This window comes from Devosia sp. ZW T5_3 (assembly GCF_044987315.1).
Taxonomy (GTDB): Bacteria; Pseudomonadota; Alphaproteobacteria; order Rhizobiales; family Devosiaceae; genus Devosia.
In genome coordinates this window covers 1-110,173 of the sequence record NZ_JBJDRE010000012.1, presented here as the reverse complement: position 1 = coordinate 110,173, position 110,173 = coordinate 1, and the positions used below count along the sequence as shown (strand labels likewise).

Here is a 110,173-nt window from a genome sequence, read left to right as displayed (position 1 = left end):
CAGCATCAATGCCTACCAGCAATTGCGCGAAGCCAATGCCGCAGCGACTGGGGCGGGTGCGCCTCCTGTCGAGGCCCCCGCACAATAGCTCCAAACCCGACTAACGTGCAAAAGCTGGTGGCCGCAAACACCTCAGAAGTCGGCGACTTCCCCACACCTTCGCCGCGCCCAATCGAGCATCGGACAATCACCGGCCAGCGCGCATTGATAGATCAGATCCAGCCCGATGCGGAGCTGATAGCACCGCAGCAGGTCCCGGCGGGCGAGCCAAGTTGGGCGGTTGGCCTCAAAGAAAGTCGCCTGTTGCTCCATGCAATCAAGCCAAGTCCGCCAGAACAGGATATTGGCCACATCATAAAGGCCATCTCCCACCATGGCCTCCGACCAGTCGATGACCCCCGTGATCCGGCCCTCCGCAAACAGCACATTGTTTGATCCGAAATCCCCATGCACCAGTTGACGCGTATCAGGGCAGGTATTGGACAATGCAAGCACCTGTTCCAGCCAGGGCGCAATGCTTTCAACCCCGGCTCGCGACCAATCGTAGTGGGCGGTGCCGCCGATACCAGCCACAAAGGCGGACCACCTGGCGAAACGAGCCCTGCCCTGCGCATCGAATGGCCCAAATCCCTCGAGCGCACCAACATCGACAGAGGCAATACTGTCAAGCAACGCAGCAACTGGCTGCAATGCCGGTGTCAGGCGATCCGCCGGCAGCGCCTGCAGCGTTGTCCCCGGCACCATCCGCGAGATGCAAAAGGCCAGTCCATCCTCCAACTGCCCTATCTGCATGATTTGGGGGATCGGCAATTGGTCACCGAACAGCCGCTGCACCAAGTCATCCTTGGCGAAGCCGCCCAACTCGCGATTGATGCGCAACACGAAATCCTGCCCGCCGCGCTCGAAACGAAACGCCCGGGACTCCTCGCCTTCGACCAATGGCGAAAACGCGGAAACGCCCGGCCACCGCGCCTCAAGCGCCAGCCGGGCGTGCTCCGTCGAAATGAGCGGCTTGCTCATTTCTGCTACGCCGCAAACACCGCCGGCACTGCTTCGGCGATAAACCCGCCGCCCCAAACTTCCGAGGTCGGCGTATCATCGGCGTAAAACACGCAGGCCTGGCCCGGCGAAATGCCGTATTCGCCAGATACCAGCGTCACGAAAACATCTTCGCCCCGCATCTGCACCACGGCGGGCTGCGGTCCGCGTGTCGAGCGCACCTTGACCTCGACGGGAGCGCCATTGCCGGCGCTGAGTTCGGCCAGCGGCCGCCCCCCGAGCCAGTTCACATTGCGCAAGCGCACCGTATGGGTCTTGAGCGCCTCGCGCGGTCCCACGATGACCCGCCCGGTCTTGTGTTCGAGCTTGATCACATAAAGCGGCTCGGCTGCTGCAATCCCCAGGCCTTTGCGCTGGCCCACCGTGTAATTGACGATGCCTTCATGCATCCCCAACACGCGGCCATCCAGATGCACGATCTCGCCCGTTGCGACCGCTTCGGGATGCATCTTGCGGATGATGTCGGCATATTTGCCCTGCGGCACGAAGCAGATGTCCTGGCTGTCGTGCTTTTCAGCAATTTCCAGCCCCATCTCGCGCGCCAGTTCGCGCACTTCAGCCTTGCCCATCCCGCCCAACGGAAAGCGCAGATAATCGAGCTGGTCCTGTGTCGTGGCAAACAGGAAATAGGTCTGGTCGCGCTCGGCATCGACCGGCCGGAACAGCTGCCGCCGTCCATCCGCGCCCAGCTTGCTCTGTACATAATGCCCCGTTGCCAAGGCATCGGCGCCGAGGTCCTGCGCCACCGTCATCAGGTCGACGAACTTGACCGACTGGTTGCAGGCAATGCACGGCACCGGGGTTTCGCCCTGCTGGTAAGCATTGGCGAAGGGCGCGATGACGCTCTTTTTGAAGCGCTCTTCATAATCGAGCACATAATGGGGAATGCCCAGCGTCGCGGCCACGCGCCGCGCATCATGGATATCCTGCCCGGCGCAGCACGCGCCCTTGCGGTGGGTGGCTTCACCATGGTCGTAAAGCTGGAGCGTCACCCCAACTACGTCATAACCCTGCCGGGCCAACAGGCCCGCCACGACCGAAGAATCCACGCCCCCCGACATCGCAACAACAACGCGCGTGTCTTCGGGACGCTTGGCAATATCAAGCGAGTTCAACATCATTCCTCTATCCGGTTGGGTTCAAGGGCCAGCGGACGAATTTAAGGCCCGCTCCATACTCCCTTCCGCCCGCCCGTGCAATGCGCTGCGACACCCGGCAACAATTGCCGTCACTCGCCTTTTCTGCCGGGACACGATGCGTCAGTGTCGAGCAGTGCGAAGGTCAACCCATTGGATTATAATAACAATGCGTGGGCCTGCCACTTGGCACCCCTCTTGCATTGCTGTTGCCGGATTAGTCTCACTTCACGGGTCCGCTTAGCGTGGCATCAAATCTGACCGTCTTGACCTCGACCGCCACCGGCACTCTCAGCAAGAGCCTCAATGGCCAGGCTTTGGCGCGGCACGACGCCTTTGCCGAACTGCTCGACGACGTCAGCAAAGCTGCACCCACGCCAGCCAAGCCTGCCCCCGCCAGCGAGCCGTCCAAACCTCGCGCCGATGACGAAGAACGCGCGACCGATGATCCGCAGGCCGTCGCCGCTCCGGTCGACGCTACCATGCCCATCCAGCCGGCCCCGCCCAAGGACCAATTGGCCGATCTGCTCGATCGCCTCGCCAAGCTCAGCGCCAGCCTTGAGGCCGGCAAGGCCCCGACTGACCAGGAAATGGCCGATCTCACCGCGGCACTCGAGGCACTGGCCAAGTCCCTGGGCGTCTCGTTCGATAACCTGCCCAGCGCAGCCGAGCTGACCGCCCTCGCCAATGGCGCGACGGGCACCAGCGCTACCGATCTATTGGCCAAGGCTCTGGCCCCGCTCGCGCTATCGCTGCAGGGCGGCAACGCCGCCACCGATGTCTCGGCCAATGCCGAACTGGCCCAGCAATTGGCTGATATGGGCAATAAGCTCGCCGCTCTTGCAAAAGCTCTCAGTGCCGGCGATGCCGCACCCGAAGCGCTTGCAGCCCTGGGCATGGACCCGGCCAGCGCCGAGCTCGATCCCGATTTGCAGGCTGCGCTCGACAAGCTCACCGCCCGCACGGCCATCAAGGTCGAAACCACGGCCAACGCCCAGCCGCTGGCGACGCCCGAACTCAAGCTGACCGAGCCGGCTATCACCGGCAAAACCGCCGAAGCCAAGGCCGAGCCTGTGCCCGAGGCGGCCGCCAAACCTGAAATCGAGGCCAAGCCGGCCATCGACGACAGGCCCAAAGGCGATACCGATCCACAGCCCGATACTGGCAAACCGCCCGAGCGCGATGCCAAAACTGCCGCTATTCCCGTCGCCGCCCCGCTCGACAAGCAGCAACCCGATAGCCAGGCCGCGCAACCGCAACAGCAGACCGCGCGCGTCGACCCGCTGCTCGCCCCCCGCGTCGCCCATGCCGGCTACCAGACCAGCCAGCAGCAGCTTAATCTGCCGCAACTGGCCTTCGAAGTCGCCCGCCAGGCAACCGATGGCAATACCCGCTTCCAGATCCGGCTCGATCCGGCCGAGCTCGGCCGCATCGATGTGCGCCTCGATATCGATGCCACTGGCCGCGTCAAAGCCCATCTCACCGTCGAAAAGGCCGAAACCCTCGACTTGATGCAGCGCGATCAGCGGGGTCTAGAACGGGCCCTGCAACAGGCCGGGCTCGATGGTGCCAAGACCAATCTCGAATTTTCGCTGAAGCAAAACCCCTTCAATGGCGGCGGCCAGCAAGGCGAAGAGCGCAATGGCCGCCCTTCGCTGTTCGGCGCGGCCGATGCCGGCGGCGAAGCCGACGAGGCGCCTACCCCCACCATCAACCTTTATCGCGGCAGCCTCACGGCCAGCGGCGTCAACATTCTCGCGTAAGGATCAGCCCATGGCCGTCGATAGCGTTTCGGGAAGCTCCAATACCAGTGCCCTCAGCGGCTCGCGCACCACCATTGCCGAGAACTTCGATACCTTTCTCAATATCCTGACCACGCAGTTGAAGAACCAGAACCCGCTGGATCCGCTGGATACCAATCAGTTCACGGCTCAATTGGTGCAGTTCACCGGCGTCGAGCAGCAGCTCAAGACCAACGAATTCCTCGAAAGCCTGCTGCAAACTACGCAGAGTACGGGCAAGACCGACGCCGTCTCCTATATCGGCAGGGAAATCACCGCCGCCGGCACCACAGCCGAACTCAAGAACGGCGGCGCCACCTGGGCATTCAATGCCGACGCGCAAGTGGCCAATGCCACCGTCACCATCAAGAATGCCAATGGCCGCGTGGTCTACACCGAGGCCGGCTCGCTCGATAAGGGCCCGGGCAATTTCCTGTGGACCGGCAAGGGGTCGGACGGCAACACCCAACCCGATGGCACCTATACCATCGAGATCAAGGGCACCAATCTGTCGGGTAATACGATCAAGGTATCCACTTCCACCGTGGGCATCGTTACCGCGGTCGACTTTTCGGGCGCCCAGCCGATCCTGACGGTCGGCACCAGCAAGATTCTGCTCTCCGACGTCACCAATGTGCGCATCCCCAACACTGCGCCCATTCCGGACGAGGACGACACTGCATCCTGAAGCTGATCGGTCTTAGTTCAGCCGAAATATGTTAGTGGACAGCGACTTGCGCTGGCCTGCAGTCAATAGAAGAAGCTTGTATCAGGCTGTCACAACCGCGATTCAATCCTTTGAAATCGCAGCGCATTCTTAACCTGTTGTAAGTTTCCCCTTAGCTGAATTTTAAGGCCGTTGCCCTACTCTCTGAACTTATATGGTCAGGTTTGAGTAGAGAGTAAAATGACCGTACAAATGCGTCCACGCGTTAAGTACGTTATCGGACCGGACGGTAGTCCGCTCACGATTGCAGACCTTCCCCCCGCCAATACGCGGAGGTGGGTCATCCGCCGTAAAGCCGAAGTCGTCGCAGCAGTGCGCGGTGGATTGCTCAGCCTTGAAGAGGCCTGCGATCGCTACACATTGAGCGTCGATGAATTCCTCAACTGGCAGGCCGCCATCGACAAGCACGGCCTTGCCGGCCTCAGGACCACCTGGATCCAGCATTACCGCGAGGGCTGATCCCGGCAGACTGAATTGCAAAACCCGCCCGGTTCGCCGCGGCGGGTTTTGTTGTTTCTGGCGAGCCAGTAGCACGAAACCGCGTGCCTATGGCGTTTCCGGCGCCATCCACTTCGCCCCGGCCTCTCTGGCCATCGCCCGCTCATAATAGTCCGCCACCGCGGCAAATTCAGGCTTCTCGGCCGGCAGGCTCATCCAGCGATGCACCGACAGGGCAATCGCGATATCGGCGATGGAAAACTCGTCCCCCGCGACAAACGCCTGCCCGCGCGCCAATTGCCCCTCGAGGATAGCCATCTTGTCGCCCCAAGCCGCGATTGACGCTGCAACCTTGTCCGCATCGTCATAACCCGGCGTCTTGCGGATCAGCGCATTGACGGCGTAGCCCCAGGGCGGATTGAGTTCGGTCGCCTGCCAGATCAGCCATTGCAGCGCCAGCGCCCGCAATTCGAGCTGGCTGGGCAGCAATTGTCCCTCCCGCTCGGCCAGATAGATCAGGATGGCATTGCTTTCCCACAGCACGAACTGGTTTTCGATCAGCACCGGAACCTGCCCGTTCGGATTGAGCGCCAGATATTGCGGCACTTTCGGATCGCGCAGCGGCAGACCCCAGTCTTCCCGCTCGTAACCCAGCCCCAACTCGTCCAATGCCCACAGCACCTTGCGCACATTGATCGAGGTAACCCGTCCCAAAACCTTCATCGCTTCACCTTTCCTTCACTCAACCCGGCACTTTCTGCCCAAATTCGCAAACTGCAACGGGGAGTTAAGACAATGTTTACCATCTGCTAGGTAATTTTTGCCCATCGGTCCCGGTGTTCGTTTGCGTCGCGTGGCCCCCTTCGAATCGAGTGCCGGCGTGGACAACCTTACCCAGCTCATTAATCGCATCGGTCTGCCCCGTCTCGCGGCCATGGCGACCGTGGCGGTATTGATGCTCGGTTTCTTCGGTTTCCTGATCATGCGGGCCCAGGCGCCCAATCTGGCTCCCCTCTATACCGGGCTGTCCCTCGAAGACTCTTCGGCAATTGTGACCGAACTGCAGACGGCCAACGTTCCCTTCGAACTGCGGGGCGATGGCGACACGATTCTCGTGCCTCGCGACCAGATCACCACCCTGCGCATGAGCTTGGCCAGTTCCGGCCTGCCCCAGCGCGGCCAGGTCGGTTACGAAATCTTCGACCAGCAATCGACCCTGGGTGCCACCAGCTTCGTGCAGAACATCAACAATGTTCGCGCTCTCGAAGGCGAACTGGCCCGCACCATCGCTTCGCTCAACCGCATCAAGTCGGCCCGCGTGCATCTGGTCCTGCCCGAGCGCGAATTGTTCCGTCGCGAACGCAAGGACCCCTCGGCTTCTATCGTCTTGTCCGTGCGGGGCGAGCTTTCCAGCGGCGAAATCCGCGCCATCCAGCATCTGGTGGCCTCCGCTATCGAAGGGCTGACGCCCACCCGCGTTTCCATCGTCGACGACCAGGGCAATCTGCTTGCCTCGGGCACTGAGGACGATGCGGCCGGCGCCATGTCCGGCCAGGCCGCCGAGCGCACGCTGGGCTTTGAGAACCGCCTGCGCACCCGCGTCGAGGACATGCTGGCCAATGTCGTTGGCGCCGGCCGCGCTCGCGTCGAGGTCGCTGCCGAGATCGATTTCAATCGCTCCACCACCACCCAGGAAACCTTCGACCCTGATGGGCAGGTCGTTCGCTCCACTCAATTGCGCGAAAACCAGAACCTGTCCAATGGCGCCACCGGCCAGGTCACCGTCGCCAATGAACTGCCCGGCGCGAGCCAGAACAACGGCGCCGCCGGCACCAGCGAGCAGGGCACCTCGAGCGAAGAGGTCACCAATTACGAGATTTCCAAGACCACCCAGACCGCCGTTACTGAAGCCGGCGCGGTCAAGCGCCTCTCTGTCGCCGTCGTGGTCGATGGCGTCTACACCACCGACCCGCAAGGCGCCCCGGTCTACACCCCCCGCACCGCCGACGAGATCGCCCAGATCCTGACCCTGGTCCGCTCCGCCGTCGGCTATTCGGAAACCCGCGGCGATAGCGTCGAAGTGGTCAATATGCAGTTCGCCGAGCGTCCCGAACTGGCGACACCCGGTACCGATGCTTCGGCTGGCCTGCTGGATTTCACCCGCGACGATCTGATGAACGGCGCCGAAATGGCGGTCACTCTGCTCATCGCCCTGGCTTTGGTCTTCTTCGTCATGCGCCCGCTGCTCAAGCGAGTGCTGACCCCCGAAAGCCAGCCACTGGCTCTGCCCACCGCCGCCGAAGTCAGCCATCACGGCGTACTCGCCGCCAATGGCGAGGTGTTGGCGGAAACGACGGCAGAGCCGCGTGACAAGACTCCCGCCTGGGTCGCGAATGCCCGCTCCATGGGCGAAACCCAATTGCAGACCCTCAAGACGGTCGGCACCCTTGTTGAAGAAAATCCCAAGCAGGCCGCACTAATCGTGCGCGACTGGCTGGGCAACGCGGCGTAACCGAGATGGCCCTGGTTTCCCAATCCACCGACATTCCAGACATCACCGCCCCCCGCCAATTGGTGGTCGGCGCCGGTGAACAGCGCGTGCTGCGTGGCGACGAAAAAGCTGCCGCTCTTCTGCTTGCTCTCGGCCCCGATTACGGCAAGCCCATTTTCGACGAGCTGGATGAGCTGGAAATCAAGACCCTCTCCCGCGCCATGGTGCGGCTTGGCCCGATCACCCAGGAAATGCTCGACGACCTGATGATCGAGTTCGTCACCACCATTGCCTCCAATGGCTCACTGTCGGGCAATACCGATTCCACCGAACGCCTGCTGCTCTCGTTCCTGCCCGCCGAGCGCGTCGATTCCATCATGGAAGAAATCCGCGGCCCGGCCGGCCGCAATATGTGGGAAAAGCTGAGCAACGTTCAGGAAGACGTGCTCGCCGCCTATCTCAAGAACGAATATCCCCAGACCATCGCGGTGGTGCTCTCCAAGATCGCCCCCGACCACGCCTCTAAGGTCCTCGCCATTCTCCCCGAGGAGCTGGCGATGAATGTGGTGCAGCGCATGCTGGGGCTCGACCCCGTGCAGAAGGAAATCCTCGAGAAGATCGAGACCACCCTGCGCACCGAATTCATGTCGACGCTCAGCCACACCAAGCGTCGCGACAGCCACGAGCAGATGGCCGAAATCTTCAACAGCTTCGATCGCCAGACCGAAGCCCGCTTCATCACTTCGCTCGAGGAAAACAGCCGCGAAGATGCCGAGCGCATCAAGGCGCTGATGTTCACCTTCGAAGATCTGACCCGCCTCGAGGCCTCCGCCATGCAGACCCTGCTGCAGCGCATGGACAAGCGCGAACTGGCCCTTTCTCTCAAGGGTGCCAACGAGACCATCAAAGACTTCTTCTTCGCCAATATGTCGGCCCGTTCCGCCAAGCTGCTGCGCGACGACATGGAAACCATGGGCGCCGTGCGCCTCAAGGATGTCGATGAGGCGCAGGGCCGCATGGTCTCCACCGCCAAGGACCTCGCCGCCAAGGGCGAGATCATCATCCTCAAGACCAAATCCGACGACCAGATGGTGGCGTAAGTGGCACAGGCAGCACGTTTCACCTTCGATCTGGACCTAGGCGAGCGCCCCACCCCGGCCATGGCGCCCATTCGCCCCACCGTGCCCGAAGATCTGGTCGCCCAGCTCGTCGCTCAGGCGCGCGAGGATGCCTATGCCGAGGGCGTCGCCCAGGGCGAAAAGAACGCCACCGCCATGGCGGCCCAAACCCTTGCCGCTGCCGCCGGCACGCTGGCCACCCGCACCGGCGAAATGGTCGCGGCCCTCGATGACGCCATGACCCAGAGCCGCCGCGAGGCGGTAGAGCTGGCGGCCAGCATTGGCCGCAAGCTGGCGCTGCACCTGCTGGCCCGCCATCCCACGGTCGAGCTCGACGCGCTGATCGCCGAATGCATGCAGAGCCTGAATGGCGTGCCGCATCTGGTCATCCGCTGCCATCCCGACATTGCGGACGCCATCCGCGACGTCGCCACCGCCCATATGCAGACCTCCGGCTTTGCCGGGCGCCTCGTCGTCATGGGTGATCCCGACCAGCGCCTGAGCGACGGGCGTCTCGAATGGGTCGATGGTGGCCTGGTCCGGGACATCGCCGCCATATCAGCCGACATCGACAAGGCCATTTCGGCCTATCTCAACACACCCGCCGCTGCGAACCAAGAGGAGACCGGACATTGATCCCCGATCCCAATGACACTGCCGGCTCTGAAGGCATTACCTTCGAGGAAATGACCGTCCCCGGCCAGCGCGGCGGACCCGAGACTTATGCCGAGCGCAATGCCGCCGATCTCGAAGCCGTATTCGACGTGCATGTGCGCATTTCGGTGGTGCTGGGCCGCACCAAGATGCCGGTCAGCCAATTGCTCCGCATCGATACCGGCACCGTTATCGAGCTGGACCGCCAGGTCGGCGAGGCCGTCGAAATCTTCGTCAATGACCGCCTCGTGGCGCGTGGTGAAATCGTGCTGGTCGAAGGCCGGCTCGGCGTCACCATGACCGAAATCATCAAGCCCCAATAAGGAGTCCGGAACCATGCGTCTCCTCATCATCGGGGCCCTTGAAGGCCAGCTCAGCACCGCCACCAAAATGGCCATGGATGGCGGCGCCAAGGTCGCCCACGCCCCCTCCATCGAAATCGCTCTGGCGGCCCTCCGCGCCGGCCGCGGCGCCGATCTGCTGCTGGTCGATGTCATGATGGACATTGCCGGGCTGATCGCGGGCCTTGAAGCCGAACGCATCGCCATTCCCGTCGTCGCCTGCGGCATCGAGACCAATGCGGCCGCCGCCGTCAACGCCATTCGCGCCGGCGCCAAGGAATACATTCCCTTGCCGCCCGATGCCGAGCTGATTGCCGCCGTCATCGCCGCCGTCGCCCGCGACAGCTCCGAATTCCTCTACCGCGACCCAGCCATGGACCGCGTCGTCCGCATGGCCGAGCAGATTGCTGGCTCCGACGCCTCCATCCTCATCACCGGCGAAAGCGGCACCGGCAAGGAAGTCATCGCCAAACACGTCCATGCCCGTAGTAAGCGCGCTGGCAAGCCCTTCATCTCGGTCAACTGTGCCGCCATCCCCGAAGCCCTGCTCGAATCCGAACTTTTCGGCCACGAGAAAGGCGCCTTTACCGGCGCCATCGCCCGCCGCATCGGCAAGTTCGAGGAAGCCTCAGGCGGCACCCTGCTGCTCGACGAAATCAGCGAAATGGATGTGCGCCTCCAGGCCAAGCTGCTGCGCGCCATTCAGGAACGCATTATCGACCGCGTCGGCGGCACCAAGCCCGTCCCCGTCGATATCCGGATCCTGGCCACCTCCAACCGCAACCTCAACGAGGCCGTGCGCGAAGGCAGCTTCCGCGAAGACCTGCTGTTCCGCCTCAACGTGGTCAATCTCAAGCTCCCCCCACTCCGCGACCGCCCCGGCGATATCGTGGCTTTGTCCGAACACTTCGTCGCCAAATACGCCAAGGCCAATGGCCTGCCGCCGCGCGCCCTTTCCGCCGAAGCCCGCGACGCCCTGCTCAAGGCTCCATGGCCGGGCAATGTCCGCGAGCTGGAAAACACGCTGCACCGGGCGGTCCTGCTCTCCTCGGGCGATATTATCGGCCCCGACGCGATCGTCCTGCCCGACGGCATGGGCCTGATCGAAGCCGCCAGTGCCGGCAGCCTGTCGGCTCAATTGGCCCAAACCGCCCAGACCATGTCGGCGGCCCTGGTCGGCCGCACGGTCGCCGATGTGGAACGCGACCTGATCCTCGACACACTCGATCACACCCTGGGCAATCGCACCCACGCCGCCAACATCCTGGGCATCTCGATCCGCACCCTGCGCAACAAGCTCAACCAATATGCCGACGAAGGCACCAACGTGCCCGACCCCGGCGAGAGACGGTCAGTGGCTTGATGAATATTGGGCCGACCACAAATCCCGCGCCTAACGCTGGTGATCAAATCTCATGACTGACCTCCCAGCCGGCCGGCCCCGCCCAGCCTTCAAGATCCCCACCGCTGCGTCAGTCTTCGACCTGCTCCGCTCGGGCGATATCGCCCTTGCCGCCGGCGTCATGGGCCTCATCGTCATTCTCATCGTGCCGATGCCGCCGCTGCTGCTCGATGCGCTGCTGGCTGTCTCCATCGTCTTTTCCGTGATGATCCTGATGACGGCGCTGTTCATCCAGAAGCCGCTCGAATTCTCGTCCTTCCCGACGGTCCTGCTCATCGCCACCATGCTGCGGCTGGGCCTGAACCTCGCCACCACCCGCCTCATCCTCTCCGATGGTCACACCGGCACCGCCGCCGCCGGCCACGTCATCGAGGCCTTCGGCCACTTCGTCATGCGTGGCAATTTCATCATTGGCGTCGTGGTCTTCGCGATCCTGGTGATCGTCAACTTCATCGTCATCACCAAGGGTTCCGGCCGCATCGCCGAAGTCGCCGCCCGCTTCAACCTCGATGCCATGCCTGGCAAGCAGATGGCCATCGACGCCGATCTCAGCTCAGGCCTGATCGATGAAGCCACCGCCAAGCAGCGCCGCGCCGATCTCGAAGGCGAAAGCGCGTTCTTCGGCAACATGGACGGCGCCAGTAAATTCGTGCGCGGCGACGCCATTGCTGGCCTGATCATCACCTTCATCAACGTCATTGCCGGCATGATCATCGGCATGATGCAGGAAGGCCTCTCCATCCAGGAGGCCGGCAATGTCTATACCCTTTTGACCATCGGCGACGGCCTGGTCTCCCAGATTCCCGCGCTGATTGTCTCCACTGCCGCCGGCATCCTGGTCTCCAAATCCGGCGTGACCGGCTCGGCCGACAAGGCTCTTTCGGCCCAGTTCACCGGCTATCCCCGCGCTTTGGGCATGTCCTCGGCCGTCATGGGCCTGCTCGCCTTCCTGCCCGGCATGCCGGTCATTCCCTTCCTCGCCATCGCTGGTGGCGTGGGCTACCTGGCGTGGCGCTCGGCCAGCAAGAAGGACGAAAGGCAGGCCGAGGTCGATCTGAAGTCGGCCATTGAAGCCAGCAAGCCCGGCGGCGCCAATGCTCCCGCCACCGAAGCCCCGATTTCCGACAGCCTCAAGATCGACGAACTCAAGCTCGAACTCGGCTATGGTCTGCTCAGCCTGGTCAAGGAAGACGAAAACGGTTCTGATCGTCTCACCGAGCAGATCAAGGCGCTGCGCCGGCAACTGGCGACCGAACTGGGCTTTGTCATGCCCCCGGTCCGCATTCTCGACAATATGCAGCTCGAGCCCAACGACTACAAAGTCCGCATCAAGGAAGTCGAAGCCGGCCACGGCCAGATTTTCGCCAATCAGCTGATGGTCATGGACCCCATGGGCAACCAGATCGACCTGCCCGGCCACCACACCACCGAGCCCACTTTCGGCCTGCCCGCCACCTGGATCGAGCCGGCCCTACGCGACGAAGCCGAGCTGCGTGGCCTCTCCATCATCGATCCCTCGACGGTCATTTCCACGCACCTGACCGAAGTGCTCAAGGCCAACGTTTCCGACCTGCTCAACTACGCCAATGTGCAATCCCTGCTTTCGGGCCTGCCCAAGGATCAGCAAAAGCTGGCCGAAGACATCATTCCCGGCCTCATCTCGGTCTCGGGCGTCCAGCGTGTGCTGCAGACCCTGCTGACCGAGCGCATCTCGATCCGCGATCTCTCCACCATTCTCGAAGGCATTGCCGAAATCGCCGGCCCCGGCCGCTCCACCCAGATGATTGCCGAGCATGTCCGCTCGCGCCTCGCCCGCCAGATCTGCGCCGCCAATCTGGGCCCCGACGGCAATCTGCCGCTCCTCACCCTCTCCCCGCAATGGGAGCGCGATTTCGCCGAAGCCATGGTGGGTGATGGCGACAACCGGCACCTGGCCATGGCCCCCTCGCGCCTGCAGCAATTCATCGCTGGCATCCAGCAGGGCTATGAGCGCGCCGCCCAGATGGGCGAATTGCCCGTGCTGATCACCTCACCCTCCATCCGCCCCCATGTCCGCGCCATCATCGAGCGCTTCCGCCCGCAAACCGTGGTCATGAGCCAGAACGAAGTCCACCCCCGCATCCGCCTCAAGACGGTGGGCAGCATCTAGCCATGGGGAAGGTCTATCTGACGGGCCACCTCGAAGTGCCGCCCGACCGCATCGAAGCAGTCACAGCGGCCCTGCCCGCTCACATCGCCCGCACCCGTGCTGAACCGGGATGTCTCGCCTTTTCCGTCGCCCAAAGCCCAGACAATCCCACCCATTTCCTGGTCAGCGAAATCTTCGCCAACCAATCCGCCTTCGACGCCCACCAGCACCGCGCCGCCACCTCCGCCTGGGCCGAGATCACCGCCGGCTTGCAACGGCACTATTCCATTCGCACGGAATAGCGCCCGTTCTCCGCTACTGCAGCAGATGTCCCGGCAGCAATGGCGGCTTTTTTATCTCGGTGTCTTCCTTGGACAGATCGAGCTGGTCCTCGCGCGCCAGTTCTTCCTCGGCCCGGCGCCAGAATTCCTGATCCCGGCCCTGCGGCCATCCAGCCCGCTCCCATAGCAGATAGGCTCGGTTGCGAATTTTTCCTTCATCCCATCCGATCATCTTTCATCTCCGCGACATGGGTTGATTCAACTAAAACGCTTGGCGGGGGGCCAGGTTGCCCAGGTTGGAACCACCTGGCCACCGCGTTCATTGCTCATCAAACGGAGTGAAATCATGTACAAGCCAGCCGGCCACAACAGCCTTTCCCCCTACCTGATCGTCAGCGACGCCAAGCCGGTGCTCGATTTCATCAAAGCCGTGTTTGGCGACGAGCCCACGCTGGAGCATCGCGACGAGAGCGGCGCCTTGCGCCATGTCGAATTCAAGATCGACGATACCGTGCTGATGCTCGGCCAGGCGCCCGGCGCCACCAGCAGCGCTCATATCCACGTCTATGTTCCCGATGTCGACCAGAGCTTCGAACTGGCCCGCGCCGCCGGCGGCAAGGTGGTGCAGGAACCTACCCAAAAGGACGATGCCGATCGCCGCTGCGGCATCACCGATCCTTCCGGCACCACCTGGTGGCTCGCCACCACCCAGGGTTTCAACAACGCCTGATTATCGCTCCGTCAGCGCCAGCCGCGCGCCCAGCAGTACGAACGCCCCGGCAAATGTCCGCCGCATCCACGTCATGATGGCCGGCCGGCTGATCACCTGCCCGCGGATCGATGCGGCAAACAGCCCATAGAGTGCGAACACTACAAAAGTCATGCCCATGAACACCGCGCTCAATTCCAGCATTTGCGGCAGGGCGTTGGGCGCATCCGCCGGCACGAATTGCGGCAGGAAAGCAAAGAAGAAGATCGACAGCTTGGGATTGAGAATATTGATCAGCACGCTTTCCACGATCACCTTGGCCGCCGATTTATGCGCCACATCCTGCTCGACGCTGAGTGCACCGGTTTCGCGCAATGTGGCCCAGGCCATATAGAGTAGGTAGGCGACGCCCAGATATTTGATGATTTCAAACGCCAATGCGCTGGTGTGCAGGATCGCCGCCAGGCCCGTGATCGCCGCCAGCATATGCGGCACGATCCCCAGCGTGCAGCCAAACGCCGCCACCGCGCTCGCCTTTGCGCCCCGGCTGAGCCCAGCGGCGATGGTGTAAAGCGCGCCCGTGCCCGGCGAAACGACCACGATCAGCGTGGTTATCAAAAATTCGATGCTCATGCCCTACCCTCCAGCGCTGCAGCCTTGTGGTCTTATACCAGATCATGCCCATAATGGCTTCGCCTGCACACCCCGCCCTCGCCATTCTCCCCCGCGGAACACCACGCTCCCTCGCGCATTATTCGCCTACGACTTGGGGCAAGCTCAATGAAACTCTTCGTCTGCGACCATTGCGGCAACACCGTCTATTTTGAGAACGCGGTGTGCGAACGCTGCCGCCACCAGCTCGGCTATCTGCCTGATCGCAATGCCTTGGTGTCACTGGTCGAGAGCGGCGGTCATTGGAGCAGTCCGGTCTTTCCCGGCGAGGCCTATCTGTTCTGCGAGAACGCCCGCTATGGCGCCTGCAATTGGCTGGTCCCTGCCAATCCCGGCGGCGACGTCTATTGCGCCGCCTGCCGGCACAATGACACTATTCCCTCCCTTGCCGATCCGAGCAATCTGCTACGCTGGCAAATTATCGAGCGCGCCAAGAAGCGCCTGTTCTATTCCTTGCTGCGCCTGCATCTGCCGCTGCGCACCCGGACTGGGGACCCCGCGCACGGGCTTTCCTTCCGCTTCCTGGCCGATATGCCCATCGAACCCGTCCCCGTGATGACCGGCCATGATAGCGGCATCATCACCATCGCCCTGGCCGAGGCCGACGATGCCGAGCGCGAAAGCCGCCGCACCGCCATGGGCGAGCCCTATCGCACCCTGCTCGGCCATTTCCGCCACGAAATCGGCCATCACTATTGGGATCTGCTGGTCGCCAACACATCAGCGCTCGAGCGCTTCCGCGCCCTGTTCGGCGATGAAACCGCCGATTACGCGCAAAGCCTGGCCACCTACTATGCCACTGGCGCTCCTCTCGGCTGGCCGCAAACCCATATCAGCGCCTATGCCAGCGCCCACCCTTGGGAGGATTTTGCCGAAACCTTCGCCCATTACCTGCACATCACCGATACGGTCGAAATGGCCGCCGCCTTCGGCGTTCGCGCCCGCCCCAAGACTGCGGATGAATCCCTGGCCGTGGGTGTTGATTTCGATCCCTATACCACACCCGATATGCAGACCGTGGTCGACAACTGGATTCCCCTGGCGTCCATGCTCAACAATCTCAATCGCGCCATGGGTCATCCCGACGCCTATCCCTTCATCCTCACGCCCCAGGTGATCGAAAAACTCGGCTTCGTGCATGATCTGGTGCATGGGCAAATGACCTAGCCACCCCGCCATCGCCTCGCTATTGTCCGCCCATGTCCGACATCACCATTCTCACCGTCCCGCCTTTCTCCACGCTCTGCAATGCCGCCTTCGCGCTGCGCCGCGAAGTGTTCGTCTGGGAACAAAAAGTCCCCGAGGCGGAGGAAAATGACGCCGACGATCTCACCGCCACCCATTTCGTCGCCATTCTCGAAGGCGAAGTGGTCGGCACGCTGCGCCTGCTCGACAAGCCCGAGCACGTCAAGATCGGCCGCGTCGCCGTGCGGGCCAGCTTCCGCGGCAAGGGCATAGCCAAGGCTATGATGCTGGCTGCCATGAACTACGCCAAAGCCCAAGGCCGCGAGCGCTTCTATCTCACCGCCCAGTCCGACAAGCTCGGCTTTTACGAACGCCTGGGCTTTGCCGCCTTCGGTCCCGAATTTCAGGATGGCGGCATGCCCCACCGTGCCATGCGCAGTTATGACCGTGACACGGCGGCCTTGAGCTAGCTTGGATTACATCGGCGCCATTAACCAGTTAGCAACCCATTAAGCCTGCCGAGCGGTCCTGCGTGCTCCGCCATCACTGCTGCGCTATGGTCGGCGATGTCGGGAGCATTGCGCGCCGCCTGGTTGCGCCGCGTGCTCCAAGAACGAAAAACCGCCCAGGGAGGCGGAGAAGGCCGGCCTCGCCTGAGAGCCGGTCTTTTCATTTGGTTCCCCAAAAGCGACGAAAAATCGGTGCGGAACATCTCGCGCACTCGTGACGTTGACCCCTCATAAATGGGCCGCACGGTGCGCCACCTCGCAAGTTTTGCACCGCACGGCCCTGTTCACCGAACCGATGAACCTAAGGAGCCTACAATGATCCGCACCCTGTTGACCACTTCGGCGCTAGCCCTGCTGCTTGCGGCCCCCGCGATCGCACAGGAAGCCACCCCGCCGGCCCCGGACGCGCCGGCTACCACTGAAGCCCCGGCCGCTCCTGCAGCGCCCGCCGCTCCGGCTCCGGCCGACTCTGTCGATACCGGCGCCGCCCAGACCACTGACGTCAATGAACCCTGGGACATGTCAGCCGGCTACACGGCTGCCGATACCGATAACCTCGGCACAAGGCTGATCGGCCAGCCGGTCTATTCGTCCAGCGGCGACGACGCCGAAGAAATCGGCAATGTTTCCGATATCGTGTTTGACGAAGGCGGCCAGATCACCGCCGTGGTGATCGGCGTCGGCGGGTTCCTGGGCATTGGCGAAAAAGCCGTGGCCGTGGACTTCAGCCAGCTCGAATTCACCCTGGCTGGCGACAATACCGAGCGCTGGGTCCTGCCCACCACTGCCGAAGCCTTGACCGCGGCGCCCGACTTCGTTTGGGCCGAGGATGAGCCGGTCGATACCACGGCTCCCGCCGATGGCGCGGCGCCTGCTGCCCCTGCCGATGGTGGCGCCATGGCACCGGCCCCGGCAACCAACTGACCCCTTCAGGGATTATGAGCGTGAGGGCCGGCCTTCGGGCCGGCCCTTTGCATTCCGGCTTAAGGATAATTCATGCGCCACTTCGTCACCGCCTCTGCCCTCGTCCTGCTGCTGGCCAGCTCCGCTTATGCTCAGGACACTGCGCCTTCTCCAGTCGCCCCCAGCGAGCTCGAGCAAAGCGGCCTCACGCCACCAACCGTGCTCTCCGAAGGCTATGCGGCCGACGATCAGGACGTGCTGGTGACCAAGCTATTGGGCCAGAAGGTCTACACTTCGGTGGCGGACAATGCTCGTGAGGTCGGCACCATCAACAATATGGTCATTACATCGGGCATGGGCATTTCCGCCGTGGTGATCGGCGTTGGCGGCTTTCTGGGCATTGGCGAAAAAGACGTCGCAGTCGATTTCGCCGAACTCACCTGGGCCGAGCGCGAGGATGGCACCCGCCGCTGGGTGCTTGAGACCACCGAGGAAGAACTCTCCGAAGCTCCTGCCTTCATCTGGACCGACAGTGAGGAAGCCACCGGCAAGCCCGCCCTCACCACCCAGCAGGAGCAAAACCAGCTGGTCGACGGCAATCCCAACGCCACCCCTGTCGCCCCTTCCCTCACCACCGACCAGCCGGAGCGCCCGATCATCACCACGACGCCCGACCGTTCCGGCCTGACCAATGTCGACCAGGCCGATCTCAGCGCCGACGACCTCCGCGGCATCCCGGTTTACGGTCTCAATGACGAGCAGATCGGCACCATCAGCGATGTCGTCCTCACGCCCCAGGGTAATTCGGACGCCATCATCGTCGATGTCGGCGGCTTCCTGGGCCTCGGCGCCAAGCCAGTCGCGGTCGGTTTTGAAAACCTGACCTTCTCCTCCGACACCAATGGCCAGCGCTACCTCTTCCTCAATACCTCCCGTGATCAGCTCGAAACCCAACCCGCCTACGATCCGCAAACTTATGAAGCCGAACGCGCCACCCAGCGCATGGTGATCACGCCTTGATCTCACGGTGAGGTCTCTGGCTGCCGAGCCCTCCCCAGCAGGGGAAAGGGCTCGGCGGACAAATCAGCCGCTAACCCTCCGGCCGATTCCGCGCTACCATCCCGCCATGTTCCGCTACATCCTCCTCATCGCCATCGCGTTTGTGGTCACCCTCACCCCCGCCATAGCCAAGCCAATTCGCCTCATGGTCGAATTCGCCAAGGTCGTCACCGATCCCCTCTCCGGTTTCGACAACCTGCAGATCGAGCTCACCCCTGCCAGCCAGCAAGCCATTGCCGAGTTCACCACCGAACATGTCGGCAAGACCATCGATGTCAGTATCGACGGCAAGATCATCAATTCCCCCACGATCCAGTCCCCCATCCTGGGCACCAGCATCATGCTCAGCGGCCCCTATTCGGTCTACGAACTGCAATTGATGGCCAACCAACTCACCGACAAAACCTCCACCGTCGAAATCGACCTCGCCAAAAAGCAGCGTTAGGACGCGCCCATGCCCCACCATATTGCGCAGCCTCGATGAAAAACATCGACCTCATCGAGCAGGCCGCCCAACTGCTCAGGCCCCATCAAACCACCGCCGGCCGCCTGTTTGGCGACGTCGGTGCCGTGGTGGTCTCCGGCACCGGCAAGGTCTATGCCGGGGTCTGTGTCGACACCCCCAGTTGGGGCCTTTGCGCCGAACGTAGTGCGCTGGCCGCGATGATCACGCAGAGCGAATACCGCATCAAACAAGTGGTCGCCGTCTGGCGAAACGAACAGACCGGCCAACTTCACGTCCTGCCGCCCTGCGGCGTCTGCCGCGAATTCATGCGCCAGATCGACGACGCCAATCTTGACGCCGAGATCATCCTCGACCGCGACCAGACCCAAACCCTGCGCGAACTCCTTCCCGCGCACGAATGGCCCAAGCCTCTGGCGCCCTGACTGTTGCGAAAACAAAAAAGGCCCGCATTAGCGGGCCCTTCCTCCATCCATCCAAAACCATCTCAGTTGCGGAAGCGCAACCGGCCGATTTCGTCATATTCGGCCTGCTCGACCTTGAGCTGGTCGGCGGCTTCGCGCTGGTGTTCGCGCTGGTCGAGTAGCTCGACCTTTTTCAAATCTTCGATGGCTTCCGCCAGGGCGTCCTGCGCCGTTTCGAGCTTGCTGCGCATATCGGTGGCCGAGGCCAGCAGATTGTCGCGCCGCGCCGTGGCGGCCTTGGCAAAGGTCGAGTAGGCGAAATGGGCCACGTCCGAAATGCCGGTCTTGGTCTGCTCGATTTCGATCTGCTGATCGAGTTCGCCGGCCATGCGCTCGAAGTCATTGACCATCATTTCGATCTGGCTGACCTGGCGGCGCTTTTCGTCCACCTGGAACTTCTTGAGCCGTATGAGGCTCTCGCTGCGCGATTTCAAGACCTGTACTCCTTACACATCAAGTCAGTTCCAGGGCCAATACACAGCCCCTTCAGACCGCTGCGCCTGCCTCGGCCACAATCGCCTCGAGCATTTTATAGCCCTCGGCAATTGTCGTCGTCTCTTCCCGGCTCTGGCCCAAAAAAGCCTCAAGCGCGGGATAGACAGCAATCGCGCGGTCCACTTTCGGATCTGACCCTTTCCGGTAAGCCCCCAGCCGGATCAGTTCCTCCATGTCCGAAAATATGGACATGAGCTCTCGCGCCTTGGCCAGGACCGGTCGCACATCGACCGGAACGCACCCTGGCATGGTGCGCGAGATGGACCGGAGCACGTTGACTGCCGGGAAACGACCCCGTTCGGCAATCCCGCGCTCCATCACGATGTGCCCATCCAGAATGCCGCGCACGGCGTCCGCAATGGGCTCATTGTGATCATCACCTTCTACCAAAACGGTAAAGAGACCGGTAACAGAACCCGTTGTCGGCGTTCCTGGGCCGGCCCGTTCCAACAATCGTGGCAATTCCGTGAAAACCGTGGGCGGATAACCCTTGGCCGTGGGCGGCTCCCCGATAGCGAGGCCAATTTCGCGCTGCGCCATGGCAAAGCGGGTCAGGCTATCCATCATGCACAGCACGCGCTTGCCCTGGTCGCGGAAGAATTCGGACAGCGCCAGGCTCATATAGGCCGCCTGCCGGCGCATCAGCGCCGCCTCGTCGGAGGTAGCCACCACTACGACCGCATGGGCCAGCCCCTCCTCGCCTAGATATTCCTGGATGAATTCATGCACCTCGCGACCGCGTTCGCCGATCAGCCCGATCACCGCCACATCCACATTGGTGTTGCGCGCCAGCATGGACATCAGCACGGACTTGCCCACCCCAGAGCCCGCAAAAATGCCCAGCCGCTGCCCCTCGCACACCGTAGTAAAGGTATTAAGGCACCGCACCCCCAGGTCGAGCGGCTCGCCCACCCGCACCCGATCATGCGCCAGCAGTGGATTTTGCTGCAGCGGATAGGCCACTGCCCCCCGCGGCACCGGCCCCTTGCCATCGATCGGCTCGCCATTGGCATTGACCACCCGGCCCAGCCAGCCTTCCGATGGGAACGCCGCCCCGTCATGGCGCTGGAACACCGCCTTGCAACCCAGCCGCACCCCGGCTAGCTGCCCGAACGGCAGGCACAGTGCATGCCCGCCCTTGAAGCCGATGATCTCGGCGGCCAGATGCTCGCCATTGACGGTCTCGATCTTGACCCGCCCGCCCACGCGCAATTCGCGCACCGGCCCGACGATTTCCATCAACAGGCCCTGCACGGATTTCACCCGGCCGAACACTTCGACATCGTCGATGGCATCGATGGCTGAAATCAGCGCCTTCATCGGTTCAGACCCGTTCATCACTGTGGCAGGACATGGTTTCCGCCGCCGCATTTGCAGCTGTCGCCGCGAATCAGATGGTAACGCAACGTTAAGCAAAAAGCTGTATTCCCAGTGTCGGGGCACTCCGTTTGCGCCGTGCCGCGCACCCTGCCCTAAACCCCTGACATAGCCGTGATTGCGCGAGTCGACAGAGTCTCTTGCAACACCTTCTTAAACCATTTTCTTAAGAAAAATTGATAGAATTAACCGTTAAATTTCAATAACTTAAACTTAATTCATCCTAATGCCGTTTGCGTATTGCAGAACCGAATTAAACTTTGTTAACTATTTGGGCTTAGGGTTCAGTCATATCCAGTAGGGTTGGACATGAGGCGGCAGCCACCCGCCGGACCTCATGTGTTCCAGCAGGAACGAATGACAAGGGGAATATTAATGCGGGTACTCCTTATTGAGGACGACAGCGCAACTGCGCAGAGCATCGAATTGATGCTCAAGTCCGAAAGCTTCAACGTCTACACCACCGATCTCGGTGAAGAAGGCGTCGATCTCGGAAAACTCTACGACTACGACATCATCCTTCTGGATCTGAACCTGCCCGACATGAGCGGTTACGAGGTGCTCCGCACCCTCCGCGTCGCCAAGGTGCAGACCCCGATTCTTATCCTATCCGGCCTAGCCGGCATCGAGGATAAAGTACGCGGCCTCGGCTTCGGCGCCGATGACTATATGACCAAGCCGTTCCACAAGGACGAGCTGGTTGCCCGCATCCACGCCATTGTCCGCCGCTCCAAGGGCCACGCCCAATCGGTCATCTCGACCGGCGAGCTGACCGTCAACCTCGACACCAAGACCGTCGAAGTCCAGACCCAGCGCGTGCACCTGACCGGCAAGGAATACCAGATGCTGGAGCTGCTTTCGCTCCGCAAGGGTACCACGCTCACCAAGGAAATGTTCCTCAACCACCTTTATGGTGGCATGGATGAGCCCGAACTCAAGATCATCGACGTGTTCATCTGCAAGCTGCGCAAGAAGCTTTCCGTTGCAACCGGCGGCAAGAACTATATCGAAACCGTCTGGGGCCGCGGCTATGTGCTGCGCGAGCCCGATGAGAGCGAAGCCTATTCCGAAAACGTCGCCTGATCAGCCGCTGCGGGCGACCGCATCGCCCACTGCGACAATTCACCAGCCCCGTGCGACAGTGTCGCGCGGGGCTTTTGTTTGCCCCCTAAGCTAGATTTTCCGTTTCAAGACGGAGAACAGCATGGCCAAGGCTTTTCGCTATCCGCCAGAGGGCGCCCTGATGCAATATTATGGCCCGGGCGATTTTCTCGACAGCCAAAGCGTGCCCCTGCCCCATCCCGCCCCCGATGCGGCCGAGCTGACCATTGCCATCTTCTTCAACATGCCCGGCTGGGCGCGGGCCCTACTCGGCCTGCGCAATCTGCTGATGACCCCGTTCGGCCTCAAGACCGGCAGCGAAAGCGACATCGCACCGCCCACGGTCGAGCAGATCAATAGCTGCAGCTATTCCGGAATTTTCGCGGTCCATTCGGCCACTCCGACCGAGGTGATCCTGGGCACTGATGACAAGCATCTCGATTTCCGCGTCTCGATCCTTAAGGACGAGACCGCCGATTGCGTCAGCCTGAGCACCTGGGTGCGCCCGCACAATCTGTTCGGCCGCGCCTATCTTACTGTCATCTATCCCTTCCACCGTCTCATCGTCGCCCGCTGCCTCGCCAATGCGCAAAAGCTGGGGCTGACGGTTTCGGGCTGACGCCCGCCACAAAAATCTACGCGCCGCCGTCGAATTTGCCATGGACCATTCGTTGTCTTCTCAGAACGCCCAATCTGAGGAGATATCCATGTTCCGCACCACAGCCACGCTTGCCGCCACCATCCTGCTGACATCAGCCGCCTTCGCCCAGTCCGCGCCCAAGGCCGATACGGTCGAAGTCAACGGCATGGAAATGTACTATGAGATCTCTGGCTCCGGCGACCCGCTGGTCGTGCTGCACGGCGCCTATATGAATATCCCCAGCATGGGCGAAATCATCCCCATGCTCGCCAAGACCCACACGGTCTATGCGCTGGAATTCCAAGGCCATGGCCGCACGACCGACATTGATCGCCCGATCACCTATCCCAATCTGGCCGATGACGTGGCCGCCTTCATGGACACCGTCGCGCTCGATAAGGCTGATGTGTTCGGCTATTCAATGGGCGCCGCTGCCGCCCTGCAACTGGCTATTCGCCACCCCGAGAAGGTTGATCAACTGGTGACCACATCGGTCGGCTATGACGCCTCCGGCTGGCAGCCGGCCTTCACCGCCTTCGTCCCGCAAATGGCGCCCGAAATGTTCCTCGGCACGCCGATGGAGGACGAATACAAGAAACTGGCGGTCAACAAGGACGGCTTCCGCGCGCTGGTCGAAAAGCTCATTGCGCTCGAAAAGGAGCCCATGGCCTGGGAAGCTGACGTGAAGGCGCTCAAGACCCCCGTCCTGATCATTGCCGGCGATGCCGATGTCTCCACGCTTGAGCACAATGTGGCGCTGTTCCGCCTGCTGGGCGGCGGGGAAATGGGCGATATGGGCCAGCCTCTTTCTCCCTCGCGTCTCGCCATCCTGCCGGCCACGTCGCACACCGCCGTCATCAACCAGCCCGAACTGCTGCATGCCTTTATCGAGCCCTTCCTCAAGGGCGAAACGCCTGCCGGTTTTATGCCGTAACCCTTTGGAAGGACAAAGAAATGCGCTTCATGATCCTTGTCAAAGCCACGCCGGAAAGCGAGGCCGGCGTCATCCCCTCCGCAGAGGCCTTCGCCGCCATGGACCAATATAACGAGGCCCTGATCGACGCCGGAATTATGCTGCACAGCGAAGGACTTATGGCCTCTTCCAAGGGCACGCGCCTGAGCTTCGACGGCGAGGGGATCACCGTCACCGACGGCCCCTTCACTGAAACGCGTGAATTGATCTGCGGCTTCTGGCTTATCGACGTCAAATCCCGCGACGAAGCCCTGGCCTGGTGCCGCCGGATCCCGTTCGAGAATGGCGAAGAAATCGAACTGCGCCAGGTGTTTGAGACGGCCGATTTCCTTGTTAACGCCGTGGCTTAGCTGATTGCGGACTCATCCCGGCACGAGCCGGGATGAGTCGGTGGGAACTTCTTCGTCTCCCGCTTGCGCCGTTCACCTCATCCTGCTTTCATCCCGCCATGACCAGCCAGTCCGAAACCCACAGCGCCATCACCGCCGTCTGGAAGCTCGAACAGCCCCGGCTGATCGCGGGCCTGACGCGCATGGTGCGCGATATTTCTCTCGCCGAGGAACTGGCGCAGGATGCCCTGGTCATTGCGCTCAAGACCTGGCCTGATAGCGGCGTGCCCAAGAACCCCGGCGCCTGGCTGACCCAGACCGCCAAGCGCCGGGCCATCGACTATTTCCGCCACAAGAAGATGGCTGCGACCAAGCTGGTCGAGGTCGGCCATGGCATCGAAACCGATATTCCCGACCAGATCGAGACGCTGCACGACGCCCTGGATGACGATGTGGGCGATGATCTGCTGCGGCTGATCTTCACCTCCTGCCACCCCATCCTGCCCGCCGAATCGCGTGTTGCCCTCACCCTGCGCCTGCTAGGTGGGCTCACCACCGAGGAGATTGCCCGCGCTTTCCTCGCCGCCGAGCCCACTATCGGCCAGCGCATTGTGCGCGCCAAAAAGGCCATTGCCGACGCCAAGATCCCCTTCGAAGTGCCGCGTGGTCCCGAGCGGGCGGAGCGGCTCGCTTCGGTGCTGGGCGTGCTCTACCTCATCTTCAACGAGGGCTATTCCGCCACGGCCGGCGACGATTGGATGCGCCCCCAACTCTGCGAGGAAGCCACGCGCCTGGGCCGCATACTTGCCCGCCTCACGCCCGACGAGCCGGAGGTGCATGCCCTTGTAGCGCTTATGGAAATTCAGTCATCGCGCCTGGGCGCCCGTACCGATGCCAAGGGCCATCCCATCCTCCTGCAGGACCAGGATCGCGCCCGCTGGGACCAATTGCTGATCCGCCGCGGCCTTGCCGCGCTGGCCCGCGCGGAGGAGCTGGACGGCGCCAATGGCCCCTATGCCCTGCAAGCTGCCATCGCCGCCTGCCATGCCCGGGCCCGCCATGCCGAGGATACCGACTGGCCGCGTATTGTGGCGCTTTATGCAACGCTTGCCCAAGTAACGCCGTCCCCCGTCATAGAATTAAACCGCGCTGTCGCCATTTCCATGGCGGAGGGACCGGCGGCGGCTCTGGCTTTGATCGATACGATCAAGGATGATCCGGCCCTCAAGAACTATCATCTGCTCTATGGGGTGCGCGGGGATATGCTGAGCAAATTGGGCCGGCATACCGAGGCCACGCTGGAGTTCCGCCGCGCGGCGCAACTCACTCATAATGAACGAGAAAAAACCTATCTGCTCAACCGCGCCGAGGCCGGTTAGGCGGCCAGATGCGGCTCGAATTTGGATTCCAGAATCCGCCGGTCGAAGGGTTTCATCATGTAATCGCTGGCGCCAGCCTTGAGCGCCATGGCGATGGCGCCGATGTCGTTTTCGACCGTGCAATAGACCACATGCGGCTTCTCGCCACCAACATAGGCCCGCAATAGCTTGAGGAATTCCAGCCCACTCATGATCGGCATTTGCCAATCGAGCAGTATAGCGTCCGGCATTTCCTGCCGGCACTTGTCGAATGCTTCCTGCCCGTCTTCGGCTTCTTCGACGATATAGTCGAGATCTTCCAGAATCCGGCGCGCGACTTTGCGCACGACAGTGGAATCATCGACGATCAGGCAGGATTTCATATCCGGGCAAGCTCCGCAGCGGCTGACACCTCGTGCACAATAGCGTCACTCCGCTTAGGAATTGGTTAGCGGACTGTTGTCATTGAGCGTCGGCAATGGCCTGTTTGGGGATCGCATTGAGGAAGAAGCGATCATTCTCGAGCCCGATGGAAATTTCCATGTCGGTCATGCGCGCCAACAGCCCCGTATAGAACGGCTGGATGCCCCGCGCATCGACAAAGCCCTCCTCGGGAATGCCCGACAGCAGACCGGCCGAACCGGACGGCACCAAAGTCTTCTGCCGCTTCTCGGGGTCGCTCCTGGAGGTAAACTCAAACTTCTCCTGACCGGCCTCGCCGGTGATCGAAGCCGTCACCTGCCCGCCGCGCGGCACCGAGCCGGCCGCGATCAGCAGCATGTTCATGAACAGCTTGGCCTTGTGCTTGGGCAGCAGGATCAGCGGGACATTCCATTCAAGATCGGCCTTCTCGATTTCGAACAGGATGCGGGCGACGCGCTCGCATTCGCGGGTGTCGATATCGGTGCCGGAGGTCGAGGAAGCGCCATAGGCCAGTCGCGCGAATTCGAGCTTGGCCCGGCTCTGCTTGGCGGCGCTGGCGATCAGATCGCGCGCGCCTTCGGCCATGTCGCCCTGATTGGGATCGCCCAGCACTTCAAGGCCATTGCCGATCGCCCCGATCGGGTTGATCAGGTCGTGGCAAACCCGGCTGCACAGCATGGCGGCCAGATCGGTGGCCTTGAGCTCGATGATGTCAGCCATGAAAGTCTCCGGAAAGCGGCAGGGAATCACTACAGGGAACATTAGTGATGGATGGGCTTTCGCACTACTGCACCGAGAGCGTTTTGGACAGAACCTGCCAATTCTCTTCGGCCTTGATCGCTGCGGCGTCGGGCGCCAAGAGGAATGCTTCGCGATTGCCGGGGGAATAGAACAGGTAAAGCCGCTGCTTGAAGACGGTGTAGATGCGGGGATCGCTGTCGGACAGAAAGCCCCGCGCCATGGCCATGGCGCCGTGCCCGCCGAACTGGGGAGCATAGGTTTGCGGCGAGCGGCTGAAGATGTCGCGATTGGCCATGGTGGCGAAATTCCACGCCACGCCGCCCCAGGAAAATTCGATATCGCCGCGGCCCTGCAAGGGCGCCGGTTCGGTGAAATAGGAGACGGGGTCCATGCCGAAAATGGCGATGCCGGTCAGCGGATCGGTGACGATGGAGGTGACCACCGACTGCGCCTGCACTGCCACAATACCTCCGCAAACCGCCGGGAAAAGCGGCAGAACAAAGGCAAGCATGGTTAAGATTTGTTTACAGCTTTGCTTCATCATCGAGCCATGATCGGCGCGTCTTGTGCAGCCGAAAGCGGATTTTGGGTAACAAACCTTAAGGTCCTCGTAATTGCGGCCGCGCCGCCTGCCAGGAGTTCGTCCCATGCTCAAGCGCATCCTCGTCAGCCTTGCTTTGCTCGCCAGCATGCTGGTCCCCGTCACGGCCTTCGCCCAGGGCTCGCTCAGCGACAGCTATTCGGGCGAGGAACTGGTGGAAAGCGGCAAGGAGTTCTTTGGCTCCACCTCGCAGGGCCTTGCCTCGCTGGTCGAACGCGCCGTCAGCCAATACGGGCTGCCCAATGGCTATATTCTGGGTGAAGATGCCGGGGGCGCGCTGTTTGCCGGCGCCCGCTATGGCGAAGGCACTGTCTATACCCGCAATGTGGGCCAATATGCCGTCTATTGGCAGGGCCCCTCGATCGGCTTCGACATTGGCGGGGACGGCTCCAAGGTGATGATGCTGGTCTATAACCTGTCCCAGATTCAGGATGTGCTGGGGCGCTATGCCGGCGTCAACGGCTCCGCCTATGTGGTGGGCGGTTTCGGCATGACGGTCATCAAGCGCGGCAATGTGGTGATGGTGCCAATCCGCTCGGGCGTGGGCGCGCGGCTGGGCATCAATATCGGCTATCTCAACTTCACCAATGAGCCGACCTGGAACCCCTTCTGATCGGGCTTGCTCTGGGCAATTCGCCGTCAGGTTTTTTCCTTCAGCCGCATTGAAGAACACGGTGTCATCCCGGCGAAGGCCGGGATCCATGCTGTGAAGCACCCACGAATGCCGGTGTCGGTGGAGACATGCGGACATGGATTCCGGCCTTCGCCGGAATGACACGGTGGGTGATGCGAGTCCGCAGAACACTTCCGTTGCAGGAGCCTTGTGGGCGGTCTGGCGATTTGTGCGACCCTGCCCTTACAGAGCCAGCCATTCCTTGATCGCCGAGCGGGCCAAAACTTCGCTCAGCCTGGCCTCCGCATCGGGCGCGCCCAGGTCGAGCGGCAGGCGGGTGGGGCCGCAATCGACGCCGATGACCCGGAATGCGGCCTTCATGCCTGGCAGCACACCGAAATCCAGCAGGGCCTCGACGAAATCCTGTGACACTTGCTGGAGCGCCTGCGCGCGTTCCACCTGGCTGGCGCGAACGGCCTGATCGATCGCCACATAGAGCCTGCCCAAGATATTATAGGTCGTGCCGATGCCGCCATCGCTGCCCAGCATGGCGGCGGCGGCATAGATTTCGTCAAAACCATAATAATAGAGCTGGTCCGGTCGTTGCCGGCGCAGGCGGGCATATTTGAACAGATCGGTGGAGGTGAACTTGATCCCCGCCACATTGGGCAGCTCGAGCAGGCGGACCAGGAGTGGCAGCGGCAGCGGTCGGCCGGTACGCAGGGGAATTTCATAGACGATCAACGGCAGATCCGTTGCTGCCGCCAATTCGCGATAATAGGCGTAAATCTCCTCGTCGGAAAATGGATAAGCATGCGGCGGCAGCGCCGAAAGCCCATGATAGCCCAGCCGTTTGGCATGGTGCGCCAGGGCAATGGAATCGCGCAGATTGGCCATGCCGACATGGGCGATTAGCGCGGCCGCCGAACCGGCGGCGCTTTCGGCCACCACCCCTTGCTGGGCCAGCAGCTCGTCGCGCGTCAGCAGGCCCGATTCCCCACTGCTGCCACCCACATAAAGCCCTGCCAGGCCCTGGCGCAGCACATAGCCATTGATATTGCGCTGGCGTTGCGGATCGAACTCACCCCCATCGCTCAGGCCGGTCATCAGGGCGGCGAACATGCCCGACAGGCGCTTGGTCATTTCCGTTGATCCTCCACAGCAGCCGATCTGCCGACCGCTTCGTTTTTTGGCAGTCTGCCGCGTCTCGCCCCGTCAATTCAAGCTTTTCTGACTGGGGCTTTTGCCGCTGCCATGCCAATATCCCGCGCTATCGACATCTGCCCGATATGGCCTGGGATTCGGTCCCTGGGCCGTGACGGAACCGCACAAACCCGTTAGGGTTAATCGGGAGCGAAGATGGCGATGGCGGGGCTTTGCTGCCACAGAGAGAGCAGCTCGACAAGGAATGAGCAGACGCGCATGGCCTCGGATTACGCAGGATGATGATCGAGAACATCATGTATTTCGCCCTGGGGCTGCTGCTTGCCGTGCTGGTGGGGCTGATTGTCATGCCCGCGGTGTGGAAGCGCGCCGTGCGGCTGACCAAGCGCCGGATCGAGGCCGCCACACCCATTACCATGGCCGAATTCCGCGCCGACAAGGATCAGCTGCGCGCTGAATTTGCCCTGTCGACCCGCAAGCTGGAAATGAATGTCGAGGCGCTGCGCAAGCGGCTGGCCGAACAGCTGAGCGAGGTCAACCAGAAGCGGGCCGACCTAGGCGGGGCGCTACAGACCGAGCGTGACGAGCACCATGCTATCGTCGGGGAGCTGGAAGCGCGCGAGGCCGAGCTGCGCAGCCGCATTCTCGAGCTGGAGCGCGAGACCACCGATCTGGCGCAGCAATTGCGCATGCGCGAGCGTGAACTGGCGGCCAGCAAGGCGGCGTTGACGAGCCAGCCCGAGCCATTGGCCGAGACCGAAGACACGCTGACCACTGCCGAAGCCAGCATTGCCAGCGCCGAAACCCGGCTCAATGCGTTGTTGGCTGAGACCCGCGCCGAGCCGCCTCTGGCGGAAAAGCTGGACCTCGAGGCCGAGGCGGACACTTTGCGCCAGCGGGTGCTGGCAGTACAAGCGAGCATTCTGGCCGATTGGGGTAGCGAGCGGGCCGATGAAGCCCAGTTGCGCGAAAAACTCAGCGATATCGCGGCCCGCGTCAGCCGCGTGGTCTATGCCGCCGACCATCAGGCGCCTCAGCTGTCCGCAACGCAGGAAGAAAGCCTGTTCGAGCGCGTGCAGCGCTTTGCCGATGATGGAGAAAAGCTGGAAATGCTGCCCAAGGCCAAGGGCGGCAAGCGGCGTAGCTCGGTGGCGGACCGGTTGACGGCGCTGAAGGAAATCCAGGGGCGGTAGGTTTCGCCCAACTCACACAAGCACGATGTCATCCCGGCGGAGGCCGGGATCCATGCTGAAGGCTATCCGGCCCTTCAGCGTGGGGAGAGAGCACAGCATGGATTCCGGCCTGCGCCGGAATGACACCGTGGGTAAGGCGACGGCAAGCGCCTTGGGCCACTTGTCTTGGCCCTCTGCCGCTATTCCGCGGTGATCACCACGCTGCGGGTCAATTCGCCGGTGGCCTGGTCGAACAGGCCCAGCGTGGTCACGCCATCCACCGTATAGGTCACATTGATCGCCCCGTCGGCCACGAGGGCCGAGACAATTGCGGCGCCAGCCGGTATGGCAACGCTCTCGGCGACGGCGGGCGGGGGTGCGTCGCGCATCACGCGATAGACAAGCGCCAGGGCAATCGCCATAAAGCCGAGCAACAGAATGCTGATTGAAAACCGGAACGAGCGGCGCGCCTTGATGAGCGCAGCCTGCGCCTCGGGCGACAATGGCTCGTTTACATAGGGGCCATCGGGCCCAGTCTCGTTAGGATTGCTCATGGCCGAAAATACCGAAGAAGAATTCGAGGGCGAGGCGGTCGAGATCGTTGTCGATGAGACCCTGGCTGGCGGGCGGCTCGATGCCGTGCTGGCCAAGGCCCATCCTGTGCTGAGCCGCAACCGCCTCAAGGACCTGATCCTGAACCAGGCGGTCAGCATCAATGGGGCAATTGTCAGTGAGCCCAAGTACCGCGTCAGCGCGGGCGAGACAATCACTCTTGTCGCCCCGCCCCCCGAAGATCCCGAACCGCAGCCCGAAAACATCCCGCTCGACATCCTTTATGAGGACGATCAGCTCATCGTCATCAACAAGCCCGTCGGCATGGTGGTCCATCCCGCGCCCGGCAGCCCCTCGGGCACGCTGGTCAATGCGCTGATCTATCACTGCGGCAGCTCATTGCAGGGCATTGGCGGCGTGCGCCGGCCGGGGATCGTGCATCGGCTCGACCGCGACACGTCCGGCGTCATGGTCGCGGCCAAGACCGAGCATGCCCATAAGCATCTGTCCGATCAGTTCGCCGATCACGGCCGCACCGGCCCGCTGCACCGCGCCTATATCGCCTTTGTCTGGGGTTCGACCGAAACCGCCAAGGGCACGGTCGACGCGCCGCTGGGCCGGGACGCCAATAACCGGCTCAAGCAAACCGTGCGCAAGGATGGCCGCGAGGCGATCACCCATTATTTCGTCGAAGCGCGCTTCGGCGATGTCGGCTGGGACATTACCCGCGTGCAATGTCACCTCGAAACCGGCCGCACCCACCAGATCCGCGTGCACATGGCCCATATCAGCCATCCGCTGGTGGCTGACGCCGTCTATGCCTCGGGTTATGCCACCAAGATCAACAAGCTCCCCGCCGAAGTTGCCGGGCCGATCCAGGCGCTGGGCCGGCAGGCACTGCATGCGGCTGAACTTGGCTTCGAGCACCCGACAAGCGGCGAGGAAATGTTCTTCGAGGCGCCGCTGCCGCCGGATCTGCAGGCGCTGGAGGCTGCATTGGAGCCCTTCAACAAGGCTTTCGCCCGCTAGCGCGACGGCCGATTTTGGTGTAAGAACAAGCTCACGCAAACGCTACTGCCCGGCGCCTAGCGCCCGGCAACCATTGCATATTTGTAACGTTCCTTACCAACTCGCGCTCTTACAATCGCGAAGACGATACCTATATATGCCTTACGTCCGGGGAGTATGCCGAAATGGATATTCCGGGGGACTGATCCGCCCGCGCCATGCGTTGAACGGCGCTGCTACAATCGCATTTTTCGCAATGTAGCGGCAATCCGGCGCCACTAGCGTGGGAGATATCAGGAAAGGGGTGCATCCATGGCCCAAACAAATTTGCCAGTCCTTTCAGCCGAAGGTGGGCTGAGCCGCTATCTTCAGGAAATCCGCAAGTTCCCCATGCTGGAACCGGATGAAGAATACATGCTCGCCAAGCGCTACAAGGAGCACGCCGATCCCGGCGCGGCCCAGAAGCTCATCACCTCGCACCTGCGCCTCGTGGCCAAGATCGCCATGGGCTATCGCGGCTATGGCCTGCCCATTTCCGAAGTGATTTCGGAGGGCAATGTGGGCCTGATGCATGCGGTCAAGCGCTTCGAGCCGGAAAAGGGCTTTCGCCTCGCCACCTACGCCATGTGGTGGATTAGAGCTGCCATTCAGGAATATGTGCTGCGCAGCTGGAGCCTAGTCAAGATCGGCACCACCGCCGCGCAAAAGCGCCTGTTCTTCAACCTGCGCAAGGTGAAGGGGCAGATCGCTGCGCTCGACGATGGGAGCCTGCATCCCGACCAGATCAAGCAGATCGCCACCACGCTCAACGTCACCGAAGACGATGTGGTGTCGATGAATGCGCGCCTGTCGGGCGATGCCTCGCTGAACTCGCCGATGCGGGCCGACGAGGGCACCTCCGAATGGCAGGATTGGCTGGTCGACGACACGCCGAGCCAGGAAACCACGCTGGGCGAGAGCGAAGAATATTCCGAGCGCATGGGTCTATTGACCAATGCCATGGACGTGCTCAACGAACGCGAACGCGCCATCTTCAACGCCCGTCGCCTGCAGGAAAATCCGGCAACGCTGGAAGAGCTGGCCCAGCAATATGACGTCAGCCGCGAGCGCATCCGCCAGATCGAAGTCCGCGCCTTTGAAAAGGTGCAGGACGCCGTCAAGGAAGCCGCCCGCAGCGCTGCGTAAGCGCTTTCGATAAGTGATCAAAGGCGGGCCTAGTGCCCGCCTTTTTTGTTGTGCCTACAAATTCGCCTGCACCATATCCCACAGCCGCGCCTTGCCCAGGATCAGCAGCCAGGGCGTGGCATCGGCCGGGACGATCTCGACGCGGCCGCCGAGCCCCGCATTGGAGGTGCCCAGCCGCCCGCCCGGGGCCAGCGTCAAGCCGTTAAGCGGATAGAGCAGGCCTTCGGAGTGGGTGAAGCTGACTTCCGCCAGGGGATAGATCGATACCCGCTCGCCCTTGGCGGCCTCGAAGCCGAACGGGCCAATCACGGCCAGCGCCACATCGACTTCATCGACCAACAGCAGATGGCGCTTGGGCGCGAACTTGTGCATGGCATTGAGCGCCGACAGAGTGTGGTCGAGCCGCTTGCCGGTCATGCCCAGCGCCAGCGTCAACGGTGCGGTGGTCGAATAGAGGGCTTTCTCGAAATCGGTGGTTTCCTGCTCGGCCAGGTGGATCACCCTGGTGCGGCTTTCCCAGCCGGCCCGGTCGGAGAGGGAATCGAGGTCTCCGATGATCGCGGCCGGGGTGAGACCCGCCGCCCCGATCGCGTCGCCCCCGCCATCGGCGCCGACCAGGGCCACCCCGCGCCCTGCCAATTCGACCAGCAAAGCCGGGTCTACCACCCCGCCGCCGACAATGGCCAATGGGCCGTCAAACACGATGGGCAGCCCATCCGCGCCGCTCACGGAAGTCTCTTGCACTGTCACAATTCTCACATTAAGTCTCAGGCGTCTCGCTGGGGTGTTCCGGGTTTCCGGAGCTGAGAATTACCCATTGAACCTGAACCAGGTCATGCTGGCGGAGGAAGCTCGAGATGGCAAGAGCGTCTCGTTGCGCCTGTGCCATTGACACCTGTCCCTTCACACATGACCGCATGAACCGATGAAGGGATGACCCCATGGTCAAATCCACCTCTCTGGCGCTTGCGGTCCTTGCCGGGCTGTTCGCAGCCCCGGCATTTGCCCAGGACGTGCCAAATCTCAAGATTTACACCTATGACGGCTTCGCCGCCGAATGGGGCCCCGGCCCCGGTTTGAAGGCCGGCTTTGAAGCCATCTGCAAATGCACGGTGGATTTCGTGGCCGCCGACAGCTCCATCGGCACGCTGCGCCGCGTGCAGCTCGAAGGCGCCACCACCGAAGCCGATCTGATCGTGGGGCTGGACACCGCCATTGCCGGGGAAGCGCGCGACACGGGCCTGTTTGCAGAGCACAATTTCTATTTCGACGAACTGACCCTGCCCTATGGCTGGACCGACAAGAATTTCGTGCCCTTCGATTACGCGCATTTCGCCTTTGTCTATGACAGTGACAAAGTGGCCAATCCGCCCAAGTCGTTCGAAGAGCTGATCGCCATGCCGGACGATTTCAAGATCGTCATTCAGGACCCGCGTTCGGCCACCCCGGGCCTGGGCCTCGTGCTGTGGATCAAGGCCGCCTATGGCGACAGTGCCCCCGAAATCTGGGCCGGGCTCAAGCCGCATATCCTGACCGTGACGCGCGAATGGAGCGAGAGCTACAATCTGTTCCTTGAAGGGGAGGCCGACATGGCGCTCTCCTACACCACCTCGCCTGCCTATCACATTGTCGAGGAAGATGACGACACGATCAAAGCCGCTTTGTTCACGGAGGGCCATTTCGCCCAGACCGAAGTGGCCGGCGTGCTCAAATCCTCCAAGCATCAGGACCTGGCTTTTCAGTTTCTCGATTATCTGACCTCGGCGGATGCGCAGAAGATCATCCCGACGACCAACTGGATGTTCCCGGTTGTCGATCTTGGTGGTGAATTGAACCCGGCCTTTGGCGCATTGCCGCAGCCGGAAAAGACGCTGACGCTGCCAGAGGCCGAGATCGAGGCGAATTCGGGCGCCTGGATTGATGAGATGCTCAAGGCGATTCAGTAGAGGCCGGCGCGTGGGGCAAATAGCCATGGCCATTCTGCCCCACCGCCCTGCGCGTATCGCCGCCGCCACGGCCTTGGCCTTCGCCATCGCCATCCTGATTGCCCTGGTGCTCTGGTCCATCTTCAGCGCCGCCACCGATCAGGCGAGCGGCGCCGGGCGGGTGGATATTCCTCACCTGCTGCGGATGACCTCGATCCAGGCGGGGCTGACCACATTGCTCTCGCTGACGGTGGGCATGGGGCTGGCCTGGGCGTTGAACCGGTTGCGGTTTCCCGGGCGCGATCTCGTGGTCGGGCTGTTCGCCTCGGCCATTGTTACACCCGGCATGGTGGTGGCCTTTGGCCTGCTGTCCATCTGGGGCCGCAGCGGCTGGATCAATCAGGCGAGCAATGCCCTGTTGGGCACCTCGATCGGCAATCCCGCGTTCGGGCTCTCGGGCATCCTGTTTGCCCATGTCATTCTCGATGGCGCCTTTGCCGCCCGCATCATGCTGGCCCGGCTCGATGCCATCCCCCAGCCCCGCCTCAAGACTGGGCAATCGCTCGCCCTCTCCGCCTGGCAGCGCTTCGCCATCATTGATTGGCCCACTTTGCGCGGCACCCTGCCTGGGCTGGGCGCGATCATTTTCCTCCTCGCCTTCACCAGCTTTCCCATCGTGCTGTTGCTCGGCGGCGGGCCGGCCAACCAGACGCTGGAAGTGGCCATCTATGCCGCCGTCCGCCAGGATTTCGACCTGCGCGCGGCGGTCCTCTTGGCCCTGACGCAGATTGGGGTTTGCTCAATGGTCATCCTGATCGCCTCGGCGCTGGCGCCGATGCCCACAAGCCTTGGTCCGTCCACGACGCCAAGCTGGCGCGATGGCGGCGCCGCGCGGCTGCTGCAAGCGATAGTCCTGATCCTGTGCACCATCGCCTTCGTGCTGCCCCTCGCCTCGGTGCTGATCGATGGCGTGTTGGGGGGCTTCGTGCGCTTGCTGTCGCAATCGGCCTTCTGGTGGGCGGCACTGTCCAGTCTGGTCATCGGCACCAGCTCGGCGCTGCTGACGCTGGTGCTGGCCCTCACCCTCGCCATGGGCCGCGGCGCGACATCCAACAGCTTGGTCCGCACCATTCTGGGCATGCCCGCCTTTGCCTATCTGGCCGTGCCCGCCGTGGTGCTCTCGCTCGGCTTTTTCCTATTGGTCCGCAATCTGGGCGTGGCGCCGGCGCTAGCCGCGCCCTATGTGGTCATTCTGGGCAATAGCCTCTTGGCTCTGCCCTTCGCCATGGCCACGCTCGGCCCGCCCTTTGAGGCCATTGCCCGCACACGCGGCAAGCTGATCCGCTCGCTCGATCTGTCCGGCTGGCGACAATTCATCGCCGTCGAATATCCCCTGCTCGGCAAGGATATCGGCGTCATGCTGGCGCTTGCCTTCTGCTTTTCGCTGGGCGATCTGGGCGTTATCGCCCTGTTCGGCACACAGGATTTCCAGACCCTGCCGCTGATGATGTTCCGTGCGCTGGGCGCCTATCGCGGCAATGATGCGGCCGCCATTGCGGCCATCCTGCTGATTGGCACGATCATCGCCTTTGTCGGCCTGCCCAAGCTGTTCGAGAGGATCGCCAATGCTGCGCGTTGAAGACCTGAGCTTTGCCCATGCAGGCCAAGCGACGCGCTATCGCTTTGAGATGGCGGCGGCACCGGGAGAAGTCACCGCCATTTCCGGCGCCAGTGGCTCGGGCAAATCCACGCTGCTCGACCTGCTGGCGGGCTTCCTCGCGCCGCTGTCCGGCCGTATCGAATTGGACGGCGCCGATCTCGTGCCGCTGCCGCCCGAATCCCGGCCGGTCTCGCTGCTGCTGCAATCGGATAATCTGTTCGACCATCTCACGGCCGGCCGGAATGTGGCGCTGGGGCTGCCGAGTGGGACGGGGAAAGGCGCCGTGGGCCGACAGGTCGAGACGGCGTTGTCGGAAGTGGGGCTGGCCGGGCTTGGGCAGCAGACCGCCTCGACACTGTCGGGCGGGCAAAAGCAGCGCGTTGCGCTGGCGCGAACGCTGGTGCGCAATCGGCCGATCGTGCTGCTGGATGAGCCATTTTCGGCGCTGGACGACAAGGCGCGCGCAGCGACACGGGAATTGGTCAAGGCGCTGACCATTGCGCATGACTGGCACACCATTTTGGTCAGCCACCATATGGATGACATCACCGCCATTGCCAGCCGGCGCTACCGGCTGGAGGCGGGGGAATTGGTGGTTGAGGGTTAGGGAGCCCCTATCTGCCTCCCTCCCCCTTGTGGGGAGGGATTGAGGGTGGGGGTGCTGGGCTCACCGCCGACATTGAGTTCGGGGAGGGCGTAGAACCCCCCACCCTAGCCCCCCACAGGGGGAGGAATTGAATCGGGGCTCTCAGTCAATGGCGGCTAGCCGCCCCAGGTGGTGAACACTTTCTGGAACAGCGCCTGGGCCGTGTCGTCTTTTTCGAGCGTGATGATCGCGTTGCGGCCGGTGCCATAGACCACGGCCAGGTCGATCCATTTGCGGTTTTCGAGCAGGTCGGTATTGGTCGTGGTGTCGGTCGCCGCGGCACTGAGGGCGAAGAGGAACGAATTGCCCACGACGCGGGCCGAGGCGCCCACCAGAGGCGTGCCGGGAACCAGTTCCTCATTTTTCAGCAACACGCCGGGCAGGCCGGCAATGGTGCCGCCGATGAAGCTGTCGCTGACCTGGAAATTGACTTCCATAAGGTGGCTGGCGGGCAGGCTCGGGTCGGCATTCTTGCGAATGATCAGCTCGACCCCCAGATTGCGGGCCGGAATGCTGGCCTTGCCGACCAGGGTGGGCAGGCCAAGCTCGTCCGTGCCCTCGCTCCAGGCAATGGTGCCCGAGAAGGGCACCGCGCCGGTGCGGCCATCCTGGGAGGCTTCGAGCAGCAGCGACTGGCTGCCGGCCAGCACGGCCGGATCAACGGATGCCGCCGGATCGGTCGCGGCAACGCTGGTATCCTCGCCCGGCAGGCGTTCCTCGGTCTTGACCTCGCCATTGATGCCCGGCAGCGCCGGCTGGTCGGCATTGGGCACCACCGGCTCGGGCGTCGGCTCGAGGCGATCTTCGATTTCAAGACCCTGCAGCAGCGCACCCGTAGGCTCGGCGGCGGGGGTGGTCGCGGTATTGCCGGGTCCGGTGGGATTGTCGGCGTTGTTGGCGGGCGCGTCGCCTGCCGAAGGGGGCGACAAGGTGGGGGTGAGGGTTTGCGGCGCCGTTGCGGCCGTTTCGGTCACATTGGGCTGGGCCTGGCCGAACATCTGGTCGAGATCCACATAACCCTCGCGCCACGCCCAGAAGCCCGCGCCGCCGACACCGGCAAGCAGGATGGCAAACACCACGAGGAAAATCGTCAGTCCCGCGCCAGAACGTGCCTCGGGCCGTGCAGCGGCAAAGCCGGCATCGTCACTGGTTTCTTCCGTCTCGGCCGGGGCCATGGCAAAGGCGCCGCGCTCGGCGGCAGTGGTTTTCTCCCGCTCGGGCAGAGCCGGGCTCGACTCGCCGCGGGCTTCGCGATCCAGCACTTCGATGGCCGTAGCCATGGCGCTTTCGGCTTCGCGCGGATCGCTGGTGGCCGGTTCGACCTCGACTTCACGAACGCTGGACAGCGCGGTTTCGACTTCGGCAGCGTCATCCGTGGCGGGGCGGACTACTTCGAGCGGCACGATGACCTGCTGGCGCGCCAGGGCCTGGTTGCCGGCCGATGGCTCGGCCCGGCTGCGCAGCGCCTCGCTGGTCGAATTGGCGGCAAAGGGCAAGGGCTCGCGCCGTGCTTCAAAGCTCGGCCCCTTGAGCGGAGCTTCGAGCGGCCGCACATTGGAGGCGCTCGGCAGGGGCGAGCTCGGCCCGCTTTTGCTCGCTTCGGCGCGCGCCACGATGGAGGGGATCGGGCGTACATCCGGCTTAGGCGCTTCGGGCTCGTCCTTGGTGGGCTCGATGCTGACCGAACTGCCGCCCACGGATGCAGCCTGCTCGATAATATCTTCGATCGAGGTGACGGTCGCCGTTTTCGGCGCTTCGAAGGTCTTGGTGGGCTCGACGGGTTTGGGTGCTTCCAGCGGCCGGGTGGGCAGGATGATTGCCGGCGGCGGTTCGACCGCTTCGGACGGCGCGGACGCGACCGTTTCAGGCGCTGTTTCGGCGGGTGCGGGAGCCGGTGCGATCACCGGCTCACTGCGGGGCGTGGGCTTATAGGCAAACGAAGTGTCACGGCCCAGCGAGATGACGGCCTCGCTGGCCTCCTGTTCGACCTGGCGGATGCAATCTTCGAGCTGCAGCCGGTGCTGGGTAATATCCCGCGCCGGCAATGGCGGCGTGATGGCGCGCAATTGCCCCACCAGGGCGGAACGCGCCTTCTCATACACCGCACGACGTGCGGCCCCGTTATTCTCCGGCAGCGCCGAGATGGCCCGGCGCAACAGCTCTTTGTAGTCCGCCATTGGTTACTTGGTACTCACAATTTGCAGCACGTGTTGTAACAAAAAATCTCAGTCTTGGAATGGGTCAACGACAAGGATGGTGTCGGCGCGTTCCGGGCTCGTCGACAGCATGGCAACGGGGGCCCCGATCAGCTCTTCAATATAGCGCACATATTTGACCGCCTGGGCCGGCAATTCGGCCCAGCTGCGCGCACCGGCCGTGGTGCCCGACCATCCCTCCAGCGTCTCATAAATCGGGGTAACGCGCGCCTGTGCTCCCATTGAGGCAGGCAAGTAATCAATTCGTGATCCATCCAGCTCGTAGCCGACGCAGATCTTGATCTCCTTGAGCCCGTCGAGCACGTCGAGCTTGGTCAGCGCAATGCCGGTAATGCCCGAGGTCTTGACGGTCTGGCGCACCAGCACAGCATCGAACCACCCGCACCGGCGCGGCCGGCCGGTATTGACGCCCACTTCCTTGCCCACAACGGCCAGGTGACGGCCAATGTCGTCATCCAGCTCGCAGGGGAACGGGCCTTCTCCCACGCGGGTCGTATAGGCCTTGGTGATGCCTAGCACATAGCCGATGGCGGTGGGCCCGAGGCCCGAACCGGCCGCGGCTTGGCCCGCAACGGTGTTGGAGGAGGTCACGAACGGATAGGTGCCGTGATCATTGTCGAGCAAAGCGCCCTGCGCGCCCTCGAACAGGATGCGAGCGCCAGCCTTGCGCTTGTCGTCCAGCACCTGCCAGACGCGATCCATGAAGGGCAGGATTTCGGCGGCGACTGAAGCCAGCTCGTCGTAAATCTTCTGCGCTTCGATTTCGACCAGGCCCATGCCGCGGCGCAGCGCATTGTGGTGGCCGAGCAGGCGCTCGATCTTGGGCATCAGCGTTTCGGGTTCGCTGAGATCGATCAGGCGGATGGCGCGGCGGCCCACCTTGTCTTCATAGGCCGGACCGATACCGCGCTTGGTGGTGCCGATCTTGAGGCCCGAATTGGAATCTTCGCGAATCGCATCGAGCTCGCGATGCAGCGACAGAATGAGGGGCGCATTGTCGGCAATGCGCAGGATTTCGGGAGTGATCTTGACCCCCTGCCCGCGCAGCTTGGCCATCTCCGCTACGAAGTGATGGGGATCCACCACCACGCCATTGCCGATGACCGAAAGCTTGCCCTGTACGAGGCCCGAGGGCAGCAGCGCGAGCTTGTAGCTCACCCCATCGATGACCAGCGTGTGGCCAGCATTGTGGCCGCCATGATAGCGCACCACCACATCGGCGCGCTCGCTGAGCCAGTCCACGATCTTGCCTTTGCCCTCGTCGCCCCACTGCGAGCCGACGACAACCACATTCGCCATAAAAGTCTTCCTCAAGAGAGCGCAACCGGCGAGGGCCGGCGCGAGCTGCCACATCCATCCAACACTTGGACGTCTGTCCTCCGGGCCACCTTTGTCGAGTTTAAACGCGGCCGAATAACTGATAAGTCCGACTGTCCTTACATCACCCGGGCGACGATGACAAAGCCGCTAGACACCGAAAATCGCGGCATTTCCGCCCGGCTGCTCGATCAGCCCTATTTGCTGCTCATTCTGGCCCCTTTATTCTGGGGCGGCAATGTGGTTGCAGCCAAGCTGGTGGTGGGCGAAATCGACCCGTTTTTGCTGCTCGCGGCGCGCTGCCTGGGCGCGACTTTGTTCATCCTGCCGTTTTCCTGGGGATATTTACGGCAGGATTGGCCCGTCATCCGCCGCACCTGGCCCTTGCTGATGGCCTTTGGCGCGATCGGCTATGCGCTGTTCAATGTGCTGCTCTATGTCGGCCTGGGCACCACGACGGGCGTCAACGCCGCCATCGTGCAGGCGGCTTTGCCGATGATGATCCTCGCCGCCAATTTCGTCGTCTTCCGCGCCCGGGTGAAACCGCTGCAGATCGCCGGCGTCATCATCGCCATCATGGGTGTGATGCTGACCGCAACTCATGGCGATCTCGGGCGCATTGTTGGCCTCGACATCAATATTGGCGACGGCTTCGTGATCCTGGCTTGCCTAGCCTATACCGCCTATACACTGGCGCTCAAATACCGGCCCAATGTGCACATGATGAGCTTCATGGCGGTGGCCTTTTCCGGCGCTGCATTGACCGGGCTGGTCATGCTGCAGCTGTTCGGGGCCGGCCTCGCGTCCCTCGGCACCATCCCGCGGATGTCGCCGATGGTCTGGGCCGTCATCGCCTATGTGATGATCTTTCCATCCATGTTCAGCCAGGTGTTCTACGCCCGCGGCGTCGAACTGGTCGGGCCCAACCGCGCTGCGCCCAGCCACAACCTGATCCCGGTGTTCGGAGCCCTGGGCTCGGTGCTGGTGCTGGGCGAGCGGCTGGAGCTCTACCACTATCTGGCCGCCGCCATCATCGTCGGCGGCATCGTGCTGGCCGAATGGTCGGCGCGGCGGAAGGCTGTTTAGCTGGCCTCATAAAAAAGGCCGACGCTTGCGCGCCGGCCTCAGCATTCCAACACTCACAAAGACTAGAACTTCAGCGCTTTGGCCTGCTTGACGCCTTCCAGGGCGGCGATTTCGGCCAGTTGCGGTTCGGTCAGCGTGCCATCGATGGAAACCAGAGCAATGGCGTCCGACCCCACTTCGACCCGACCCAGGTTGAAATTGGCGATGTTGATGCCAAGCGTGCCCAGCAGCGTGCCCAGACGGCCGATATGGCCGGGCTTGTCCTCATTGGTCACATAGAGCATGGAGGGGCTGAGTTCGGCCTCCATATTGATGCCCTTGACCTGGATGATGCGCGGCTTGCCATTGGCGAAGACCGTGCCGGCGACGGCGCGTTCCTGCCGCTCGGTCAGCACCGTCAGGCGGATATAGTTCTCATAGGCGCCCTGCTGCTCGCGGGTGACCACTTCGACATTGACGCCACGATCCTTGGCCACCTGCGGCGCCGAAACCATGTTGACCTCGGCCAACAGGGGCTTGAGCACGCCATGCAGGGCCGCCGCCACCATGGGACGCGTATTCATGCCCGCAACACCGCCTTCAAACTCGATCTTGATGCCCTGGATCGCCGTTTCGGTCAGCTGCCCGGCAAACGAGCCCAGCACTTCGGCCAGCTTGATGAACGGGGTGAGGCGCGGGGCTTCCTCGGCCGAGATGGACGGGAAATTGAGCGCATTGGTGATTTCGCCGGTCATCAGATAAGCCGAAATCTGCTCGGCCACCTGCAACGCCACATTCTCCTGCGCCTCGGTGGTCGAGGCGCCCAGATGCGGCGTGCAGATCACATTGGGCAGCTCGAACAGCGGGTTGTTCTCGGCCGGTTCCTGCAGGAACACGTCGAGCGCCGCGCCGGCAACCTGACCGGATTTGAGCGCATCATAGAGCGCTGCCTCATCGACCAGACCGCCACGGGCGCAATTGATGATACGCACGCCCTTCTTGGTCTTGGCCAGGGCTTCGGCGCTGATGATATTGCGCGTCGCGTCGATCAGCGGGGTGTGCAGCGTGATGAAATCGGCCCGCGCCAGCAGCTCGTCCAGCTCGACCTTTTCGACGCCCATGGTCTGGGCGCGTTCCGGCGTCAGGAAGGGATCGAAGGCAATGACCTTCATCTTGAGGCCCTGCGCGCGGTCGGCCACGATCGAGCCGATATTGCCGGCTCCGATCAGGCCGAGTGTCTTGTTGGTGACTTCGACACCCATGAAGCGGTTCTTTTCCCACTTCGATGCGCGGGTCGAAGCATCAGCCTCGGGCAGTTGGCGGGCCAGCGCCATCATCATGGCAATGGCATGCTCGGCCGTGGTGATCGAATTGCCGAAAGGGGTATTCATCACGATGATCCCCTTCTTGGTGGCGGCGGGGATATCGACATTGTCGACGCCGATGCCGGCGCGGCCGATCACCTTGAGATTGGTGGCGGCAGCGATGATCTTTTCAGTGATCTTGGAGGCCGAACGAATGGCCAGGCCATCATATTGGCCGATGACTTCGAGCAGCTTGTCCTTGTCCTTGCCCAGATCGGGCAGGTAATCCACCTCGACGCCATTATCCTTGAAGATCTGGACGGCGGTGGGGCTGAGCTTGTCGGAAACGAGAACCTTGGGCATTTGGTAATCCCTGAGATTTGAAGAGTTTATAGTGGGATACCCCCTCCTGGCCTCCCCCTGATAGGGGCAGGGACAGCCCCGAGTTCGCGGCACTATCTCGCCTGACGCTCGATCGGCTCCTCCCCCTATCAGGGGGAGGTTGGGAGGGGGTATTGAGATCTAAGCGGCGACGCTCAGCGCAGCCTTTTCCTCGGCAAACGCAAAATCCAACCACGGCACGAGGGCCGCCAGATCAGACGCTTCCACCGTCGAGCCAGCCCAGATGCGCAGGCCCGAAGGAGCATCCTTATAGGCGCCGATATCATAGGCGACGCCCGCCTTGTCGAGCCGGGAGACGATGGCCTTGGCAAAGGCCGCCTGCTTGTCGGCATCGAGCGCGGTCACGACTAGGTCGACAATCGAGAAGCATACCGACGTGTTGGAGCGGTTAGCCGGGTTCTTGGCCAAAAAGTCCACCCAGGGAGTCACTGCGACCCAATCGGCCAGCACCTTGAAATTGGCATCGGCACGGGCTTGCATGGCCTTGAGGCCACCCAGCGATTTACCCCATTCCATGGCGTCGATCGCGTCCTCGATGCAGATCATCGATGGCGTATTGATCGTGGCCGCCTCGAACACTTCCTCAAGCAGCTTGCCGCCCTTGGTGAGGCGGAAAATCTTCGGCAGCGGGCGATCGGGCTTGAAGCTTTCGAGCCGTTCGACGGCGCGCGGCGACAGGATCAGCACGCCATGGGCGGCTTCCCCGCCTAGCGCCTTCTGCCAGGAGAAAGTCACCACATCGAGCTTGGCGAAATCCAGATTCTGCGCAAAGGCCGCCGACGTGGCGTCGCAAATGGTCAGGCCTTTGCGATCAGCAGCGATCCAGTCGCCGTTCTCGACGCGCACGCCGGAGGTCGTACCGTTCCAGGTGAACACCACGTCGCGATCGAAATCGACCTGGGTGAGATCGGGCAGCTCGCCATAACCGGCCTTGAGAATGCGTACATCCTCGAGCTTGAGCTGCTTGGAAACGTCAGTGACCCAGCCCTCGCCAAAGCTTTCCCAGGCCAGCATATCGACGCCGCGCGCGCCCAGCATCGACCACAGCGCCATTTCGACGGCACCCGTATCGGAAGCCGGCACGATGCCGATGCGGTAATCCGCCGGCACTTGCAGCAATTCGCGGGTGAGATCGATGGCGCGCTGAATGCGGGCCTTGCCGGGCTTGGAGCGGTGCGAACGACCGACCAGCGCGTTGGCCAGCGCTTCAACCGTCCAACCAGGACGCTTGGCACAGGGGCCCGACGAAAAATTCGGATTAGCCGGTTTTACCGCCGGCGCGGTCAGGGGCATTGCAGCCATCTTCAGCGACCCTCCCAGGTCTATGCGTCTTGCGTTAGGGCAAGATGTCCTGAGGCGGGGAATACGCCCGCAGGAGGGTGGCCGTCAATGAGTCTTTTTTTGCGGGCACAAATAGCGCCAGGCTTTGCCGGAGCATCGATCGCGGCGATTAACGTGTACTGCTTCAAGACTTCCTTGCGGAGCTTCGTTGGGATCTGGTGACATGGCAGAGACCGCATCTGCTTCAGTTGCTCCCGTAGCGGAATGGTGATCTTTCCGTAACCAGTTGGTTTTGACGCTTCCCGGCATGGCAGCCAGTGGAACCCGGCCATGTTGCCCACACTGCTGCATTGGCAAATGAACCTGCCGGCGGGCAATTACGCACTGGCATTTGAGCCCTCCGCCATCCGCCCCGTGGGTTCCAGCAATCCGTTTCCGATCCTGGAGCCCGCGGAGTCGGTGTCTCTGGGGATCGACCTCGAACTCCTGCACGGCGTTGCAGGTCAGGACTTGCTCACATTGGCCGAGAGTTAGGGAGGGCGATGAAACACGTCTGTCTCGAACTCGTTCGAGATGCGCCGCGCCAGCTCCGCGCGTCAGGCGGTCAGCATATCCCGCAACGTCGCGACTATCAGTTGATGGTCCTCGATATCGGGTAATCCACTGACGCCTACCGAACCCACAAAAGTCCCTGACGCGAGCATGAGCGGAACCCCGCCCCCGCTCGCGACATAGTCCGCTTCGGGCAGGCGAAACCTGGAGTTGAAATTATAGCCCTGCGCTTCGGCCTCAAGCCGCATCGACAATGAGCTGCGGTGGAAGCGGTGTGCTACGGCGCATTTGCGCCGTGTCCAGTCGAAATTGTCGATTGTTGCTCCGCTCAGCAAGGTGGCAAAAACCACGTCCGTTCCGTGCCGGACTTCGATGGCGACCGGCGCCTTTGCGTCCTGCGCCCGGGCGCGCAGGCGAGAACCCAGTTCCCAGGCAAAGTCATAGTTGAAGATTTTGAGTTGAAGCTGGTTCAACTCATCGGCCAGGTCGGTAACGGTCGAAATGCTCATTGTCGCTGCTGCCATTGTCAGAATTCACGTATCTGCAGATTGCGCCAGCGGCTCGCCGCATCATAGCCCCAGCGATCACCCCCCACGATGGGGTCATTGTCGTGCACTTCCAGGGCAATGCGGCCACGCCGGCCGAGCAAAGCGGCAACGCCCTTGCGGTCGAACAGGTCTGCCGGCAATGTGCTCGCATCCAGTTCGGCAATCTTGACGCCATTGATCGTGGTGCTGAGCACCGGCACTTCGCCCTTGATGGAAATGCGGAACTCGTTCCAATCGCCCCAATGCCAGGTCTTGAGGAAGTCCTCGCCTGATGCGGCATAGCTGAGAAGTGACCGCTTGAGAGGCGTCAGCGGCTCGATCGTTGTCGCCGGATCTTCCAGCTGTAGCCCGGTTGGCCGGCCTGCCGCATCCCGCGCCACGTCGAGAGCGAAATTGATGGCATGGAAGCCACCAATGCCATTGCCGTAGTAGCCGCCGATATTGCCTGATTTTCGGTGGTCCATCAGCACCTGGAAACCTTGCGAGCCGATATCGGTGGCGCGCAGCACCACACCGGTATCCGCAGGCCAATCGGGCTTGGCCTCGAACACCAGCTCATAGTCACCATAAACTTCGTCGCTGAGCAGATAGGCGCCCAATCCGCTGCCAGCGGGCTCCTGCCGGCCGCAGATTGCCCCCTCCTCCACCGTCCAACGACCGGTATGGGCCATGATGGCGGCCAATCGCTCGGGCGTCACATCCCATTGCGGCCCGCCCGGCTTGATCGAAGCCAGACGGCGCGGAACGGCATGCCAGCCGACGAGGGATTGACCATCGAAAATGCGTTTGAATTGACCTGGCATTGAACTGCTTTCTAGGCAATATGGGTGAGTTGACGGACCTGCGTAAGCAGGTCCAGAAAATCGGAAAGCCGCGTGGTTTTGGGTCCCCCAGCAAGATCCGCGGCCACAGATCGCCAAAACAGGCGCAACCCGCTTTCATAAACGCCGCGGGATTGGGTGAGCCCGTCGACATTGGCAAAATGAACCGTGGCGGGTCGCGCCGTGTCGTCAGGCGTCGCCAGCATTTCGAGCCGCTGGGCAATACCCATGACGTCCAGTTCCAAGCTGTCGTGGATAGCCTCCGACCGCCCGCTCCACACTAGTTCGACGCCTTTGCCGGCGCGCGCCGTCCCGCTATAGGCGGATCCGATTTGCGACAGCATTTTTACGCCGGCAAGCGGTCCAAGCAGAACCTGCAAAGCACTCAATTGCTCATACAAGCTCGCGGCCAGCGATTGCCGGCTGGCTATCGAACAGCGCACCAATGCCGGCTGCCCAACCATGTCGGCGTCGAGCCCGGCCATGAGCGGGAACAATCGTCCCACCGGCACGACCGGTACAGCAGCGCGCGTCAACTCCTCAATATCGTCCATCATCCACGGGTCGACTAGGACAAGCATGCGAGCAGCACTGGCAAGTCCGGTGGATATGCTTGCTGCATCAGGGCCGACAAGGGCAATGTCGGGTTGGCCATCCGGAACAGTTTGGAAGCTGGCCGGAAGACTGCCCAATATGGCCAGATGAGCTTCTGCCTGCTCGGGTGCACAAAAGACGCGGATCTGAAGCGGATTGTCCATCACGCGGCATCCAGTATCTGGTCGATGCCGTCAGCCAAATCGAGCGCAAAGGCCAGATCGGCAATGGCAGTATCGATGGGAATGGGCGATAGGGCCCCATTGCGCACCGTGTCATTCACGGCTTGCCACAACGCCTGGTAGCCATTCTGGGTAAAATGGAACACCTGGCTGCTGTCTGGTCCCTCCAGCTCGACCACGGCCGATCCCGCCATAACATAGGAGGGCGGCATGCTCGCTCGCAGGCGATGTGTTCGGCCGGTTGCTTCGAAAGTCCATTTTGCCGGCCACTGCCCCGGCATGAGCGCCGTCAGCTCCGTCGTGCAGCCATTGTGTTCGGCCAGCAGTGCATAGCCAAAGGGCGGCAGATAGCGGGCCAGCAGCAGGCGCCCCATCATGGGCTGGAAATCACGTATCAACGGCACATCGTGGACGGACAAACCCAGCATGGCGTTGCGCAGCATTAGCTTCCGGAACGCCACATCTGCGCTGGGCGCGCCACGCTCCATGGCCGGCACAGGCACCAATTCGGTGGCTCGATTGGTAAACTCGTCATTGCTCGGTAGGAAAATGGCATTGCGCACCTGTAGCGCCGTATCGCCACTCGCCTGCCAGGCCGCGAACGCCGCCCGATAGGCCGGGTCATAGGCATGCATGGTCCCGACAAAAATCGCCGTGCCGCTCGCGACCGAAGCCGCCTTGATCCGGGCGGCTTCGTCCTTGCTCACCGCCAGCGGTTTTTCGCACAGCACGGCCTTTTTGCCTGCCCGGCAGGCCGCGATGACCTGCTCGGTATGGAAGGCATTCGGGCTGCAAATGGCGACAACCTCGACTGCCGGATCGGCAAAGACCGGTTCCGCCTCGGTGGATGCTATGGCGCCATAGCGAGCCGCCACCGTCTCAGCCACGAGCGGATTGACGTCCATGACCCGGACGGTGCGGAACTGCCCTGGCAGGGTCGCGATGGCCGGCAGGTGAATGGCCTGGGTGACCGGGCCGCCACCTACAAAGCCGATGCCGATGGGCCGGCTCATGCTGCCCTCCGCGCATCAAGGCGCGGCTGCAGCCACTCAGCCGCAACCCGTGCACTTTCGGGCACGGTGGGCTGGTCGGCAATGTCCACCTCGACGATAAACCAGCCGTCGAACCCGGCCAGCGCCGCAAGCGCTGCTTCAAGATCAATGCTGCCACGGCCCGGCTCGGTCCAGATATGAGCGGCGCCGGCTGCATGATAGCCCTGCCCTTCGGCCTGGACACGCGCGGCGACGTCGCGCCGGTAATCCTTGATATGCACCGCCCCGACGCGGCCGACGTGGCGCGCGAGAAACGCGTTGAGATCGGCGCCGGCCCAGCTCAAATGCCCGGTATCGGGGCCAACCAGCAGAATGTCGCTGCCAATGCGGTCCAGCACGAACTCGGTCTCCTCGACCGTTTCGATCCGCGTGCCGACATGGGCATGCAGGCACGGCACGACGCCCTCCGCCGCCATGGCCTGCGCAACCTGTGCCAGACCATCGGCAATACGAGACAATCGCTGGCTGTCGGCACCCACGCCTTGGGCGGGCGTGTCGATGCGGCGTGGATCGGCACCGAATTGATCGGCAATGAAAATCCGGTCGAGGCCCAGCTGCGCGTGGTCAGCCGCCAGCCGCCGCGCCGTCTCGATCGTTGTGGCCAGGTTGTCCCGGTCATCGAACTGCGACTGGAAATAGCCCGGCGCAGGCACGAGGTGATGTTCGGCCAGCAGATCGAGATAGGCCTTAGGCGTGGTGCCCGCGGGGATGTCGGCGTGAATGCCATCATAGCCGGCCTCGCGCACAATGCTCAAAATCTGTGACAGCGGCGGCGCCAGTTCGGGCTGGAAGCCCTCGGCGGTCAACACGAAAGACAGGGGATTATAGGCCATGCGAGTGGTCATGAAATTTCTCTGGTAAACGCCATGGTGGAAATCTGCGGGGCGTGCCCGGGAGAAAGACACGCCCCACGATACGGCCCGCCGCCAAACGGCGGACCGATGGGGTCAGGCGATGCGTTTGCCGCTAGCCTGATCGAAGAGATGCACACTGCCCGCCATTGGCCGCACATGCAGCGTGTCGCCCGGCACGGCATCAATGCGGCTATGGAACAGAGCCAACAGATCATCCCCGCCGATCCGCAGGCTGACCTGGGTCTCCGAGCCCGTCGGCTCGACCACCACGACCTGTCCGGCAATGGCGCCCGGCGCTTCGGCGCCAACCAGCTCGAGATGCTCGGGGCGAACGCCCAGCACCAACGCCTGGTCGCCATGGGCCGCCAAATGCGGCACCTCGATCGCCGCGCCCGAACTGGTCGTGAACACACCGGCCGTCTCGACGGTGCCGGCGATCAGGTTCATCGATGGCGACCCGATGAACCCGGCGACGAACAGATTGGCTGGCTTGTCATAGAGATCGAGCGGCCTGCCGATCTGCTCGACCAGCCCGCCATGCATCACCACGATCCGGTCAGCCATGGTCATGGCCTCGATCTGGTCATGCGTTACATAGACGATGGTGGTGCCCAGCCGCTGGTGCAATTCCTTGATCTCGGCCCGCATCTGCACCCGCAGCTTGGCGTCGAGATTGGACAAGGGCTCGTCGAACAGAAACACTGCCGGATCGCGCACGATGGCGCGGCCCATGGCCACGCGCTGACGCTGACCGCCCGAAAGCTGCTTGGGGGTGCGATCCAGCAACTCGCCCAGTGCCAGGATATCGGCCGCCTTGCGCACGGCGGCATCGATTTCCGCCTTGGAACGACCCGCCAGCTTGAGCGAGAACCCCATGTTCTGGGCCACGCTCATATGCGGATAGAGCGCATAGGACTGGAACACCATGGCGATGTCGCGCGCCTTGGGTGGCAGATTGTTGACCACCCGGTCGCCGATCTTGATCGTGCCGCCAGTAATGGATTCCAGTCCCGCAATCATGCGTAGCAGGGTGGATTTTCCGCAGCCCGATGGACCGACCAGGATCAGAAATTCACCATCCTGGATCTCCACATCCACCCCATGCAAAACCGGCACGGCGCCATAATTCTTGGTAACGGACTGAACGCTCAGTGAAGCCATGTGACTACCCCTTCACGCCGCCGGCAATCGCGCCGTGCGTGATGAATTTCTGGACGAAGAGGAACAAGACCAGGGTTGGCAGCATGGTCAGCGTTGCCGCTGCCATCAGGCTCCCCCAATCGGTCGAGAATTGCTGCATGAACATCTGGATGCCCACCGGCAGGGTCATCGCCTCGGTAGTGCGCAGGAAGACACTGGCGATGAAGAATTCATTATAGGAAAACAGGAAGGCAAAGATCGAAACCGCCGCCAGTCCCGGCCCCGACAGGGGCAGTACGATCCTGACGAAAGCGCCGATATGGCTGCACCCGTCGATCAGCGCGGCTTCCTCCAGCTCGCGCGGAATGGTGTCGAAATAGCTGCGTGCCATCCAGGTGACGAAAGGCAGGTTCACCACCGCATAGACGATAATCACCGACATGGGCGTGTTGATCAGCCCAAGCGGGCGGAACAGCAGAAAAAGCGGAATGAGCGCCAGGATAATCGGGAACATCTGCACCGCGAACAGCGTCGATGAATAGGCATCCAGCAGTCCATTGCGGAAGCGCGATAGCGCATAGCCCGCCAGCACTGCCGCCGTGACGCTGAAAGCGGTGGCGCCCAGCGATACGATCAGGGAATTCCTCAGATAGGTGAAAAACGGCGTATTTGTCAGCGACTGGTAGTTGCTCAGCGAGAACTGCTGGGGAATGAGACTGCGTGAGGCCAGAATCTGTTCGGTGGTCTGGAACGAATTGAGCGCCATCAGGATGATTGGAAGGTTCACCAGCAGGCAGATGACGATCATCAAGCCCGTCAGGCCCCAACGCTGCATATGTGTGGAATTGTCCATGACCTCAGCTCCTCCGCTGCCAACGAAGCAGGAAGAACACCAGCGTCATCAGCACGAAGAGGGTGATGAAGGACGTTGCAGAGCCCATGCCGACGTCGTTGCGTGCAAAGGTGAAGCGATAGGCAAGCACCACCAGATTCTCGGTGGCATTGGCCGGTCCACCCTGTGCCAGGAGCCAGGGGGTGTCGAAATCATTGACCGTCCAGATTGTCATCAACAGGCAGAGCACGATCGAGATATTCTTGATCTGCGGCAGCGTGACGTTCCAGAAGGATTGCCAGCGCGTCGCCCCATCGATGGCCGCGGCCTCGTAAAGACTGCGATCGATGCTTTGCAGTGCCGCCAGCAGCGACAGCATCATGAAAGGAAAGCTGCGCCAGATCTTGATCAGGATCACCACGATCACGGCCCAGGTACTGTCGGACAGGAAATAAATCGGACTGCCGCCGAACAGCTTGATGATCTGGTTGAAAAGCGCTCCTTCGTCGGCAATCATCCAGCGCCACGACACGATCGACACCAGCGATGGCACAATCCATGGCAGTAGCAGCAGCACGCGGAAAACGCCCCGTCCCGGCATGTCCTTCTGCAACAGCAGGGCCAGGCCCAACCCCAGCAGATAACAGCCGACGATGTTGCAGACCGCGAATATCGCGCTGAACCGCAGCGAGTGATAGAAGGCCGGCGAGCTGAGCAGCTTGGTGTAATTGTCGATGCCCACCCATTTGCCCGCCTTCATCAGCGAACCATCCGTGAAGCTGAAGAACAGCCCTTGAATCATGGGATAGGCGACGACCACCACCAGCAACAGGATCGAGGGCGCCAGCAAAATGGCCGGCGTGACGAATTCGGGCGCCGCCAGCTGCCTGGCGCGGGTGCGCCAGGCCGGGGCTTCGGATGTATTGAGGACAATGCTCATCAGTCTGCCATGATCTCTTCGAGGTGAGCCTGGGCGGCGGCGAGATTGTCCGCCAGCGGCTGGCCCTGCCAGATCGACTGGCTCAGCGCCCGCAGGAAGCCGTCGCCATCGATCTCATTGAGCTGTGGGAAAGTACCGCCAACAGCGGCCGACATCGGCTTGGCGATCGGCATCACGCTGTCGATGACGTATTTGACGTTGGGATTGCCCTGGAAATGCGCATCGGCGGCGATCGACTTGCGGGCCGGCAGGTTGCCCGCATGTCCCTCGGTCCACAGCGTCAGCGCGTTGTCGCTCCACCATTTGAGGAAGGCCATGGTTTCGGCCGGATGCTCGGTCTGGTTATAGACCATTAGGTTGTTGACCCAGTTGATCGTGCCGATATCCCCGTGCGGCCCCTCGAGTGGCGGCACGATGCCGATCTGCGGCTTGGCATCGCCAGACTGGTCCGGCAGTAGGGGTCCGCCGAGGACAAAGGCCGCTTCGCCACGGAAGAAGGCGCCGCGCGCATCGTCCCCCACGTAGCCGGCGCTGGCCGGATTGACCGAGCCATCCGCGACCAGGTCCGACAGATATTGCAGCGCCTCGGTGCTGCGCTCGCCGTTCAGAGCCGGCTTGCCCTCGGCATCGAACAGCCCGCCGCCATTGTTGATCGCGCTGAACAGCACCCAGTGCACGCCCATCGAGTCGCCCGCGGTCACCAGCCCATACTTGCCGTCGCCGGTCAGTGTCTTGGCGGCATCGCGGAATTCCTGCCAGTTTGTCGGCACGGCCACCCCGGCGGCCTCGAGCAGGTCCTTGCGGTAGAACAGCACGCGGATATCGACGCCCCAGGGCAGGCCGACATAGTGGTCGTCATAGCGCAGCGCCTCCAGCGTGCCCGGCGCAAAATCATTGGGGTCGAGTTGGGCCACGACCTCATCCACCGGCAGAATGGCGCCCTGGTCATAGAGCTGCACGGCCTGGAAGCCGGCGCCGGTGGACAGGTCCGGCGCGCTGCCCGAAGCGATCGCGGTGACGAAGGTCTCGTACCAATTGGTCCATGGCACCGACCGGTATACGACCTGCACGTCTGGGTGCTCGGCATTGTAGCGGTCGACCAGCGCCTGCGCGGCCACGGGATATTCCGTGCCGGCCCAGTTCATATCCCAGAAATCGAGCGTCACCGGCTGCGCCATGGCATGTGGTAGGCTCAGGCCCAGCGCGGTTGCGGCAAGGGCCAGCTTGGCTGCAAGGCGTCGCGTGTATTGGGTTCTGCTCATGGATAGATGCCCCTCCCTGGGCAAGTCATATCGGTCGCGCTCCGGGCGTCCGGGCGCTGTTCCTGCTGCGATTATGCGTGAAGGGCCGGCGTGCTCTGCCTGCCTCCTCCATAGCCTCCTGCCGCCACGGCGAGACTTGCCCATGTGGCTGCGTCCCCGCCCTCACCGCCCCTAAAAACACGGGATCTCTTTATGATGACGTCAACATGTTCACGTCATCATATTGCCAACGGTTTGGCAAGAGGGCATTTGTGAGTAATGAAAAACCAGAAATGGACAGCTTATGAAGCCGAATAAGGCCACTATGGCGGATGTCGCCGAGCGCGCCGGGGTATCAGCGGCAACGGTGGCTCGGGTCATCTACAAAAATGGCTATGTGAAAGACGAAACGCGCCAGGTCGTCGAAGCCGCCGTTAAATTGACCGGCTACCGCCCAAACATGGTGGCCCGGGGTCTGCGCACCAGCCGCAGTTTCACCCTGGGCATGGTGGTCAGCGAGTCTAATCTCAACACGTTCGCCGCAGCAGTTGCCCACGTCATCCAGATCGAGGCGCTGAAATCGGGCTACACCGTATTCACCCTCAACAATCACTCCGACCCCGCCATGGAAGCCCGCGGCATGCAGCGCTTCCTCGATCACCATGTCGATGCGATCATCTTCTGCACAGCCATCGATCCGGCCAATGTCCGCCTTGGCCATCGTAGCGGCGTCCCCACCGTGCAGGTCGAGCGACTGGTCGCGCAGGTCGGAGGCCTGGTTGGCGTTGACCCTGCTGATGGCATGCGCCAGACCATCGACCATCTGTTTGATCTCGGCCACCGCAAGTTCGCCTATATCGGTGGCGATGTGGATTCCAGCCGGATGGAAAGCTCGTTAGGCGAAGCCATCGAAGCCACGCGCGAGCGGGTATTTATCGACAATCTGGCGCGCTACGACATTCATGTGCCACCGGCCTATATCCGCCGCGGCCCTTATTATCAGAGCCATGGGGCCGGCCGGCAAACGGGGTACCGTTTGATGAAGGACATCCTGTCGCTCACGCCCCGGCCGACCGCGGTGGTCTGCGGCTCGGACCTGCTGGCCGCTGCGGCACTGCAAGCCATCGCCGAGGCTGGCCTGACGGTGCCAACCGACCTCTCCATCACCGGCTACGACGACACCCTTGCCGACATCCTCACCCCGGCCCTTTCCAGCATTGCCCAGCCGATTGGGGAACTCGGCCGCCTGGCCGTGGAAATAGCGCTTGCGGCAATAAACGACCCCGCCGCCCCGCTGCCAAAAGTTACGGTGCCAACGCGATTGGTTTTACGCGACTCAACAGGTCCGGCTCGCTTGTAACCTCAAAAACTGAATGTCGATTTCTCTGCAGCCGATGCGGGCGGTCATTGCATAGGTTTATTGGGAAGCCCGCCGGCGGCTGATGGTCAGGCTGATCACGACGGCGCATGTCGTACTGACGCTGATGATCAATGCCATCGGCATAGGCGTACCATTGGCCAGCAAACCGATCAGGGCAGAGCCAACCATGCCCCCGCCATATTGGGCAAACCCCAGCAGAGCCGAGGCCGAGCCCGTTCCCTGCTCGACGCTGGAGAGGCCACCGGCAATGGCATTGGCACCGATAAGGCCATTCATGCCGATATAGGCAAAGAGCGCGATGGAGAACCCGATCCAGCCGCCCCAGCCTGTCGACGCCACGAGCAAAATGAGAAGTCCCGCCACTGCGGCAATTGAGGTTCCGATAAACAACATGCGGATGCTCCCAAACCTGCCGACGAGCCGCAAGTTCACCGCGTTGGAGAGCATGATGCCGCCAATGCCGGAAGCAAAGATCAGGCCGTAGGCCTGCGGCGAAAGTGAGAAATACTCAATGAAGACGAAGGACGATCCGGCGACATAGGCGAATACGCCGGCACCAAAACAGCCAAGGATCATCGCGTGCGCCATCAGCTTCGCGTTCTTGAAGAGCGGCCCATAGGCTAGGAATGCCTGCGCCAGATTGCACTCGCCACGCATGGACCTGGGCAGAGATTCGGCCGTCCTTGCCAGCCCGATCAGCGTCACCCCGCCTACCCCAACCAGAACCCAGAAAATGGACTGCCAGGATGACAAGGCGAGGATTTGTGCCCCCACCGACGGGCCGATCATGGGGGCAATTCCCATGATCAACATTAGCGTCGAGAGCATGCGTGCAGCCTCATCCCTGTGGAACAGGTCCCGCACCATGGCGCGGCCGAGAACCACCGCAGCACTCGCACCAAGGGCCTGCACGATGCGCGCGGCGATCAATTGGGTCGCATCCGTTGATAAGGCACAGCCGGCAGCGCCAACAACGAAGATGGCAATCCCCAACATAAGCGGAACCTTGCGCCCGAAGCGGTCGCTGACCGGCCCCCAAAAAAGCTGGCCGAGCGCAAATCCCATCAGATAACCCGAAACCGTGAGTTCGAGCTGCCCCTGGCTCGCGCCAAGCTGCGCGCCCATGCTGGGCATGGCCGGCAGGTATAGATCTGTTGAAATCGAGGCAAAGCCGAGCAGCAGGCTGAGCAATATTGTCAGCCAGATACCTCGATAGTTTTCGGCACCGGCACTTGGTGAGGAGATAGTCATGGGGTCGCCTTGTGCATATCCGCGACCAGATCGAGCTGGTCCGCAGAAGCTGCCTGCTGGGAGACTATATTAATGAGGTTGGCCATTCGATTTAGACCCGCAGCAGCGTCTTGATGGCGCGGCGTTCGTCCATGGCCTCGTAGCCCTCGGCAACATCGGCCAATGGGATTTGCAGGTCGAACACCTTGCCGGGATTGATCTTGCGGGTGAGCACGAGGTCCATCAGATGCGGCAGGAAACGACGCACCGGCGCCGGGCCGCCCAGCATGCCCACCTGGGTGAAGAACAGGTTTTGACCATCGAAGGTCACGCCATGAGGCACGCCGACATAACCGATCATCGAGCCCGGACGGGCAACCTGCAGCGCCTGATTCATGGATTGCTGAGTGCCGACGCATTCAAGGACTGAATCTGCACCGATACGGTTGGTCATCTGCTTGATCTTGGCGATGCCGTCCTCACCACGCTCGGCGACAATGTCGGTGGCGCCATATTCAAGAGCGAGGTCCTGGCGGCTCTTATGGCGGCTCATGGCAATGATGCGGCCGGCCCCCATCTGCTCGCAGCCAGCACGCCCATCAGCCCCACCGCGCCATCGCCAACCACGACCACGGTCGAACCGGCCTGAACGCGCGCGGCGTCGGCCGCATACCAGCCCGTGCCGAGCACGTCGGACACGGCCAAAAGGCTCGGTATCAGGTCATCGGCCGGATGCTCGTCCGTGGCCACCAGCGTGCCGTCAGCGAGCGGCACGCGGGCAAATTGCGCCTGGGCGCCGGTCATGAATTCGCGCTGTTCGCAAGATGAGTGGAAGCCGTGGGCGCAGTGGGGACAGGTATTGTCGGACAGCACAAATGAGCCAACCACGAACTGGCCTGGCTTGACGGTTTTTACTTCGCTGCCGACGTCGACCACGACGCCGCAATATTCATGGCCCATATGCATGGGCGCGGTGATTTCGTTGGCGCCACGATAGGGCCAGAGATCAGAGCCGCACACGCAAGTGGCCGACAGCTTGATGATCGCGTCGGTCGGCTTGAGGATGGTGGGCTCGGGCAATTCCTCGTACCGGACATCGCCCGGTGCGTACATAATGGTTCCGAACATGAGTTTTTCCTTGGTGTTGTGGATCCGCTTCTAAACAAGGCCAACGCTGCCTATACGACGTCTCGGCATTGCCGGACTGAAGGTCAGATGTGACTGACTCCCAGGCTTTCTCCGACGTGCAAGTCAGGCGTGGTGGCGAGCGCCGCGATCAGTGCCGACAAGCCATTCAGCGTTACATCGTGTCCGATAAAGGGTTCTCCCTTCTTGGTGAGACGATAGCTTGCTGAGGGCTGCCGATTGAACCAGCCGGGCCGCAGAATGGTGTAGTCCAGACCGGATTCCTGGATGATGGCTGCGGAGTCACGGTAGGGATCAAGCGCGCTGCGATAGGTCTCGCCGGGCACTTCGCCATAGATGCCCATGGAACTGATAAAGATCAGCCGCTTGAGACCCGTTTCCCGCATAGCGTCGACAATGGCATGGGCCTGTCGTGCCATGTCACCGGCGAGATTGGCATAGACCACGTCCTGCCCCTGCATGGCGGCCTTGAGTGTGGGCGCGTCAAGGACATCCCCTTCGACGATCCGAACCCGCGCCGAGTCTGGGTTGGCCAGTCGGCTGGCACGGCGCAGGAACAAAGTGAGTTCCGCGCCAGCCTTGAGCAATACGGGCGTCGTGTGCCGCGCGACCTGGCCGTTGGCGCCCAGCACGAGCACTTTTGGCGCCGAGCCCGCGCTCATCGGTCGATCCGCGCCTGGTTGGCAGCCGAATATCGATCCCCCTTGATCTCGATACCGCCGACCGCCTGTTCGATTGCAGCTAGGTCGCCGGCCGTCAACTCGACGGCAGCGGCGCCGATATTTTCCTCGAGACGGTGCAGCTTGGTGGTGCCGGGAATGGGCGCGACCCACGGCTTTTGCGCCAGAACCCAGGACAGGGCGAGTTGCGCCGGGGTGATCTGCTTCTCGGCCGCGATGCGCCTCACGGTATCCACCAGGACCTGGTTGGCAACCCGGTTTTCGGGGTCGAAGCGTGGCACGGAATTGCGGAAGTCCTTTTCCGCCAGCTTTGTATTGCTATCGATCGTGCCGGTCAGGAAGCCTTTGCCCAATGGGCTGAAGGGGACGAAGCCAATACCGAGTTCTTCGAGCACGGGCAGGATTTGCTCCTCCGGCTCGCGCCATATCAGCGAATACTCGCTTTGTAGCGCCGTGACCGGCAACACGGCATGGGCACGGCGAATATTGGCGACACCGGCTTCGGACATGCCGAAATGCTTCACCTTGCCCTCGGCGACCAGATCCTTGACCGTGCCGGCAACGTCTTCGATCGGCGTATTTCGATCCACACGGTGTTGATACAGCAGGTCGATATGATCCGTGCGCAGGCGCTTCAACGAACCTTCCACAGCCTTGCGGATGCGTTCTGGGCGGCTGTCGGGGACGCCACTGCCCTCAATGTCGAAGCCGAACTTGGTGGCGATCACGACCTGATCGCGAATGGGTTCCAGGGCCTCGCCAACCACTTCCTCGTTTTTGTAGGGACCGTAAACTTCGGCGGTGTCAAAGAAGGTGATGCCGCGTTCGAAGGCGCCGCGGATCAGCTTGACGCCGGCCGGCGTCTCCATGGGCACACCATAGGACTGGCTGATGCCCATGCAACCGAGGCCGATTGCCGAAACTTCAAGGCTGCTATGACCGAGGTGCCGCATTTTCATGTCGTGTCTCCTCAAGCTTCGGGGATGGGCCGGCTGAAATTGTCGAGGGTGATGAAGTCGGGCTCTGGCCCACCGCGAACGCCGGTCTCCAACCCGTCGATCGCCGCCAACTCGTCGGGCGTCAGCTCGAAGTCGAAGACGTCGAGATTTTCCGCGATGCGCGCGGGCTTGACGGATTTCGGGATCACCGAGCGGTCGTGCTGCAGCCCCCAGCGCAGCATGACTTGCGCGGCCGATTTGCCATGGGCCTGGGCGATGGCGAGGATGACCGGATCCTCAAGTGAGCTCTTGCCGCTGCCACGATAGAAGGTGATGCCGCCAATGGGTGACCAGGCCTGGGTCAGGATGCCGTGCCGCTGATGCAGGCGCTGCAGGTCGGCCTGCTGAAAATAGGGATGAACTTCGATCTGGTTGACTGCGGGGACAATGTCCGTTTCCGCCAGCAGGCGCTCGATGTGCTGGGGCATGAAATTGCTGACACCGATCGCACGAACCTTCCCGTCGGCCAGAAGCGTCTCCAGGGCGCGATACGCCTCCAGGGTCTTGTCGAATGCGGAGGGCAGCGCCTGGTGCAGGATCAGCAGGTCGAGTTGCTCGACACCCAGTTTCTTCGCGCTCTTTTCGAACCCGTGCAGGGTTTCGTCAAAGCCGTAATCATTGATCCAGATTTTAGTCTCGATGAAGATTTGGTCGCGCGGGATGCCCGAGCGACGGATGCCTTCGCCCACTTCACGCTCATTGCCATAGGCGGCGGCGGTGTCGATATGGCGATAACCAACGCGCAGCGCCTCGACGACCGCCCCGGTGGTTTCGTCCGGCGGCGTCTGGAACACACCCAGACCGAGGGCCGGCATCAGCACGCCGTTGTTGAGTTGTAGATTTGATACCGATGTCATGAGCGGTAATCCTTCACGGTGTTATTCGCATGCGCCGCATAGTGCGCGTCGCTGACCTGCTCGAGCCAATCGACCGCCTTGCCGTCGAGCGATTCCTGGATGGCGATATGGGTCATGGCTGTCTCGGCGCTGGCGCCATGCCAGTGCTTTTCCCCGGGCCCGAAGCGCGCCACATCACCGGGCAGCACAGTTTCGGGCGGGCCGTTCTGTTGTTGCACCAGGCCGCGGCCCGCCGTGATGATCAGCGTCTGTCCAAGCGGATGGGTATGCCAGGTTGTACGGGCGTCGGGTTCGAAGGTGACGATATTGCCTGCCATGGCACTGGGCGCCTCCACCCCATAGAGTGGATCGATCCGAACGGTGCCGGTGAACCATTCCGCAGGCCTTTTGCCGGAAGGCTGCGAACCCGCACGTTGAATTTTCATCACAGCTCTCCCCTGTTGCAAGCACAAGGTAGGCCTGTTCCACTCATGTGATTAGTGGGGCCACCCTGCTAGAGCCTATGAATGAGATTCATGATAGATGGCATCCATGAACCGCGAGAACGTTGCCGACCTCATAGCCTTCATCACCATCGCGCAGGAGCGCAGCTTCACGCGCGCCGCGGCACGCCTTGGCGTTTCCCAGTCAGCACTCAGCCATGCCCTTAGCCGGTTGGAAAAGCGGCTGGGCGTCAGGTTATTGACGCGCAGTACGAGGAGTGTGTCTCCGACAGACGCAGGCGAACGGCTGCTGGCCACGGTCGAGCCCCGGTTTCAGGAAGTTGATACCGCGCTCGAGCAAGTCAGTGAATTCCGCGACAAGCCCGCTGGTACGATCCGGTTGACCGCTGGCGAACACGCCGTCAATGCGGTGCTCTGGCCACGATTGCAGGATTTCACCAGGGATTATCCCGACATCCAGTTGGAGATTATCGCCGAGAACGGCTTCGTGGACATTGTTGCCCAGCGTTACGACGCGGGCGTTCGTCTGGGCGAACAACTCGCCAAAGACATGATCGCCGTGCGGATAGGACCGGATTGGCGCATGGCCGTCGTGGGCTCACCAGGCTATTTCGAAGGCCGGCAACGCCCGTTGACGCCGCAGGATTTGACCGACCACGTCTGCATCAATCTGCGCCTGCCAACCTATGGCGGCCATTATGCCTGGGAGTTCGAGCAGGACGGTCGCCGTCTCAATGTGCGCGTCGAAGGCCAACTGGCCTTCGGCAACAGCACCCATATTCTGTCCGCGGCTCTTTTCGGGGCCGGATTGGCCTGCATTCCCGAAGACATAGTTCAGCATCATGTCGAAGCCGGCCGACTAATCCGCGTGCTGGAAGGCTGGATGCCAACTTTCGATGGCTATCATCTCTATTATCCCAGCCGGCGGCAGACGTCTCCGGCGTTCTCCAGGCTAATCGAGGCCTTGCGCTACCGGCACCACTGACCACATTTGCTGGCCGCCCGCGGGGCAGACGTCTGCGATAGCGCCTGCCCCATCGGTATTGCGAACAGATAGTCTCCATCTGCGATGGAACAGATAGTCTCCATCTGCGATTGCCTGCGCTTCGGATCTGGCCCGATGACATTGACCTCGGCAAACGCCACCTGGAACTGCTGAAGCTCGTCGTCCCTGATGGCGACGGGTTCAGTATGCGGCGCTTGTTTCCGAGATGAGCGTCAACCAATGGGATCGCAGGGGGAATCAAGCGCAGCATGGTGGAGGCAACGGGGAGGCGGGACCGGCATTGGTGCGGCGGTCGCGCAGCGAACGTTGCTCAATGGATAGTAAAGTATCTCGACGCGCAGGACGTCACACCTCTTGCTCCTGCATTCGGATCACTCCTTGCGCCGCGAAGTTAATTCGCACCTTTTTGCCTAAGGCCATTCTAGGATTTCAATGGATCGTCCCTTACAGTTCAAAGGGTTAGCCCCATCCATTCTAGAATTGTGATGTAGCGCACAAGGGCGGTTGGGGGGCGTGCGCACTATGGATCTCACGCCCGCAAGCCGCGGCTAAGGGTCCGGTGTTCCGCAAACGATCACCTGTACTCCGCTCTGGCGCAGGCTCTCTTCGTTCTTTTGCTCGAGCGGCATCAGGTCGGTCACGAAAGCGGTGAATTCGGAAAATGGCGCCACCCGCACCGCAGCGGTACCGGACCACTTGCTGACATCGGCAACGAGGTAGCGGGTTCTTGAATTCTGCAGAATCGCGTTGGTGATCTGGGATTCTTCGTAGCTGAAGTCGAGCGCTCCGCTGGTGGGGTGCAAACCGCCAGTGCCCACCACGGCGTGCGTGGCGTGGAACTTTTCGAAATAGCGAATGGTGTCAGCTCCGACCAAATCTCGATCGTTCGCCCGCCAAACCCCGCCGGCCAGATGCAGCTCGATGCCTTCGACGTCGCCCAGGGTCAGCGCGACATCCACATTGTTGGTGACGACGGTAAGGCCTGAATGCCCCCGCAGCGCCTCGGCCGTAAAACGCACGGTGGTGCCGATTCCCATAAAAACGGTGGAGCCATCAGGAATGTCTTGGGCAACGCGGGCCGCAATGAGCCGCTTGGCTCCACCGTGCAGGCTGGCGCGAGCATTGATGGAGGTGTTTTGCGGCAGGACGGGCAAATCGACGCCACCATGCAGGCGCCGGGCCAGACCCAGTTCGCACAGTAGGTTGATATCGCGCCTTATGCTTTGCGTGGTGAGCCCGTATTCGCGCGCCAGCCGGTCGATCTGCTGGGCTCCGCGCGCACCGATGCGCACCAGGATGTCGTTCTGTCGGTCCGAAAGCCGGGGGTCGTTCATTGACCAGGACCTGCAACAATCCCGCGCGGATGGCGCGCTCTCGGATGCTGCGCCGTCACGGCGCGACCACAAAGGCGATGTGGTGCTTGAACTCGCTCAGTGGTCTGAGGCCGGCGATCGGTCATCTTGCATGTCCCCTGGTGACGCCCAGCGTTCAATCGGTGCGGCGGCCGGTTTCCTGGTTGAAGGGATGCAGGTCCGCCGTGCTGACGTAAAGAGCTGTTTCGGCGCCTTCGGTTACAGCCGTGCGGGCCGGTACGGCCGCGACGATAAGCTGCCCGTTGCCGTCGAGCCGCATATGCAGGTGGCTCTCGCCGCCGATCGGCTCGTAGAGCTCGACCGTGGCGTTCAGCGTGATGTGCGGACCCTCAGGTGGCGCCAGCTGGATCGTATCAGGACGGATGCCGACGAGGTCGGTACCGTCGGGTAGCTCCAGGGCGCCCTTGTCCCGCAGATAGGCGACATCGATCAGGTTCATCGGCGGTGAGCCGATGAAGCCAGCGACGAATAGTGTAGCGGGGCGTTCGTAGAGCGCCAGCGGCTTGCCCACTTGTTCGATGCGTCCGCCATTCATCACCACCAGCCGGTCGGCCAGGGTCATGGCTTCGAGCTGGTCGTGGGTGACATAGACGCTGGTCGTGGCCAGGTTCCGCTGCAGGCGCTTGATCTCGATCCGCATCTGCCCGCGCAGCTTGGCGTCCAGGTTGCTCAGCGGCTCGTCGAACAGGAACGCCTTCGGCTGGCGCACGATGGCGCGGCCCATGGCGACGCGCTGGCGCTGGCCGCCCGACAATTGCCGCGGGCGCCGGTCGAGGAAGGGCTCGATCTCGAGAATCCGCGCGGCTTCGGTGACGCGCCGGTCGATCTCGTCGCGCGGCGTGCCGCGGTTCTTCAGCCCGTATTCGAGATTGCCGCGCACCGTCATATGCGGATAGAGCGCGTAATTCTGGAACACCATGGCGATGTCCCGCTCCGCCGGTTCCTTGGCGTTGACCACGGTGCCATCGATGGAAATCGTGCCCTCGGTGATGGCCTCGAGACCGGCAATCATGCGCAGCAGGGTGGATTTGCCGCAGCCGGACGGGCCCACCAGCACCACCAGTTCGCCATCGGGTATGGCGAGGTCGAGGCTGTGGATGGCCGTGACGTTGCCGGCATAGACTTTCTTGACGCCTGATATGTCGATGCTTGCCATGGTGTTTATTTCTCGGTTTCGACCAGGCCTTTGACGAACAGGCGCTGCATCAGGATGACGACGAGGACGGGTGGCAGCATGGCCAGCATTACGGCCGCCATGACGAAGTTCCATTGCGGTTCGGCATCGGCGGTGGCCGCCAGCCGTTTGATGCCCATGACGATGGTGTAGTAGCGGCTGTCGGTGGTGACCAGCAGCGGCCATAGATATTGCACCCAGCCATAGATGAAGAGGATCACGAACAAGGCTGCGATATTGGTCCGGCTCAGCGGCAGCAGGATATCGCGGAAGAACTTGATCGGGCCGGCTCCGTCCACCCGGGCGGCTTCCATCAGTTCGTCCGGCACCGTCAGGAAAAACTGGCGGAACAGGAAGGTCGCGGTGGCCGAGGCGATCAGCGGGATGATCAGGCCGGGATAGGAATTGAGCATTCCCAGGTCCGACACCACCTTGAAGGTGGGGATGATGCGCACCTCGACCGGCAGCATCAGCGTGATGAAGATGATCCAGAACGCCAGCAGTCGGAACGGAAACTTGAAGAAGACGATGGCATAGGCGGAAAGGATCGAGATGACGATTTTGCCCACGGCGATGGAGATGGCCATCACCAGCGAATTGAGCAGCATGATCGAGAGCGGCGGTGCACCGGCGCTCGAAATGCCCTCGGTGAGCATGAAGCGGTAATTCTCGATCATGTGCGGGCCGGGCAGCAGGGGCACCAGCCCCCGCATGAAATCGCCGCTGCCATGGGTGGAGGCGATGAAGGCGATGTAGACCGGAAACACCACGATGACGACGCCGATAATCAGCACCAGGTGGGTCAGGAAAGCCAGGAAAGGTCGGTTTTCGATCATATTGGCCGCTCCCTAATACTGAATGCGCCGCTCGACATAGCGGAACTGGATTGCGGTAAGGGCGATGACGATGATCATCAGCACCACTGACTGGGCCGACGACGAACCGATGTTGAGGCCGAGAAAACCGTCGGTATAGACCTTGTAGACCAGCGTGTTCGTGGCTTGGGCGGGCCCACCTTGGGTCGTGGCGTCGATAATGCCGAACGTATCGAACATGGCGTAGTTGATATTGACGATCAGCAGGAAAAAGGTGGTCGGCGCCAGGAGCGGGAAGACGATGGTCCAGAACCGCTTGAACGGACCGGCGCCATCGATGGCGGCCGCCTCGATCAGCGATTGCGGCACCGATTGCAGTCCGGCCACAAAAAACAGGAAATTGTACGAAATCTGCTTCCAGCTGGCCGCGATGATGACGAGGATCATCGCGTCGACACCATCGACGCGGTGGTTCCAGCTGATGCCGACGGCGCGCAGCATGTAGGGCGCGATGCCGATGGTGGGATTGAACATGAACCACCACAGGATACCGACCACGACGGGCGCCACGGCGTAGGGCCACACCAGCATGGTGGTGTAGAGCCTGTTGGTGCGCAGAACCCGGTTCACCGCGACGGCGAGGATCAGCGACAGCGACATCGACAGTGCCGTCACGCTCACGGCAAAGATCGCGGTCTTGCCAACCGAGCTCAGATAGAGCGGATCGACGAATAGGCGGCGATAATTCTCGAACCACACGAAAGTGGTCTTGAAGCCAAACGGATCCTCGCGTTCGAACGAGGATTTGACGGCCTGCAGGGCGGGCCAGATGAAAAAGGCCAGGGTTACGGCCAGCTGCGGGACAAGCAGCACATAGGGCAGAATCTTGTTGGGGAAGGTGGTTCGCTTGGCCTGCATGCTCCGCCTCGTTCTATGCCGCTCCGGCGCAGCAGTGCTGTCGCCCGGATGCGGCCTGTGCTGGCGCTCCACCCTCGTGGGAGGGTGGAGCGGGCTTGGGGTGGAAGGCCTTACTGATTGGCGGCTTCGAAGTCGCGCAGGATCTGGTTGCCACGCTCGACGGCCGAATCCAGGGCTTCCTGGGCGGTCTTGGAGCCGGCCAGCATGGCTTCGAACTCTTCATCCACCACATTGCGGGCCTGGGTCAGGTTGCCGAAGCGCACGCCCTTGGAATTGGCCGTCGGCGTACCGCGGGTGATCTGCTGGATGGCGATGTCGGAGCCAGGGTTTTCGGCATAATAGCCTTGCTCCTGGCCCAGTTCGTAGGCGGCATTGGTGACCGGCAGATAGCCGGTGAACTGGTGCCACGCGGCCTGGACTTCAGGCTGGCTGAGATAGGTGAAGAACTGCGCCACGCCCTTATAGACTTCGGGATCCTTGCCATTCAGCGTCCACAACGTGGCGCCGCCGATGATCGAATTCTTCGGCTCGGTGATCTCGTCGTCATAATAGGGAAGCGGCGCGAAGCCGACTTCGAAGTCCTTGGCATTGTTGATGACGCCGGCGCGGCCGGCCGAGGAGTTCATGAAGATCGCGCATTCCTGGGCGTAGAACTTGGGAGCAGCATCCGCGCCACCAACCGGGCCGCCGTACTGGAACAGGCCTTCGTCAGCCCATTTCTTGAGATTGCCCCAATGCTTGACCTGCAGCGGGCCATTGAAAGTGAACTCGGTGCCGAGACCACCAAAGCCGTTTTCGAGCGTGCCGAACGGCTTGTCGTGGATGGCCGAGAGATTCTCGGTCTGGATCCAGGTGATCCAGGCGCTGCTGAGCGCGCAGGGAGCGGCGCCCGATTCCATGATCTGGCGGCCCATGGTCTCGAGTTCGCCCCAGGTCTTGGGCGGCGTCTCGGGGTCGAGGCCGGCTTTCTCGAACACATCCTTGTTGTAATACATGATCGGGGTGGAGGAATTGAACGGCATCGACAGGATGTTGCCGTCAGTATCGGAATAGTAGCCGGTGACCGGCGCGAGGAAGCCCGACGGATCCCACGGCTCGCCATTGTCCGCCATCAGCTGGTAGACCGGATAGACGGCGCCCTTGGCAGCCATCATGGTGCCGGTGCCCACTTCGAAGACCTGCACGATGGCGGGCTGCTCGTTGGCGCGGAAAGCCGCGATGGCGGCGGTCAGCGTCTCTGGATAGGTGCCCTTGTAGGTCGGGACGATCTTGTACTCGGACTGGCTCTCGTTGAAGCCGGTGGCGATTTCCTCGAGCTTCTTGCCGAGTTCGGCATCCATGGCATGCCACCAGGCAATCTCGGTTTGGGCGGCGGCCTGTGGAGCATGTGCCAATGCGGCGATCACGCCCGTCGTTATGAGCAGCGCTAGCTTCTTCATGGGGTGGTTCCTCCTGTTATTAAGCAAAGGATCTCCGTCCTCGCGTCGTTTAGTCGTAGCAACGCAATTTTCATTTGGCAAAGGAGATGTTCAAATGAACAAATATATCCCCTTGGAGACGAATGTCCGGCCCAGACCCTGGTGAATGCCCCTACGCCCCGGGGCTGAGAGCCCGGCAAAGCTTCTTGCGTGAGCTGGGCGCGAATGCATCAACGGCACCTGCTCATGACGGGTACTGGAGGAGACCTAGCTAAGGTCAGGACCGGCCGCGCCGCAGGTCGACGTCGAAATGTGGCGCTGCGCCATTGCCGAGATCGACAAAACGGCCCTGGACATTAAAGGTCTTCTCGATCAATCCGCTGGCCGCCAGGGGGCCCGCGGGTCCTTCAAAGGATAATCTGCCGCGATCGAGCAATATGATCCGGTCGGCAGCCATCATGGCCTGATTGAGGTCGTGGATGGCAAGAATGACGGTCACCCCGCGATCGCGGCTCAGCCGCCCGACCAATTCGAGCACCTCGACCTGATGACCGATATCGAGGAAGGATGTCGGCTCGTCCAGGATGAGGATTTCGGCCTCTTGCGCCAGCGCGGCAGCGATCCAGGCGCGTTGGCGTTCGCCACCCGAGAGTTCGCGTAGCCCCCGGCCGGCAAGATCGGTGAGGCCCGTGCTGTCCAGCGCCCAATCGATGGCCGCCTGGTCCCGCGGTCCATAGGCGCGCCAAAGGCCGACATGGGCAAAGCGTCCCTGCCGGACCAATTGCTCGACCGACATCTCCTCGGGCGCGATCGGTGCCTGCGGCAGGAAGGAGAGCCGTTTGGCCAGATCTCGGCGGCGCCAGCTTGCAAGGGCACGGCCATCAAGCGCCACGCTGCCGCTGTCGGGTCGCGTTAGCCCCGCCAGGGCATGCAGGGCCGTACTTTTCCCCGAGCCATTGGGCCCGATCAGCGCCAGCACCTCGCCCTTTTGCACCGATAGGGTCAGGGCCTGCAACGCTTGCCGGCGGCCATAGCTGACACTGATATCGGTGCATTGGAGCGACATGGCGGGTCTCACGGGGTGCGGCGCAGCAGGAATAAAAGGATTGGCGCGCCACCAATGGCCGTGACGACGCCGATAGGGATTTCCTGGCTGCCGCCGCTGAGACGGCCGACCAGGTCGCCGACCACGACCAGCGTTGCCCCCAGAAAAATCGTCAATGGCAGCACCAGGGCAAAGCGTCGCCCGGCGATGAAGCGCGCCAGATGGGGCACGACAAGCCCAACAAAGATCAGCGGGCCGACCGCGCCGACCGCGCTGGCTGCGAGCATGCAGGCGATCAGCAGGATGATGCTGAACTGGCGCCGATAGCTCAGCCCGAACGAGCGGGCCACATCTGCGTCGAAGCGCAGCATGTCAATCGTCCGCCGCAGCAGCGGTAGAGCCAAGAGCCCCAATAGCGTGAATGGCAGCAGGAAAACCACATGATCCCAGCTCCGCGCATAAAGGCTTCCCGCCAGCCATTGCATGACGATCTCGAGCCGCGCCGTGCCCCAGCCCGAAATAATCCCCATGGCCAGGGCATGCAGCACGGCGCCAACGGCAATGCCGCACAGCGTGACGCGGAGCGGGCTGAGGCCGTGGCGCATGGCGAGGAAATAGACCACCACACCCGCCAGGCCGCCGCCAAGGCAGCCCACCAGCGGCAGCCACTGCACCGGCAGCAAATACAGCACGTTCGGATCTGAATCGAAGCCATAGACGGCAAGAAACAGGAAGATGCTGATGGCGAGCGTCGCGCCCTGCGAAACGCCCATGATCGATGGGTCTGCCAGCGGATTACGGGTGATCGATTGCAGCAGCAGGCCCGCGACCGAAAAATGGATGCCGGCCAATAGGCCGGTGATCACCCGCGGCAGGCGGATATCGCCGATGATCAACCGGGCATCGGCCGAACCGTGCCCCAATAGGACATTGAGCACCTCGCCCGGCGGCATATTGACGACGCCCATGAACACCGCTGCCGTGCCGGCCAGCACGGCTATCGGCGCCAATATCCAGAGCGGCCAATCGGGAAAGCGGATCTGGATGGTGCTGGCGAGGTTCATGACCCTGCTCCGGCCGTGACGAAGCTGCGGCGCTGCACCAGATAGATGAAGAACGGCCCGCCGATCAGCGCGGTCAGGATGCTGATCGGCAATTCGCGGGGCGCGGCAATGGTGCGTGCCAGCACATCGGCGAGAACCAGTATCAGGCCGCCAAAGGCAAGGTTGAGGGCAATGCTCCAAGCCTCCCCGGCCGGCTTCATCAGCCGTACCAGATGCGGCACGGCCAAGCCGATAAACGCGATGGGACCGGCAACCGGGGTAATCCCGGCAATTGGAGCGACTGCAAACAACAAGAGCAGCAGTTTCCATTGCCCGAGCCGCACGCCCATGCCGGCGGCCACCCCATCGCCCAGCTTAAGCAGGGCGATGATCCGGTGGCTCAACAACGCACCAAAAATGCCCATGCTCACCCAGGGTAGCATGAAGACAACATGCCCCCAGGAGCGCCCCTGCAATCCGCCCGAAAGCCAGAACAGCACGGATGGCGATTGCGGCCCGCCCAGCAGCAGAACATAGGTGGTGATGCCGCCCAGAAAGAGCGAGATGGTGATGCCGCCCAGCGCCAGGTGGAGTGGCGACGCCTGACCGCCGCGCGCCACCCACAAGCAGGCGGCGGCCGCCGTCAGACCCCCGGCAAAGCCGATCGGCGGGTAGTAGATCGAAGAAATCGCGGGCAGGAAAATAAAGCACGATACGATGACGGTCACGGCGCCCGCCGTGACGCCGGTCAGGTCCGGCGCTGCAAGCGGATTGCGGGTGACCGATTGCAGCAGTGCACCCGATACGGCCAGCCCTGCGCCCGTCAGAAAGGCGGCAATGCTGCGCGGCAACCGCAAGGTCCACACGATAACGCCATCCAGTCCGTGATTGGGCGACAACACCGCAGCCAAGGCGGCAGGCAGCGTCATCGGCTTGGCGCCGGTCAGCAGCCCGGCAAAGCCGACAAATATCGCCAGGGCCAGTGCTATGGCAGCCAATGATGCGGAGCGCAGTTCGGGCTTCATGCGGCAGCCGCCGCTGATGGAAGTGCCATGGCGCTGCGTTCAAAGGTCACGACCATGCCCAGCGCCGTGACCACGAGCCCCAGCGCCAATCCCATCCAGATGCCGGCCGGTCCAAGATGGAACTGCAATCCAAGCAGCCATGCCACGGGCACGCCGACGACCCAATAGCCCACCATGGTCACCCAGAAGCCGATGCCGGCCCGCTGTACGCCGCGCAAGGCGCCGATCGCCACATTCTGCAAGCCATCGAATATCTGCATGGCAGCGGCGAGCGGCAACAGCGTCAGCGCGGTCGTGACCGCTGCCGTGTCGCCGAGGCCGAAAGCGGCAAGCAGGCTGTGCGGGAAGAGCAAGTAGAGCGCCGCAAACACCGCCATGATCGCGGCAACGACAACCAGGCCGGTACGACCCGCCCGCAGTGCCGCGGCAGCATTGCCACGCCCGACACCTTCACTGACCCCAATGGAGGTCGCGTGCGACAATCCGATGGACAGCATGAAGACGACATAGGTGATTTGATTGACCACGGCATGGCCGGCCAACGCCGCGGCGCCGAATGTGCCGACCATCAGGGTGATGACGGCGGTGAACCCGGCCTCCGAGCAGTAGGAACCCGCGGTGGGAATGCCGATGGCCAGCAATCGACGCACCGAATGCCAGATATCGGCACGCGCCACCGGCCGCTCAAAGCGGAACGAGGCATGCGTGACCCACACAATGGCTCCGAACTGCACCAGATAGGCGATGGAACTGCTGGCCGCCACACCGGCCGCACCCAGTCTGGGCAGGCCGAACGCGCCATAGATGAAGCCATAGTCGAAGGCGGCGTTGATCACGATGGTGGCCAGCGTGATGACCAACAACGAATTGGTTTTTCTGCGGCCGACCACGACCCCGCGATAGGCGTAGAACCAGAAGAGCGGGAAAATGCCGGGTGCGACCAGAACGAGATAATGCGCGGCAATGGCCGCAACGGCCGGGTCCTGGCCCAACTGCCCCAGCATTCCGCCACCCAATACAAAACAGCCCGCGGCCAGCATGGCGGTGCCGCTTGCCACAATCAGCGCGGCGAGCAGATGGGCCGAGGCAACACCCTCGCGCTGGTCGGCCGCCACCAGATTGGAGATACCAACGATCAGCCCGAAACCCATGGTGCGGAGCAGGTTGAACGCGAAGAAACCGAGCGCGCCGCCGGCCAGGGCTTCGCCACCGAGCCAGCCCAGCATGACGATATCCGTCGTGGAAATCGCCACCTGGGCAAGCTGGACCAGCGACAGGGGCAGCGCCAGGCCAACAATATGCCGGGCTTCGCGCAGGCTGGGCAGGGAATTGGTCAAGAACGGCAATCCTGTGCGGAGGCAATGGCGGACCCGGAGGTCCGCCATGGTCAGCTATTTAACGCTTGCTGGGATGATCTTGGCCGCTTCGGCCCGGATATCGGGCATGGGGAACGTATCGGGATAGAGATAGTGCGCGGCTTCGCGCAGCACCATTTCGCGGGCAATCGGACCATGCGCCTCGACCCATTCGTCCCCGACATAGAAGACCCGGTTATTCTTGACCGCCGACAACATCTGCCAGATCGGATTGTTCTCGTGCGGCCGATCGGGGCCGTAATCATAGACGAAGATGACTTCGGGATCCGCGGCCAGCATGGCTTCCAGGCTCATCTCAAGGCCGAAATTATCCGGGATATGCGGGGTCGGATTGTGGCCGGCAATGTTCTCGCCGCCCAGCGCAGTGACGATCGCGGCCGTCATGTTCTCGGTGTAGAATGTCCATGGCGCGTCGCCGCCCCACATCACCTGGAAGCGCGGATGCACGTCCTTCGGCGCCTGGGCCGCGAATTCCTCGATATGCTTCTTGAAGTCGGCATTGAGCTGCTGGGCCCGCTCGGGTTGGCCCAATATGGTGGCCAATTGGGTGATCGAGCGGTCGCTGTCGGAGAAGAGCTCCAGATTATAGGCCAGATAGGGCGCGATATTCTGGTATTGGGCGGCATTGCCCTCGGTATAGCGGCGCATGGCGACGATGACATCGGGCTTGGCTTGCGCCAGCAGTTCCAGATTGGGCGTGGCGCGCTGGCCGATCTGGGGCACATCGTCGAGGTAATCGAGCAGGAAGTCGGGGTTGCGGCCCTCCACCATATAGGTCGTTGCCACCGGCTTGATGCCCAGGGCAAGAGCAACATCGGCGGCAAAATACGACACCGACGCCACGCGCTTGGCGCCGGCGGGCACCGTCACGGCAATTCCGCGATCGTCCACGAATGACATTTCCTGAGCCCCGGCAGCCGTGCTGGCCAATAGCGCCAGACCGAGGACAGCGACACCAGCGCGAACCGGAGAGATGAAGGAAGACATCGAGAATTGCATATGCCCGCAGGCTCCGATAAATGTGATCATCAAAGTCAAGTTAGCGCAATAACACCACCCAAATGGCGCCACGCAATCGAAAGCTCGTCACGCCTGCATGACAAAAACTCAATCAGTGTCGCGACGCCTGCCATCGCTCAACGCCTTGCCGGCCTTCTCGGCGGCGGCCAGGCTGTGCAGCATTTCGCTGGCGGCCAGGGAATTATGCGTGACGCCGGGGGCCATCAGCCGGCAGATCAAATCGCTCGAGGAAAGCCTTGGGTCCCAGCTGTTCCGGCGCGGGCATAATTCGATCGTGCTGACCGAGGCCGGGCACCGGTTTCTCGCCCATGTCAACGGCGCCCTAGCGATGCTGCAGACCGGCGCCAGCACCATCGTGCCGGATCGCTCGCAGCTATCGATCCGCGCTCCAATCACCTTGGCCAGGCGGTGGTTGATCCCGCGCATCCGCTCCTTCTGCCAGGAAAATCCCGGCGTCGACATTGCCATCCACTCACTGGCGCTTGGCGATGCTGCAGCCGCCGACATCACCATGACCTATGTGAGAGCCACCGATGCCACCGCGCTCTCGCAGGCCTTCCTGCTCGACCGCACCATGGCCGTGTGTTCACCGCAACTGCTGGCTTTGCGAGGACGCAGCCTTGCACCCGCCGAGCTGCTTGGCCTGCCATTACTGCTCGATACCGGCGACGCATGGTCCTGGCGGCGGTGGTGTGCGGCGGCCGATATCGGCTTTCACCCCCGCGGCGGCAGCATAACGCTCGATACCGACGAGGCGTCCATCGACGCCTGCCTGTCCGGATTAGGCGTCGGCCAGGCCAGTCCATCCTTCATCGAAAAGGAATTGCGGAGCGGGCAACTCGTCGCGCTCTGCGCCGACGTGGCGCCTATTGTGGGCGCATATTCATTCGCCCATGCGCCCAAAAGCCTGCTCGCCGGCCAATTCGTCTCATGGCTGCAAACCCAGAACGACACGGCCAAGGCCGCATTCGATATCGCTGCTGCCTAGTACACCCACAGCGCCCCTGGCGTTAAAAAGTCCGGCGGCGAAGAAGTGAATAACTTCGCCCATGATCAACGATCATGGCAGGCGCCGAGGAGGGTTCAAGGGGTCAGCAACCATCCAGGTATGCCTTACCCCTGAAGCCGGCCCGCCTTCATTTCCTGGGCCAAGTGGCGGCAGGCGCGCATGGTCAGGGCCATGATGGTGAGCGTAGTGCCGGCCACGCCGCTGCTGGCAAAGGCGCTGGCGTCGGTGACGAAGAGATTGGGCACGTCCCAGCTCTGGTTGGAGCCATTGAGCACCGATTGGTCGGGCGCGCGGCCCATCCGCGCGCCGCCGGCCTCGTGGATCGCCGCGCCCATGACCATGGTCTTGGTGAACATGCGGCGGAACAGGAAGCGGCTCAGCGGGTCGGCATCGGGATAGGCGCCGCGACCCTTTTCGACCAGGCCCAGGGGCGAGCCGATGAATTCGAGCTCCCCGCCGGTTTCTTCGACCATTTCGGTCAAGGTAGCCAATTGCCTGGTCAATGTCGCCTCGTCGGCGGCACCCATCTTGCAGCGGATATGCGGCACGGCAATGCCCCAGGCGTCCTTGCGCTTGGGATCGATGGTGACGCGGTTCTCGGCCGTGGGCTGCATGACGCCGAAGCCGAAGAACGACAGCCGCGCATGGCCCGAGGAGCCGGTTGGATAGCGCCCGATCGAGCCCTGAAAATTGAATTCGCTTGCCGCCATGCCGTCCTTTCCGACAAAGCGAGGCACGAAAATGCCCCCCGATGGGCCATAGAACGGGTCCGGCGGCGCGGTATCGGCGCTCGCGGCGCCCTTGGCCCTGGGATAGGAGCCGGTGGCGATGCAGGGCAATTGATCCATGAAATAGCGGCCCAGCGTGCCCGAACTATTGCCCAGCCCGTTGGGATGGCGGGCCGAGGCCGAATTGAGCATCAGGCGGATGCTCTCGACCGGAGAGGCACAGAGCACCACGGCCGAGGCGGTGATGGTGCTGCGCTGGCCGGTCAGCCGGTCGATGATTTCGGCGCCGATGGCGCGTCCGGTCTGCTCGTCGGTGAGCACCTTATGGGCAATGGCATTGTAGCGGATATCGAGATTGCCGCTGGCCATGGCGTCACGCAGCGGGCGCAATATGCGGGTCGGTTCCGGCCCGATATAGCGCCAGGTGATCACCCGGCGATCCGGCCATTTGCCTTCGAGATCGGCCTTGAACAGCTGCTCGGCCTCGGTCAGCCGCGCCTCATGGGTATAGACGCTGTCGGGCTGGGTCGGGACATTGTCGTCGCGGCCGTAGATTTCGAGGCAGCGCTCCACCTCTTCGTAATAGGGCACCAACTCGTTGTAGGAAATCGGCCAATCCTCGCCGCGCCCGGTGCGGCTGCGCGTCTTGAAGTCATCGTCGGTCCAGCGCAGCAGCGCCCGCCCGAATGTATGGGTGCGCCCGCCGGCCTGGCGGCCGCGGATCCACACGAAGGGGGCATCGGGCGGGGTCGTATAGGGATGCTGGCGATCGTTGACGAACAGATTGCGCATGCGCATGTCGAAATAGGCGGCGCGGGCCTGAACCCCCTGCCCGCTCAACGTCGCCTTGGCGCGTTGCCACAGATTGATATCCGATTGCCGGATCTTGCTCTTGACCTCGAAATCCCTGGGGCCGATTTCCGGCCCTGCTTCCAGCAGCACGACCTTGAGGCCCTGGGCGGTCAATTCGCGGACGGCAAACGAGCCCGACGCACCTGAGCCGATAACCATCGCGTCGAACTGGGCTTTAGACATCTATCGGCTTTCTGTGATGGGGAACTAGGATGGATCGGGCAGCAGCGCGCGCACGCTTTGGCGCAGCACCAATTGGCAGGGCACTTCGGTCCGCAGGGGTGGGTTCGGGAGTTCGCCAAGGGCCATGTCGATCACCAGATCGACGGCGCGCCGCCCCATTTCGGCGGTGGATTGCTGCACCGTGGAGAGGCTGGGCGTCATGAAGGCACCCACGGCCGCGCCGTCGAAGCCGACCACCGAGACATCGCCCGGCACGCTCAGCCCGCCATCGACGACGGTTTTGATAAAGCCGATGGCGGTGTCGTCATTGGCGCAAACCACCGCGGTTGGGCGCTCCTGCGGCGGCAGGGACAGATAAAGCTGCCCGGCATTGATGCCGCCGCTGAAGCTGAAATCCCCCTGCATGGTGCTAAGGTCATCCGGCGCGAGGCCGCTACGCTGCAGGGCGAGGCGCACGCCCTTGAGGCGTTCGACGTCGTGGTAATTGTCCGGCCGGCCGTGAATATAGAGAAATCGGCTGTGGCCCAGGCCGACCATGGCCTCCACGGCCTCCCCGATCGCCGCGCTGTCATTGCTGATCACGCTGGGCACATTCTGGGCGCTCATGTCGAAATGCAGCGAGACCAGCGGCAGGCCGGCCTGCAACAGGTTGCGATCACCGATGCTGGGGACAGGCGTTGCCATCAGCAGCACACCCGATATCGTGCCGCCAAAGGCCAGCGCCAGAATATGCTCGTCGGTCTGGGCTTCGCGGGAAACATTGGCGATGACTAAGGAATAGCCGCGCGCCGTCAAAGCTGCAGCCGCCGAGCGCAGCACTTCGAGCACGGTCTGGGAGGCGCCGATGTAGAGCTCATCGGGCAGCACGATCATGATGGTGCGCGTCTGCCCGATGCGCAGATTGCGCGCGGTCTGGTTGACGATATAGCCCAGCTTGCGGGCGGCGGCCTCGACCTTGAGGCGGGTCGGCTCGGCGATTCGCCCCGGCATGGTCAGTGCGCGGCTGACCGTGGATGGTGCCACCCCAGCCTCGCGCGCCACATCGGCAACGGACGGTGCAGATATCCGGTCAGGCGTTGATTTTTTGCTCATCGCTATCCCTCCTCCGCCCTTCTTGCCGGTAAAAATCGTGCGCCGTCAAACACGTAGCTAAGCCTAATTTTGGTGCAGTTTTTCCGCTTGCGCACCAAAACGCCATGTGCAATCAATATCGCGTTGGCAATCGATTGCCAATCCAAAAACATTCAGATCGATATAACAAAACGCCGCAATGTTTTGCCGGCGTCGAGTAGGAGCGCGCCGTGACGCTGAACGCCAAAATAGACATGGCAGTTGATCTTGTAACTTTCTTCCACCCTGAATTCTGGGGTGTTGGAAATCACGGCGACATTCTTGCTCTGGCCGAATCAAAACCTGAATTGTTCTGGAACAAAATTCTCGACACTGTCGCTGCAGCCGGGCTGCGCGGTATCGAGCCCACCTTTTCCCCGTTCAACTGGCAGCACGCGATCAAGACTTTCGGTTCCGTTGCCGGCTTCTCCCGGGCCATGGAACAGCGCGGGCTGACGCTGGCCAGCGGCTTCTTTGCCGATCTCGAACATGGCAGCGACATTGCCGATCCGGCGGTCCGCTCCAAGCTGTTCGATCTGGTCAAAGCGTATGCCGAAGTGATTGCCGCCTGCGGCGGCGATGCCATGGTGGTGGGCCTGCCCATGCGCCGCACCCGCGACGCCGAACCGCCGCTATTTGTCGACCTGCCCTATGCCCAGCGCATCGCCGAAGTGATCAACGAGCTGGGCGCGCTGACGCTGCGCCAGGGGGTCAAACTCGCCCTCCATACCGAGGCCCATTCGGTGTTCTGCACCTCGCGCGATGTCGATCTCTTCATGCTGTTGACCGACCCGCTCTATGTCGGCTTCTGCCCTGATGCCGCCCACCTGCTGGGTTCGGGCGCCGATCCGGTCGTGGTTACCACCCGCCATATCGACCGGTTGGTCGTGGCGCATTGGAAAGACGCCACCGGCGTCATGCCCTTCGATATTCCCATCGATGCCAGCATCCACGATAGCCACCAGGCCTATTTCTGCCGCCTGGGCGCGGGGCGCGTGGATTGGCCGGCCTGGGCCCGCATGTATCGCGACCACAATATTTCCGGCTGGGCCGTCCTTGAACTGGATGCCGCCGCCGATCCCCTGTCCGAAATGATCGCCTCACGGCAATTCGTCGAGACCGCTCTGCTCCCCATCATCGGCTAAAGCGCGACGGCCCGCCCGCTCGCTCTGTGCAAGGAAGGACTACCCCCAATGCGTCTACTCCTGCCTAGTCTCACCGCCCTGTTGCTGGTTTCGGCCGCCCAGGCCCAGGACCTCACCGCCGAAGTCGCCCATTCCTGGACGTCGGGTGGTGAAGCCGCCGCGGTCAAGGTCATCTCCGATGCCTTTACCGCGCGTGGCGGCAAATGGGTCGACTGGTCCGTGGCTGGTTTTGAAAGCGCCAACGCCGCCTATATCAGCCGCCTGCTTGCCGGCGATCCGCCGACCGCCAAGACTGCCGTTGCCGGGCCCGAAGTTACCGAACTGATCGCGCAAGGGTTGATGAACGACATCGACACCGCCTTCCACACCGCCGTGCCCGATGGCGTGGTGCCCCAGGTGGTGCTCGACGCCATCACCGTGGACGGCAAGGTCTATATGGCGCCCACCGGCATGCATGCGGGCAGCTGGATGTTCTATTCCATGCCGGTGTTCGAAAAGGCCGGCATCACCGAAGCCCCGACCAGCTGGGACGAATTTTTCGCCGCCATGGACAAGATCAAGGCGGCGGGCCTGGTGCCGATCGCCTGGGGCGGCCAATCCTGGCAGGAAGGCATCGTCTTTCATGCCGTGGTGCTCTCCACCATTGGCGCCGAGGCCTTTACCCGGCTCTATAAGGACAGCGACCTGTCGGTCATCGACACGCCGCAATTTGCCGAGGCGGTCAATGTCTTTGGCCGCATGCGCGACTATGTCGATGCCGGTGCCGCCGGCCGCAACTGGAATGACGCTACCGCCATGGTGATCCGCGACGAAGCCGGGGTGCAATTGCTGTCCGACTTCATCAAGGGCGAATTCACCACGGCCGGCGAGAAGCCCGGCGTCGATTATGGCTGCGCCCTCACCCCGGGCACGGATTCGCTGATCTTCCTCGCCGATGCCTTTACCTTCCCCAAGACCGGCAATGCCGACGAGGACAAGGCGCAGGCGCTGCTGGCCGAAACCATACTTGACCCCAAGGTGCAGGCCGATTTCTCGGCGCTCAAGGGCTCGCTGCCGATCCGCACCGATGTGGACACCTCCGGCCTTGATGCCTGTGCGCAAAAGGCCGTCGAATTGGTCAAGCAGGACAAGATCGTTCCCGACGCCGCCATGACGCTCTCGCCCGCCATCAATGGCGGCTTCAAGGATGCCGTGGGCGCCTTCTTTGCCGATCCTTCGATGACCAGCGAAGCCTTTATCGAGCAATACAAGGCCGCTTTCGCCAATGGTTGATCAATCGGGCGCGCGCTCCATTGCGTCACCCCCCGCCCGACCCAAGGCTATCGGCAGGCTTCGCCTGCCGGTGGCCGCCATGGCGGCGCTGACGCCGGCCTGGCTGATTATCCTCCTGGTCTATCTGGGTACTACCGTGTGGACGGTGCAGATCTCGCTGACCAAGTCGCGCATGCTGCCGTCCAACGAGTTTGCCGGCCTGTCGCAGTATCAGCGCCTGTTCGGCACCGCGCGCTGGTCCAATTCCATCGAGAACGTGCTGACCTTCGGCGTGGTTTACGTGCTGGGCGCCATGGTGGTCGGCCTGCTGCTCGCCATAGCCATCGATCGCCGCGTGCGCTTTGAAAGCGCCTGGCGCACCATGTTTCTCTATCCCTACGCGCTGTCCTTCATCGTCACCGGCCTGATGTGGCAATGGCTGATGAACCCCGAAATCGGCATCCAGGCCACGGCGCGCGCCGCGGGACTGGGCTGGTTCACCTTCGATTGGACCACCCGCTCGGACATGGCCATCTATGCGGTGGCACTGGCCGGCATCTGGCAGAGCGCCGGGCTGGTCATGGTGCTCATGCTGGCCGGGCTGCGCGGCATCGACGCGGATCTGTGGCGCGCCACCCGCATCGAGGGCATCCCGATGTGGCGCACCTATTTCACCATCGTGCTGCCCCAGCTTGGTCCCTCTGTGGCGACCGCCTTCATGCTGCTGACCATGGGCGCGGTGCGCACCTTTGATCTGGTGGTGGCGCTGACCAATGGCGGCCCCGGCCAATCCACCGAAGTGCCGGCCAAGTTCATCATGGACAGCCTGTTCGCCCGCCAGGATCTGGGCCTCGCCACCGCCGGCGCCACCGTGATGCTGTTCACCGTGATGGCCGTCACCATTCCCATTCTTTATGCGCGCGATATCTGGGCGCGCCGCCAGAACGGAAGGCTCTGATGCGCGATCCCTTTCCCGCCACGGCCCGTGGCCAGCGCCCGCAACGGCTGACCACTGCGCGCATCGGCCTTTATGCTTTTCTGCTCATCGCCGCGCTGTTCTTCCTGCTGCCGGCCTATGTGATGATCGTCACCTCGTTCAAGAGCATGGGCGAAATCCGCTCGGCGCAGATCTTTGCCCTGCCGCATATGCTCGACTGGTCCTTCTGGCTCAAGGCCTGGTCGAGCGCCTGTGCCGGGGTGAATTGCAACGGCGTCAGCGTCGGCTTCTGGAATTCGGTCAAGATCACCGTGCCCGCCACCATCCTGTCGGTGCTGCTCGGCGCCGTCACCGGCTATGCCCTCTCGTTCTGGAAGCCGCCGGGCTCCAAGCTGCTGTTTGCTGCCATCACCATTGGCGGCTTTATCCCACTGCAAATCTTCCTCTTTCCCATGGTGCGCGCCACCGCGGCCCTCGGGCTCTATAATTCGCTGGGCGGCATCGTGCTGGTGCATGTGGTGTTCGGCCTGCCGCTGACCACGCTGCTGTTCCGCAATTACTATGCCGCCATTCCGGTGGAGCTGTTCAAGGCGGCGCGCGTCGATGGGGCCGGCTTTTGGCGCATCTTCTTTGCGCTGATGCTGCCGCTGTCGCTGCCCATGCTGGTGGTGGCCGGGCTGATGCAGATGACCGGCATCTGGAACGATTTCCTGCTCGGCCTGGTCTTTGCCGGCCGCGACAATCTCCCCATGACGGTGCAACTCAACAATATCGTCACCACCACGACCGGCCAGCGGGAATACAATGTCCATATGGCCGCGACCGTGCTGACCGCGCTCGTTCCGCTGGTCGCCTACTTCGTCTCCGGCCGCTGGTTCGTCCGCGGCATCACTGCCGGTTCCGTAAAAGGTTAGCTGCCATGCCCGTTCCCGTTTCCCTGCGTTCCGTCGCTATCGGCTATGGCAGCACCGCCGTGGTCAAGGATTTCGATCTCGAAATCGCCGCCGGCGAATTCCTCGTCCTGCTGGGGCCGTCGGGCTGCGGCAAATCCACCCTGCTCAATGCCATTGCCGGTCTGTCCGATCTTTCGGATGGCGAAATCTGGATTGGGGAGCGCAACGTCACCTGGGCCGATCCCAAGGACCGCGGCATCGGCATGGTATTCCAGTCCTATGCGCTCTACCCCAATATGAATGTCGAAAAGAACCTCAGCTTCGGGCTGCAGGTGGCCGGCATGGCCAAGGACGAAATCGCCCGTCGGGTCAAGCGCACGGCGGCAATCCTGCAGCTCGAGCCCTATCTGCAGCGCCGCCCGGCCGCACTGTCCGGCGGCCAGCGCCAGCGCGTGGCAATCGGGCGGGCTTTGGTGCGGGATGTCGACATCTTCCTCTTTGACGAACCGCTCTCCAATCTCGACGCCAAATTGCGCACCGAGTTGCGTGTCGAAATCAAGAAGCTGCACCAGGAACTGGGGAGCACCATGATCTACGTGACCCATGACCAGGTGGAAGCCATGACGCTGGCCGACCGCATCGCCATCATGCGCGACGGCGTCATCCAGCAATTGGCCAGCCCGCGCGAAATCTACCACCGCCCGGCCAATCTGTTCGTCGCCGGCTTTATCGGTTCGCCAGCCATGAACCTGATCTCGGGCGCGCTGCTGCCCAAGGCGGGCAAGACGTTCTTTCGTTCGGAATTGGGCACGTTCGAGCTGCCCCAAGCAGCGGCGCAGGCCGGTGAGGAACGCACCACCATCGCCGGGTTGCGGCCCGAACAGATTGTGCTTGGAACCGCTTCGGGCCTGCCGGGCTTTGCCGCCAAGGTCAGCGTGATCGAAGCCATGGGTCCCGACACGATCCTGTGGTGTGAGGCTGAAAGCGGCGTCTTCAGCGTGCGCATGCCGGGCGATTTTGCCGGGGCGGTTGGCGACAGCGTGACGCTGGGCCTCGACCTCGCCACTGCGTCCTATTTCGACAGCGCTACCGGCAAGCGGCTTTAGTCCGGGGTCACCGCCCCGCTGGCAAGATCCACCTTGAAGCGCGTGGCGGGCAGCCGGGTCCCATAGCGCACCATCATGCCAAAAAACCGGCCCAGTTGCCGCTCGACCGATCCCTCCGGCCAATCGCGCGTGGCAAATAGTGCGGCGAGATCGGCATAGGCCGCCAGCCGGGTGGCCCCGATATCGGCCAGCGCCAGATCGCTGGCCTTGCGCAGCTTGTACCAATCCACCACCGCCGCCATGAACGGCAATGCTGCCATGTCGGGCGCCAGCACGCCACCGGCCAGTTGCGCCAAAGCGCCAAGATTGACGCTTTCGACCATGCGGCGCAGGTCCTCGGGCCATTCGCGCGGCAGGTAGCGGTCGCGTACCAGTAGATCGAGATGCCGGCTGATGAAGCCGAAATGATCGCCTGCCGCGCGCAGCCCCTCATCGTCATAGCCCGTCACCGCGCATTCGGCGGCATAGCGGGCAAAGCCCACATCATAGCCGGCCACATCGCGCAGCATCACGGTCTCGACCTGCAGCGTTTCCGCCGATAATTCGCAGAGCTTGTAGGCCGGCGGAAACGCTACCGGCGCCGGCACCGCCAGGTTGAGCAGATAGCTGCTATCAGCCGCGAAGCGCGCCGTGTCATTGATATGCCAATGGCCGCTGAAATGCAGCTTTACCCCCGCCTGGAGGAACGCTTCCGACACCACCGGCGCGGGCATGCGGCGCGCGAATGTGGTTTTACCCAGCAGAGCCAGTTCTTCGTCAATCGTGCCATTGAGCGGATCGACCACCGGATAATGCGAGAACACCACCAATTGCTTGCCCAATTGCTGCGCCCGCGCCGCAACATCGGCGGCCCAGGCCAATAGATGCGGCTTGAGCTCCAGTGCGGCGTTCCAGCCTGCCTCCGAGCAATCGGCAAATCCGTCGCCCTCCGGGCGATAGATATTGGCGTCGAGCGAGAGCAGCCACAGGCCCGACAGCGGCTCCACCAGATAGGAGGCGTCGACCGTGTCCACGCTTTGGCTGCCGTTTTCTGAGGTTGCGGTATAAAGCCGGCTGGCCAGCGCATCGTCGCTGCCAAAGGGGCTTTCCCAGTGGATATCCTCGGGGTGGCGCATGAAGCCCATCTGGCCCAAGGCGGGCACGACGCGATCGTAACCGCCGGCAAACATGGCTTCGGTCACCACACGGCTCGCGGCCTGGGGATCGCTTGCCGCAATATCGCTGGTCACCAGGTCATAGCGCCCATCTGTGCGCAGGATGCGCTTGGATTGATGCCGCCCGGCGCGGGCGAACAGGTCGTGATTGCCCACCGTCATGAAGAAGCGCATGCCGAACCTGGCCGTGTAGCTCTCGAGCAAAGCCACCGCGCCATCCACCGCATAGGCCTGCCCGTCATCGGTCAGATCGCCCACGATGATGACCGTCTTGATGCCATCGGCGGCAATCTGGTCGAGTGCAGCGCGGAAGGCCGGCGCGCTTTCGTTGAACACGCGGGTGGATTCAGCCGTGTCGATCAGGCTGCGCAGGAACAGCTGATCGCCGGCCCCGGTGAACCCGGCATCATGGAAATGCGGATCGGCAATAACGGCAAAACGCATCACGCTGGCTGGCCCCGCCGGGCTTCCCAAATCCATGCCGAAGCCGGATCGGCGGTTTCCATGGTCTGCTCCAGCGCGACGCTCATCTTAGTCAACTCCAATGCAAAACCGTCTTTGCACGCGCGTGCAAAATGGTCAATGCAGAAGCGGCGGGCAGGGCAAAACGCGTGGAAAGAGTGGGGAACACTTGCGCCGTTGAGGCATTGGTCCCTGGAGTTTTTCACGGAGGACAACCATGCCCGACCGCTTCACCATGCAGGATCCCCGCCACCAATATCCTGCTCCGCCCTTTCCCGCCCAGCCGCAATCGCCGCCGGGCATTGTGGGCAAAATGGAGCCTGCGCCGGATCATGGCGAGGAGAGCTATGCAGGCTTCGGGCGGCTATTGGGCCGCAAGGCGCTGATCACCGGCGGCGATTCGGGCATCGGCCGGGCGGCCGCCATCGCCTATGCCCGCGAGGGCGCCGATGTGGCGATCAATTTCCTGCCCGAGGAGATCGAGGACGCCAATGAGGTGATCGGCTATATCGAAAAAGCCGGCACCAAGGCCGTGGCCCTGCCCGGCGATATTTCAAATGAGCAAACCTGCAAATCCATCGTCGCCGATGCGGTGGAGCAATTGGGCGGGCTCGATATCCTGGTCATCAATGCGGCCCGGCAGCAGGCGCGGGAATCGGTCGAGGAGGTCACCTCGGCCGATTTCGACAAGACGCTGAAGACCAATCTTTACGCCCTGCACTGGCTGGCCCGGGCCGCGACGCCGCATCTGCCGCCGGGCGCAGCGGTGATCACCACCACCTCGATCCAGGCTTATGAACCATCGGCTCACCTGCTCGACTATGCCACCACCAAGGCCGGCATTGCGGCCTATACCAAGGCGCTGGCCGAACAGCTGATCGAGAAAGGCATTCGCGTCAACGCGGTGGCGCCTGGTCCGTTCTGGACGGTGCTGCAGCCCAGCGGCGGTCAATTCCCCGAAAAGGTCAAAACCTTTGGGCAGGACAGCGCCTTTGGCCGGCCGGGACAGCCGGTCGAACTGGCGCCGATCTATGTCCTGCTGGCCTCCCAGGAAGCCAGCTTCATAACCGGCGAGGTGTTCGGGGTCACCGGCGGCAAGGGCATCGCCTAGCATGGCGCATGAGGAACCCTGGTATCTCGATGCGGTGTTCTATGCCATCGACGTCAAGCGGTGCTGACGCCGATGGCGACGGCATTGGTGACTTTCCCGGCCTGACCAGCAAAATCCCCTATCTGTCCGATCTGGGCGCGACCTGCATCTGGCTACTGCCATTCTTTGCCTCGCCCGGCCGGGACAATGGCTATGACGTCAGCGACTATTACCGCATCGATCCACGGCTGGGCACGACCCAGGATTTTCTCGATTTCCTGCATGCAGCGGGCGAGCGCGGTATCCGGGTGATCATTGACCTCGTGGTCAATCACACCTCCGACGAGCACCCCTGGTTTGAGGCGGCACGGCGCGACGAGCGCTCCCGGTTTCGGGATTATTACGTCTGGAGCGGGGAGGCCCCACCCGTCAAACCCGACGATCAGTCGGTCTTTCCCGACGACGAGCCCACGATCTGGACCTATGACCAGGTCGCGCATGCTTTTTATTATCACAAGTTCTATCGCTTCCAGCCCGATCTCAATACCGGCAATCCGGCCGTGCTCGATGCCATCGAACATGTCATGGACTATTGGCTGTCGCTGGGGGTCGCCGGGTTCCGGCTGGACGCCATTCCGTTTGTCATCGGTCAGAACGGGTTATCCTCGGCCGATCCGGACAATCCCGATGGCGTGCTGCAACGGTTCAACACCTATATTCAGGACCGCCGTCCAGGCGGCCGGCTGGTGGGCGAGGTCAATTTGCCGCCCGCCGAAACCGGGCGCTATTTCGGCCAGGGCGACTAGCTCGGCCTGCTCTTTAATTTCCTGTTGCCCTGCTACGTCTTTGCCGGGCTCGCCACTGAACAGGCCGGGCGCATTTCCGAGGCACTGGACCTGTTGCCCGAGCCGCCGCCCGATTGTGGCTGGGCCAATTTCCTGCGCAACCTGGACGAGCTGGATTTCTCGCAAGTGCCGTCCGATGTCAGGGCGGAGGCCTTTGCCGCCTTTGCCAAAGACCCCAAGGCCGTGGTGCATGACAGGGGCATCAGGCGGCGCATCGCCCCGATGCTGGATGGCAATCGCCAGCGCATCGCCATGGCGCTGAGCCTGACCCTGTCGCTGCCCGGCGCATCCGTGCTGGTCTATGGCGATGAAATCGGCATGGGCGACGATCTCTCCCAACCCGACCGCGTGTCGGTCCGCTCGCCCATGCAATGGACCTCTGGCAAGAATGGCGGCTTTTCCAAAGCCGCGCCATCCAAGCTCATCCAGCCGGCGATTGATGAGGGCCGCTTTGCCTATCGCCACGTCAATGTCACGCAGCAGGCGGACGATCCGGCCTCCCTGCTCGGCCAGGTCAAGGCGCTGATCCGCGCCAAGCGCGGCGTGAGCAAACTGCTGCGCGGCCGCGCCTTGCCGGTATCGAACGACAATCCGGCAGTGCATGTCCGGGCGGTTGGGGACGGCGTCAATCTGGTGCTGCTCGCCCATAACCTGTCCGGCCAGAAGCAGGATATTGCGCTCGGCTTCGGCGAGCATTTCTCGGCCCAGCTATCCGACCTGCTTGGCCGGGACACGTTCGATGTCCACGACACATTGGCCTTGTCCCTGCCACCCTATGACTATCGCTGGCTGCAAGGCGCCAAGCGGAATTGGCCCGCTTAGGAAACCGCTGCGATCAAGGCGCGTTTAGCTCAGGCAAGACGAAGAGGTGAAACCATGACCACCGACTTCACGCTGCTGGCCAAGGTTCTGGTCGACCAGCATTATGCCGCGGGGCCCGATCGGCTCAAGGAAGTGCTGGCCCAGGCGCTGGCCGAGGCATCGGCTCCCGCACAACCGGACGGCCAGCCGCGCGAGCGATTGCTGGCCGAGGTTGCCGAACTCGAAAAGACCTCCCAGCGCGGTTCCGAATAGGGCGGCCCCGATCCCGGCGCATGCAGCCACTGATCATACAGCAAGCGCGGAACGCTCCGCCGCGTCCGCTCGTTTATGGCTGCATTCCCAATTGGATAACCCGCCATGACGTCTCTCTTCGGCCCCCGTCTTGAGGGCTCGGCCACCGAATTCCGCCTCTGGGCGCCCAGCGCCAAAACTATTGAAGTGATATTTCCCGACAGACCGCCTGTTGCGCTCGATAAAGGCGAGAAAGGATTCTGGTCCGCGCGCGTCCCCGATTGCGGCGCCGGAACCCGCTACAAATTCCGCGCGGGCGAGCTGGAATTTCCCGACCCTGCCGCGCGGCAGCAGGATGGCGGCACGGCAGGCTGGAGCATTGTGTTGCCTCCGTTACAGCCGAGCGGCCGCGACCAGCCGCTGCGGCCCTGGCATGAGACCATTCTATGCGAAGTGCATGTCGGCACGGCTTCCCCCGAAGGCACCTTCCGGGGTCTGGCCAACCGGCTTGAGCATTTCCGCGATGCCGGTTTCACCGCGCTCGAAATCATGCCGATCAACGCATTTCCGGGCACGCGCAATTGGGGCTATGACGGCACGCTGATCTTTGCCCCGGCCGAGGCCTATGGCAGCCGCGACGAGCTACGCCAACTGGTCGATCGCGCCCATGAATTGGGGCTCTGCCTGATCCTTGACGTCGTCTACAATCATTTCGGCGATTTCGACAATTTCATCCAGCGCTATGCGCCGGAATGGTTCGACGATGAAGTCGAGACACCCTGGGGCCCCGGCATCGACTTCACCCACGAGATGGTGCGGCAATTCTACTACGAAAACGCCCGCATGTGGCTGGATGAGCTGGATTTCGACGGCCTGCGCTTTGACTCCGTGCATGAGATGAAGACCGCCGCGCGCAGCGTGTTTCTGAAAGGGCTCGCCAAATCGGCCCGCGCGGTCAAAAGCGATGCCAAGCTGATCATCGAGAACATGGACAATATCGCCTCCTGGCTCGACCGCGACCAGCGGGGACGGCCGCTGGATTTCTCCGCGCAGTGGAATGACGACATTCACCACGTGCTCAACTACCTCGTCACCGGCGAGGACAAGAACGGCTATGCCGACGGCTCCAAGGACGCCATAGCCGACCTCGAAAAGGGCCTCGCCGACGGCTTCGTGCATGATGGAGAAGCCAATGGCGACAGCGACGGCACAACCCGGGGCGAACCAGCCAGCCGGCTGCCGCTCGACGCCTTTGTGTCCTATGTGCAGAACCACGACCAGATCGGCAATCGCGCGGATGCCAAGCGCCTGCCGGACCGGATCAGCGCCGAAAAACTGGATTTCCTGCATTTTGTGGTGATGCTGGCGCCGCAAATCCCGCTCTTCTTCATGGGCGAGGACGCGCATCTGCGCACGCCGTTCCCGTTCTTCATCGATCTGCCCGAGGCCGCCGCCGCACCCAAACGGGCGGACCGCTATAAGCAGATGCGGGAAACCTTCGAGGAAGACGTGAAAGATGGCGGCCTGCCCGATCCGAATGCGCCCGAGACCTTCCACAGTGCCAAGCTGGATTGGGCCGATTATGCCAATCCCGAACGCCTGGCGGCGCTGGAGCGCTTTCGCAAGCTCGCGTCCTGGCGGCGCAGCCTGCTCTGGCCGCTATCGGCCACGCTATGTCTCGACGCGCGCACCGGCCGGCAGGACACCGCCATCGTCGTCAGCTGGATTTTCGAGGCTGGCGTGCTGACCATGGCACTCAATGCTGCGGACCGGCCGGCCGATATTGCCTGCGTCATTGCCGGCCCGCCTGTCGCTACCGGCGAATTCTCCCAGCAAGGCGAGGTCTTGCGGCTGGGAGCGTGGAGCGCGGTATGCTGGTCCTGGCAGCGCGATCCCTAGATCGCGCGCAAATCCGGCAGCACGTGCGCCCCGAACGCCTCGATAAATTCGGGCTGGTTACGGCCCACGCAATGCAGCTGCACCGCCGTGACGTCGAGCGCCATCAGGTCGGCGAGCCATTGGCGGTGCCGGCCCAGATCGGCCGATACCGCCACGCAGCGGCGAATGGCGTCTTCGGTAACGAGACGTGCCACCGTATCGAACTCGGAGGGTTGGCTGAGCTTCCAGCTGACATCGCCACCGGCGGCAACGGGTCCCCATTGGTCCAGCGCATTGGCCAGCGCCTCTGCTTCGGCGGGCGCCCAGGACAAAGCGTGTTGCAGATGCACGGGCTTGCCCGCGCCGCCATTGCTGCGGAACGCTTCGATCACCGTCCGCACGGTCGTGATGTCCCCGCCCATGGTCAAGAGGCCATCGGCCCAGCCGGCCACGAAAGCCGCCGTTTCCGGCGTGACGGCCGCACCGTAAAGCGGCAGCGGTTCGGCGGGCCGCGTGTAAAGCCGTGCTTCGACGACGTCCACCCGTCCGCGGTGGGTCACCGTCTCGCCGGCCAGCAGTGCCCGCATCACCGCGACGCTTTCGAGCAGATGCGCATTGCGCTCCGCCTTGTCGGGCCAGACCTGCCCTGTAATCGCCTCGTTGAGCGCCTCGCCGCTGCCCAAAGCCAGCCAGAGCCGGCGCGGAAACATTTCGGCAATGGTTGCCGCGGCCTGGGCCAGAATGGCGGGATGGTAGCGATAACCCGGTGCCGAGATGATGCCGAAGGGCAATGACGTGGCCTGCATGGCCGCGCCCAGCCAGGACCAGGCAAAGCCGGACTGGCCCTGCCGCTCGCTCCAGGGATGAAAATGGTCGGAGGATTTCGCGCAATCGAACCCGGCCGCCTCGGCTTGCCGGACATAGTCGAGCAAGGCTGAGGGCGAGAATTGCTCATGCGAGGCGTGATAGCCCAAAGCGGTCATATCGCCTCCTCCCGCCAGAACTCGAACAATTGCGCGACGCTGGTAATACTCAATTGCACCTGGAAGCGGCTGCGATAGATGCCAATCATGGCGTCATGGGTGGCGTCGGCCGAACCGAACAGCGCATCGAGCGGCAATATCACACGATAACCCAGATCAATGGCGCCCAGCACCGTCGCCAGCACGCAGACATCGGTTTCCCCGCCACTGACCACCAGAGTGGTTATCCCGGCCGATTGCAGGAAGCCGTGCAAATTGCCGGCCAGCCAGGGCGAATAGATGGGCTTGTCAAAGGTTCGCGCCGGGGGCACGAACCGCTTGAGCGGCGGAGTGAGGTCGATCAGCTCGGGCGGCAATTTCTCGCGCGTCATGTCGGGCCAGCGCCGGTAATAATCCTGCCAAGCGCCCACGGCATGGGCGGGCGTTTCCGGCGGCACGAAGCGGGTGAAAATGGTGCGCTCGGCCGATCGTTCCACCAGCATTTCCACCGCCGGCAGCACACGCTTGAGCCATGGGGCGTACCAATCGGTTTCCTCGGCAAACAGCGCTTGCATGTCGACGCAAATATGAGCCCAGCGGCAATCCAGTTCGCGATCCAGCACCATCGATCTCCGCTAAACCACGCCGGGGTCAGGCATCGCGGCTGGCCTCGATGGCGCGGGCCAGTTCGAAGACTTCGTCCTCGCTCAATGCCGCGCCCGCCGGCTGCAATTCGCCCCATTCGGGACGCCACAGATCATTGCTTTGCAGCGTCACCACGATCTCGGCAAAGCCGTGCAGATCCTTGGCGGCCTGCGCCGCGTCGAACGCTTCGGCGACGGAGTGATAGGTCACCTCATCGGCGTCCACATCACCCCGCGATGGCCACCACACGGCCGCCAGAATGGCGCCCGCTGCGTCGCGCTCGATGCCGATGGTGACGGCATCGGGGGCGTCTTCCCCCTTGGCTATTTGCCGGAAGCGTTGCATCGCGTCCTCCTGTGCCCAGACAAGGGGGAACCCCGCTGTTTCGTTCCCGCGCCCGGCTAGTTCGCCTCCTCGGAGGCTGCGAAGCCGCCTTCGTCGCACATGGCGATGGTCAGGTTTTCGAGATCGACCGCTCCGGCCTGGGCGCTTTGATCAGCGGCAGCTGCATCGGTTGCCGGGGCTTCGGTCATCGTGGTTTCCGGCGTCTGCGTTCCGGTCGTGCCCTGCTGGTAACGCAACTCGTCGCAGCGCTCCTGGATAGCGTCGACCTGGTCGGCGGCTACGGTTTGCCCGCCGATGACATGCTCCTGCGCCATGGCCATGGGGGAAAGGCCCAGGCTGGCAGCAAGGGCAATGGATGCAAAAGTGCGATGGGTCCGCATGATCTGTCTCCTCATTGTTTGAAGGAGGACCAACGCATTGCCCGGCCCGGATGTTGCGCGAAAACCGTGGGCCTGGTCGGCGGCCTGCATGCAACCTTCCCCACGCCAGCGCCGTTGGCCTCCTACAAAGCTTCGTGCAAAACGGAGGATTCCGGATGGCCATTGCCCATCGTATTTCGACCAATCTTTTGACCCGCGACATTGCCGCCAGCACCGAATTCTATCGGGCGCTGTGCGGCTTCCGGCAGGTGCATACCGAAACCTGGTATGTGGTGCTGGCCACCCAGCCGGACAGCCCGTTTCAACTGGGCCTGATCGATTGGGTGAGCGAATTCGTACCCCGCGCCGCACGGGGCGTGGCCCAGGGTTCGTATCTGGAAATCGTGGTCGATGATGTTCCCGCCGCGGTTGACGCGATCCGCCCCTTCGAGGTGGAAATCATCGAGGAACCAGTGACCTTCGGCGAGCAGGTTCGCGCGGTGATCCGTGACCTGGACGGCCACGTGATCGACCTGACCACGCCGCATGCGCGCTACGTCATTCCGCCGCGCAAGGCAGTGGGTTAGCCCGGAACAAGGAGGTGAAAACCTTGTCGCAAAAGAACATCTTTACGCGGTTTGCCGGTGGCGTTTCCCACGCAGCCGGCAAGCCTCTGACCTTCGGCGTCGCGTTGCTGGGCGTCATCGTCTGGGCTGTATCAGGCCCGTTCTTCGGCTTTTCCGAAACCTGGCAATTGGTGGTCAATACCAGCACCACGATCATCACTTTCCTGATGGTCTTCGTGCTGCAAAATACCCAGAACCGGGACAGCGAGGCCCTGCACGCCAAGCTCGATGATCTGATCCTGGCCAGCAAGGCGGCCAAGAACGCCTTTATCGGCGCCGAACGGCTCAGCGAGCATGAGATCAAGCAATTGCATCAGGATCTGGAACGGGCGGCAAAAGACGCGCCGGACGATGTGGATCAGCCCAAGCGCAAAAGCACCACCCGCGCCAAGGTCTCGCCCGCGCCTTAAATGGCGCTATTTGCGCGCTGCGTCGTCATTGTCCAGCGGCTGCTCCAGCCGCTTGCCGCGCGGATTGGTCACCGGCCGGCCCAGATCATCGATATTGTCATCCGCCGGCCGCTCGCCGCCATCCAGCCCTTGCCGCAGCAGGGCATCGGCGTCGCGCTGGCGCAGGCATTTGTCGAGCGCTGCAAACCAATATTCCTTCTCGCGCCCAAACGGGCGGCCATCATTTTCCCAGAGGAAATAGGCCGTGTCCCGCACCGCCGCCTCGAAATCTCTGTCTACCCACGGATCATTGTCGTCAGCCATTCTGCCATCCTCCGGTTGAGCGGGGAACACTCCACTAGAGCAATGCTCGGGAGCCGCATTTAGTTCAGCCGGGATAAGCTATGATGGTACCGGAAAGTCCAAATCGGGTGCTGCGGCAGCACGTTGACATTTTCTCAAGTCAATGACAGCCTTCCCCTCGAGTGAGCCGCACCGCAACGATCGATGCTCCTCACTGTCTAGCGTCGTGTCTGTTCCTGCATTGAGGTCACCGGAGGGGGTGATGCAAGGAGCGTGGCCATGCCTATGACCAAAGTGCGAAATCATGGCCGTCCAGGTCCGCTCGTTCACGGCGGATGCTTGCCGGCCGTTGCACCGCGATCTCTCCCGCCGGATGGAAGGTGAGGGATCATGATCGTTGCCGTCATTATGGTGGTTATCGTCGTCGCGTCGGTGGCGTTCCATGTCTTCAGTCCATGGTGGTTTTCCCCCCTGGCATCGAACTGGGGCTATATCGACAACACTTTGGTTTTGACCTTCGTCATTACCGGCGCGGTGTTTGCCGCCGTCGTGCTGTTCGTCGCCTATTGCCTCTATCGCTTCCGCCATCAGGAAGGCCGGAAGGCCAGTTACGAACCCGAAAACAAGCGGCTCGAAGGCTGGCTGACTGCCCTCACCGCCGGCGGCGTCATCGCCATGCTGACCCCGGGCCTGTTCGTGTGGGCGCAATATGTCGAAGTGCCCGATACCGCCACCGATATCGAGGTGATCGGCCAGCAATGGCTGTGGAGCTTCCGCCTGCCAGGCGCCGACGGCAAGCTGGGCGCCGCCGACAATCGCCTGATCGGCGGCGACAATACGCTGGGGGTGAGCCCCAATGACCCGCTGGGGCAAGACGATCTGCTGATCGAAGGGGGTGAGCTCATCCTGCCGGTCGACAAACCGGTCCGCTTTCTGCTGCGCTCAGTCGATGTGCTGCACGATTTCTACGTGCCCGAATTCCGCGCCAAGATGGACATGATCCCCGGCTCGGTGACCTATTTCTGGGTCACCCCGACCAAGACGGGCACCTACGAAATTCTGTGCGCCGAACTCTGCGGCGTCGGGCATTCCTATATGCGCGGCACCGTCACGGTGGTCACCGACGAAGAATACCAGGAATGGCTGACGTCGCAGTCGACATTTGCCAGCCTGTCCTCCTGAACCAGGGGGTGTTGAAGCGCCAGGCCGCATAAGACGGCCGCACTTCAAAGAGGAGAGTTGAGGAGGAATTTATGGCCGACATCCCCCATGACGCGAGCGCCACGGTACCGCCCGCCGAACTCGAGGAGATGGAACTTTACCACGCCCATAGCTGGTGGACGAAATACGTCTTCTCCCAGGATGCCAAGGTCATTGCGGTGCAATACGCGGGGACAGCACTGGCCATCGGCTTTGTGGCGCTGGTACTGTCCTGGCTGATCCGCCTGCAACTGGGTTTCCCGGGGCTGGTCGAATTCATCGACGCCGACCGCTATTACCAGATCATCACCATGCACGGCATGATCATGGTGGTGTACCTGCTGACGGCCCTGTTCCTGGGTGGCTTCGGCAATTACCTGATCCCGCTGATGGTGGGCGCGCGGGACATGGTGTTCCCCTATGCCAATATGCTCAGCTTCTGGCTCTATTTCGTCGCGGTCATGCTGCTGGTGATCAGCTTTTTCGTGCCGGGCGGGCCGACCGGGGCCGGCTGGACGCTTTATCCGCCGCAAGCGATCCTCTCCAATACGCCGGGTCAGCAATGGGGCATCATGCTCATGCTGGTGTCGCTGATCATCTTCATCATCGGCTTCACCATGGGCGGGCTGAACTACACCGTGACGGTCTTGCAGGCCCGGGCCCGTGGCATGACGCTGATGCGGCTGCCCCTCACCATCTGGGGCATTTTCGTCGCCACCGTCATGGCACTGCTGGCCTTTCCGGCCCTGTTCGTCGCCGCAGTCATGATGCTGTTCGACAAATATCTGGGCACCAGCTTCTTCATGCCGACTTTGGTCGAAATGGGCGAGCAGCTCAGCTATGGCGGGGGCAGCCCGATCCTCTTCCAGCACCTGTTCTGGTTCTTCGGCCACCCCGAAGTCTATATCGTCGCCCTGCCCGCTTTCGGCATCGTCTCGGACCTGATCAGCACCCATGCCCGCCGCAATATCTTCGGCTATCGCATGATGGTCTGGGCCATTGTGGGCATTGGCGTGCTCAGCTTCGTGGTCTGGGCGCACCATATGTATGTGAGCGGCATGAACCCCTATTTTGGGTTCTTCTTTGCCACCACCACGCTGATCATCGCGGTGCCGACGGCCATCAAGGTCTACAATTGGGTGCTGACCCTGTGGCGCGGCGATATCCATTTCAATCCGCCCATGCTGTTTGCCCTGGGCTTCATCGTCACCTTCGTGAACGGCGGGCTGTCGGGTCTGTTCCTGGGCAATGTGGTGGTGGACGTGCCGCTCTCGGACACCATGTTCGTGGTCGCCCATTTCCACATGGTGATGGGGGTGGCGCCGATCCTGGTGATCTTTGGCGCCATCTACCACTGGTATCCCAAGGTGACCGGCCGCATGCTGGGCGACGCCATGGCCAAGTTCCATTTCTGGGTCACGTTCCTGGGCGCCTATCTCATTTTCTTTCCCATGCATTATCTGGGCCTGATGGGGCTGCCGCGCCGCTATTTCGAGACCGAAGGCATCATGATCATGCCGGAGTCAGGGCACAGCCTGAATGCCTTCATCTCGATCATGGCCTTCATCGTCGGCTTCGCGCAGCTGGTCTTCGTGTTCAACCTGATCTGGAGCCTGCGTCACGGCCGCCCATCCGGCCCCAATCCCTGGCGCGCCACGACGCTGGAATGGCAGACGCCCACTACCCCCCCACCGCATGGCAATTGGGGCGAGCACCTGCCCAATGTCTATCGCTGGGCCTATGATTACAGCGTGCCCGGCGCCAAGGAGGATTTCATCCCCCAGAACGAGCCCGGCAGCGTGACCAAGGGAGACCCGGCATGAGCGCCATTCTGGGTTTCATCGCCATCCTCACCCTTATCGTGGGCTGGTGGCTGTCGCGCCAGGGCCTTTTCGTCAAACCCTGGTTGCAGGTCGACCATGCAGGCGGCGTGGCCGCGCCAAATCCTGCCCCCTATGCTCCGGCGCAAGTGGGCCTCGGGGTATTTCTCGCCGTCGTCGGCTCGCTTTTTGCCCTGCTGATTACCGGCTATCTGCTGCGCTCGGAGGGGCTGGACTGGCGGGATATGCCGCTGCCCTGGATCGTCTGGCCCAACACGCTGGCTTTGGTCGGCACCGGGCTTGCGCTGGAATGGGCGCTACGGGCGGCCAATCGTGGCGACAAGGGCGCGGTGCGAACCGGTGTGCTCGCCGCCATCGGGCTGGCGCTGCTGTTCCTGGTCGGTCAGTTCGTGGCCTGGCGCATGCTGGCGGCCACAGGCAATTTCGTCAATTCGGGGCCGGCCGACAGCTTCTTCTATCTGATGACGGCGGCCCATGGCCTGCATGTAATCGGAGGCATGTTTGCCCTCGCCGGCACGTTCGAGCGCATCCGCCGCAATGAGCGGGCCGAACGGATCAAACTGAGCGTGGAACTCTCCGCCACCTATTGGCTGTTCATGTTGCTGATCTGGGCGCTGCTGCTCGGCGTCCTGTCCGGTTCGGCCGGTGACTTCCTGGCCTTTTGCGGCCATATCCTGTCCCAAGGAGGAATGCGATGAGCGATCCTGCAGTGACACCGTCCCACGAGCCCCCAGCGCGCCTGCCCGGCTGGCGCGGCATCGCCGCCGACTGGTCGTCCGACCAGCGCTCGTTCAAGACCGCCTCCTGGGGCAAGGTGATGATGTGGGTGTTCCTGCTCAGCGACACCTTCATCTTCGGCTGTTTCCTGCTGTCCTATATGACCGCGCGCATGTCCACCACGGTCACCTGGCCCAATGCCAGCGAGGTCTTCTCGCTGGAAATCGCCGGCCATCACATGCCGCTGCTGCTCATTGCCATCATGACCTTCGTGCTGATCACCTCGAGCGGCACCATGGCCATGGCGGTCAATTACGGCTATCGCCGCGACCGCAAGAAAACTGCTGTACTCATGCTGCTGACCGCCGCCTTCGGCGCCATGTTCGTGGGCATGCAGGCCTTTGAATGGAGCAAGTTGATCTCCGAGGGCGTGCGCCCCTGGGAGAACCCGTTCGGCGCGCAGCAATTCGGCGCCATCTTCTTCATGATCACTGGCTTTCACGGCACCCATGTCACCATCGGGGTGATCTTCCTGCTGATCGTCGCCCGAAAAGTCTGGCGCGGCGACTTCGACACCGGCCGTCCCGGCTTCTTCACCGCCCGCAAGGGCCGCTATGAGATCGTCGAAATCATGGGCCTCTACTGGCACTTCGTCGATCTGGTGTGGGTCTTCATTTTCGCCTTCTTTTACCTGTGGTGATTGAGATGAGTCATTCTGCGACCGCTTCCACAACGCCCGCCCCAAACCACGATGAAAGCCGGCAGCATCCCATCCGGCTCTATCTGGTGGTCTGGACCTGGCTCTTCATCCTCAGCGTCGGCTCCTACATGGTCGACATATTGCAGTTCCAGGGCCTGTTGCGCTGGGGCCTGATCGTGGCGCTGATGCTGCTCAAGGCGGGGCTGATCGTCTCGATCTTCATGCATATGCGCTGGGAACGGCTGGCGCTGAGCTACGCCATCCTTGTGCCGCCGGTGCTCATTCTGGTTTTCGTGGCACTGATGGCGCTCGAGGCCAATTACACGCAGCTGACGCGGGTGCTGTTTCTCAATGGCGGCACCTAGCTCAGGGTCGCAACAAGCCCTCGATCAATTGGCGATAGGCTTCGGTCGCGCGTTTGGAAATCGCCACCGGGTCGTCCGCATTGGCGATCCATTGCGCCGCATAGCATGACGCGCCGGTGACCATGCGGGCGGTGGCTTCGGTATCGATGTCGCGGATCACGCCATCTGCCAGCAGGGCATCAAGGCTGGCTTTCATCGTCATGATGCAGCCATTGGCGCTGGGCCAGGATGCCGGGTCGCCCAGCACGGCTGGGCCGTCGCGCAGCAGAATGCGCCCGATCTCGGGCTCCAGCGCCATTTCGATATAGCCGATCCCCTCCTCGACAAAGCTCTCCCAGCGGCTTGGCGCCTTGGCGGCACGCTCTTTCAGCCGTTCGTTCATTTCCCCGTCGATCTGGTTCACGACGGCCTCGAACAGCCCCTTCTTGTCGCCGAAATGATGATAGAGCGCCCCGCGCGTCAGCCCCGCCGCCGCGGTGAAATCGTCCATCGATGCCTCGGCATAGCCCAGCGTGGCAAAGGCTTGCCGGCCGGCCGCAATCAGCTTGGCGCGGGTTTCGACGATCATCTCGCTGCGGGTTCTGCGGGTCATGGCCATACCTATTCACATACGCGTCGAATGTCAATTGACATACGTTTCGTATGCGATTACCTAATTGTCATACGCCACGTATGTGAAACCTGCTGTGGCATTTCATTAATGTCGAGGACGTTCCCAAATGTCGAACCCCTATGCAGAGATATTCAAAGCCCCCGGGGCCAAGGCATTCGCCAGCGCCGGCTTTTTTGCCCGCATGCCCATCGCCATGGCGCCCATCGGCATTGTCGCCATGCTTTCCCAAACCCATGGCGAATATTGGCTCGCCGGCGCCGTCTCGGCGACCTATGCGCTGACCAATGCCCTGCTCGCGCCGCAGATTTCGCGCGTGGTCGACCGGCTCGGCCAGGCCCGGGTGCTGGCGCCCACCACGATCATTGCCATCATCGCCTTTGCCGTGCTGATCTTCGCCGCCAATCAGAGCTGGCCGGCCTGGACGTTGTTTGCCGCAGCGCTTGGCGCTTCGGTCATGCCCAGCTTTCCCGCCATGCTGCGCGCCCGCTGGAGCGAATTGTTCCGTGACCGGCCCGAACTGAACACCGCCTTTGCCTTTGAATCTGCCGCCGACGAATTGGTCTATATTGCCGGCGCCTCGCTCTCGGTGGGGCTCAGTGTCGCCCTCTTCCCCGAAGCGGGCCTCGTGGTCAGCACGCTGTTGCTGGCTCTGGGCGGCTTCGCCTTCATCGTGCAGCGCTCCACCCAGCCCAGAACGCGCAGCAGCGCCGAAACCGCCGGCGCCTCCGCCATCTGGCAGCGGCCCGTGCAGATCATCACCCTGGCCCTGATCTTCGTCGGCGCGATCTTCGCCACCGCCGAAGTCAGCGTCGTCGCCATCACCGAGGCCTGGGGCCAACCCGGCGCGGCGAGCCTCGTTATCGGTGTCTATGCCGTCGGTTCTTTCGTCGTCGGGCTGATCATCGGCGCGCTCAATCTCAAAATGCCATTGGAACGGCAATTGGCCATCGCGCTCTCCGTGCTGGCCGTCACTGCCGTGCCACTGCTCTTCGTGCAATCCGTGCCGCTCCTGGCCTTGGCGATCTTTGCCAGCGGCGTGGCCATCTCGCCCACCTTCATCACCGCCTTCGGGCTGGTCGAGCGCCGCGTTCCCGCGGCCATCCTCACCGAGGGCATCACCTGGGTGGTGACCGGCATCGGCATCGGCATGGCGCTGGGCGCCTTCCTCACCGGCTGGGTGGTCGACACCTATGGCCCTGCCAACGGCTTCTGGGTCTCGGTCATCGCCGCCGTGCTGGCCTTTGCCACCATCCTGTTGGGGCAAGAGACCCTGGCGGGGGATGCCGACTGCCCGGACGCTCACCCACTAGCTGCCGAATAGACCCGCGAAGCGTTTGCCCTTCCTTGGTTGGAGGGCAGACGCGCTCCAACGCATACCAGCATTCGAAATCCATCCCTTGCCCCGCGGGACGATCAATGCCTAATCTGGCCCCATGCTTGATCATCCGTCCGCACCAAGTCTGTCTCCCAGCGTTCCCATGGACGCCTTGAGCGAAGTCCTGCAGGATTTTCGTTTGAGCGGTGTCAATTATGGCCGCTGCGAATTGCGCCATCCCTGGGGCATCACCTTTTCCGAACAGCCGCTGCTGCGTTTCCACTTCGTGAGCAAGGGCCCGTGCTGGCTGCATACCGAGGAGCATGGCTGGCAGGAATTGCGCGATGGCGATCTCGTGCTGCTGCCCCAAGGCATCGCACATCGCCTCGCCAGCGCGCCCGACGTGCCCTGCACCTCGATCAAGACCTGCCAGGTCAAGACCTTTGGCGGCAATGTCTGCGAAGTGCTGCATGAGGGGACCGGGGAAACCAGCACGCTGTTTTGCGGCTCGATGGCGCTGGGCGCCCGTGCGATCCACCCGCTGCTCAATTTGATGCCCACCGTCATTCGCGGCTGCGATGTCGCCGCCAAGGATCCACTGGTTGCGCCCCTGCTCGCGGCCATGACGGCCGAAGCCGGCCAGCCCCGCATGGGCGGCGCCACCATTCTGTCGCGCATGGCCGACTTGCTCACCGCAAGGCTGATCCGCTGCTGGGTCGATTGCACCAGTTCCTCCACCACCGGCTGGCTCGCCGCCATCCGCGATGTGCATGTGGGCCGGGCGCTGGCCGCCATGCATCGCGACCCCGGCCGCGGCTGGACGGTGGAAAGCCTGGCCGCTGTCGCGGGGCAGTCCCGTTCCGTGTTTGCCGAACGCTTCAGTGCATTGGTGGGCGAAGGTGCCGCCCATTACCTGACGCGCTGGCGCATGCAACTGGGCCAGGAATGGCTCGGCCAGGGCGGCCTGACCGTTGCCGAAGTCGCCATCCGCCTGGGCTATGAATCGGAAGCCTCGTTTGCCCGCGCCTTCAAACGCACCACCGGCGCTTCGCCTGGCGCCGTCCGGCGGGAGCTTTCCAGACAAACGGACATGGAATTCGGATTTTAGGACACATATCGTCCGGCAGGCCTCGTCTATGAAGTTCCTCCAAATTCTGGAGACTCTTCTATGACCGACACAAGCATCCCTCTGGACGGCGACGCCTCCGCGCCAAGCCGCTGGAGCACCAGCACCTGGCTGGCCGTAGTTTCCATGGCCGCCGCGACCTTTGCGCTGGTCTCGGCCGAATTCCTGCCTGCCGGCCTTTTGACCCCGATGGCCGCCGATCTGGGCATCAGCGAAGGCACCGCCGGCCAAGTCGTCACTGCCACGGCCAGCGTCGGCGCGGTCGCTGCGCTGTTTGCCAATTCGGCCATCGGCAAGCTCAACCGCAAGACGGTGCTGGTCGGGCTCAGTGCCCTGGCCATCGCCGCCAATATCCTGGCCGCTATGGCCACCGATTTCTGGCTGCTGCTGCTCGGTCGCGCCGGGCTGGGCATTGCGCTGAGCGGCTTCTGGTCCCTGTCGGCTGCAGTCGTCGCCCGGCTGGTCGGCGTCAATTCGCTGGGCCGGGGCATGTCCATCATCTTTGTCGGGGTGTCGCTGGCTACCATCGCTGCCCCATCCATCGGCGCCCTGCTCAGCGACTGGATCGGCTGGCGCACCGCCATGGCCGCGACGGCCGGCGCGGCCGCTATCGCCATGTTGCTGCAATTGGTCAGCCTGCCCAGCCTGCCCGCCGGCGAAGGCACCCGGCTTGGCGACGTGTTCCGCCTGATGGGCCGCCGCGGCATTCAGCTCGGCATGCTCGCCGTGCTGCTGCTGGTCACGGGCCACTTCGCCGGCTTTGTCTATGTGCGTCCCTTCCTCGAACAGGTCACCCAATTGCCCGCCAGCGCCGTCGCCTGGGCCCTGCTCGGCTATGGCGTTGCCAGCGTTATCGGCAATATCGCCGGCGGCCGCATGGCCGACACCAATATCCGCGCGGCTTTGGCCACGACCGGCACGACGCTGGGCATTGCCGCCTTGGCTCTGGTGCTGTGGGGCAGCCATACCGGCGCGGCTTTCGGCTTCGTCGCGCTCTGGGGTTTTGCCTTCGGCACGGCGCCCATCGTGTTGCAGACCAATCTGTCGCGTGCCGCATTGGATGCCCTTGAGGCATCCGGCAGCCTCATGGTGGTCTGCTTCCAGGTCGCCATCGCCGTGGGCGCGGTGGTCGGCGGCTATATCGTGGATGGCTTGTCGGTTGCCGGCCCGCTCACCTTGGCAGCGATTCTGTCCGCGCTGACCCTGGTGCTGGCCATACTGCAGCCGCGCAGCTAAAAGCGCCGGTGGCCGGTAGCATTCCGCTGCCGGCCCCGATGCACATTCAACCGCGCTGCGCCCGCAGCCAGACCAGCATGTCGCCCGGCGCCCGATTGTCCCACAGATGATAGGGCACCAATCGCGCGGTATCGGCCACAATGTCGGGCGTCTGCTCGGTATAGAGCTCGTCACTGGCAATCACCTCGCGCAGCACCGGCAGATCGATGGCGATGGCCCGGTTGAGATCGGCAATGACCGCCGTTTCCGAGCGGCCAAGGCCATCACTCAACAGGATCGAATTGAGTCCCACCGGATTGTCGGTGCCTTCCAGGCAATAGACCAGCGGGCCGCGCATCACCGCCACACGGCCGGCATCCTGGCGCACCTTGCCATTGGCCCGCAGCGCACGCGGCACCAGCGGCAGGTCCAGCGCCACAACGTCACCCGGACTCCACAGCCGCTCGACCCGGGCGTAGCCTTTTTCGGTGATGGCGCCGAGATCGATGCTTTGCCCGTTGACGGCCAATGTCGCGCCCTTGGCCCAGGCGGGAATGCGCAGTGACAGGGCGAATTGGGTCGGCTGATCGACGCCGAGGGTGAGGCCGATGGCGCCATCCCAGGGATATTGGGTCTGCTGGCTCAGCGTGACCTTGGCGCCGTTGCCAAGCTCCAGCCGCGCAGTGCTTTCGCCGTAGAGATGCACGGCCACTTCGTCTTTGGCCACGCCATACATATAAGAGCCGATCGAGGCGACGAGCCGCGCGATATTGGGTGGGCAGCAGGGGCAGGTATGCCAGGTCCAGCGATGATGCTTGCCGGTGCTTTCAAGCGGGTTTTCATAAAAGAACGTCTTGCCATCGCGCGACAGGCCGGCGATGGCGCCATTGTAGAGCGCCTGTTCCATGATGTCGGCATAGCGCCGGTCGGGACCGCGCCCCAGCATGCGATTGGCCCAGAACACCAGGCCCACCGAGGCGCAGGTCTCGGCATAGGCCGTGTCATTGGGCAGGTCGTAATAGTCGGTGAAGCCCTCGTTTGACGCTGCCGGGCCGATGCCGCCGGTGACATACATCTGCTTGCCCGTCAGATCGTCCCACAGGATTTCGAGCGCGTCGGTGAGGCTGTCGTCGTTATATTCGGTCGCGATATCGGCCATGCCCGAATAGAGATACATGGCGCGCACAGCGTGGCCGACCACCTTTTTCTGCTCGCGCACCGGCAGATGGGACTGATTGTAGCCCAGCGTATCGTGCTGCGCGCTCTTGGTGTTGCGACCCTCGCGAATGGCTTCCTCGATGAAGAAATTGGGCTTCTGGCCGCGCTCGTCGATGAAGAATTTGGCGAGGTCCATATATTTCTGCTCGCCAGTAACCCGGGCGAGCCGCACCAGTGCCAGCTCGATTTCCTCATGGCCGCAATAGCCGGGAACCTGGCCCGGCCCCTTGCCGAAACGGGCCACCAGATGGTCGGCCATGCGGCACATGATATCGAGGAATTTGCGCTTGCCGGTGGCCTGGTAATAGGCGACGGCGCCCTCGATCATGTGGCCGGCGCAATAAAGCTCGTGGAAATCGCGCAGATTGGTCCATTTCCATTCCGGCTTGATGCGCTGGAAGAAGGAATTGAGATAGCCATCGGGCTCCTGCAGCTTCTCATAGAGGTCGATAATGGCGTCGGCCCGCGCCTCGAGTTCCGGATTGGGCTTGCGGTAAAGCGAATAGGCGATGGTCTCGATGGATTTGCCCAGGTCGCTGTCCCAGAACATCTGAGCCGAACCGAGCCAGCCAATGAACGGGATGACGACGCCCGGGCTGGGCACGCCGATATCGATCTGTTCGAGCATGCGGGCTTCGACGCAGCGGTCGAGCAAGGTGGCGGCGGTATGATCGCATACCGCATCCTGCCAATCGCCCCAAAAGCCGGAGACGTCGACGCTGGGCACGGGCAGCGGGCGGAATTGGCGATCTTGAGCAGCAGACATTTTGAGCTTTCCGATGGTTGATCAAGTGGTAGCGCCGGGCCGGCGCATGTGGCATTGCCTCAGCCTGACTGGCGCAGCACCAATTGGCACGGCAAGCGCCGGATTCCGGGCGCGACCTCTTTGCCCTCGGCCAGCGCCAAAATGGTCAGGCCGGCCTCGCGGCCAAGTTCCCGCAGGTTCATGTCCACGCTGGTGAGAGGCGGCCGCGTTGCTGCGGCGACGATTTCCCAATTGTCGAAGCCAACGACGGAGACGTCATCGGGCACGGTGACGCCGCGTTCGCGCAAGGCATCGACCGCGCCGCGGGCAATCTGGTCATTGCCGCAAAAGATGCCGTCGGGCGGGGTGTCGGCGCCACTCCAGAGCCGGGCCACGGCCTCATGCCCCCAGGCCTCGCTCCATTCGCCGTGGTGGATTTCGGCCTGTTCGCCGACCACGGTGCGATAGGCATGGGCCCGCACCTGTACCGAGGCAAAACTTTTTGGCCCGGTAATGTGGACGATGCGGCGGCGGCCACGGCTGACCAGCCATTGCACCGCCTCGCACGAGCCCTGTTCATCATCGGATATGAAGGTCACGCTATCGTCCGGGCCCTCGGTAAAGGCATAGACGACGGGCACGGGCAGATTGCTTAAATCGACCGGCAAGCGCCGATCGACCCGCCGGCCGGAAGCGATAATGCCGTCGACCTGCTTGTCGAGCAGTGCATCGACATGCACCTTGGCCAGCGCCGCATCATCCTCGATGGTGCAGAGGAAAACCGAGACGCCCCGGTCGACCAGGGCTTCGGAAACTCCGGCCATCAGCGGCAGCGTGAAGCGGCCATAGGTGTCGTTGGTCAATAGGCCAATGGTGAAGCTACGCTTGCCGAGCAGGCCCCGCGCCATGGTATTGGGGCGAAAGCCGAGCTGGGCTGCAACCTGTTTGACCCGCTCGCGGGTTTGCTCGGTCATGCGGCCGGTATCGTTCAGCGCCCGCGAGGCCGTAGCAACGCTGACGCCCGCGGCAGCAGCCACGTCATAAATTCGCGTCCGCTCGATAGTTTTGACCGACTCCGACACCATAGACCCGCCTGCGCAAACGTTTGCTCATCTGCGCAAACGTTTTCTCATTTCGATTGCCAGCCGTCAATCGGCAAATGCAGCTCGCGCCAATTCAGGGCTGGGCCGGTGGCAACTCGTCTTCGATGTGGATGCGGATAATTTCGTCAAAGCTGGTTTCGGCATGGAAGCCCAGCGCCAAGGCGCGTTGGGCATCAAAGGCCTGCGGCCAGCCGGCAACGATTTTGGCGATGACTTCGTCGGGCTGGCGGCGGATCAACTGGGTCGCCGCCGGACCGGCGACGCGTCGCAACGCCGCGATCTGTTCAGCCACGGTCACCGACAGGCCCGGCATGGTCAGATTGCGCCGCTGCCCCAAGGGCGCGGTATCCATCTGCGCGGCATGCAGCAGGAAACCCACCGCCGCCCGCGGGCTGGCAAACCAGTGGCGCACGCTGTCATCGACCGGCAGGATCGCTTCCATTCCCGCCAGCGGCTCGCGGATAATGCCGGAGAAGAAGCCGGAGGCGGCCTTGTTGGGCTTGCCGGGCCGGACGGCAATAGTGGGCAGGCGAATGCCCACGCCATCGAGAAAGCCCCGTCGCGAATAATCGGCCAGCAGCAGCTCGCAAATCGCCTTCTGCGTGCCGTAGCTGGTGAGCGGCGTATGATCCTGACTATCCCCGATCACTGCCGGAAGCGGCTCGCCAAAAACGGCGATGGAAGAAGTAAACACCACGCGCGGACGATAGGGTTGCGCGCTCAGCCGGATAGCTTCGAACAGATGCCGCGTGCCATCGAGATTGATGCGGTAGCCTTTTTCGAAATCGGCTTCCGCCTCTCCCGATACGATCGCTGCCAGATGGAAGATCAGGTCGGGCCGGGCCTTGAGCAGGAGCACAGCGCTGCCGGGCTCGGACAGATCGGTGGCGATGGTATCGATCGGAAGCGTCGCAGCCGGCATTTCCGGCGCCACGATGTCGGCCAGCATGAGACTCTCGATCGGCTGGCCACCCACCTGTCCCGCCGCCAGCAGCGCCGCCGTCAACTTGCGGCCCACCATGCCCGCCGCACCAATCACCAAAACCTTCATAGCGTCCTCCTGCCCCGCCTATGGTAGGGGCGATTCTGCCGCAGAGGGTAAAAAAAAAATCGGCACCCGAAGGTGCCGATCTGACTTCTGTCGCTGCAAAGGGACGCTTAGTTGAAGCGGTAGCGAACGGTGCCGCGCACTTCATGAGCCCAGACATTGGCGACGCTATAGGGCAGCAATGGCTCGTCATTCTCGACGGAATTGATGTAGAGCGCGCGGTAGCCGATATCGGCGACGACCTGACCGAAATCGTAGCCGACGCCGACCATGCCGGCAGCGGCGAAGCTGGTATTGTCGCCGCGCGTATCGGGCAGGCCCGGACCGTGGCTGATCACGTTATTAAGCGCCACACCGGCGCCGGCGCCGACATAGCCGAAGGCGCCGCCGGCTGCGCCATAACCGCCGCCGCCCAGACCGAAGTCATAATAGGCGTTGGCGAGCAGGATGGTGGAGCGCAGTTCCAGCTTGTGCTGGCCATTGGCGATGTTGGTCGAGCCGGAAATGGTGGTCGACAGCTCATCATTGGCGAGATAGTCGGCGGTCACGTCGAAGCGCAGGCCGGTGCCGGTTTCATAGCCGACACCCGCGCCGACCGAGTAGCCGAAGCCCCAATCGTCGGTGGCGAACACCGTATCCGGGACGCCGCTGGGATGGCTGACTTCCTTGGCCCACAGCCCGTTCCCACCGGCGCTGCCGCGCAGGTAGAAAGCGCCCTGGACGCCATAGTCCACGTCAGGAACGTCGATGACCGGCGGATAATAAGGCATATCCGCGGCCAGTGCCGGGGCAGCCACAACAGCGGCTCCAGCCACCATGACCGCAGCGATGAGCTTGTTCATGAAATTCGTCCTTAGGTTGCCACGACATGAGTCGATTGTTGGCAAATATCGGACAACTTTCTTAAAACCCGATTAACCTAAACTTTTAACCGTAACAGCAGTAGAGACCGGCCCGACAACAGTTGTCGGAAATCAGGCGACCTGCAGGATCGCTGCCTCTACCTGGCCGACCACGGTCGATACCAGAGCGGCATCGTCGGCCTCACCCATGACGCGGATGACGGGCTCGGTGCCCGAGGCGCGGACGACGAGGCGCCCGCCCTTGCCCAGCATGGCCTGGCCATCGGCAATGGCCTGGATGACCTGCTTGTGCTCCAGCGGCTTGCCGGACTTGAACTTGACGCTGCGCAGCAGTTGCGGGACCTTTTCGAAGCGGGCGCAGATTTCCGAGATGGAGCGCTCCTGCTGCTTGAGCACGGCCAGCAATTGCAGCGCGGCGACAAGGCCATCCCCGGTCGTGGTGAAATCGGACAGGATGATGTGGCCCGATTGTTCGCCGCCCACATTGAAGCCCTTGGCCCGCATGGCTTCGAGCACGTAGCGATCGCCCACCTGCGTGCGCTCCAGCGTCAGCCCCAGCGAGAGCAGATAGCGTTCGAGGCCCAGATTGGACATGATGGTGGCAACGATCCCACCGCCCACCAGCATTTCGCGCTCCATCCAGCTCTGGGCGATCACCGCCATAAACTGGTCGCCATCGACCACATTGCCCTTTTCATCAATGATGATGACGCGATCGGCGTCGCCATCCAGCGCAATGCCAATGTCGGCGCGCATCTCGCGCACCTTGGCGGCCACGGCGTCGGGCGCGGTGGAGCCGACCTTGTGATTGATATTGTAGCCATCGGGCTCGACGCCGATGGTGATGACCTCGGCGCCCAATTCCCAGAGGGCGATGGGCGCGACCTTGTAGGCGGCGCCATTGGCGCAATCGAGCACCACGCGCAGGCCGGACAGGTCGACATTGCGCGGCAGCGTGCGCTTGGCATATTCGATATAGCGGGTGCGGGCTTCCTCGTCGCGATGGGCGCGGCCGATATTCATGCCATGCGCCAGAAGCTTGCTCGTATCGCTGTCGATCAGCCGCTCGATTTCCAGCTCCAGCTCGTCGCTGAGCTTGTAGCCATCGGGGCGGAACAGCTTGATGCCATTGTCGTCATAAGGATTGTGCGAGGCCGAGATCATGACGCCCAGATCCGCCCGCAGCGAGCGGGTCAGCATGGCGACGGCTGGGGTCGGCATCGGGCCGAGCAGGTAGACATCCATGCCCACGGCGGTGAAGCCGGCGGTCAGCGCCGTCTCGATCATATAGCCGGAGCGACGGGTATCCTTGCCGATCACCACGCGATTGCGATGGTCGCCGCGCACGAATTTGGTGCCGGCAGCCATGCCGACCTTCATTGCCAGTTCGGGGGTAAGCTTGCTGCCATTGGCGAGGCCGCGAATACCGTCCGTGCCGAAATATTTCCTGACCATGATCTGCCCTCACACTCGTATCGAGCGGTGATTCTATCGTTCAACCGTTAAGAGCGCTTTTCGGCGGAATAACGGTGAAGATCAAACGCAGAAAGGCCGCCCTGCGGCGACCTTTCCAATTTTTCTGCCTGACTTAGCTGCCCGGCTGCGGCTCGAGACCTGTCTCGGGCGGTGCATCGGGGCGCTTCTTGCCCGACTTGCCGGCCGAGGGCACACCCGTCGCCTTGGGCGCGGAAGGGCCATTGTCGTCCGGGCGAACCGGCTGCTTGCCTTCCATCAGGGCGCGCAGCTCATCGCCGGTCAGCGTCTCATATTCGAGCAGCGCCTGGGCAATCGCCTCCCACTCGTCGTGGTAGGTGGTGAGGATTTCCTTGGCCGAGGCCTCGCCATCCTCGATCAGCTTGCGCACTTCCTGGTCGATGATGCGCGCGGTGTCGTCGCTCATATTGGTCGACTGCGTCACCGAATGGCCCAGGAACACTTCCTGGTCGCTCGACTTGTAGCGAACACGGCCGAGCTTTTCGCTCATGCCCCATTCCATGACCATGGACCGGGCCAGGCTGGTCGCCATCTGGATATCGCCGGAGGCGCCAGAGGTGACCTTTTCCGGGCCGAACTTGATGATCTCGGCCTCGCGGCCGCCGAACAGCATGGTGAGGCGCGCCAAAGCCTTTTCACGGGAGAACGAATAGCTGTCGCTCTCGGGCAGGGTCATGACCATGCCCAAAGCGCGCCCGCGCGGAATGATCGTCGCCTTGTGGATGGGGTCGATGCCCGCAACCTTGAGCGCGATGATGGCGTGGCCAGCCTCGTGATAGGCGGTCAGCTTCTTCTCGTCCTCGGACATAGCCATGGTGCGGCGCTCGGCGCCCATCATGATCTTGTCCTTGGCGTCCTCGAATTCGGCATGGGTGACGAAGCGCTTATTGCGCCGCGCTGCCATCAGGGCCGCCTCGTTGACCAGGTTCATCAGATCAGCACCGGAGAAACCGGGGGTACCACGGGCCAGAACCTTCAGATCCACATCGGGGGCCAAAGGCACCTTGCGGACGTGAACCTTGAGCACCTTTTCGCGGCCCGACACGTCGGGATTGGGCACCACGACCTGGCGGTCGAAGCGGCCGGGACGCAGCAAAGCGGGATCCAGCACGTCGGGACGGTTGGTGGCAGCGATCAGGATGATGCCTTCATTGGCTTCAAAGCCGTCCATCTCGACAAGGAGCTGGTTGAGGGTCTGTTCGCGTTCGTCGTTACCGCCACCGAGACCGGCGCCACGCTGGCGACCGACGGCGTCAATTTCGTCGATGAAGATAATGCAGGGTGCATTCTTCTTGGCCTGTTCGAACATGTCGCGAACGCGGGACGCGCCGACACCGACGAACATTTCAACGAAGTCCGAACCCGAAATGGTAAAGAAGGGCACATTGGCTTCGCCGGCGACCGAACGGGCCAGCAGCGTCTTACCGGTACCCGGAGGGCCCACCAGCAGCACGCCGCGCGGAATACGGCCGCCCAGGCGCTGGAACTTGCCGGGATCGCGCAGGAATTCGACGATTTCCTCAAGGTCCTGCTTGGCTTCGTCCACGCCGGCCACGTCCTCGAACGTCACCTTGCCATGGGTTTCGGTGAGCAGCTTGGCGCGCGACTTGCCAAAGCCCATCGCGCCGCCACGGCCACCGCCCTGCATCTGCCGTATGAAGAAGAACCAGACGCCGATGATGACGATGAATGGCAGCCAGGACGACAGCAGGATCGACCAGAACGGGCTCGATTCGGGGGCCCGCGCGGTGATCGACACGCCCTTGTCTTCGAGGCGATTGATCACGTCGGCGCCATCGGGCAGCACGGTTTCAAAGCGCGCACCGTCATTGAGCACGCCCGACACCACATTATTGGTGATGGTGACGGATTGGACGCGGCCTGCTTCCACATCGGTGACGAACTGGCTGTAGCTCTTGTCGGAGACCGAAATTGAGCGGGTCGACGACTGGAAGACCTGGAACAGGCCCATCAGCATGAAGAGTATGACTAGCCAGATGGCGAAGTTGCGGAAGTTTCCGTTCATCAATCCTGTCCCGGAGAAGCCGGCCCAAATGCAGCAGCCAGCAGTAAGGCCGAATGTATGTCCGGCAATGGGGCGTTACAAGGGCAAGACCTGCGGCCCTTTGGGCGCTCCGTCCAGTCATAATGTCGCGATTGGGTTAATACGCAATGGCGAAGCGGAAGGTTCCACAGGGGCGTGGCGATACGCCGCCCGGCTGGTGCCGACGGTTTTGGCAGTGAGCGGCGATGGCGAGACCGGCGTCTCTAGGGTTTGGTAGATGGTGAAACGTCGGCCTCGCCATCGCGCCGGGATTTTTCACAGGGCCGGATGAGCTTGCCCTGTTATGAGGCGAGCCGTCGTACCTCTGCGTGGCCGGAGCGACCTCCAAACCACGGCATTCACCCAGCCCATCCACTCGTCATGACCGCGCTCTGGCGGGGTGATGGAGGGATAGTGGCATAGGGTGGGTGGGGCGGGGATAAGATGGATAGATTGGGGTTCTTCGCCC

The 110,173-nt window shown here is 62.6% G+C and carries 111 protein-coding genes, 1 pseudogene and 1 riboswitch (1 of these 113 cut by a window edge); of the genes and pseudogenes, 55 read left to right on the top strand and 57 right to left on the bottom strand.

From position 1 onward, the window contains the following. A protein-coding gene (locus ACI3KW_RS15840; protein WP_404848858.1) for a hypothetical protein crosses the window boundary here: on the top strand, window positions 1–88 show its 3' end. It extends 104 nt beyond the left edge of the window; only the last 88 of its 192 coding nucleotides appear in the window; its start codon lies off the left edge, out of view; the stop codon is at window positions 86–88. A 44-nt stretch (window positions 89–132) separates the two neighbouring features. On the opposite strand, the gene ACI3KW_RS15835 is transcribed toward ACI3KW_RS15840, so the two are convergent. Continuing rightward, on the bottom strand, window positions 133–1,020 hold the full coding sequence (locus tag ACI3KW_RS15835; RefSeq protein WP_404848857.1) for a phosphotransferase family protein: 888 nt from the start codon (window positions 1,018–1,020) through the stop codon (window positions 133–135). A gap of 5 nt (window positions 1,021–1,025) precedes the next feature. Continuing rightward, window positions 1,026–2,177, bottom strand: a complete 1,152-nt coding sequence (gene mnmA / locus ACI3KW_RS15830) for a tRNA 2-thiouridine(34) synthase MnmA (protein WP_404848911.1) — start codon at window positions 2,175–2,177, stop codon at window positions 1,026–1,028. A gap of 263 nt (window positions 2,178–2,440) precedes the next feature. Between mnmA and ACI3KW_RS15825 the strand changes: the two genes are divergently transcribed. The 3 genes from ACI3KW_RS15825 (at window position 2,441) to ACI3KW_RS15815 (ending at window position 5,162) form a co-directional block, all read left to right on the top strand. Further along, window positions 2,441–3,958 carry a flagellar hook-length control protein FliK gene (locus ACI3KW_RS15825; RefSeq protein ID WP_404848856.1) on the top strand — a complete coding sequence of 506 codons (1,518 nt, stop codon included), beginning with the start codon at window positions 2,441–2,443 and terminating at the stop codon, window positions 3,956–3,958. Between the two features lie 10 nt (window positions 3,959–3,968). Further along, window positions 3,969–4,664 carry a flagellar hook assembly protein FlgD gene (locus tag ACI3KW_RS15820; protein ID WP_404848855.1) on the top strand — a complete coding sequence of 232 codons (696 nt, stop codon included), beginning with the start codon at window positions 3,969–3,971 and terminating at the stop codon, window positions 4,662–4,664. A 219-nt stretch (window positions 4,665–4,883) separates the two neighbouring features. Beyond that, window positions 4,884–5,162, top strand: coding sequence for a DUF1153 domain-containing protein (locus ACI3KW_RS15815; protein ID WP_035102845.1), 279 nt, complete (start codon window positions 4,884–4,886; stop codon window positions 5,160–5,162). 87 nt (window positions 5,163–5,249) lie between these two features. Here the strand turns inward: ACI3KW_RS15815 and ACI3KW_RS15810 are convergent, their stop codons facing one another. Further along, a complete protein-coding gene (locus tag ACI3KW_RS15810; RefSeq protein ID WP_404848854.1) occupies window positions 5,250–5,864 on the bottom strand; it encodes a glutathione S-transferase family protein in 615 nt (204 codons plus the stop codon). Between the two features lie 157 nt (window positions 5,865–6,021). On the opposite strand from ACI3KW_RS15810, the gene fliF reads away from it, so the two are divergent. From fliF to ACI3KW_RS15775, 7 genes are read left to right on the top strand one after another with little or no spacing between them, the layout of a single operon-like run. Next, window positions 6,022–7,653, top strand: coding sequence for a flagellar basal-body MS-ring/collar protein FliF (gene fliF, locus ACI3KW_RS15805; protein ID WP_262165999.1), 1,632 nt, complete (start codon window positions 6,022–6,024; stop codon window positions 7,651–7,653). Between the two features lie 5 nt (window positions 7,654–7,658). Next, window positions 7,659–8,732 (top strand): flagellar motor switch protein FliG, encoded by a 1,074-nt coding sequence (fliG, locus tag ACI3KW_RS15800; protein ID WP_113120150.1) that lies wholly within the window; start codon window positions 7,659–7,661, stop codon window positions 8,730–8,732. After that, the gene (locus tag ACI3KW_RS15795; RefSeq protein ID WP_404848853.1) at window positions 8,733–9,386 is read left to right on the top strand and encodes a hypothetical protein; all 654 of its coding nucleotides are present in this window, start codon (window positions 8,733–8,735) and stop codon (window positions 9,384–9,386) included. It abuts the gene before it with no gap. Window positions 9,387–9,436: 50 nt separating this feature from the next. Continuing rightward, complete coding sequence (gene fliN / locus ACI3KW_RS15790) at window positions 9,437–9,727, top strand: flagellar motor switch protein FliN (RefSeq protein WP_404848910.1); 291 nt, start codon at window positions 9,437–9,439, stop codon at window positions 9,725–9,727. Window positions 9,728–9,740: 13 nt separating this feature from the next. Next, entirely contained in the window at window positions 9,741–11,108 is a 1,368-nt protein-coding gene (locus tag ACI3KW_RS15785) for a sigma-54 interaction domain-containing protein (RefSeq protein ID WP_404848852.1), read from the top strand. Window positions 11,109–11,160: 52 nt separating this feature from the next. Further along, window positions 11,161–13,296 (top strand): flagellar biosynthesis protein FlhA, encoded by a 2,136-nt coding sequence (gene flhA, locus ACI3KW_RS15780; protein WP_404848851.1) that lies wholly within the window; start codon window positions 11,161–11,163, stop codon window positions 13,294–13,296. A gap of 2 nt (window positions 13,297–13,298) precedes the next feature. After that, window positions 13,299–13,577: a putative quinol monooxygenase gene (locus ACI3KW_RS15775; RefSeq protein WP_404848850.1), complete on the top strand. Its 279-nt coding sequence runs from the start codon at window positions 13,299–13,301 to the stop codon at window positions 13,575–13,577. 13 nt (window positions 13,578–13,590) lie between these two features. On the opposite strand, the gene ACI3KW_RS15770 is transcribed toward ACI3KW_RS15775, so the two are convergent. Then, window positions 13,591–13,788 carry a DUF2934 domain-containing protein gene (locus ACI3KW_RS15770; RefSeq protein WP_262165990.1) on the bottom strand — a complete coding sequence of 66 codons (198 nt, stop codon included), beginning with the start codon at window positions 13,786–13,788 and terminating at the stop codon, window positions 13,591–13,593. Between the two features lie 114 nt (window positions 13,789–13,902). Between ACI3KW_RS15770 and ACI3KW_RS15765 the strand changes: the two genes are divergently transcribed. Then, window positions 13,903–14,286, top strand: a complete 384-nt coding sequence (locus ACI3KW_RS15765) for a glyoxalase/bleomycin resistance/extradiol dioxygenase family protein (protein ID WP_262165988.1) — start codon at window positions 13,903–13,905, stop codon at window positions 14,284–14,286. On the opposite strand, the gene ACI3KW_RS15760 is transcribed toward ACI3KW_RS15765, so the two are convergent. After that, window positions 14,287–14,898 carry a LysE family translocator gene (locus ACI3KW_RS15760; protein WP_404848849.1) on the bottom strand — a complete coding sequence of 204 codons (612 nt, stop codon included), beginning with the start codon at window positions 14,896–14,898 and terminating at the stop codon, window positions 14,287–14,289. 147 nt (window positions 14,899–15,045) lie between these two features. Here ACI3KW_RS15760 and ACI3KW_RS15755 point away from each other — a divergent pair, with 147 nt between their 5' ends. From ACI3KW_RS15755 to ACI3KW_RS15730, 6 genes are all read left to right on the top strand, one after another. Next, the gene (locus tag ACI3KW_RS15755) at window positions 15,046–16,104 is read left to right on the top strand and encodes a putative zinc-binding metallopeptidase (protein ID WP_404848848.1); all 1,059 of its coding nucleotides are present in this window, start codon (window positions 15,046–15,048) and stop codon (window positions 16,102–16,104) included. 32 nt (window positions 16,105–16,136) lie between these two features. Beyond that, window positions 16,137–16,592: a GNAT family N-acetyltransferase gene (locus ACI3KW_RS15750; protein ID WP_404848847.1), complete on the top strand. Its 456-nt coding sequence runs from the start codon at window positions 16,137–16,139 to the stop codon at window positions 16,590–16,592. A gap of 354 nt (window positions 16,593–16,946) precedes the next feature. Beyond that, entirely contained in the window at window positions 16,947–17,555 is a 609-nt protein-coding gene (locus tag ACI3KW_RS15745; protein WP_113120141.1) for a PRC-barrel domain-containing protein, read from the top strand. 72 nt (window positions 17,556–17,627) lie between these two features. Then, on the top strand, window positions 17,628–18,554 hold the full coding sequence (locus ACI3KW_RS15740; protein WP_404848846.1) for a PRC-barrel domain-containing protein: 927 nt from the start codon (window positions 17,628–17,630) through the stop codon (window positions 18,552–18,554). A gap of 106 nt (window positions 18,555–18,660) precedes the next feature. Beyond that, window positions 18,661–19,038 carry a SecDF P1 head subdomain-containing protein gene (locus ACI3KW_RS15735; RefSeq protein WP_404848845.1) on the top strand — a complete coding sequence of 126 codons (378 nt, stop codon included), beginning with the start codon at window positions 18,661–18,663 and terminating at the stop codon, window positions 19,036–19,038. Between the two features lie 35 nt (window positions 19,039–19,073). Beyond that, window positions 19,074–19,481, top strand: a complete 408-nt coding sequence (locus ACI3KW_RS15730) for a cytidine deaminase family protein (protein WP_404848844.1) — start codon at window positions 19,074–19,076, stop codon at window positions 19,479–19,481. Between the two features lie 62 nt (window positions 19,482–19,543). Here ACI3KW_RS15730 and fliJ read toward each other — a convergent pair whose 3' ends face one another. Further along, a complete protein-coding gene (fliJ, locus tag ACI3KW_RS15725) occupies window positions 19,544–19,954 on the bottom strand; it encodes a flagellar export protein FliJ (RefSeq protein WP_404848843.1) in 411 nt (136 codons plus the stop codon). A gap of 52 nt (window positions 19,955–20,006) precedes the next feature. Next, window positions 20,007–21,335 (bottom strand): flagellar protein export ATPase FliI, encoded by a 1,329-nt coding sequence (gene fliI, locus ACI3KW_RS15720; RefSeq protein ID WP_404848842.1) that lies wholly within the window; start codon window positions 21,333–21,335, stop codon window positions 20,007–20,009. Between the two features lie 432 nt (window positions 21,336–21,767). Between fliI and ctrA the strand changes: the two genes are divergently transcribed. The 5 genes from ctrA to ACI3KW_RS15695 all read left to right on the top strand — a co-directional run bounded on the left by ctrA (window position 21,768) and on the right by ACI3KW_RS15695 (window position 25,814). Then, window positions 21,768–22,475: a response regulator transcription factor CtrA gene (gene ctrA, locus ACI3KW_RS15715; RefSeq protein ID WP_113120136.1), complete on the top strand. Its 708-nt coding sequence runs from the start codon at window positions 21,768–21,770 to the stop codon at window positions 22,473–22,475. Window positions 22,476–22,596: 121 nt separating this feature from the next. Next, the gene (locus ACI3KW_RS15710) at window positions 22,597–23,112 is read left to right on the top strand and encodes a DUF2867 domain-containing protein (protein ID WP_404848841.1); all 516 of its coding nucleotides are present in this window, start codon (window positions 22,597–22,599) and stop codon (window positions 23,110–23,112) included. Between the two features lie 88 nt (window positions 23,113–23,200). After that, window positions 23,201–24,067, top strand: a complete 867-nt coding sequence (locus ACI3KW_RS15705; protein ID WP_404848840.1) for an alpha/beta fold hydrolase — start codon at window positions 23,201–23,203, stop codon at window positions 24,065–24,067. Window positions 24,068–24,096: 29 nt separating this feature from the next. Next, window positions 24,097–24,456, top strand: a complete 360-nt coding sequence (locus ACI3KW_RS15700) for a YciI family protein (RefSeq protein WP_404848839.1) — start codon at window positions 24,097–24,099, stop codon at window positions 24,454–24,456. Window positions 24,457–24,554: 98 nt separating this feature from the next. Then, entirely contained in the window at window positions 24,555–25,814 is a 1,260-nt protein-coding gene (locus tag ACI3KW_RS15695) for an RNA polymerase sigma factor (RefSeq protein ID WP_404848838.1), read from the top strand. Here the strand turns inward: ACI3KW_RS15695 and ACI3KW_RS15690 are convergent. The 3 genes from ACI3KW_RS15690 to ACI3KW_RS15680 all read right to left on the bottom strand — a co-directional run bounded on the left by ACI3KW_RS15690 (window position 25,811) and on the right by ACI3KW_RS15680 (window position 27,420). Further along, on the bottom strand, window positions 25,811–26,176 hold the full coding sequence (locus tag ACI3KW_RS15690; protein ID WP_113120131.1) for a PleD family two-component system response regulator: 366 nt from the start codon (window positions 26,174–26,176) through the stop codon (window positions 25,811–25,813). The genes ACI3KW_RS15695 and ACI3KW_RS15690 overlap by 4 nt on opposite strands. 79 nt (window positions 26,177–26,255) lie before the next feature. Further along, window positions 26,256–26,936 (bottom strand): histidine phosphotransferase ChpT, encoded by a 681-nt coding sequence (chpT, locus tag ACI3KW_RS15685; RefSeq protein ID WP_404848837.1) that lies wholly within the window; start codon window positions 26,934–26,936, stop codon window positions 26,256–26,258. A 64-nt stretch (window positions 26,937–27,000) separates the two neighbouring features. Beyond that, window positions 27,001–27,420 carry a YHS domain-containing (seleno)protein gene (locus ACI3KW_RS15680; protein ID WP_404848836.1) on the bottom strand — a complete coding sequence of 140 codons (420 nt, stop codon included), beginning with the start codon at window positions 27,418–27,420 and terminating at the stop codon, window positions 27,001–27,003. Between the two features lie 184 nt (window positions 27,421–27,604). Between ACI3KW_RS15680 and ACI3KW_RS15675 the strand changes: the two genes are divergently transcribed. Continuing rightward, window positions 27,605–28,171, top strand: a complete 567-nt coding sequence (locus tag ACI3KW_RS15675; RefSeq protein WP_113120128.1) for a DUF1134 domain-containing protein — start codon at window positions 27,605–27,607, stop codon at window positions 28,169–28,171. Window positions 28,172–28,414: 243 nt separating this feature from the next. Here the strand turns inward: ACI3KW_RS15675 and ACI3KW_RS15670 are convergent, their stop codons facing one another. After that, window positions 28,415–29,314, bottom strand: a complete 900-nt coding sequence (locus ACI3KW_RS15670; RefSeq protein ID WP_404848835.1) for a dihydrodipicolinate synthase family protein — start codon at window positions 29,312–29,314, stop codon at window positions 28,415–28,417. Window positions 29,315–29,613: 299 nt separating this feature from the next. Here ACI3KW_RS15670 and ACI3KW_RS15665 point away from each other — a divergent pair, with 299 nt between their 5' ends. Next, entirely contained in the window at window positions 29,614–30,528 is a 915-nt protein-coding gene (locus ACI3KW_RS15665; RefSeq protein WP_404848834.1) for a hypothetical protein, read from the top strand. A gap of 179 nt (window positions 30,529–30,707) precedes the next feature. Here ACI3KW_RS15665 and ACI3KW_RS15660 read toward each other — a convergent pair whose 3' ends face one another. Continuing rightward, complete coding sequence (locus ACI3KW_RS15660; protein WP_404848833.1) at window positions 30,708–31,061, bottom strand: DUF6476 family protein; 354 nt, start codon at window positions 31,059–31,061, stop codon at window positions 30,708–30,710. Here ACI3KW_RS15660 and ACI3KW_RS15655 point away from each other — a divergent pair. Then, a complete protein-coding gene (locus ACI3KW_RS15655; RefSeq protein WP_404848832.1) occupies window positions 31,060–32,088 on the top strand; it encodes an RluA family pseudouridine synthase in 1,029 nt (342 codons plus the stop codon). The genes ACI3KW_RS15660 and ACI3KW_RS15655 overlap by 2 nt on opposite strands. A 291-nt stretch (window positions 32,089–32,379) precedes the next feature. Next, the gene (rpoH, locus tag ACI3KW_RS15650; protein ID WP_113120123.1) at window positions 32,380–33,252 is read left to right on the top strand and encodes an RNA polymerase sigma factor RpoH; all 873 of its coding nucleotides are present in this window, start codon (window positions 32,380–32,382) and stop codon (window positions 33,250–33,252) included. A 54-nt stretch (window positions 33,253–33,306) separates the two neighbouring features. Here rpoH and ACI3KW_RS15645 read toward each other — a convergent pair whose 3' ends face one another. Beyond that, window positions 33,307–33,981, bottom strand: a complete 675-nt coding sequence (locus ACI3KW_RS15645; RefSeq protein ID WP_404848831.1) for a thiamine diphosphokinase — start codon at window positions 33,979–33,981, stop codon at window positions 33,307–33,309. Window positions 33,982–34,022: 41 nt separating this feature from the next. After that, window positions 34,023–34,119, top strand: a riboswitch (TPP riboswitch). A 74-nt stretch (window positions 34,120–34,193) separates the two neighbouring features. Here ACI3KW_RS15645 and thiB point away from each other — a divergent pair. Genes thiB through ACI3KW_RS15630 form a run of 3 tightly spaced genes read left to right on the top strand, consistent with a single transcriptional unit; the run spans window position 34,194 to window position 37,444 of the window. Next, window positions 34,194–35,198 carry a thiamine ABC transporter substrate binding subunit gene (gene thiB / locus ACI3KW_RS15640; protein WP_404848830.1) on the top strand — a complete coding sequence of 335 codons (1,005 nt, stop codon included), beginning with the start codon at window positions 34,194–34,196 and terminating at the stop codon, window positions 35,196–35,198. A 25-nt stretch (window positions 35,199–35,223) separates the two neighbouring features. Then, window positions 35,224–36,816 carry a thiamine/thiamine pyrophosphate ABC transporter permease ThiP gene (locus tag ACI3KW_RS15635; RefSeq protein WP_404848829.1) on the top strand — a complete coding sequence of 531 codons (1,593 nt, stop codon included), beginning with the start codon at window positions 35,224–35,226 and terminating at the stop codon, window positions 36,814–36,816. Then, window positions 36,803–37,444, top strand: coding sequence for an ATP-binding cassette domain-containing protein (locus ACI3KW_RS15630; RefSeq protein WP_404848828.1), 642 nt, complete (start codon window positions 36,803–36,805; stop codon window positions 37,442–37,444). Before ACI3KW_RS15635 ends, ACI3KW_RS15630 begins: the two co-directional genes overlap by 14 nt. A gap of 155 nt (window positions 37,445–37,599) precedes the next feature. Here ACI3KW_RS15630 and ACI3KW_RS15625 read toward each other — a convergent pair whose 3' ends face one another. Both ACI3KW_RS15625 and ACI3KW_RS15620 read right to left on the bottom strand, forming a co-directional pair. Next, a complete protein-coding gene (locus ACI3KW_RS15625) occupies window positions 37,600–39,660 on the bottom strand; it encodes a hypothetical protein (protein ID WP_404848827.1) in 2,061 nt (686 codons plus the stop codon). A 48-nt stretch (window positions 39,661–39,708) separates the two neighbouring features. Further along, window positions 39,709–40,998, bottom strand: coding sequence for an adenylosuccinate synthase (locus tag ACI3KW_RS15620; protein ID WP_113120118.1), 1,290 nt, complete (start codon window positions 40,996–40,998; stop codon window positions 39,709–39,711). Window positions 40,999–41,154: 156 nt separating this feature from the next. On the opposite strand from ACI3KW_RS15620, the gene ACI3KW_RS15615 reads away from it, so the two are divergent. After that, on the top strand, window positions 41,155–42,102 hold the full coding sequence (locus tag ACI3KW_RS15615; RefSeq protein ID WP_404848826.1) for a DMT family transporter: 948 nt from the start codon (window positions 41,155–41,157) through the stop codon (window positions 42,100–42,102). A 62-nt stretch (window positions 42,103–42,164) separates the two neighbouring features. Here ACI3KW_RS15615 and serA read toward each other — a convergent pair whose 3' ends face one another. After that, window positions 42,165–43,748 (bottom strand): phosphoglycerate dehydrogenase, encoded by a 1,584-nt coding sequence (serA, locus tag ACI3KW_RS15610; RefSeq protein ID WP_262165946.1) that lies wholly within the window; start codon window positions 43,746–43,748, stop codon window positions 42,165–42,167. 159 nt (window positions 43,749–43,907) lie between these two features. Next, complete coding sequence (locus tag ACI3KW_RS15605) at window positions 43,908–45,080, bottom strand: phosphoserine transaminase (protein WP_404848908.1); 1,173 nt, start codon at window positions 45,078–45,080, stop codon at window positions 43,908–43,910. Window positions 45,081–45,398: 318 nt separating this feature from the next. On the opposite strand from ACI3KW_RS15605, the gene ACI3KW_RS15600 reads away from it, so the two are divergent. Beyond that, a complete protein-coding gene (locus ACI3KW_RS15600; protein ID WP_404848825.1) occupies window positions 45,399–45,602 on the top strand; it encodes a hypothetical protein in 204 nt (67 codons plus the stop codon). Window positions 45,603–45,664: 62 nt separating this feature from the next. Here ACI3KW_RS15600 and ACI3KW_RS15595 read toward each other — a convergent pair whose 3' ends face one another. The 9 genes from ACI3KW_RS15595 to ACI3KW_RS15555 form a co-directional block, all read right to left on the bottom strand. Continuing rightward, a complete protein-coding gene (locus ACI3KW_RS15595; protein WP_404848824.1) occupies window positions 45,665–46,129 on the bottom strand; it encodes a heme-degrading domain-containing protein in 465 nt (154 codons plus the stop codon). Window positions 46,130–46,146: 17 nt separating this feature from the next. Next, complete coding sequence (locus tag ACI3KW_RS15590; RefSeq protein ID WP_404848823.1) at window positions 46,147–46,971, bottom strand: DUF1080 domain-containing protein; 825 nt, start codon at window positions 46,969–46,971, stop codon at window positions 46,147–46,149. Window positions 46,972–46,982: 11 nt separating this feature from the next. Then, a complete protein-coding gene (locus tag ACI3KW_RS15585; RefSeq protein WP_404848821.1) occupies window positions 46,983–47,747 on the bottom strand; it encodes a hypothetical protein in 765 nt (254 codons plus the stop codon). Further along, the gene (locus ACI3KW_RS15580; RefSeq protein ID WP_404848820.1) at window positions 47,747–48,778 is read right to left on the bottom strand and encodes a Gfo/Idh/MocA family oxidoreductase; all 1,032 of its coding nucleotides are present in this window, start codon (window positions 48,776–48,778) and stop codon (window positions 47,747–47,749) included. The genes ACI3KW_RS15585 and ACI3KW_RS15580 overlap by 1 nt, the downstream gene beginning before the upstream one ends. After that, a complete protein-coding gene (locus ACI3KW_RS15575) occupies window positions 48,775–49,662 on the bottom strand; it encodes a sugar phosphate isomerase/epimerase family protein (RefSeq protein WP_404848819.1) in 888 nt (295 codons plus the stop codon). Before ACI3KW_RS15575 ends, ACI3KW_RS15580 begins: the two co-directional genes overlap by 4 nt. A 102-nt stretch (window positions 49,663–49,764) precedes the next feature. After that, entirely contained in the window at window positions 49,765–50,832 is a 1,068-nt protein-coding gene (locus tag ACI3KW_RS15570; protein WP_404848818.1) for an ABC transporter ATP-binding protein, read from the bottom strand. A 4-nt stretch (window positions 50,833–50,836) separates the two neighbouring features. Next, window positions 50,837–51,664, bottom strand: a complete 828-nt coding sequence (locus ACI3KW_RS15565) for a carbohydrate ABC transporter permease (RefSeq protein WP_404848817.1) — start codon at window positions 51,662–51,664, stop codon at window positions 50,837–50,839. A gap of 4 nt (window positions 51,665–51,668) precedes the next feature. Beyond that, window positions 51,669–52,583, bottom strand: coding sequence for a carbohydrate ABC transporter permease (locus tag ACI3KW_RS15560; RefSeq protein WP_404848816.1), 915 nt, complete (start codon window positions 52,581–52,583; stop codon window positions 51,669–51,671). Beyond that, window positions 52,583–53,845, bottom strand: a complete 1,263-nt coding sequence (locus tag ACI3KW_RS15555) for an ABC transporter substrate-binding protein (RefSeq protein WP_404848815.1) — start codon at window positions 53,843–53,845, stop codon at window positions 52,583–52,585. Before ACI3KW_RS15555 ends, ACI3KW_RS15560 begins: the two co-directional genes overlap by 1 nt. Before the next feature lie 283 nt (window positions 53,846–54,128). Here ACI3KW_RS15555 and ACI3KW_RS15550 point away from each other — a divergent pair, with 283 nt between their 5' ends. Continuing rightward, window positions 54,129–55,184, top strand: a complete 1,056-nt coding sequence (locus ACI3KW_RS15550) for a LacI family DNA-binding transcriptional regulator (protein ID WP_262171858.1) — start codon at window positions 54,129–54,131, stop codon at window positions 55,182–55,184. A gap of 57 nt (window positions 55,185–55,241) precedes the next feature. Here the strand turns inward: ACI3KW_RS15550 and ACI3KW_RS15545 are convergent, their stop codons facing one another. From ACI3KW_RS15545 to ACI3KW_RS15520, 6 genes and pseudogenes are all read right to left on the bottom strand, one after another. Beyond that, a complete protein-coding gene (locus ACI3KW_RS15545) occupies window positions 55,242–56,456 on the bottom strand; it encodes a multidrug effflux MFS transporter (protein WP_404848814.1) in 1,215 nt (404 codons plus the stop codon). 91 nt (window positions 56,457–56,547) lie between these two features. Continuing rightward, window positions 56,548–57,563 (bottom strand): annotated as a pseudogene (locus tag ACI3KW_RS15540) (zinc-dependent alcohol dehydrogenase family protein). Between the two features lie 83 nt (window positions 57,564–57,646). Continuing rightward, complete coding sequence (locus ACI3KW_RS15535; protein ID WP_404848813.1) at window positions 57,647–58,243, bottom strand: NAD(P)H-binding protein; 597 nt, start codon at window positions 58,241–58,243, stop codon at window positions 57,647–57,649. Beyond that, a complete protein-coding gene (locus ACI3KW_RS15530; protein ID WP_404848812.1) occupies window positions 58,240–59,220 on the bottom strand; it encodes an aldo/keto reductase in 981 nt (326 codons plus the stop codon). Before ACI3KW_RS15530 ends, ACI3KW_RS15535 begins: the two co-directional genes overlap by 4 nt. A gap of 11 nt (window positions 59,221–59,231) precedes the next feature. Continuing rightward, entirely contained in the window at window positions 59,232–60,116 is an 885-nt protein-coding gene (locus ACI3KW_RS15525; RefSeq protein WP_404848811.1) for an aldo/keto reductase, read from the bottom strand. Further along, a complete protein-coding gene (locus tag ACI3KW_RS15520; protein ID WP_404848810.1) occupies window positions 60,113–60,541 on the bottom strand; it encodes a cupin domain-containing protein in 429 nt (142 codons plus the stop codon). Before ACI3KW_RS15520 ends, ACI3KW_RS15525 begins: the two co-directional genes overlap by 4 nt. 106 nt (window positions 60,542–60,647) lie before the next feature. Here ACI3KW_RS15520 and ACI3KW_RS15515 point away from each other — a divergent pair, with 106 nt between their 5' ends. After that, on the top strand, window positions 60,648–61,544 hold the full coding sequence (locus tag ACI3KW_RS15515; RefSeq protein ID WP_404848809.1) for a LysR family transcriptional regulator: 897 nt from the start codon (window positions 60,648–60,650) through the stop codon (window positions 61,542–61,544). 569 nt (window positions 61,545–62,113) lie between these two features. Here ACI3KW_RS15515 and ACI3KW_RS15510 read toward each other — a convergent pair. From ACI3KW_RS15510 to ACI3KW_RS15465, 10 genes are all read right to left on the bottom strand, one after another. After that, window positions 62,114–62,899 carry a DeoR/GlpR family DNA-binding transcription regulator gene (locus tag ACI3KW_RS15510; RefSeq protein ID WP_404848808.1) on the bottom strand — a complete coding sequence of 262 codons (786 nt, stop codon included), beginning with the start codon at window positions 62,897–62,899 and terminating at the stop codon, window positions 62,114–62,116. 154 nt (window positions 62,900–63,053) lie between these two features. Continuing rightward, a complete protein-coding gene (locus tag ACI3KW_RS15505) occupies window positions 63,054–64,094 on the bottom strand; it encodes a sn-glycerol-3-phosphate import ATP-binding protein UgpC (RefSeq protein ID WP_404848807.1) in 1,041 nt (346 codons plus the stop codon). A 5-nt stretch (window positions 64,095–64,099) separates the two neighbouring features. After that, window positions 64,100–64,948: a sn-glycerol-3-phosphate ABC transporter permease UgpE gene (ugpE, locus tag ACI3KW_RS15500; RefSeq protein ID WP_113120925.1), complete on the bottom strand. Its 849-nt coding sequence runs from the start codon at window positions 64,946–64,948 to the stop codon at window positions 64,100–64,102. A 12-nt stretch (window positions 64,949–64,960) separates the two neighbouring features. Further along, the gene (gene ugpA / locus ACI3KW_RS15495; RefSeq protein ID WP_404848806.1) at window positions 64,961–65,845 is read right to left on the bottom strand and encodes a sn-glycerol-3-phosphate ABC transporter permease UgpA; all 885 of its coding nucleotides are present in this window, start codon (window positions 65,843–65,845) and stop codon (window positions 64,961–64,963) included. A gap of 110 nt (window positions 65,846–65,955) precedes the next feature. Further along, a complete protein-coding gene (gene ugpB / locus ACI3KW_RS15490) occupies window positions 65,956–67,284 on the bottom strand; it encodes a sn-glycerol-3-phosphate ABC transporter substrate-binding protein UgpB (RefSeq protein ID WP_404848805.1) in 1,329 nt (442 codons plus the stop codon). A gap of 256 nt (window positions 67,285–67,540) precedes the next feature. After that, window positions 67,541–68,329 (bottom strand): ABC transporter ATP-binding protein, encoded by a 789-nt coding sequence (locus ACI3KW_RS15485; protein ID WP_404848804.1) that lies wholly within the window; start codon window positions 68,327–68,329, stop codon window positions 67,541–67,543. A gap of 8 nt (window positions 68,330–68,337) precedes the next feature. Continuing rightward, entirely contained in the window at window positions 68,338–69,372 is a 1,035-nt protein-coding gene (locus ACI3KW_RS15480) for a FecCD family ABC transporter permease (RefSeq protein WP_404848803.1), read from the bottom strand. Beyond that, window positions 69,369–70,376: a FecCD family ABC transporter permease gene (locus ACI3KW_RS15475; protein ID WP_404848802.1), complete on the bottom strand. Its 1,008-nt coding sequence runs from the start codon at window positions 70,374–70,376 to the stop codon at window positions 69,369–69,371. The genes ACI3KW_RS15480 and ACI3KW_RS15475 overlap by 4 nt, the downstream gene beginning before the upstream one ends. Further along, window positions 70,373–71,713: an MATE family efflux transporter gene (locus tag ACI3KW_RS15470; RefSeq protein WP_404848801.1), complete on the bottom strand. Its 1,341-nt coding sequence runs from the start codon at window positions 71,711–71,713 to the stop codon at window positions 70,373–70,375. Before ACI3KW_RS15470 ends, ACI3KW_RS15475 begins: the two co-directional genes overlap by 4 nt. Before the next feature lie 54 nt (window positions 71,714–71,767). Next, entirely contained in the window at window positions 71,768–72,739 is a 972-nt protein-coding gene (locus ACI3KW_RS15465) for an ABC transporter substrate-binding protein (RefSeq protein ID WP_404848800.1), read from the bottom strand. Between the two features lie 109 nt (window positions 72,740–72,848). On the opposite strand from ACI3KW_RS15465, the gene ACI3KW_RS15460 reads away from it, so the two are divergent. Then, window positions 72,849–73,760, top strand: a complete 912-nt coding sequence (locus ACI3KW_RS15460) for a LysR substrate-binding domain-containing protein (protein ID WP_404848799.1) — start codon at window positions 72,849–72,851, stop codon at window positions 73,758–73,760. A gap of 125 nt (window positions 73,761–73,885) precedes the next feature. Here ACI3KW_RS15460 and ACI3KW_RS15455 read toward each other — a convergent pair whose 3' ends face one another. After that, entirely contained in the window at window positions 73,886–75,544 is a 1,659-nt protein-coding gene (locus ACI3KW_RS15455; protein ID WP_404848798.1) for a GMC oxidoreductase, read from the bottom strand. 24 nt (window positions 75,545–75,568) lie between these two features. Then, entirely contained in the window at window positions 75,569–76,636 is a 1,068-nt protein-coding gene (locus ACI3KW_RS15450; protein ID WP_404848797.1) for a LacI family DNA-binding transcriptional regulator, read from the bottom strand. A 233-nt stretch (window positions 76,637–76,869) separates the two neighbouring features. On the opposite strand from ACI3KW_RS15450, the gene ACI3KW_RS15445 reads away from it, so the two are divergent. From ACI3KW_RS15445 to ACI3KW_RS15425, 5 genes are all read left to right on the top strand, one after another. After that, complete coding sequence (locus ACI3KW_RS15445; RefSeq protein WP_404848907.1) at window positions 76,870–77,799, top strand: sugar phosphate isomerase/epimerase family protein; 930 nt, start codon at window positions 76,870–76,872, stop codon at window positions 77,797–77,799. A 48-nt stretch (window positions 77,800–77,847) separates the two neighbouring features. Beyond that, window positions 77,848–79,071, top strand: a complete 1,224-nt coding sequence (locus ACI3KW_RS15440) for an ABC transporter substrate-binding protein (RefSeq protein ID WP_404848796.1) — start codon at window positions 77,848–77,850, stop codon at window positions 79,069–79,071. A 79-nt stretch (window positions 79,072–79,150) separates the two neighbouring features. Further along, entirely contained in the window at window positions 79,151–80,008 is an 858-nt protein-coding gene (locus ACI3KW_RS15435) for a carbohydrate ABC transporter permease (RefSeq protein WP_404848906.1), read from the top strand. Beyond that, the gene (locus tag ACI3KW_RS15430; protein ID WP_113120110.1) at window positions 80,008–80,901 is read left to right on the top strand and encodes a carbohydrate ABC transporter permease; all 894 of its coding nucleotides are present in this window, start codon (window positions 80,008–80,010) and stop codon (window positions 80,899–80,901) included. The genes ACI3KW_RS15435 and ACI3KW_RS15430 overlap by 1 nt, the downstream gene beginning before the upstream one ends. A gap of 5 nt (window positions 80,902–80,906) precedes the next feature. Further along, complete coding sequence (locus tag ACI3KW_RS15425) at window positions 80,907–81,986, top strand: ABC transporter ATP-binding protein (protein WP_404848795.1); 1,080 nt, start codon at window positions 80,907–80,909, stop codon at window positions 81,984–81,986. Here ACI3KW_RS15425 and ACI3KW_RS15420 read toward each other — a convergent pair. Further along, window positions 81,983–83,620 (bottom strand): metallophosphoesterase family protein, encoded by a 1,638-nt coding sequence (locus ACI3KW_RS15420; protein ID WP_404848794.1) that lies wholly within the window; start codon window positions 83,618–83,620, stop codon window positions 81,983–81,985. The two genes, ACI3KW_RS15425 and ACI3KW_RS15420, sit on opposite strands and share 4 nt — an antisense overlap. 199 nt (window positions 83,621–83,819) lie before the next feature. Here ACI3KW_RS15420 and ACI3KW_RS15415 point away from each other — a divergent pair, with 199 nt between their 5' ends. The 5 genes from ACI3KW_RS15415 to ACI3KW_RS15395 all read left to right on the top strand — a co-directional run bounded on the left by ACI3KW_RS15415 (window position 83,820) and on the right by ACI3KW_RS15395 (window position 88,489). Continuing rightward, window positions 83,820–84,713, top strand: coding sequence for an SDR family oxidoreductase (locus tag ACI3KW_RS15415; protein WP_404848793.1), 894 nt, complete (start codon window positions 83,820–83,822; stop codon window positions 84,711–84,713). A gap of 41 nt (window positions 84,714–84,754) precedes the next feature. Continuing rightward, complete coding sequence (locus ACI3KW_RS15410; RefSeq protein WP_404848792.1) at window positions 84,755–85,498, top strand: alpha-amylase family glycosyl hydrolase; 744 nt, start codon at window positions 84,755–84,757, stop codon at window positions 85,496–85,498. A 24-nt stretch (window positions 85,499–85,522) separates the two neighbouring features. After that, entirely contained in the window at window positions 85,523–86,359 is an 837-nt protein-coding gene (locus ACI3KW_RS15405; RefSeq protein ID WP_404848791.1) for a hypothetical protein, read from the top strand. Between the two features lie 54 nt (window positions 86,360–86,413). Further along, a complete protein-coding gene (locus ACI3KW_RS15400) occupies window positions 86,414–86,611 on the top strand; it encodes a hypothetical protein (protein WP_113120105.1) in 198 nt (65 codons plus the stop codon). 105 nt (window positions 86,612–86,716) lie between these two features. Then, on the top strand, window positions 86,717–88,489 hold the full coding sequence (locus ACI3KW_RS15395; RefSeq protein WP_404848790.1) for an alpha-amylase family glycosyl hydrolase: 1,773 nt from the start codon (window positions 86,717–86,719) through the stop codon (window positions 88,487–88,489). On the opposite strand, the gene ACI3KW_RS15390 is transcribed toward ACI3KW_RS15395, so the two are convergent. From ACI3KW_RS15390 to ACI3KW_RS15375, 4 genes are read right to left on the bottom strand one after another with little or no spacing between them, the layout of a single operon-like run. Then, complete coding sequence (locus ACI3KW_RS15390) at window positions 88,486–89,451, bottom strand: TIGR03885 family FMN-dependent LLM class oxidoreductase (protein WP_404848789.1); 966 nt, start codon at window positions 89,449–89,451, stop codon at window positions 88,486–88,488. The genes ACI3KW_RS15395 and ACI3KW_RS15390 overlap by 4 nt on opposite strands. Further along, window positions 89,448–90,056 carry a cysteine hydrolase gene (locus ACI3KW_RS15385; RefSeq protein WP_404848788.1) on the bottom strand — a complete coding sequence of 203 codons (609 nt, stop codon included), beginning with the start codon at window positions 90,054–90,056 and terminating at the stop codon, window positions 89,448–89,450. The genes ACI3KW_RS15390 and ACI3KW_RS15385 overlap by 4 nt, the downstream gene beginning before the upstream one ends. Before the next feature lie 25 nt (window positions 90,057–90,081). Then, on the bottom strand, window positions 90,082–90,420 hold the full coding sequence (locus tag ACI3KW_RS15380) for a hypothetical protein (RefSeq protein ID WP_404848787.1): 339 nt from the start codon (window positions 90,418–90,420) through the stop codon (window positions 90,082–90,084). A 56-nt stretch (window positions 90,421–90,476) separates the two neighbouring features. Further along, window positions 90,477–90,800 carry a hypothetical protein gene (locus ACI3KW_RS15375; RefSeq protein WP_404848786.1) on the bottom strand — a complete coding sequence of 108 codons (324 nt, stop codon included), beginning with the start codon at window positions 90,798–90,800 and terminating at the stop codon, window positions 90,477–90,479. A 155-nt stretch (window positions 90,801–90,955) separates the two neighbouring features. On the opposite strand from ACI3KW_RS15375, the gene ACI3KW_RS15370 reads away from it, so the two are divergent. Then, the gene (locus ACI3KW_RS15370; RefSeq protein ID WP_113120099.1) at window positions 90,956–91,366 is read left to right on the top strand and encodes a VOC family protein; all 411 of its coding nucleotides are present in this window, start codon (window positions 90,956–90,958) and stop codon (window positions 91,364–91,366) included. A 23-nt stretch (window positions 91,367–91,389) separates the two neighbouring features. Further along, window positions 91,390–91,815, top strand: a complete 426-nt coding sequence (locus tag ACI3KW_RS15365) for a low affinity iron permease family protein (RefSeq protein WP_404848785.1) — start codon at window positions 91,390–91,392, stop codon at window positions 91,813–91,815. A 6-nt stretch (window positions 91,816–91,821) separates the two neighbouring features. Here ACI3KW_RS15365 and ACI3KW_RS15360 read toward each other — a convergent pair whose 3' ends face one another. Next, window positions 91,822–92,118 carry a DUF2934 domain-containing protein gene (locus tag ACI3KW_RS15360; protein WP_404848784.1) on the bottom strand — a complete coding sequence of 99 codons (297 nt, stop codon included), beginning with the start codon at window positions 92,116–92,118 and terminating at the stop codon, window positions 91,822–91,824. A 369-nt stretch (window positions 92,119–92,487) separates the two neighbouring features. Between ACI3KW_RS15360 and ACI3KW_RS15355 the strand changes: the two genes are divergently transcribed. The 5 genes from ACI3KW_RS15355 (at window position 92,488) to ACI3KW_RS15335 (ending at window position 96,920) form a co-directional block, all read left to right on the top strand. After that, on the top strand, window positions 92,488–93,279 hold the full coding sequence (locus tag ACI3KW_RS15355; protein WP_404848783.1) for a cytochrome c oxidase subunit II: 792 nt from the start codon (window positions 92,488–92,490) through the stop codon (window positions 93,277–93,279). A 71-nt stretch (window positions 93,280–93,350) separates the two neighbouring features. After that, window positions 93,351–95,120, top strand: a complete 1,770-nt coding sequence (locus tag ACI3KW_RS15350) for a cbb3-type cytochrome c oxidase subunit I (protein WP_404848782.1) — start codon at window positions 93,351–93,353, stop codon at window positions 95,118–95,120. Further along, window positions 95,117–95,836, top strand: a complete 720-nt coding sequence (locus tag ACI3KW_RS15345) for a cytochrome c oxidase subunit 3 (RefSeq protein WP_404848781.1) — start codon at window positions 95,117–95,119, stop codon at window positions 95,834–95,836. Before ACI3KW_RS15350 ends, ACI3KW_RS15345 begins: the two co-directional genes overlap by 4 nt. After that, complete coding sequence (locus ACI3KW_RS15340) at window positions 95,833–96,555, top strand: heme-copper oxidase subunit III family protein (protein ID WP_404848780.1); 723 nt, start codon at window positions 95,833–95,835, stop codon at window positions 96,553–96,555. The genes ACI3KW_RS15345 and ACI3KW_RS15340 overlap by 4 nt, the downstream gene beginning before the upstream one ends. A gap of 5 nt (window positions 96,556–96,560) precedes the next feature. Then, window positions 96,561–96,920: a cytochrome C oxidase subunit IV family protein gene (locus ACI3KW_RS15335; RefSeq protein WP_404848779.1), complete on the top strand. Its 360-nt coding sequence runs from the start codon at window positions 96,561–96,563 to the stop codon at window positions 96,918–96,920. 1 nt (window position 96,921) lies between these two features. On the opposite strand, the gene ACI3KW_RS15330 is transcribed toward ACI3KW_RS15335, so the two are convergent. Continuing rightward, the gene (locus ACI3KW_RS15330; protein ID WP_262171799.1) at window positions 96,922–97,512 is read right to left on the bottom strand and encodes a TetR/AcrR family transcriptional regulator; all 591 of its coding nucleotides are present in this window, start codon (window positions 97,510–97,512) and stop codon (window positions 96,922–96,924) included. Window positions 97,513–97,639: 127 nt separating this feature from the next. On the opposite strand from ACI3KW_RS15330, the gene ACI3KW_RS15325 reads away from it, so the two are divergent. The 3 genes from ACI3KW_RS15325 (at window position 97,640) to ACI3KW_RS15315 (ending at window position 101,210) form a co-directional block, all read left to right on the top strand. After that, window positions 97,640–98,854: an MFS transporter gene (locus tag ACI3KW_RS15325; protein WP_404848778.1), complete on the top strand. Its 1,215-nt coding sequence runs from the start codon at window positions 97,640–97,642 to the stop codon at window positions 98,852–98,854. Between the two features lie 112 nt (window positions 98,855–98,966). Beyond that, complete coding sequence (locus tag ACI3KW_RS15320; protein WP_404848777.1) at window positions 98,967–99,956, top strand: AraC family transcriptional regulator; 990 nt, start codon at window positions 98,967–98,969, stop codon at window positions 99,954–99,956. Between the two features lie 60 nt (window positions 99,957–100,016). Next, entirely contained in the window at window positions 100,017–101,210 is a 1,194-nt protein-coding gene (locus ACI3KW_RS15315; protein ID WP_404848776.1) for an MFS transporter, read from the top strand. 46 nt (window positions 101,211–101,256) lie between these two features. Here the strand turns inward: ACI3KW_RS15315 and ACI3KW_RS15310 are convergent, their stop codons facing one another. From ACI3KW_RS15310 to ftsH, 6 genes are all read right to left on the bottom strand, one after another. Next, the gene (locus ACI3KW_RS15310; RefSeq protein WP_404848775.1) at window positions 101,257–103,173 is read right to left on the bottom strand and encodes a glycoside hydrolase family 127 protein; all 1,917 of its coding nucleotides are present in this window, start codon (window positions 103,171–103,173) and stop codon (window positions 101,257–101,259) included. Between the two features lie 59 nt (window positions 103,174–103,232). After that, on the bottom strand, window positions 103,233–104,237 hold the full coding sequence (locus ACI3KW_RS15305; protein ID WP_404848774.1) for a LacI family DNA-binding transcriptional regulator: 1,005 nt from the start codon (window positions 104,235–104,237) through the stop codon (window positions 103,233–103,235). Window positions 104,238–104,328: 91 nt separating this feature from the next. Next, window positions 104,329–105,306 (bottom strand): D-erythronate dehydrogenase, encoded by a 978-nt coding sequence (gene denD, locus ACI3KW_RS15300; RefSeq protein ID WP_404848773.1) that lies wholly within the window; start codon window positions 105,304–105,306, stop codon window positions 104,329–104,331. A 107-nt stretch (window positions 105,307–105,413) separates the two neighbouring features. Continuing rightward, the gene (locus ACI3KW_RS15295; protein ID WP_113120088.1) at window positions 105,414–106,145 is read right to left on the bottom strand and encodes an outer membrane beta-barrel protein; all 732 of its coding nucleotides are present in this window, start codon (window positions 106,143–106,145) and stop codon (window positions 105,414–105,416) included. A gap of 132 nt (window positions 106,146–106,277) precedes the next feature. Then, window positions 106,278–107,621 (bottom strand): phosphoglucosamine mutase, encoded by a 1,344-nt coding sequence (glmM, locus tag ACI3KW_RS15290; RefSeq protein ID WP_404848772.1) that lies wholly within the window; start codon window positions 107,619–107,621, stop codon window positions 106,278–106,280. 133 nt (window positions 107,622–107,754) lie between these two features. Then, entirely contained in the window at window positions 107,755–109,686 is a 1,932-nt protein-coding gene (gene ftsH, locus ACI3KW_RS15285; RefSeq protein ID WP_113120086.1) for an ATP-dependent zinc metalloprotease FtsH, read from the bottom strand. Window positions 109,687–110,173: the final 487 nt, after the last annotated feature.

Excerpts from the sequence above, each read along its gene's own strand:
- ACI3KW_RS15835 (WP_404848857.1), bottom strand. The coding sequence starts at position 1,020 with ATGAGCAAGCCGCTCATTTCGACGGAGCACGCCCGGCTGGCGCTTGAG.
- mnmA (WP_404848911.1), bottom strand. The coding sequence starts at position 2,177 with ATGTTGAACTCGCTTGATATTGCCAAGCGTCCCGAAGACACGCGCGTT.
- ACI3KW_RS15820 (WP_404848855.1), top strand. The coding sequence starts at position 3,969 with ATGGCCGTCGATAGCGTTTCGGGAAGCTCCAATACCAGTGCCCTCAGC.
- ACI3KW_RS15815 (WP_035102845.1), top strand. The coding sequence starts at position 4,884 with ATGACCGTACAAATGCGTCCACGCGTTAAGTACGTTATCGGACCGGAC.
- ACI3KW_RS15810 (WP_404848854.1), bottom strand. The coding sequence starts at position 5,864 with ATGAAGGTTTTGGGACGGGTTACCTCGATCAATGTGCGCAAGGTGCTG.
- fliG (WP_113120150.1), top strand. The coding sequence starts at position 7,659 with ATGGCCCTGGTTTCCCAATCCACCGACATTCCAGACATCACCGCCCCC.
- fliN (WP_404848910.1), top strand. The coding sequence starts at position 9,437 with ATGACCGTCCCCGGCCAGCGCGGCGGACCCGAGACTTATGCCGAGCGC.
- ACI3KW_RS15785 (WP_404848852.1), top strand. The coding sequence starts at position 9,741 with ATGCGTCTCCTCATCATCGGGGCCCTTGAAGGCCAGCTCAGCACCGCC.
- flhA (WP_404848851.1), top strand. The coding sequence starts at position 11,161 with ATGACTGACCTCCCAGCCGGCCGGCCCCGCCCAGCCTTCAAGATCCCC.
- ACI3KW_RS15775 (WP_404848850.1), top strand. The coding sequence starts at position 13,299 with ATGGGGAAGGTCTATCTGACGGGCCACCTCGAAGTGCCGCCCGACCGC.
- ACI3KW_RS15770 (WP_262165990.1), bottom strand. The coding sequence starts at position 13,788 with ATGATCGGATGGGATGAAGGAAAAATTCGCAACCGAGCCTATCTGCTA.
- ACI3KW_RS15765 (WP_262165988.1), top strand. The coding sequence starts at position 13,903 with ATGTACAAGCCAGCCGGCCACAACAGCCTTTCCCCCTACCTGATCGTC.
- ACI3KW_RS15760 (WP_404848849.1), bottom strand. The coding sequence starts at position 14,898 with ATGAGCATCGAATTTTTGATAACCACGCTGATCGTGGTCGTTTCGCCG.
- ACI3KW_RS15755 (WP_404848848.1), top strand. The coding sequence starts at position 15,046 with ATGAAACTCTTCGTCTGCGACCATTGCGGCAACACCGTCTATTTTGAG.
- ACI3KW_RS15750 (WP_404848847.1), top strand. The coding sequence starts at position 16,137 with ATGTCCGACATCACCATTCTCACCGTCCCGCCTTTCTCCACGCTCTGC.
- ACI3KW_RS15745 (WP_113120141.1), top strand. The coding sequence starts at position 16,947 with ATGATCCGCACCCTGTTGACCACTTCGGCGCTAGCCCTGCTGCTTGCG.
- ACI3KW_RS15740 (WP_404848846.1), top strand. The coding sequence starts at position 17,628 with ATGCGCCACTTCGTCACCGCCTCTGCCCTCGTCCTGCTGCTGGCCAGC.
- ACI3KW_RS15735 (WP_404848845.1), top strand. The coding sequence starts at position 18,661 with ATGTTCCGCTACATCCTCCTCATCGCCATCGCGTTTGTGGTCACCCTC.
- ACI3KW_RS15730 (WP_404848844.1), top strand. The coding sequence starts at position 19,074 with ATGAAAAACATCGACCTCATCGAGCAGGCCGCCCAACTGCTCAGGCCC.
- fliI (WP_404848842.1), bottom strand. The coding sequence starts at position 21,335 with ATGAAGGCGCTGATTTCAGCCATCGATGCCATCGACGATGTCGAAGTG.
- ctrA (WP_113120136.1), top strand. The coding sequence starts at position 21,768 with ATGCGGGTACTCCTTATTGAGGACGACAGCGCAACTGCGCAGAGCATC.
- ACI3KW_RS15710 (WP_404848841.1), top strand. The coding sequence starts at position 22,597 with ATGGCCAAGGCTTTTCGCTATCCGCCAGAGGGCGCCCTGATGCAATAT.
- ACI3KW_RS15705 (WP_404848840.1), top strand. The coding sequence starts at position 23,201 with ATGTTCCGCACCACAGCCACGCTTGCCGCCACCATCCTGCTGACATCA.
- ACI3KW_RS15700 (WP_404848839.1), top strand. The coding sequence starts at position 24,097 with ATGATCCTTGTCAAAGCCACGCCGGAAAGCGAGGCCGGCGTCATCCCC.
- ACI3KW_RS15695 (WP_404848838.1), top strand. The coding sequence starts at position 24,555 with ATGACCAGCCAGTCCGAAACCCACAGCGCCATCACCGCCGTCTGGAAG.
- ACI3KW_RS15690 (WP_113120131.1), bottom strand. The coding sequence starts at position 26,176 with ATGAAATCCTGCCTGATCGTCGATGATTCCACTGTCGTGCGCAAAGTC.
- chpT (WP_404848837.1), bottom strand. The coding sequence starts at position 26,936 with ATGGCTGACATCATCGAGCTCAAGGCCACCGATCTGGCCGCCATGCTG.
- ACI3KW_RS15675 (WP_113120128.1), top strand. The coding sequence starts at position 27,605 with ATGCTCAAGCGCATCCTCGTCAGCCTTGCTTTGCTCGCCAGCATGCTG.
- ACI3KW_RS15670 (WP_404848835.1), bottom strand. The coding sequence starts at position 29,314 with ATGACCAAGCGCCTGTCGGGCATGTTCGCCGCCCTGATGACCGGCCTG.
- ACI3KW_RS15665 (WP_404848834.1), top strand. The coding sequence starts at position 29,614 with ATGATGATCGAGAACATCATGTATTTCGCCCTGGGGCTGCTGCTTGCC.
- ACI3KW_RS15655 (WP_404848832.1), top strand. The coding sequence starts at position 31,060 with ATGGCCGAAAATACCGAAGAAGAATTCGAGGGCGAGGCGGTCGAGATC.
- ACI3KW_RS15660 (WP_404848833.1), bottom strand. The coding sequence starts at position 31,061 with ATGAGCAATCCTAACGAGACTGGGCCCGATGGCCCCTATGTAAACGAG.
- rpoH (WP_113120123.1), top strand. The coding sequence starts at position 32,380 with ATGGCCCAAACAAATTTGCCAGTCCTTTCAGCCGAAGGTGGGCTGAGC.
- thiB (WP_404848830.1), top strand. The coding sequence starts at position 34,194 with ATGGTCAAATCCACCTCTCTGGCGCTTGCGGTCCTTGCCGGGCTGTTC.
- ACI3KW_RS15635 (WP_404848829.1), top strand. The coding sequence starts at position 35,224 with ATGGCCATTCTGCCCCACCGCCCTGCGCGTATCGCCGCCGCCACGGCC.
- ACI3KW_RS15630 (WP_404848828.1), top strand. The coding sequence starts at position 36,803 with ATGCTGCGCGTTGAAGACCTGAGCTTTGCCCATGCAGGCCAAGCGACG.
- ACI3KW_RS15625 (WP_404848827.1), bottom strand. The coding sequence starts at position 39,660 with ATGGCGGACTACAAAGAGCTGTTGCGCCGGGCCATCTCGGCGCTGCCG.
- ACI3KW_RS15620 (WP_113120118.1), bottom strand. The coding sequence starts at position 40,998 with ATGGCGAATGTGGTTGTCGTCGGCTCGCAGTGGGGCGACGAGGGCAAA.
- ACI3KW_RS15615 (WP_404848826.1), top strand. The coding sequence starts at position 41,155 with ATGACAAAGCCGCTAGACACCGAAAATCGCGGCATTTCCGCCCGGCTG.
- serA (WP_262165946.1), bottom strand. The coding sequence starts at position 43,748 with ATGCCCAAGGTTCTCGTTTCCGACAAGCTCAGCCCCACCGCCGTCCAG.
- ACI3KW_RS15605 (WP_404848908.1), bottom strand. The coding sequence starts at position 45,080 with ATGCCCCTGACCGCGCCGGCGGTAAAACCGGCTAATCCGAATTTTTCG.
- ACI3KW_RS15600 (WP_404848825.1), top strand. The coding sequence starts at position 45,399 with ATGTTGCCCACACTGCTGCATTGGCAAATGAACCTGCCGGCGGGCAAT.
- ACI3KW_RS15595 (WP_404848824.1), bottom strand. The coding sequence starts at position 46,129 with ATGAGCATTTCGACCGTTACCGACCTGGCCGATGAGTTGAACCAGCTT.
- ACI3KW_RS15590 (WP_404848823.1), bottom strand. The coding sequence starts at position 46,971 with ATGCCAGGTCAATTCAAACGCATTTTCGATGGTCAATCCCTCGTCGGC.
- ACI3KW_RS15585 (WP_404848821.1), bottom strand. The coding sequence starts at position 47,747 with ATGGACAATCCGCTTCAGATCCGCGTCTTTTGTGCACCCGAGCAGGCA.
- ACI3KW_RS15580 (WP_404848820.1), bottom strand. The coding sequence starts at position 48,778 with ATGAGCCGGCCCATCGGCATCGGCTTTGTAGGTGGCGGCCCGGTCACC.
- ACI3KW_RS15575 (WP_404848819.1), bottom strand. The coding sequence starts at position 49,662 with ATGACCACTCGCATGGCCTATAATCCCCTGTCTTTCGTGTTGACCGCC.
- ACI3KW_RS15570 (WP_404848818.1), bottom strand. The coding sequence starts at position 50,832 with ATGGCTTCACTGAGCGTTCAGTCCGTTACCAAGAATTATGGCGCCGTG.
- ACI3KW_RS15565 (WP_404848817.1), bottom strand. The coding sequence starts at position 51,664 with ATGGACAATTCCACACATATGCAGCGTTGGGGCCTGACGGGCTTGATG.
- ACI3KW_RS15560 (WP_404848816.1), bottom strand. The coding sequence starts at position 52,583 with ATGAGCATTGTCCTCAATACATCCGAAGCCCCGGCCTGGCGCACCCGC.
- ACI3KW_RS15555 (WP_404848815.1), bottom strand. The coding sequence starts at position 53,845 with ATGAGCAGAACCCAATACACGCGACGCCTTGCAGCCAAGCTGGCCCTT.
- ACI3KW_RS15550 (WP_262171858.1), top strand. The coding sequence starts at position 54,129 with ATGAAGCCGAATAAGGCCACTATGGCGGATGTCGCCGAGCGCGCCGGG.
- ACI3KW_RS15545 (WP_404848814.1), bottom strand. The coding sequence starts at position 56,456 with ATGACTATCTCCTCACCAAGTGCCGGTGCCGAAAACTATCGAGGTATC.
- ACI3KW_RS15535 (WP_404848813.1), bottom strand. The coding sequence starts at position 58,243 with ATGAGCGCGGGCTCGGCGCCAAAAGTGCTCGTGCTGGGCGCCAACGGC.
- ACI3KW_RS15530 (WP_404848812.1), bottom strand. The coding sequence starts at position 59,220 with ATGAAAATGCGGCACCTCGGTCATAGCAGCCTTGAAGTTTCGGCAATC.
- ACI3KW_RS15525 (WP_404848811.1), bottom strand. The coding sequence starts at position 60,116 with ATGACATCGGTATCAAATCTACAACTCAACAACGGCGTGCTGATGCCG.
- ACI3KW_RS15520 (WP_404848810.1), bottom strand. The coding sequence starts at position 60,541 with ATGAAAATTCAACGTGCGGGTTCGCAGCCTTCCGGCAAAAGGCCTGCG.
- ACI3KW_RS15515 (WP_404848809.1), top strand. The coding sequence starts at position 60,648 with ATGAACCGCGAGAACGTTGCCGACCTCATAGCCTTCATCACCATCGCG.
- ACI3KW_RS15510 (WP_404848808.1), bottom strand. The coding sequence starts at position 62,899 with ATGAACGACCCCCGGCTTTCGGACCGACAGAACGACATCCTGGTGCGC.
- ACI3KW_RS15505 (WP_404848807.1), bottom strand. The coding sequence starts at position 64,094 with ATGGCAAGCATCGACATATCAGGCGTCAAGAAAGTCTATGCCGGCAAC.
- ugpE (WP_113120925.1), bottom strand. The coding sequence starts at position 64,948 with ATGATCGAAAACCGACCTTTCCTGGCTTTCCTGACCCACCTGGTGCTG.
- ugpA (WP_404848806.1), bottom strand. The coding sequence starts at position 65,845 with ATGCAGGCCAAGCGAACCACCTTCCCCAACAAGATTCTGCCCTATGTG.
- ugpB (WP_404848805.1), bottom strand. The coding sequence starts at position 67,284 with ATGAAGAAGCTAGCGCTGCTCATAACGACGGGCGTGATCGCCGCATTG.
- ACI3KW_RS15485 (WP_404848804.1), bottom strand. The coding sequence starts at position 68,329 with ATGTCGCTCCAATGCACCGATATCAGTGTCAGCTATGGCCGCCGGCAA.
- ACI3KW_RS15480 (WP_404848803.1), bottom strand. The coding sequence starts at position 69,372 with ATGAACCTCGCCAGCACCATCCAGATCCGCTTTCCCGATTGGCCGCTC.
- ACI3KW_RS15475 (WP_404848802.1), bottom strand. The coding sequence starts at position 70,376 with ATGAAGCCCGAACTGCGCTCCGCATCATTGGCTGCCATAGCACTGGCC.
- ACI3KW_RS15465 (WP_404848800.1), bottom strand. The coding sequence starts at position 72,739 with ATGTCTTCCTTCATCTCTCCGGTTCGCGCTGGTGTCGCTGTCCTCGGT.
- ACI3KW_RS15460 (WP_404848799.1), top strand. The coding sequence starts at position 72,849 with ATGACAAAAACTCAATCAGTGTCGCGACGCCTGCCATCGCTCAACGCC.
- ACI3KW_RS15455 (WP_404848798.1), bottom strand. The coding sequence starts at position 75,544 with ATGTCTAAAGCCCAGTTCGACGCGATGGTTATCGGCTCAGGTGCGTCG.
- ACI3KW_RS15450 (WP_404848797.1), bottom strand. The coding sequence starts at position 76,636 with ATGAGCAAAAAATCAACGCCTGACCGGATATCTGCACCGTCCGTTGCC.
- ACI3KW_RS15445 (WP_404848907.1), top strand. The coding sequence starts at position 76,870 with ATGGCAGTTGATCTTGTAACTTTCTTCCACCCTGAATTCTGGGGTGTT.
- ACI3KW_RS15440 (WP_404848796.1), top strand. The coding sequence starts at position 77,848 with ATGCGTCTACTCCTGCCTAGTCTCACCGCCCTGTTGCTGGTTTCGGCC.
- ACI3KW_RS15435 (WP_404848906.1), top strand. The coding sequence starts at position 79,151 with ATGGCGGCGCTGACGCCGGCCTGGCTGATTATCCTCCTGGTCTATCTG.
- ACI3KW_RS15430 (WP_113120110.1), top strand. The coding sequence starts at position 80,008 with ATGCGCGATCCCTTTCCCGCCACGGCCCGTGGCCAGCGCCCGCAACGG.
- ACI3KW_RS15425 (WP_404848795.1), top strand. The coding sequence starts at position 80,907 with ATGCCCGTTCCCGTTTCCCTGCGTTCCGTCGCTATCGGCTATGGCAGC.
- ACI3KW_RS15420 (WP_404848794.1), bottom strand. The coding sequence starts at position 83,620 with ATGGATTTGGGAAGCCCGGCGGGGCCAGCCAGCGTGATGCGTTTTGCC.
- ACI3KW_RS15415 (WP_404848793.1), top strand. The coding sequence starts at position 83,820 with ATGCCCGACCGCTTCACCATGCAGGATCCCCGCCACCAATATCCTGCT.
- ACI3KW_RS15410 (WP_404848792.1), top strand. The coding sequence starts at position 84,755 with ATGCCATCGACGTCAAGCGGTGCTGACGCCGATGGCGACGGCATTGGT.
- ACI3KW_RS15400 (WP_113120105.1), top strand. The coding sequence starts at position 86,414 with ATGACCACCGACTTCACGCTGCTGGCCAAGGTTCTGGTCGACCAGCAT.
- ACI3KW_RS15395 (WP_404848790.1), top strand. The coding sequence starts at position 86,717 with ATGACGTCTCTCTTCGGCCCCCGTCTTGAGGGCTCGGCCACCGAATTC.
- ACI3KW_RS15390 (WP_404848789.1), bottom strand. The coding sequence starts at position 89,451 with ATGACCGCTTTGGGCTATCACGCCTCGCATGAGCAATTCTCGCCCTCA.
- ACI3KW_RS15385 (WP_404848788.1), bottom strand. The coding sequence starts at position 90,056 with ATGGTGCTGGATCGCGAACTGGATTGCCGCTGGGCTCATATTTGCGTC.
- ACI3KW_RS15380 (WP_404848787.1), bottom strand. The coding sequence starts at position 90,420 with ATGCAACGCTTCCGGCAAATAGCCAAGGGGGAAGACGCCCCCGATGCC.
- ACI3KW_RS15375 (WP_404848786.1), bottom strand. The coding sequence starts at position 90,800 with ATGCGGACCCATCGCACTTTTGCATCCATTGCCCTTGCTGCCAGCCTG.
- ACI3KW_RS15370 (WP_113120099.1), top strand. The coding sequence starts at position 90,956 with ATGGCCATTGCCCATCGTATTTCGACCAATCTTTTGACCCGCGACATT.
- ACI3KW_RS15360 (WP_404848784.1), bottom strand. The coding sequence starts at position 92,118 with ATGGCTGACGACAATGATCCGTGGGTAGACAGAGATTTCGAGGCGGCG.
- ACI3KW_RS15355 (WP_404848783.1), top strand. The coding sequence starts at position 92,488 with ATGATCGTTGCCGTCATTATGGTGGTTATCGTCGTCGCGTCGGTGGCG.
- ACI3KW_RS15350 (WP_404848782.1), top strand. The coding sequence starts at position 93,351 with ATGGCCGACATCCCCCATGACGCGAGCGCCACGGTACCGCCCGCCGAA.
- ACI3KW_RS15345 (WP_404848781.1), top strand. The coding sequence starts at position 95,117 with ATGAGCGCCATTCTGGGTTTCATCGCCATCCTCACCCTTATCGTGGGC.
- ACI3KW_RS15340 (WP_404848780.1), top strand. The coding sequence starts at position 95,833 with ATGAGCGATCCTGCAGTGACACCGTCCCACGAGCCCCCAGCGCGCCTG.
- ACI3KW_RS15335 (WP_404848779.1), top strand. The coding sequence starts at position 96,561 with ATGAGTCATTCTGCGACCGCTTCCACAACGCCCGCCCCAAACCACGAT.
- ACI3KW_RS15330 (WP_262171799.1), bottom strand. The coding sequence starts at position 97,512 with ATGACCCGCAGAACCCGCAGCGAGATGATCGTCGAAACCCGCGCCAAG.
- ACI3KW_RS15325 (WP_404848778.1), top strand. The coding sequence starts at position 97,640 with ATGTCGAACCCCTATGCAGAGATATTCAAAGCCCCCGGGGCCAAGGCA.
- ACI3KW_RS15320 (WP_404848777.1), top strand. The coding sequence starts at position 98,967 with ATGCTTGATCATCCGTCCGCACCAAGTCTGTCTCCCAGCGTTCCCATG.
- ACI3KW_RS15315 (WP_404848776.1), top strand. The coding sequence starts at position 100,017 with ATGACCGACACAAGCATCCCTCTGGACGGCGACGCCTCCGCGCCAAGC.
- ACI3KW_RS15310 (WP_404848775.1), bottom strand. The coding sequence starts at position 103,173 with ATGTCTGCTGCTCAAGATCGCCAATTCCGCCCGCTGCCCGTGCCCAGC.
- ACI3KW_RS15305 (WP_404848774.1), bottom strand. The coding sequence starts at position 104,237 with ATGGTGTCGGAGTCGGTCAAAACTATCGAGCGGACGCGAATTTATGAC.
- denD (WP_404848773.1), bottom strand. The coding sequence starts at position 105,306 with ATGAAGGTTTTGGTGATTGGTGCGGCGGGCATGGTGGGCCGCAAGTTG.
- ACI3KW_RS15295 (WP_113120088.1), bottom strand. The coding sequence starts at position 106,145 with ATGAACAAGCTCATCGCTGCGGTCATGGTGGCTGGAGCCGCTGTTGTG.
- glmM (WP_404848772.1), bottom strand. The coding sequence starts at position 107,621 with ATGGTCAGGAAATATTTCGGCACGGACGGTATTCGCGGCCTCGCCAAT.
- ftsH (WP_113120086.1), bottom strand. The coding sequence starts at position 109,686 with ATGAACGGAAACTTCCGCAACTTCGCCATCTGGCTAGTCATACTCTTC.